Source organism: Pseudomonas sp. H2_A10 (assembly GCF_054680085.1).
Map to the genome: position 1 here is coordinate 3,324,123 of NZ_CP162821.1, position 111,585 is coordinate 3,435,707.

The following is a 111,585-nucleotide window of genomic DNA, read 5'->3' on the forward strand; positions in this document are numbered from 1 at the left end:
CCTGGGTTTTCAGCAGAGTGATGAGGGTGGAGGATTTTTGATAGCCGATGCGCAGGGTTTCCTGGGCCTGCGCGCTCACGGCGACAGACAAGGCCAGCAACCCGAAGACAGCAGCGAGGGGACGAGGTATGGACATGGCACGCTCGATGTTCAACGAAATTTGGCCAAGCATAAGGTTCTAAAAACCTTTAGATAAATAATCTTTAGGCCTGAGCTTAGGTCGCTTTTTTGCGCATTTCGATGAAGTCAGTGGGCGTCTTTCAGCGCAATGGTCTGGACGCTCGCGCTGAGCACCCCCGCACGTTCCGCTAGGTAGCGCGCCGGCGGCTGGCCCACCGCCTTGCGGAACATGGTGATGAAGCCGCTGGCGTTTTCATAACCCAGGTCCAGCGCCACCCGCTGCACACTCTCACCCTTGGCCAGCCGTTGCAGGGACAGGATCACATGCAGCTGCCGGCGCCAACGGCCGACACTCAGGCCCAGCTCCTCCAGCAACAGGCGTGTCATGCTGCGTTCGCTCATGCCGATGCGCACGGCCCACTGGCCCAGGGTGGCTTTGTCGGTGGGATCGGCCAGCAGGCTGTTTGCCAGGCGGCGCAAGCGTGCGTCCTGGGGCATGGGCAGGTGCAGGGCTTCGACCGGCGCGGCGGCCAGTTCATCCAGCAACGTATTGATCAGGCGACCTTGGGGGCCGGCCTCGTCATACAACTGCGGGAAGCTCACGGCCTTGCTGATCAATTCATGCAGCAGGCTCGATACCGCCAGGGTGCAGCAGCGCGGAGCGAGGGCCTGGGCGGCGCTGGGCTCGATCAGCAGGCAATACACGTGCGCTTCGCCTGAGCCGCGCGCCGAATGGGGCGTGCCGCCGGGAATCCACAGTGCGCACTGGGGCGGCACGATCCAGATTCCCGCTTCGATTTCACAGTGGATGACCCCACGCAGGGTATACATCAACTGGCCCTTGCGGTGGGTGTGCTGGGCATGTTCCCAGGAGTCCGACGTGCTGGTGGCGCCCACGGCCACCACGGCTCGGGGGAGCAGGTCGGCGTCCTTGGCCATCAGCGGGTCGAGCAGGTCGAGACGGCGGTGCTTCATGGTGGGGCTCGCAGGCTGGCCGGATTGCGAAACAGTCTGGCTATTCTGTGCAATGCCGTCCAGTGGTTGCGGCCTTAATATTGAGATCTACTCTCATTAAGGAGCTGTGCCATGCGACTAGACAGTACAACGTTCCCGGTGGTGAAAATCGTCTTCGATGCGCCGAGCCAAGACGGGCCGGAGGATGCCTTCCGACTCTTTGAAACCCTGCTGGCACGGCGGCAATCCTTCCTGCTGCTGCATGAAAAAGCCGTGGACGAAAGCAATCACGAACATTCCCATGAGCAGCGCAAGCAAGCCTCGATCTGGATGAAGAAACACCGAGAGGCGCTGCGCACGTTCGTCAAGGGCATGATCCAGGTGGAACCCAGCGCGGCCAAGCGCCTGGCGCTCAAACCGTTTGCGGTGATGTTCGGCAAGGCCTGGGGGTATCCGTTGCTGGTGGTGGAGTCCAAAGACCAGGCGTGGGCGCTGGCGCGGGATGTGCTGGATGAGCGGGTGTCGGATGTGGCGCATTTTTGATGGGGGCAACACCGACCTGTCGCGAGAGGGCAGGCCATTCTCGCCGGACGGCGAGCGGTGCGGGGGCAATTGAACTACTTTGACTGACGAGCGATCCCTACCCGGTACTGACCTATGCGCACGTTATGGACGCGATATTTAGCGTTGCTGGAAAACGACCTGAGTACGCAGGTCTTCGACAATGTGAAAAACCTGCTGGTGTGTGCGTTGCTGTTTGCGGCGGGCACCAACGCAGTCATCGGCCAACAGCACCTGTTTATCGGCGTGTTTGCGTCCGATGTGGCGGGATGGGGGCTGGTCATCCTGTCCACGGTATTGATGTTCTTGAACGTGAGCGATGGTATTCGCCGGCTGGCCAAGCTGCGTTATCACCTGGCCTTGCAGCTGTTGCTGATCCTGGTTTACCTGGTGGTGGCCGAGCGGGTGGTGGAGATTGTGTGGGGCTTCCGCGCGCATTGAAGTATCCTGCGCGCCCCGCCAACCACTGATCCAAACCAAGATGACCGGACAAGACATGCAGGCGCTGCTGGAGGCGATCCTCGACGAAGTGCGCCCACTGATCGGCCTCGGCAAAGTTGCCGATTACATTCCCGCGCTGGCCGATGTACCGGCCAACCAACTGGGTATCGCCGTGTACGGCAACGACGGCTCGGCCTACCGCGCCGGCGACGCCGATACGCTGTTCTCGGTGCAGAGCATTTCCAAGGTGTTCAGCCTGGTGCAGGCCATCGACCACGGCGGCGAAAGCATCTGGGAGCGCCTGGGCCATGAGCCTTCGGGGCAACCGTTCAACTCGTTGGTGCAACTGGAATTCGAACGCGGCCGCCCGCGGAACCCCTTCATCAACGCCGGCGCGCTAGTGATCTGTGACATCAACCAGTCACGCTTTGCCGTACCGATCCTGTCGATGCGCGACTTCGTGCGGCGCCTGTCGGGCAACCCGCAGATCCTGGTCAACAGCGTCGTCGCGGACTCCGAAGCCCAGCACGGCGCGCGCAACGCGGCCATGGCTTACCTGATGAAATCCTTCGGCAACTTCCACAACGATGTGGATGCGGTGCTGCACAGCTACTTCAACTACTGCGCCTTGCAGATGAGCTGCCTGGACCTGGCCAAGGCGTTCAGCTTCCTGGCCAACGAAGGCACCAGCGCCCACAGCGGCGAGCAGATCCTGAGCGCGCGCCAGACCAAGCAAGTCAACTCGATCATGGCCACCAGCGGGCTGTATGACGAGGCGGGTAACTTCGCCTATCGCGTTGGGTTGCCGGGCAAGAGCGGAGTAGGTGGGGGAATTGTCGCGGTGGTGCCAGGGCAGTTCACGGTGTGCGTGTGGTCGCCGGAGCTGAACGCGGCGGGGAACTCGCTGGCGGGGATCAGGGCATTGGAATTGTTGAGTGAGCGGATTGGGTGGTCGGTATTTTGAGTGCTTAAGAAGAGCGGAGGCCGGGCCGTAATTTCGTCTGCGTTGGATATTTGTGTGTCTAGCTTAAGGAGAGTAAGTAATGCGGTTGAATAGGATTTTGGATATTGCTATCGATAAGTTTGAGTCTTATATGAAGACACCCTTCGATGTTAAGTTTATTAGACGGTTGTTCGGCTTGGGGGCATTGATGATTGGTAGTGTCTTGACTTATAAGTTTATAGGTAGTGCAAGTGCAGATATTAAGCGTGAGGGGTTCTCTTTTTCTTTGAGGTTCGGGACAGGGCCCGAGATGGCGGTTTTTTATGTTGGTGTGTTATTTGTTCTTTTCTCTATTTTTTTGTTTTGGAAATATTTAAGCCTGACGTCTCCTGCTAAAGTTGGCAATGCGCTGTGTTTACTGCTTCAGAGAGGTCTGGGGAACGTCACTGCTTATGAAATTCAAGTGGCTGTTCGTGCGGACTATAAATTTAATGCCGATCCCTTGGCGATTCCGTTTATTATGTCAAGACCTCAACCTCTTTTTGATATTTTTGACTACAAAAATGGCAACAGATATTTGAAGTTTATGAACGGTGCATTTGTTTTGAGTGATGTTGATAAGGTGAATTTTAGTGCGCGACTTCATACGGTTCTTTATTTTATTTTTGGACCTGTGACATTCTGTTTTTTTCAAGCGATGCTTATATTTTGTGTGCAGAAACAATGGTCGTACACTGCTGTGAGTGGGGGGCTATTTTGTATTTTTGCATTGCTGTCTTGGAGTTCTTTGAGCACTCACTCTGCAATCTCAGCCGCGCGTAGACTTGTTTAGGGTGTTGGCACGCATGAATGTAGACTGAAAACCTTGTACACCTAGGCTTTACGCGGCTTCATGAACAGCTCGATCAGCAGATACAACGCGCCGACAGTAATCGCGATATCCGCAATGTTGAATACCCCGGTATGCGCTGGCCCGACGTTCAGGACCATGTAATCAACCACATGGCCGTCGCGAAACACCCGGTCGATCAGGTTGGCGATGCCACCCAATGCGATGGCATACAGCGGCAAGACTTTGCGCAGCGGCTGGTTCCAGTTGGAGAGGGACCACCCCATCGCCCAGGCCACAACGACGGCTACGCCGACGATAAAGATCAGTTGTTTGACCTGAGGCGGCAAAGCGGCACCCAGGCTCAGGAATGCGCCGGGGTTGAGGCTTAGCTCCAGCGCAAGATTGATCGGGTTTGAGCCGATTTTTAAGCTGTTGACCTGCAGTGAAACCAGGGCCAAGAGTTTTACAAGCTGGTCCACGGTGACGAAGGCGATGCCGGCGAGGAGGGCGAAGGTTCGGCCTCGCAGTAGGGGGGAGGTGCTCAAGCGGTAACTTCCTGTTCCGGGGCTGTCTAGAGGAGCGCCCGAAGATAGCTCAGGCGCCTGGTGCCGTCTACATTCAGGGCGCCGGATGAGCCTCGTCCAGTGCTTTGTCCACCAACAGTTGCACACCTTCCAGCATACGGCAGATGCCCAGCGCCACATTGCGTTGTGCACCCTCGATTTCAAAGGCCAGGTGGGTGGCGATGTCGGTGATGGAGGATAGATCCTGGGATGCGTTGACCAGCAGGGTTTCGGTGCCCAAGTTAGGGCGTACGGTGAAGAGTTTATCTGGGGGATTTGGGGTGTCTTTAATCATGGTGGAACTCCGTCGACAAGTGGAGCCGCCAGCGTTCGCGGTCAAACGAAGAGGGTGGCAGCTGTACGCGGGTTGACCGACCGGTTGTCAACGAACCCGGCATACCCGAAGGTATCCCGCGCACAACTGCCGCGACACGATACCTCAGGCACAAAAAAAACGCCTGGGATAGGTGCAGGGCGTAGCAGTTCGTTAACAAGGCCGGACGGTCAAATCCGGTCGCTGAATTGGCAGCGACGGGGGAAGAGGTTAGTCAGCGAAGTTCCGGGCGGCAACCTGAAACAGTCGTGGGAAAACTCTGAGAGTTCGGGGCGAAGTGCTATCCCTGTGGGAGGGGGCTTGCTCCCGATAGCTGTGGATCAGTGACAAATGTATTGACTGACACACTGCTATCGGGAGCAAGCCCCCTCCCACATTTGGATTTTCATTGTTCTTTGGGATTTATGTGAGCCCAAACAAAAAATGCGCCCCTTCGGGCGCATTCTTTTGTTCGGTCAGCTATCGCCTATCAGGCAATCGCATCCCAGGCCCGATCACCTTTCTCGTCCTTGATGCGAGTCGGCAAGCCCATCACGTCCAGCGCCTTCAGGAACGGCTCAGCCGGCAGTTCTTCGACGTTGGCCATGTGTTTCACATCCCACTCGCCACGGGCAACCAGCAGCGCTGCGGCCACCGGTGGAACGCCGGCGGTGTAGGAGATGCCCTGGCTGTCGGTCTCGGCAAAGGCTTCTTCATGGCAGGCCACGTTGTAGATAAATAACTCACGTGGCTGGCCATCCTTGGTGCCTTTGACCAGGTCGCCGATGCAGGTTTTGCCGGTGTAGCCAGGGGCGAGCGACGACGGGTCGGGCAGCACGGCCTTGACCACTTTCAGCGGCACCACTTCCAGGCCTTCGGCGGTCTTGACCGGCTTTTCGGAGAGCAGGCCGAGGTTTTTCAGTACGGTGAACACGTTGATGTAGTGTTCGCCGAAGCTCATCCAGAAGCGCACGTTCGGCACGTCGAGGTTTTTCGACAGCGAGTGCACTTCGTCATGGCCGGTGAGGTAGAGGTTCTGCAGACCGACGACCGGCAGGTCGTCGGTGCGTTTGACTTCGAACATGGTGTTGCTGGTCCACTGGCTGTTCTGCCAGCTCCACACCTGCCCGGTGAATTCGCGGAAGTTGATTTCCGGATCGAAATTGGTGGCGAAGTATTTGCCATGGGAGCCGGCATTGACGTCGAGAATGTCGATCGAATCAATGCGGTCGAAATGCTGTTGCTGCGCCAGCGCGGCATACGCGTTGACGACACCCGGGTCGAAGCCCACGCCGAGGATGGCGGTGATGTTCTTCTGCTTGCATTCTTCCAGGTGGTTCCATTCGTAGTTGCCGTACCACGGCGGGGTCTCGCAGACCTTGCCTGGCTCTTCGTGGATGGCGGTGTCGAGGTACGCAACGCCGGTGTCGATGCAGGCACGCAGGACCGACATGTTCAGGAACGCGGAACCTACGTTGATGACGATCTGCGATTCGGTCTCGCGGATCAGAGCCTTGGTCGCTTCCACGTCCAGGGCGTTCAGCGCGAAGGCTTGGATATCGGCGGGCACCTTGAGGCTACCCTTGGCCTTGACGCTGTCGATGATGGCCTGGCATTTGGAGATGTTGCGCGACGCGATAGCAATACGACCGAGTTCGTCGTTGTGCTGCGCGCACTTGTGGGCCACCACCTTGGCGACACCTCCTGCACCAATGATAAGAACGTTCTTTTTCAATTGCTTTTACTCTCCTAATATCCGCCAGCTTACGAAAGGCTGGACAGGTAGTCGTCGTAACCAAATTCACGAACCACTTCGACTGTACCGTCGAGTTGTTTCACTACGATGGACGGCATTTTCAGGCCGTTGAACCAGTTTTTCTTGACCATGGTATAGCCCGCGGTGTCGATGAACGACAGCCGATCGCCGATGGCCAGCGGACGATCAAATTGATATTCGCCGAAGATGTCCCCGGCCAGGCACGATTTGCCGCACACCATGACGGTGTGTTCACCCGCGCTGGGTGCCAGCTTGGCGTTGAGGCGGTAGATCAGCAGGTCCAACAGGTGGGCCTCGATGGAGCTGTCGACCACGGCGAGGTTTTTGCCGTTGTAGAGCGTGTCGAGCACGGTGACTTCCAGCGAGGCGCTGTTGGTGATCGCCGCTTCGCCGGGTTCCAGGTAGACCTGCACGCCGTACTTTTCGGAGAACGCCTTCAAGCGCGCGCAGAACGCGTCCAGCGCGTAGCCTTCGCCGGTGAAGTGGATGCCGCCGCCGAGGCTGACCCACTTGACCTTGTGCAGCAGTTCACCGAAGCGTTCCTCGATGGTGCCGAGCATCTTGTCGAACAGGCTGAAGTCGCCGTTCTCGCAGTTGTTATGGAACATGAAGCCGGAGATCTGTTCGATCACGCCTTCGATCTTCACCGGGTCCCATTCGCCCAGGCGGCTGAATGGGCGCGCCGGGTCGGCCAGCAGGTAATCGGAACTGCTCACCTGCGGGTTCACACGCAGGCCACGGGTCTTGCCTTCGCTGCGTTCGGCGAAACGCTGCAACTGGCTGATCGAGTTGAAGATGATCTTGTCGCAGTTCTCCAGCATCTCTTCGATTTCATCGTCGGCCCAGGCCACGCTGTAGGCGTGGGCCTCGCCTTCGAATTTCTGGCGACCGAGCTTGAGCTCATACAGCGACGACGACGTGGTGCCGTCCATGTATTGCTGCATCAAGTCGAACACCGACCAGGTGGCAAAGCACTTGAGCGCCAGCAGAGCCTTGGCGCCGGACTGTTCGCGCACGTAAGCAATCTTCTGCATGTTGACCAGAAGCTTCTGTTTATCGATGAGGTAGTACGGCGTTTTGATCATTTTTGAGAGCCTGCGGCGGTGCCTGCCAAAAAAGGACACGCATTGTGCCCGCACTTGGTCAGGATCGAAAGGTTAGCCGGCGGATTTTGCGCACCCGGTCTCCCAGCATAGTCCTCGAGTATGACTATCCATGGATGTACACCGGTCCAGTGTGGGAGGGAGCAAGCCCCCTCCCACAATTGATTCTCTGTGCATCAGTTACATTGACATCAAACCGTCATCTCTCTACCACCGTCCTGCCATATTGCCCCGTTACTGTCCTGGCCAATGAGATCGATCTCAAGCGAGTGACAATGACTGACCTGAAAGACGTTGCACGCCTGGCTGGGGTATCCCGCGCCACCGCCGCGCGTACCTTTGCCTCCCCTGAGCAGGTGCGCATGAGCACCCGTGAACAGGTGTTTGCCGCCGCCCGTGAGCTGGGTTTTCGTCCCAACCTGCTGGGCCGCCAGCTGCGCCTGCAAACCACCAACCTGATCGGCGTGGTCGTCCCAAACCTGCTCAACCCAGTGTTCGCCGAACAGTTCCAGGCCATGGAGCGCGCGGCGCGGTTGCGCGGCTACAGCCTGGTGTTGGCGACCACCGACTACAGCGCCGAGCGCGAGTGCAGCGTGGTCGAAGAACTGCTACGCCAGCGCGTCGACGGCCTGGTGCTGACCGTCACCGATGCCGAGAGCAACAGCGTGCTCAGCAGCCTCAATACCGAGAAAACCCCGTTCGTGCTGGCCTATCACCAACCGAGCAACCCCAACTACAGCGCCGTGTCGGTGGACAACCGCGCCGGCATGGCCATGGCCACGCGGTATCTGCTGGAAGCAGGGCACCGGCGCGTCAGCATGGTCGCCGGCCCCGCGTTGCAGTCCGACCGTGCGCGCCTGCGTTACGCCGGGTATTGCGACGCCATGCAAGCGTTCGGCCTCAAGAGCCGCCCGGTGATCGAAATGCCGGCCCACACTCAGGCTGAATTCGTCGCCATCCAGCCGTACCTCGAAGGCCCCGAGGCGCCCACCGCGCTGCTGTGCTCCAACGATTTCCTGGCCATCAGCCTGATCGCCGAGTTGCGTCGCAACGCCTGGCACGTGCCCCAGCAACTGTCGGTGATGGGCTTTGACGGCATATCCCTCGGCACCCAGACGCACCCGACCCTGTGCAGCGTGGTGCAGCCCATCGCGCTGCTCGCCAGCACAGTGATTGACCAATTGCTGGCGCAGATCGCCGGCAACGCCCCGATTTCCCATTGTCTGCCTTGCCATATCCGGCCGGGCGAAAGCAGCCAACCCCATGAGGAGTCCCTTGATGCGCGCATTCCGTAAAACCCTGGCCGCCGTGCTGCTGTGTGGCATGGCCAGCCTGGCCCAGGCCGCCGACACCGCGATTTGCTACAACTGCCCGCCGGACTGGGCCGACTGGGGCACCCAACTCAAGGCCATTGCCGCCGATACCGGCGTGCAAGTGCCGCTGGACAACAAGAACTCCGGCCAGTCCCTGGCGCAACTGGTGGCGGAAAAAGCCGCGCCGGTGGCCGACGTGGTGTACTACGGCGTGACCTTCGGCCTGCAGGCGCAAAAAGCCGGCGTGGTCGATGGCTACACACCCAAAGGCTGGGAGCAGATCCCCTCCGGTTTGAAAGACCCGGCGGGGCAGTGGTTTGCGATCCACTCCGGCACCTTGGGCATCATGGTCAACGTCGATGCCCTGGGCGGCTTGCCCGTACCGCAAAGCTGGGCTGACCTGCTCAAGCCCGAATACAAAGGCATGGTCGGTTACCTCGACCCGTCCAGCGCGTTCGTCGGCTACGTGTCGGCGGTGGCGATCAACCGCGCCCTGGGCGGCGACCTGGACAACTTCACCCCGGCCATCGACTACTTCCAGAAACTGGCGCAAAACGCCCCCATCGTGCCCAAGCAAACCGCCTATGCGCGGGTGCTGTCCGGTGAGTTGCCGATTCTGGTGGACTACGACTTCAACGCCTACCGCGCACGCTACAAAGACAACGCTCACGTCGACTTCGTGATCCCCAGGGAAGGCAGCATCAGCGTGCCGTATGTCATGAGCCTGGTTGCCAACGCGCCGCACCGCGCCAATGGCGAGAAGGTACTGGACTTTGTGCTGTCCGACGCCGGCCAGGCATTGTGGGCCAAGGCGTACCTGCGACCGGTACGCCCGGTGCCGATACCAGCCGAAGTCGCCGCGCAATTCCTGCCGGACAGCGACTACGCCCGCGCCGGCGTGGTGGACTACCAGAAAATGGCCGCCGTGCAGGAAGCCTTCGCCGCCCGTTACCTGAACGAGGTCAAGTAAGTGGCCACATCCGCACGACACGCCGCCTGGGCCCTGGCCCCGGCGTTTGCGGTGCTGTTGGCGTTCTGGCTGTTGCCGCTTGCGCACTTGATCGTGCTGGGCAGCGAAAGCCGTGACAGCAATGGCAGCGGCTATTGGCAAGTGCTCAGCAGCGCACAGTACGTGGGCAGCCTGGTGCAAACCTGCGTGCTGGCGATGGTCGTCACGGGCGCGGCCTTGCTGGTGGGCGGTATCAGTGGGGTGTTCCTCGCGCGGCAGCGGTTTTTCGGGCGCTCGGCGCTGGTGGCGTTGCTCACGTTTCCGCTGGCGTTTCCCGGCGTGGTGGTGGGCTTTCTGGTGATTCTGTTGGCGGGGCGCCAGGGCCTGCTGGCGTCTCTGGGCCTGCACCTGGCCGGTGAGCGGTGGATCTTCGCCTACTCGTTGGCCGGGTTGTTCGTGGGTTATCTGTACTTCTCGATCCCACGGGTGATTCTCACGGTAATGGCCGCCTGCGAAAGCCTTGACCGCAGCCTGGAAGAAGCCGCGCATTCGCTGGGCGCCGGGCACTGGCGCGTGGTGTGCGACGTGATCGTACCCGGCCTGGCGCCGGCGCTGGCGTCGTGCGGGGCGATCTGTTTTGCCACGTCGATGGGCGCCTTCGGCACGGCCTTTACCTTGGGCACGCGGCTGAACGTCACTCCCGTGGCGATCTACAACGTATTCACCAATTACGCCAACTTTGCCGTCGCCGCTGCGTTGTCGGTGGTACTGGGCGCGGTGACCTGGGCGGTGTTGCTGCTCACGCGGCGCCTGGTGAAAAACGCGGGGACGGTCCTGTGAAGCGCTCATCACTGTTTGTTGTGCAACTGCTGTTTACCTTGCTGGTGTGCGCTTTCATGTTGGTGCCGGTGTTGATGTCGTTACTGGCGGGGCTCACACGCAACTTCTTTGTCGGCCTGTCCAGTGGCCTCACGTTCGATTGGCTGGTGCAGGTATGGCAGGCCTATTCGCCAACCGTGTGGCTGTCGCTGCAACTGGCCGTGGCCTGCGCAGTGTGCGTGTGTGTGGTCGGCGTACCGGCGGCTTACGCCCTGGTGCGCATGAACAACCGCTTCAGCCGCGCCTTCGAGGAACTGATGGTGCTGCCGGTGGCGATGCCGGGCCTGGCCAGTGCGCTGGCCTTGCTGCTCACCTACGGCCAGTTCGGCGCGTTTCGCAGCAGTTGGCTGTTCATCCTGGTCGGTCATGTGCTGTTCACCCTGCCATTTTTGGTACGCCCGGTAATGGCGGTGATGCAGCGCCAGCAACTGCCGGTGCTGGAAGAGGCGGCGGCCAGCCTTGGCGCCGGCCCTATCAAGCGCTTTTTCAGCGTGGTGGTGCCCAACTGCCGGGCGGGGATTCTGGCGGGGGTGCTGATGGTGGTCACCCTGTCCCTGGGTGAATTCAACCTGACCTGGATGTTGCACACACCGATGACCAAAACCCTGCCGGTCGGCCTGGCCGACAGCTATGCCTCGGCACGCCTGGAAATCGCCAGTGCCTACACCCTGATCTTTTTGCTGATGATCGTGCCGCTGCTGATTGCATTGCAGGCCATCAGTGCCCGTTTATCCCGTGGAGAGCGTCGATGACCGCTATCACTATTCGCCTGCAGGGCTGTCGCAAGGCATTCGCCGACGGCACCGTGGCCGTGCATGCCATGAATTTGACCGTCGAAGGCGGCGAAACCCTGGCGATTCTCGGCCCGTCCGGCTGTGGCAAAACCACCACCTTGCGCCTGATCGCCGGTCTGGAGCGCCCGGACGTTGGCCAGGTGCTGTTCGGTGACCGGGATGTGACGCGCCTGCCCATCGAGCGTCGCGACGTGGGCATGGTGTTCCAGAACTACGCGTTGTTTCCCAACCTGGATGTGGCGGGGAATATCGTTTATGGCTTGAAGGTTCGCGGTATGTCGCCGCTGGAGCGCAACAAGCGCTGCGACGAGTTGCTGGAACTGGTGGGGCTGCAGGACCACGGCGCGCGCAGCATCCACGAGTTGTCCGGCGGCCAGCGCCAACGCGTGGCACTCGCCCGCGCCCTGGCGCCGCGCCCCAAAGTGCTGTTGCTGGATGAACCGCTGGCCGCCCTCGATGCGCAACTGCGTGAGCGCCTGCGCAGTGAGCTGAATGAACTGCTGCGCGGCCTCGGCATCACGTCGGTATTTGTCACCCATGACCAGGGCGAAGCCATGGCCCTCGGTGATCGCATCCTGGTGATGGAGCACGGCCGCATCGCGCAACTGGCCAGCCCACGGGAGATCTACCAGCAACCGGCGAATGCCTTCGTCGCCGGTTTCGTCGGCAACCTGAACGCCTTTGAAGTCATCGAACCCTCCGTTCACGGTTTGAAAGTCTGCGGCGGCGAGTTGCCGTGGCACAAGGCTCATGTGCCCAGTACCGTGTACTGCCGCCCCGAACACCTGCGGGTGATGGAACACGAAGGGCATCTGCACGGGCATCTGCTCGCGCAGTTTTTCCAGGGCGCGCACAGCCGTTTGCTGGTCGACGTCGGCGGCCCACAACCGCTGCTGGTCGACAGCAGCGACAACCACCTGTACAGCGTCGGCGCGCCGATGGCCCTGGCAATTGCGCCGCATACATTGTTCACCCTCAATGCGTGAGAATTTGCCTGTGAATCGTCCGTTTCTAGTCGCCCACATCAGTGACCTGCACCTTAAAGCCGGCCAGCGCCTCACCTATGGGGTTGTGGATACCCTGGGCGCCCTGCGCCGCGCCATCGACCATCTGAACGCCAGCCGGCCGCGGCCGGATATCGTGGTGGTCAGCGGCGACCTGGTGGACTTCGGCCGCGCCGATGAATACGCCGTACTGCACCCGCAACTCGCGCGCCTGCACATGCCGTGCTACCTGGTGCCGGGCAACCATGACAGCCGTGGGCCGCTGTTGGATGCATTCAGTGACCACGCCTATTTGCCGCGTTCGGCCGACGGCCCGTTGGATTGGGTGGTGGACGCGCACCCGCTGCGGCTGATCGGTTTGGATTCCACCATTCCCGGCGGCCATGGTGGCCAGTTACTCGACAGCCAAGTGCAGTGGCTCGACGCACAGTTGGCGTTGCGCCCTGATGTGCCGACCTTGCTGATCCTGCACCATCCGCCCTTTATCAGCGGCATCGGCCATATGGACCGCGAACCCTTTATCAATGCCACCGCCCTGGAAGCCGTCGTCGCCCGGCACCCCCAAGTAGAACGCCTGTTATGCGGGCACCTGCACCGACCGATGCAGCGACGCTTCGGTGGCAGCCTCAGCTGTGTGTGCCCCGGCACGTCCCATCAGATCGTGCTGGATTTGCAGGCAGCGGCACCCGCGCATTTCAACCTGGAACCGGCGGGGTATCTGTTGCATCGCTGGGACGCGCAACAGGGGCTGATCAGCCACAACGGCGTGTTCGGGGACTACCCGGGCCCGTATCCGTTTTATGACGCGCATGGCTTGATTGACTGAGGCTTTACACAGGTTTCAGTCAGTGAGTAAGTGATTTTGAGCTGCTGCGCGATCCAGTGGGAGCACGCTTTCCGGCCAAACAGGCTTGTCTGCGTACATGAGCAAAACTCGTGATGATCTAAAATAAAATGAGTTTGTCTCACTATCGTCGCCCGCCGACAATGGCTGCCATTGAATATTGGCAGTGGAGTTATCAGTCATGGCAGTCGCTCATTCCCTTGGATTTCCGCGTATTGGACGCGATCGTGAACTGAAAAAAGCGCAGGAAGCGTTTTGGAAGGGCGAACTTGACGAAGCCGGCCTGCGCGCCGTGGGCCGTGACTTGCGCAAGGCCCATTGGGATCTGCAGAAGCAGGCCGGTATTGAGCTGTTGCCCGCCGGTGACTTCGCCTGGTACGACCAGGTACTCACGCATTCGCTGATGTTTGGCGTGATCCCCGAGCGTTTCCGCCCGGCTGACGGCCATGTCACCTTGCACACGCTGTTCGGCATGGCGCGTGGCGTCAGCGACAGTTGCTGCGGTGGCGCCCACGCCCAGGAAATGACCAAGTGGTTCGATACCAACTATCACTATCTGGTGCCGGAATTCAGCGCCGACCAGCAGTTCCACCTGGGTTGGGACCAACTCTTCGAGGAAGTGCAGGAAGCCCGTGAGCTGGGCCACAGCGTCAAGCCGGTGATCATCGGCCCGCTGACGTACCTGTGGTTGGGCAAGGCCAAGGGCGCCGACTTCGACAAACTCGACCTGCTGGAACGCCTGCTGCCGCTATACGGCCAGATCTTCCAGCGCCTGGCCGAGCTGGGTGTGGAATGGGTGCAGATCGACGAGCCGATCCTGGTACTCGACCTGCCGCAGGCATGGAAAAACGCCTTTGAGCGCGCCTACAACCTGATCCAGCGCGACCCGCTGAAAAAACTGGTGGCCACCTATTTCGGTGGGCTGGAAGAAAACCTCGGCCTGGCCGCCAACCTGCCGGTCGATGGCCTGCATATCGACCTGGTGCGTGCCGCAGATCAATACCCGACCATCCTTGATCGTCTGCCTGCTTACAAGGTGTTGTCCCTGGGGGTGGTCAATGGTCGTAACGTGTGGCGTTGCGACTTGGAACAGGCCCTGGCGACCTTGCAGCATGCTCATGAAAAACTCGGCGAGCGCCTGTGGGTGGCGCCGTCTTGCTCGCTGCTGCACAGCCCGGTGGACCTGGGCCGTGAAGACCAATTGGACGACGAGTTGAAAAGCTGGCTGGCCTTCGCCGTGCAAAAGTGCGCCGAAGTGGCGGTGCTGGCCCAGGCGGTCAGCCGGCCCGAAGCCCCCGACGTACGCGCGGCCCTGGCTGACAGCCGCGCCGTGCACGCCGCCCGCGCCGCATCACCGCGTATTCACAAACCCGCCGTACAAGCGCGTGTTGCAGCCATCAGCGCCAAGCACAGCCAACGCCAGTCGCTGTTTGCCCAGCGTATCGACAAACAGCGCGCCGGCCTCAACTTGCCACTGTTCCCGACCACCACCATCGGTTCGTTCCCGCAAACCGCATCGATCCGTCTGGCGCGTCAGTCTTACAAGGCCGGCAAGTTGAGTGAAGCCGACTACGTCGAAGCCATGCACAGCGAGATCAAGCACGCCGTACAGGTGCAGGAAAACCTCGGGCTGGATGTGCTGGTGCACGGTGAGGCCGAACGTAACGACATGGTCGAGTACTTCGCCGAGCAACTGGAGGGCTACGTGTTCACGCGCTTCGGCTGGGTGCAAAGCTACGGTTCGCGCTGCGTGAAACCGGCGGTGATTGTCGGCGACTTGAGCCGCCCGAAGGCCATGACTGTGGAGTGGATCCGTTATGCCCAAGGCCTGACCAGCAAGGTGATGAAAGGCATGCTGACCGGCCCGGTGACCATGCTGATGTGGTCCTTCGCACGTGAAGACGTGAGCCTCGAAGTGCAGGCTCGCCAGTTGGCCTTGGCCATTGGCGACGAAGTGCTGGACCTGGAAGCGGCGGGTATCAAGATCGTACAGATCGACGAGGCCGCATTCCGCGAAGGCCTGCCGTTGCGCCAGGCGCAGTGGCGGCATTACCTGGACTGGGCCACCGAAGTGTTCCGCCTGTGCGCCTGCGGTGTGCGTGATGAAACCCAGATCCACACGCACATGTGCTACAGCGAGTTCAACGATGTGATCGAGTCCATCGCGGCGATGGATGCCGACGTGATCACCCTCGAAACCTCGCGCTCGGACATGGAACTGCTGGACGCGTTCGAAGCCTTCGCTTACCCGAATGACATCGGCCCGGGCGTCTATGACATCCACTCGCCACGGGTACCGGATGCCTCGCAAATGGCCGGCCTGCTGCGCAAGGCAGCCACACGCATTCCGGCCGAGCGGTTGTGGGTTAACCCCGATTGCGGGTTGAAGACACGGGCTTGGCCGGAGACGGAGGCGGCGTTGATTCATATGGTGGCGGCCGCCCGGCAACTGCGAGCTGAACTGGCTTGATTGGCGAGTCGAATGCAATCCAAATGTGGGAGGGGGCAAGCCCCCTCCCACATTCAGTCCCTATCGCGTCAGAGGTATTTGAGCCAGGCCAGGTCCCGTCGCCGTGCTTTCAGCCCGGCGAACCAACGCACGGGCGCGTACAGTGCCAGCGGCAGCAGCAACGCCGCGAGCCACACGGCGCCCATGCCATCAAACCCAAAGTAGTTGCCGTGGTTAAGCCCAAACAACGCAACGCAGGCGATATACAGCACTTTGAGCACATAAAGATGCAGCAGGTAGAAGAACATCGGCACGGAACCAAACACCGCCAACACGCCGATCCAACGTCGATGCCCCGCGCGTTCCAACGCCAGCAACAGCAACAACCCAACCCCCAGCGTCAATGCCAGAAACAGTAGCGAAGGCGGGTACTTGGTTACATTGAAAAAGCTCATCAACGTCTGCACGCCGCTTTCGTAGGCCTGCCAAGGTTTCTCGCCATACCCGTTCGCCGCGCGCACCAGCACAAAGCCCACCAGCGCGCTCACCCCACCCACTAACAGGTAGCGCTGGCGCAACGCCGGCGGCATGCCGTTGGCAAACCAGGGGCCGATGCCATAGCCCAGGGCGATCACCCCGATCCACGGCAGCACCGGGTAGGTAATGCGCAGGCGCAGGGTATCGGACGCTTGAATCCAACTGCGTTCATGCAGGATCGACCACAACGTTTGCGCCGGCGAACCGGGCGTGAAGTGCAGCCCATCCAACAGGTTGTGCCCGCCGATGATCACCAGCGCCAGCGCGATCAAGAGCGGGCGCGGCAACCAGACCAAGGCGGCGAGGGCGAGCATGCTCACGCCGATCGCCCAGATCACCTGCATGTAGACCACGCTGGGCGGCAGTTGGAAGGTCCAGGCGAAGTTGACCAAGGTGAATTCCAGCACCACCAGAAACAACCCGCGCTTGAACAGGAACGCCGACACGTCGCGCCGGCCCTGGTATTTCTGGCCGTATAAAAACGCCGACAGCCCGGTGAGCAGCACGAACACCGGCGCGCACAGGTGGGCAAGGGTGCGGCTGATAAACAGCGCGGGTTCGGTGGTGTCGATGCTCATGGGGTCGCCGACCTGGCGGTGCAGCAGGAAGGTTTCGCGCACGTGGTCGAGCAGCATGAACAGGATCACCAGGCCGCGCAGGGCGTCGATGCTGAGCAGGCGTTGGCGCAGAGGGGCAGCGTCAGTCATGGAAAAGGTCGCAGGGCAGGGCGGAAAGAGGGCGTTATCCTATAACATTAATCGGCGCGAGGTGTCGCCATTTGGCTTTCGCCCGGCCAGGATTCTGCTACCGTCAGCCCATCCGCTGTCAGAGGACCTAGCATGCAGACTGTGCAATCCGTCATCGATTTCTGGAAAAACGCCGGCCCCAAACGCTGGTTCGCCAAGGACGATGCCTTCGACGCCAGCTTTCGCGATACCTTCTACGCCACTCACCTGCAAGCCGCCCGGCGTGAGCTGGAAAGCTGGTTGGGCTCAGCCGAAGGCGCGTTGGCCTTGTTGATCCTGCTCGACCAGTACCCGCGCAATGCGTTTCGCGGCACGGCGCATATGTTCGCCACCGACCCGCTGGCGCGGCTATATGCCCATCGCATGGTGGGAGCCGGCCTGGATCAACAGATCGAACCGTCTTTACGCGCGTTCTGTTATTTGCCGTTCGAACACTCGGAATCTCCCAGCGACCAGCAGCGTTCGCTGGAACTGAACCGGCATCTGGATAAAAACACGTATCACTGGGCCAAGGAGCACGCCAACATCATTGAGCGCTTCGCACGGTTTCCTCATCGCAACGAGGTCTTGGCCAGGGTCTCCACCCCCGCGGAGCAGGCCTTTCTCGCGGTAGGCGGGTTTGCCGGCTAGTGCGCTATTCCCAGCAGGAATGCCCCCATAAAAACCCTGCATTGTCTTTATCCGCGAACATCTCGTAGCGTGAGGGCTCATTCAAGGAGATTGCCCATGAGCCAGAGCCCGTTGCGCCTTTATGTGGATTCGTTGTTTACCAGCCCTTACGCGATGTCAGTGTTCGTCACCCTGCGGGAAAAGGGCCTGGCCTTCGATCTGGTCACCCTGGACCTGGACGCTGCGCAAAACCAGACCCCCGACTACGCCCGACTGTCTGTGACCCAGCGCGTCCCGACCCTGATAGAAGGCGACTTCGCGTTGTCGGAGTCTTCGGCGATCACCGAGTACCTGGAAGCGGTCTACCCGGAAACAGCGGTGTACCCGGCCGACCCCAAGCAACGGGCGAGGGCGCGCCAGGTGCAGGCGTGGTTGCGCAGCGATCTGCTGCCGATCCGCCAGGAACGCTCCACGCTGGTGGTGTTCTGCGGGCAGAAGAAACCGCCGCTGTCGGCTGAGACTCAAGCGGCCGCGCGCAAGTTGATCAATGCGGCGCAGGCATTGTTGGCGGGCAACCCGCCGTACCTGTTTGGCGCGTGGTCGATTGCCGATGTGGACCTGGCCGTGATGCTCAACCGCCTGATCCTCAATGGCGACGAGGTGCCGCCTGAGCTGGTGAAATACGCCGAGCGGCAATGGCAGCGGCCCTCGGTACAAGAGTGGGTCAATCAGCCACGTCCGGCGCTGTAGCCTTTGCGGTGATGTGCTCCACCCGCCGGTCCAGGTCTTCCCAATCGGCCATGCCCAGCACCCGCGTGGTGTTCAAGCCGCGCAGGTAACCGCGCAGTTGCTGGGCGTTGGCGTTGACCTGGTCCGCGTCTGCCGCTGCGTCCAGCAGCACCTGTTCGTACTCGATCAGGTAATCGGCGACGCGGTCACGGTACTCCGGCAAGACGGCTTCGCGGATGCGGTCGAAGGTTTTCTGGTGGGGCTTCATGGCAAGTCCTTATAGGTTTTGTCGTGACACTATCGCTTCAGATAATAGTCACCATCACGTAACGCAAGTTCTGTTTTTGCCGGGAAAGCGCAAAATCGCCCCATCGAAACGCTGTTCAAGGAAATGCGCGATGAGGACGATTATTCAATGGGCTTTGATGGCCCTGATGCTGGGCACTGTGGCGCTGAACAACGCGGCCATGGCCGGTGATCTGCGTACAGGCCATTTGCTACCTATCGGCACTGGCGTAAACTCCTTGCAGCACGCGCAATCGGTGGGTGTGTTGTTGAGCGACAATACGCGCGACAACCTCAGCTACCTCGAACGCTACCACGCCATGGCTATGAATGGCGCCAAGGATGCCCTCGACGGGCGTATCCGCCAGGCATTCATCAACAGCTCCGACCCGGAACTGGCGATTGATTGGTTAATGAACTCGCTGCAGGGAACCTTTGCGTCCGTCACTGTCTACGACACGCTGGATGCTCTTGTGCAAGCTCATCCTGACGTGGTGGTGATGCTCGATACCCATAACCAATTACTGACCCAGCGTAACGACGAGGTCGAGGCGCGGTTTATTGCGCGGTTCTATGACGCCGATCTGCAATACATCGCCAAGGCCGAAGGCTCGGTGCACAAGCAGGTGGCGTCGGTGTGGGTACGCGACAAGGCCGCGCCGGAGATTGCCGCGCAGATCGAGCAGCAGCGCGATGTGCAGCTCGATGCCTTGAAGCAGTTCGATGCGTCGCTCAAGGCGCTGGTTCGCGCAAGTTGATGTGAGCTTTTATTTTTTTGGCCTTTATCTTTTCGACCCAGGATTTGTTCATGCGCGCTTTTTTCGTACCGGCTGCGGCCTTGTTGATGACCGGCTGTGTGTCCGCCCCCAATACGCCAACCTTGACCTTGCAAACCAGCAAGGCCCCCGAAGCCTATATGCAGTGCGTGCTGCCCAAGCTGGAAAAACACGGCATCACCTCCACCGTGACGCAGAATTCGCGTCATGCCAGGGTGGTGCTGACCAGCAAGATCGCCGCCGACGATGTGCTGGAGGCCTACAAGGCCGGAGAGGGCGCCAAGGTGTTTTTGTATGAGCGCAAACCGCTGGCATCGACCATTACGCCGTCGCGGCTTGAACTGGCCGCACAGGACTGTAAGTAACACACCCATCCTGTGGGAGGGAGCAAGCCCCCTCCCACAGTGGATTTTTGTATGACTTAAGGTCGTGCTTCGTTGCTGAAGTTTTCGACTACTTTGACCAGGCCGCCGGCCGCCAACGCCACCAATTCACCGCCTTTCTCCACCGTCGCCAGCGCCGGGTCCGAGCCCATGCGCCCGTCCGGGAAGCGCGCCCGGAAGTCCAGGGCTTCGCGGATCGGCCCGGTATTGGCGATTTGTGGCGAATAGTCGGCCGACTTGATCGCCTCCGGGTAGGCCCATTGCGTCACGGCAATTTCCGATGGCGTGGCATGGCTGCCATGGCCCACCGGGAACTGGCGGTGCGCCAACTCGTTGACGCCGTCCAGGTCCCACCAGTTCACCAACTTCAATGCGAACCCGACCGGGCGGCGGGCGAAGCTGGCTTCGGCGTACAGCTCGGAAAAGGCCGCTTCAATCGTCGCGATGTTGCCGCCGTGGCCGTTGAGGAACAGGATCTTGTCGAAACCATGCCCGGCCAGCGAGCGCACCCAGTCGCCAATCGCGGCAATAAAGGTGGACGGGCGCAGGGAGATGGTGCCGGGAAACCCCAGGTGGTGCTGGGCCATGCCGATATTGAAGGTGGGGCCGATCAGGATGTCGGCGTTTTTTTGCGCCTCATGGGCGATGATTTCCGGGCACATCCAGTCGGTGCCCAGCAGGCCGGTGGGGCCGTGCTGCTCGTTGGAGCCAATGGGGATCACCACCGTGCGGCTGCGCTCCAGGAATTGCCCGATCTCGATCCAGGTCGATTGATGTAGAAGCATTCGAAGCTCTCTTTTATCTGTGGGGACAGGCTAACCGCCACGGATTGTACGACTACTGGCCACCTGTTGGGGTTTGCAATTGAGGTACGTCGAGGACTTCAACCAGCGCTGGTCGGGGTACCACGAAAACATGAACTGCCCATCCTTGAGTTTGTCCACCACTTGGCGCGCCACCTGCGGACGTACCGCCGGGCAACCCTGGCTGCGGCCGATACGGCCTTCGCGCTTGCTCCACAACGGGCTTACGTAGTCGGCGGCATGGATCACGATGGCGCGGTCGCGGGCCAGGTCATTGAACCCCGGCTCCAGGCCGTCCATGCGCAGCGAATAACCATGGGTGCCCAGGTAGCTTTCCTGGGTGCGGAACAAACCCAGGCTGGATTGGTGGCTGCCTTCGAGGTTGGAGAACTGGGTGGCGAAGTTTTCCCCGGACTTGGCGCCGTGGGCCACCAGGTCACGCAGCACGAGGGTTTTCTTGCGCAGGTCGAAGATCCATAGGCGACGGGCGGTCGAGGGCTGGGAGTAATCAATCACGGCCAGGCGCTCGGAGCGTTCCTCACCATTGCTGACCGCGCACTGCATGGCGTTCAGGGCGCTTTTGAGTACAGTGGGATTGAGTTCTGGAGCCGAGCGCGCCAGGCTGTTATACAAGGACGGAGGATTGCCGTTGGCGGCGAGCGCAGAGTTGCTCAATATAGCCAGTACGACGACCGCGCCGAGGCGGCACATAAAAGTCAGCATCTACAGTACAACTCCCCACTGTGGATTGGAGCAAAGTCATTGTTCAAAAAACACGCATGTTACTTGAGCATTTGCTTGCTCGTTGCACCATTGGTCGCCACAGCCGAAGCGCTGCCGGTGCAGCCGTTGCCGGTCAGCACGCCGGCGCCGTTGGACCTGGCGCCAGTGCAACAGGCCCTGGCGCAGTTGCCCAGCGTGTGTCCCGATCTGGCGCAGCATCTCGATGCGCCAGCGCTTGCACGCATGCAAGCCCTGTACCAGCAGCAAGGCGATGTCCCGTTGTGGTCAGACGAGACGCGCCGCCAAGCGCTGCACACGCAATTGCTGATGCTCGCCGATGATGGCCTGGACCCCACCCACTATAGCCTGCCTGCGCCACACGCCACGCAAAACGTGCTGTGCAGCGATATCGGCAGCAGCCAGCACTACCTGCAGGCCCTGCAGGATTTGCACTTCGGGCGCCTGCAGCAATCGCGCTTCGAACCGCTGTGGCATTCGCAGCCGCCCGCCGGCGACCCCAACGCCGCTGTGCTGGCCCTTGCCGCCGTCGGCCTGCACGACATGGCGCAAGCCTTCGACCAGGCGCGCCCCAGCGCCGATCTTTACCGCAGCCTGCGCAACGCCTATGCCAGCGTGCGCCAGCAACCGCTGCCGCATTGGGACCCGGTCGGCAGCGGGCCGTTACTGCGCCCCGGCATGGAAGACCCGCGCGTACCGGAACTGGCGCGCCGGCTTTACAGCGGCGGCTATTTGCCCAGCGAACCCAAGGGCGGCGACAGGCAATACCGCGCCGAACTGGTCGCGGCGGTCAAGGCTTTCCAGCTCAGCCACTCGCTGCAATCGGACGGCGTGATCGGTGCCGGCACCGTGGCAGAACTCAATATCAGCCCGGCGATTCGCCGCGAACAACTGCGCATCAACCTTGAACGTTTTCGCTGGCTGGCACAGGACCTGGAGCCCGAAGGCGTGTTGGTCAACGTTGCCGCCGCGCAACTGAGCGTGTACCAGAGCGGTATCCCCGTGTGGCAAACCCGTCTGCAGGTGGGGCGAGCAGAACGCCAGACGCCGTTGCTCAAATCGCGCATTACCCGGCTGACCCTCAACCCTACCTGGACTATCCCGCCCACCATCATGCGCGAGGACAAACTCCCGGCCATCCGCCTCAACCCCGAATACCTGCGCCAGCAAAACCTGCAAGTACTCGACGCCGAAGGCCACCCGCTGGCGCCCGAGTTGATCGACTGGGCGCGCCCCGGCAATATCCTGCTGCGCCAGGAAGCCGGCCCGCGCAACCCATTGGGCAAGATCGTGATGCGTTTCCCCAACCCGTACTCGGTGTACCTGCACGACACCCCCAGCCAGCCCCTGTTCACCAAAGGCCCACGTGCGTTCAGCTCCGGCTGTGTGCGGGTCGAGCAACCGTTGCTGCTGCGCGACCTGCTGGTCAGCCCGGCCGAACGCGCGCGCACCGATGAACTGCTGGCCACCGGCATGACCCACGAATTCAGGCTGGCCACGCCGGTGCCGGTGTTGTTGGGATATTGGACGGTCGAAGTCGACCGCGAGGGTGGGCTGGTGTATGCGCCGGATATCTATGCGCGGGACCTGGTGTTGATGAAGGCGATGGGGAGTGTGCTCTGAGTACAAGACAAATGCCGGGTGATGGTTTCCACGGCGTGCGCTGATGTGATGTGTGCGGTGTCGATGGTCATTGGCGCCTCGTCCCAGTCCTCGTACTCATGGGCCACTACCGATTGCCAGGTGGGTGGCGTGTGCCCTGGAATGTCGCTCACCCGGGTTTCGACACGGCGTTGGTGTTCCTGGACGTCTGAGCAAACCACTTGGATATCGAGCAACGCAACGCCTGCCGCTGCTGCGCTTGCCGTGAAGGCTGCGCGGCTTTCGCGCACGGGGTTCACGCAGTCGGCAATCACGGTATGCCCCACCGTCAAGTTACTCAGCGCCAGCGCATTCGCCACCCCATAGCCGCTGGCGCCCGGCAACATACCGGCATCGCGCAGCGCTTGTTCGATCACATCGATGCGCAGGTAAACCGCACCGATCCGGCACGCCAACTCGCGGGCAATCGTGGTTTTGCCGGTGCCGGGCAGGCCGCTGAAGACGATAAGCATGCTGCGATCCTTCGATAGGTCAGTGGGCGGCTTCAGGGTATCCTCCCATTCCCCACCGGTCGATCCCAGGACAGCCCATGCCCTTGCCGTTCGTAAAAATGCATGCCCATGGCGACGACTTCATCATCGTCGACCGTCGTGGCCAGGACGACCCGATCACCGCGCCAATCGCCCGCCGCCTGGGCAACCGCCACACCGGCATCGGTTTCAATCAGTTAGCGGTGGTGCTCGACTGCGAAGACGCCGCCGCGCGCGTCAAATTCTGGAACGCCGACGGCACACCGCTGGCCGCCTGTGGCAGCGCCACCCGCGGCGTGGCCGAGCGCTTGATGCATGAAACCGGCAGCCATTCGATTGTGCTGCGCACCGACCGTGGCTTGCTGACCTGCGTGCGCGAGTCGGGCCGCCGGGTGTCGGTGAACATGGGGGAACCTTCACTGGATTGGGCGAGCGTGCCGCTGGCCGGGGCCATGGACACGCGCACTTTGGCGATCGCAGGCGACCCGGCGGCGTGCAGCATGGGCAACCCGCATTGCACGTATTTTGTGCACGACATGGCCGCCGTCGATGTGGCAGTCGCGGGCCCGGCCCTGGAAACTCACCCGTTGTTCCCGGCCAGGACCAACGTGCATTTTGTGCAGGTGCTTGACCGTGGGCAGATCCGCCTGCGCATCTGGGAACGAGGCGGCGGTGTGCCGCTGGGTTCCGGCTCATGTTGCTGCGCGGCGGTGGTCAATGGCATCCGCCGAGGCTTGTTGGATGCCACGGTGCAGGTGCTATGCGACGGCGGCACGCTCACGGTGCAGTGGGACGGGCAGGGCGGCGTGGTGTTGACCGGCAGTGTGGAACCGATCATGCAGGGCAGCGCCTATTTGTACTGAAACGTCACCGTAAATGTGGTGCCGCCCGTGGCACAGGAGCGTACCGCCACGTCACCGCCGTGCACCTTGGCCAATTCGCGCACGATATACAGGCCCAGCCCCACACTGCGCACCTCACTGCCCTGGTCGGTGCCCCGGGTCATGGGCTCGAACAGCACCGCCAGCAGCGCTTCGGGAATCACCGCGCCGTCGTTGTGCACGGCCACCTCGCATGCGCCACCACCCAGCCGCGAGGTGATGGTGATCGGCCGTTGCAGGTCGCCATAGGCCACGCTGTTGGCCACCAGGTTGCCGATGATCTGCTGCACGCGGTCGGCGTCCAGGCAGGCGTCGCCCTGGCCTTCGGCGTGATGCACCAGCGTCGCCTTGGGGAATGCCACGCGCAGTTCGTCCACCGCGTGGGCAATCACCTGATGCAGCGCCAACGGTGCCGCCTTGATGGTGATGCCGTGGCCGACCCTGGCCTGGGTGAAGTCCAGCAGGTCGGCGATCATGCGCTGGGCGCGTTCGGACGATAGGCCGATTTGCCCAAGCAACTGGCGCTCCTTGGCGGTGCGCTCGCCACGGCTGAGAAAGTCCGAGGCCAGGCGGATGGCCGTGAGGGGGTTCTTCAAGTCATGGCTGACAATCGCCACCATCTGCTCGGCAAACAGCGCGCGGCGCTGGGAGATGGCATAGGCCTCTTTCAGCTCGGCCTGGGCCTGATGCAGCGCAGCTTCGGTGGCGGTTTTTTCCTGCAGCAGGGCTTCGGCCAGGTTGCGTGCGTTGAGCAGTTCGCGCTCGTACTTGTCGCGGTCGGTGGTGCCGAACAGCGCCAGGTCGTACACCACGGCGTCGGCCTGTTCACGCTTGTTACCGTTGAGCAGCACGGTCACCTTGTGCCCGTCGCGGTGCAGCATGTCCAGCTTCACTTCGGTCACGCTGCCGTGCATGCGCAGCATGGGCGCCAAGTGGGTCTGGTGGAAAATCCGCCCGCCCATGGTCAGCAGGTCCTGGAAGCGCCGGCTGCACAGCTCGCTGAGGCTGAACCCCAGCCAATCGCTGAAGCGCGCATTGGCTTGCAGGATGGTGCCGTCCTCGGCGGTGACGGCCAGGGCGCAGGCGGCGCTGTCGAACACTTCAGCCGACACGCGCGGCCATCCAGGGCGCGAGGAAAGCGGCCATGGCGGCCGCACAGGCTTGCGGCGCGCTCATGTGCGGGCAATGGCCGACGTTGTCCACCAGGCAATAGGTGCTGTTGGGCAACACGCTGTGCAGGTATTCACCCACGGCGATGGGGGCGATCAGGTCGTCGCTCGATTGCAGGATCAGCACCGGCGTGGTCAGGCCGATCACGTCCTGGCGGTTGTCCGACAGGAAGGTCACCCGCGCGAATTGCTTGGCGATGTCCGGTTCGGTGCGGCAGAAGCTGTCGGTCAACTGCACGCCCAGCGCGGGCTGGTCAGGCGCGCCCATGATCACCGGGGCCATGGCGCTGGACCAGCCGAGGTAATTACCGTCGAGGGTGTCGAGCAGTTCGTCGATGTCGCTGCGCTTGAAACCGCCCACGTAGCCGTCTGCATTGATATAGCGCGGCGACGGGCCGATCATCACATGCGCCGCGATACGTCCCGGCACCAGGCGGTCGGCAAGGGCACCGATCATCGCGCTGACCGAGTGCCCCACCAGAATCACCGGGCCTTCGGCATAGGCGTCGATGATCTCGTTAAGGTCGCGGGCATAACCGTCCAGCGCGCCGTACTTGGTTTTATCGAAGGCCTTGAGGTCGGAAAGACCGGCGCCTACCAAGTCGTACATCACCACGCGAAAACGCTCTTTGAACGAGGGCGCCAGGTAATTCCACATGGCCTGGTTGCAGCCAAAGCCATGGGAAAACACCAGGGTCGAGGTCCCGTTGCCCATCACGTTGACGTTGTTGCGGTGGCGTAAGTCCATGGCGATCTCGACGTATTGGCGTATTGCTGGATGTGGCGCAGTTTAGATAGCCGACCGCTTTGGGTCACGCGTTATAGCGCTGATAGGTTACAGTCGGCGCCTTCAGGAAGAAACTTCAGGTAACAAACATGATGCGGTGGTTGCGGCAATCTGTCTTGAGTCTGCTGGTGCTGGCGTGCGCCAGCCTGTTTAGCACCGTCCAGGCTGGCTCTTCGCCCATTGGCGTGGCGCTCGACCAGCGGGTGATTGACCTGACCAACACGCTGGATGCCGACACCACCACCCGTCTGGCAGACCAACTCGCCGCCCTTGAGCAGCGCAAAGGCGCGCAAGTGGCCGTGTTGCTGGTGCCCACCCTCGGCGACGCGAACCTCGAGGAGTACACCAACCAACTGTTCCGCGCCTGGAAACTGGGGCGCAAGGACGTCGACGACGGCATTCTGCTGCTGGTGATCAAGGATGATCGCAAGGTGCGCATCGAAGTGGGCTATGGCCTGGAAGGCACCGTCACGGACCTGTTGTCCCACCGCATCATTGAAGAACGCATCAAGCCGGCGTTTCGTCAGGGCGACTATGCGGGCGGCATCAGCCAGGGCGTCGATGACCTGGTTATGCTGGTGGACGGCGGCGACTTGCCCGAGGTCGCCAAACCTGGGGTAAACCTCCAGATCATCGCGATGCTGCTGGCATTTATCGCGGGCGCCGTCGGCGGTGTACTGCTCGCCGCCGGCAAGCTGCATTGGCGCCGCGCCTTGATTGCCGCAGTGGCGGTTACGCTGTTGCTGGCGATTTTTGGCGGTGGTAGCGAATGGCTTTTGTGCCTGCTGGTGATGCCGCTGGTCATGCTGATCGGCGGCGCGACGTTCGGCGCGTTGTGGCTGGCGCGCGCGGTGTTTTATGGCGTCATCGGGTTGCTGGCCTACATCCTGGGCCTGGTTGTGGTGAATCATCAGTTCGCCGAGGTCAATTTCAGCCATTGGCTGGCGTATCCGCTGGGTGTGTTGGTGGTGCTGGGGCTGTACCTGGTGCTGTTCGCGGTCATGCGGGCGGCCTGGAAGCAAAGCCGCGCGGGTTTTATCGCGCGGTTGCTGGCGGCGGTGGCGGTGTATGTAGCGGCGGGAACGCTGATGGACCTAGGGCGCAACAGCTGGCTGTTTGCATTCCCCATCGCCTCGTTTGCGGCGCTGTTCATCTTCATCAAGACCAGCGGCGGGTCGGGGTCGAGTTCGGATTCGGATTCAAGCTCAAGCTCTAGCTCAAGCTCGGATTCCAGCTCGAGCTCCAGCAGTTCCAACAGCTCTTCTGGTGGTGGCGGTTCCAGCGGCGGCGGCGGGGCTTCGGGGAGCTGGTAGTAACGCGCTTTTCCGCTCGCCGTTACAGCCGCTTGGACATAAACACCCGGCTGCTGCCCTCTGGCGCACAGGGTATTTCGCCGAACCGCACCCAGCCGTTCTTCTCGTAAAACCCCGGCGCCTGGAAGCTGATGGTGTACAGCACGGCATTCAGGCAGCCTCGGCGCCGGGCTTCGTCCTCAAAGGCTTGCAGCAAACGGCTGCCCAGGCCTGTGCCGCGCAGGGTGGCGGGCACGTGGAACAGGTCGAGAAAGGCCATGCCCAGCGTGGTTTTACCCGTGATGCCGCCGATGACCTGCCGGGTCTCGGGGTCCTTGATCAACACGGTGAGCGGCAGGCGGTCGTTGTAGCCGGTGACACCTTCGTTGAACGCGGCCAAGCCACTGCCCAGCACGCGCTCGGCGTCGGGGTTGGCGTGGTCGCTGATTTCAATAATCGGTGCGGTCATTACGAACTCTCCGTCTGTTAGAGCGCCATCACCATCTCATGCCACGCCATGCCGCCATGATCCGAGGGTGAAGGCCGCACATAGGTGTAGCCCATATGTTCGTACAACGGCACATGCCGCGCCTTGCACATCAAGTGAATCGTGCGCTTGCCCAGCGCCTGCACGCGCCGCACAAACTCGCTCATCAGCCGCTGGGCGTAGCCGTTGCGCTGATGCGCGGGGTCGACCACCACCGACATGATCACCACATTCGGCGCCTCGGGCGCATGCCCCACCAACTCCTTGAACGTCTCGTCGGACATCACCACTTCGTGGGCGCAACCACTGTTGATAAACCCCACCACCTCGCCGTCGGCTTCCAGAATCAGAAAGCCTTGCGGGTACTGCGCAATGCGCGTGGCGATTTTTTCCAGGGTCGCGGCTTCGTCGCCTTCATAGGCGCTGGTTTCAATCTCGAAGCAGCGGGCGGCGTCGGCGGGGAGGGCGTTGCGCAGGGTGAGGGCGGGCATGCGGGTTCCTGGGGGGGAGGGAAAGGCCATATGATAAATACAAACCGACAGGGCACCAAAAACAGATAAAGGAAGGACCCCTTGCTGAAAATAAAACGCGCCACACCCGAGGATGCCGATGCCGCTTTCAACATCCGCCGCGAAGCCATACGCGGCCAATGCATCGGCGCCTACACCGCTGAGCAAATGGCGCTCTGGACCCGAGGCCGGGCCGAGGATGGCTACAGCGCGTTGATGGATAAACCGTTCTACCTGGGCTGGATAGACGATGAGCCTGTTGCCACCGGCATGCTCGACCTTGCCAACAACGAAGTGGGCGCGTTGTTTGTGCTGCCGCAATTCATCGGGCGCGGGTACGGCAAGGCGATGCTTGACCACCTTGAAGACGTTGCGCGGGCATTGGAGATAAAGGAAGTGGTGCTGGATGCGACATTGAATGCCGCGAGCTTCTATCGGGCGTGTGGATATGTGGGCGAGCGGCAGGCTATTTACCATTCGCCCTCGGGGTTGACGTTGGCGTGTATCCCGATGGCTAAGCGACTAAGTGCGTAAGGCACTCTTTCAACGACGCAGGAGCCCATCGGTGTGAGCGCTCGAGCTTTGGCGAGGCCGCGATGGAGGCGCTACAAAAAGGACGACCACCTTGCCGCTGCGATACAGTCTGGGTGGCAGCTGTGCGCGGGTTTGCAGACCAGGAAGAATCACCCCCGGCAGACCGGAAGGTCTCCCACGCATAGTAGCCATAAATCGAGACGCAGGCGGGCTCCGCCTGCGGGTCTGATGACTGTGCAGGTTGATTCTAGTGTGTAGTGCTGCGAAACCCCGTCGCTGACCAAAATCGGCGACGGGGCGAACAAAAAGTGCCCTCCGTCGAGGTGCAATCAAGAGGATGTAACCATGCTACTGGCGAACCGCGTCCGTCCGCACACTTGACCGTAAACCTTCTGCTGCGCCCGTCATTCTCAAAGCCTGACCCATTGTCACCGATGATATAGTCCCGGCGTTTTTTACCCTTAATCGCGCCGGGAGACTCCAGGAGAATCTGCATAAACCTTTACACCGCAGGCTATGAGGGCCTCAGTCTCAATGCCTTCATCGCGCGCCTGAAGCAGGCCGGGATCGACAAGGTGCTGGATGTGCGTGAATACCCGCTATCGCGCAAAAAGGGCTTCTCCAACAATGCCTTTGCCCAGTGTCTGGCCGCTGAAGGCATCGCCTACGAACATAGTCGTGCGCTGGGTTGCCCTAAACCGATACGCAAGCAATACAAGGAGGACGGAGACTGGGCTGCGTATGCTTGCGGCTTTCGAGCGTATATCCGCACTCAAGGCACGGTGCTCAAAGCGTTAGTGTGCAGCACGGCTGACCAGCGGATCTGCATGGTCTGTTATGAGGCGGACGCTGCTTTTTGTCATCGCAGCCTGATCGCTGAAGCAGCCCAGGGGCTGGACAGTTCGCTGCAAACCCAGCATCTACCTCTCAGAACAGAGCCATTTGCTGATCGCCTGCTGTCGGTCGCCTAGGCGGATAAATCAGGCTGACAATCAGCCACTGTCCCGGAAAACGATGGAGGGTGCCCATTAACAGCATTAAATCCTTGGTGGTTAGTTCGGTTTCCAATTTGTGTCTGAACGGGACTTCCCAGCCGTTTGCCCCGTGTTTGCGAAACACATTTCGATAGAGCTGGCTGGCTTCCCAGTCATCGAAGAGCTGCCAGAAAGACTTGTAACTACACATGGATAGATCACGCGAGGCGCCTAGATCCTTGTCGGCGCAAACTCCGAAAAGTCCCCACCGCCTGTATCCCAAAAAACCCTGCCATCTGTGCCTATCGCCCATCGCTCGGGGCGACTAGCCTCACACCACGCTAACTGACGACCGAGCACCCATGGACCTCACCGCTGTCCCCTTTGGTACCACCGACTGGTCCACCGTCGACCCCGTCGTTCATCCCGGCGTCACGGGCAGCGCGCTATGGCGTACCCGCCATTTCGGCACCACCCGCGTACGCACAGTGGAATACACCCCAGGCTACCTGGCCGATCATTGGTGTACGCGTGGGCATGTGCTGTTGTGCCTGGAAGGCGAGTTGCACACGGAGTTGCAAGACGGTCGCCGGTTCACGCTGACGGCCGGGATGAGTTACCAGGTGGGCAATGACATGGAGGCGCATCGCTCTTCGACGAGCGTTGGGGCGAAGCTATTTATCGTGGATTGAGGGCCTGGATACCTGTGGTAGGGAGCAAGCCCCCTCCCACAGTTGAACCGTTGTGTGTCAGTGCATCTGGCTATGGTCCATGCCATCCAACCCACGCGCGGTTGCAGTCACGTCAACCGTCTGTTTTTCCCCCTTGGCGTTTTCCACGGTCAAGGTCAGTGGCACCTGGTCGCCTTCCTTGATCTGCCCGGTCAGGCCCATCAGCATCACGTGATAACCGTTCGGGTCGAGCTTGACCGCTTTGCCGGCCGGCAGCGCAACCGAGTCCACCGGGCCCATGCGCATTACGTCGTCGCGCATGCTCATTTCATGGATCTGTACGTCTTTGGCCACCGGCGAGGCCACACGCAGCAATTTGCTGTCGCTGTCGGCGGTGATGGTCATGAACGCGCCGCTGGATGGCTGGCCCGGCACCGAGGCGCGTACCCAGGCGTCGGTCACTTGCACCTGGGCGCTGGCGTGTGCGGCGAAACCCAGCAGGGCGAGGCTTAAGGTCAAGCGCTTGAGGTGTTGAACGGCAGTCATTAGCAGACCTCCATGACGGTGAGCAGGTCTTCTGCGCACTCTTTAGCGGTAAGGGACGCCTGCAGGCCCAGGCGCAGGTTGCCACGGGTGTCGAAGACAAAACTGGTGGCGGTGTGCGACAGGGTGTAGGTGTCGCCGGCGGGGATTTTTTCATAAAAGATCCCGAACTCCTTGGCGGCCACGGCGATTTCTTCCGGGGTGCCGTAGAGCGCTTCGAAGCTGGGGTCGAAGGCCTTGACGTACTTGTCGAGAATTTCCGGTGTGTCGCGCTCCGGGTCCAGGGTGATGAAAATCACCTGCATGATCTCGCCGTCACGGCCCATCAGCTTCTTGGCCTGGGCGGCGCGAGCCAGTGTGGTGGGGCACACGGCCGGGCACTGGGTGAAACCGAAGAACACCACCGGCATCAGGCCACGGTAGGAACTGAGGGTGACGGTGTCGCCCTCGGTGTTCTTGAGCTTGAAGGTGCGGCCCATGATCTTGTCGCTCAAGTCCTTGCCGTACTTGAAGTTCAATCGGGGGCTGTTGTCACAACCGGCCAGCAGGCCCAGACCCAGCAGGCTCATGCCGGTGAGGACCTTGCGGCGGGTGAATAACGTACTCATCAACTGTGCGTCCTGTGAAACGCCTGCATTGCTCTGGATCTACACATCAGGCTTTGAAAAGGAGTAAACGAGGAGGGCGCCCAGTCTACCAACCCAGGCCTGCGTGCGTAATCTGCGACGTTCTGCCACAGGGGCGCGCTGCGTTTCGTCCCTTTGCGGCTTCGGTGGTAGAGTCGCCGCCATGAATTCAAGCCACCCCGACCGTTCACTGATCGCCTGGACCCTGTACTTCTGCGTGCTGATGAACCTGTTCGCGTGCGGTTTGGGCCATGGCCGGATGATGGGCCAGGAGCTCAACGGGATCGGTGGGGCGTTCTGTTCGGTGAGCGGTAAACAGGCGCCACTTTCCGACAAAGGGTTAAACGACGCAGCCTCCAGCAACATCTCGAACTACTTTGCCTGCCCGGTGTGCGCCGCCTTGACCGTCGCCCTGGTGTTCCTGATCGGCCTGGCCTGGCTGCTGGGCCTGGGGCAAACCCCACGCCGTGCCTGTGCCCAACGCAACAAGGCGCCGCCGCGTTACGCCTGGCCCTCGGCCAACCCCCGCGCTTCACCCGCATTCTGACGTGTGCCCTGTGCCTCCTGTGATCAGGCGGCGTTCTATCGTCACGACTGTGAGTGCATGTTATGAACCCTCAATTGCCTGCAGGTGCCCGTCACTTGGTGAGCAAGGCATCCCGTCGCCCGCGCGCGGAACCGGCGCGGGCGGAATACCCAAGCAATGCCCGTAGCTTCGTGCACCTGGATGCACGCCTGTTGCCGTACTGGCACAGCCTGTTCGACATCTGCCCGGCCTTGCTCAAGCTCGACCCGCCCGACGGCTTGAACCTGTTTCGCAGCTTCATGACCTGGGCCTATCGCAACCGGCCGGCGCGGGATTGGACCTACCACCTGAACGTCTGCCGCTGGCTGCTCGGCTCGTCGTATCGCATGCAGGTCGACGACGAACCGATCGAAGCCTTCATGGCCGCCGCCGCTGCGTGCTGGGCCAACACCGATGACAGCCCCGCCCATGGCGTGGTGCTCGCCTGGAAAGGGCTAAAGGTGTTCGATTGGAAAAACGCCCCGCCCCCCCACGCCGAACAACGGCCTTTGCCGCCCTCGGAGGGGGACTTCGCCTGGTGCCCGCTGGCGGCGCGCGGTGGTTTCAGCGGTTGGCTGCCGGTGCCTTGACCGGCATCAAGGCGCACGCTGACGCCGGCCCTCACACTGGAGGCCCGGCGCGACCTGCGAGGCCATCATGCTTTATCTGTTGTTTCTTCTGGCCCACCTGTTTGCTGCGCTGATTTTTATCGGCACGGTGTTTTTCGAGGTGCTGATCCTGGGGCATTTGCACCGGCTGTTGCCGGCCCGCGTGATGGTGTTGGTGGAGCAGGGTGTCGGTCGGCGCGCCCGGGCGCTGATGCCTTGGGTATTGCTGGTGCTGTTCGGCGCGGGGCTCGGCATGGTCTGGTTGCGTTACCGGCCCGTGCTCGCCGCCCCCTGGGCCTCCTCATTCGGCACCTTGTTGACGCTCAAGCTGGTCCTGGCCGCCAGCGTGCTCGCGCATTTTTTGCTGACCATGGCGCGCATGCGCTGGGGCAGCGTCAGCGCGCGCTATATCCGTCTGGTGCACCTGAGCCTGTTCGGCCATATGGTCGCCATCGTGCTACTGGCCAAGAGCATGTTCTACCTCACCTGGTAGCGCCCTTGATGCATATCAAGGTGCGCCGTGGCGTCGCACCGGACAATGGCTCACCGTCGCCTGATCCGGAGTCCGTCATGCACACTGTCATTCCACTCGCTCGCGCACCCCAGGCCCAAGGCGTGCTGGACCTGAATGGGCAGGCCGACAGACGCAGGTTCCACGCCGGTGTTGGTTCCCTCGACGTGTTGCGCGCCTTGCGCGGCAGCCGCCAGTGTCAACGCCCACTGGCGCTTAACCTGCACTGGCCGGCGAGCCCGCCAAGCGATGCTTACCGCCGCAGCCTGGCCCAGGAAATCCAGTTGGTCGGCTGCCACCTGGGCCGGCGCCAACCGGTGGACTATTTGCAGTGGCGCGGGGCGGCGCCGATTGAGGATGTGCAGGCCCTGATGACCGCCCTGCGCGAGCGTTTCAACGTGCTTGAGCATGGCCGTGGCGACTACGGCATCGACCTCGACCCGCGCCGCACCGACTGGGCCACTGTGGGCCTGCTGCGCGAGTTGGGGTTTAACCGCGTTTGCATTGGCGTGCCCGATGCGCGTGTCGAAGATCCCCAGGCCGATTACCGCGACCCGGCACCCATCCAGTCGTTGATCGACGCGGCGCGCACGTTTGATTTTCGCTCGGTGAGTGTCGACCTCGGCTACGGCAGCGCCTGGCAGACCCTTGCCAGTTTCGAGCTGAAACTGGCCAGCCTGATCGCCCTGGAGCCGGACCGCCTGCACCTGTTCGACTACGTCCAACCGCCCAGCCGTTACCGTGCGCAGCCGCACCAGGCCGCTTGCGGCGAGGCGGATAAAACCGCCATGCGTCAACTGGCCTTCGAACGTCTCGACGCAGCCGGCTACCACTACATCGGCCTCGGCCAATTTGCCCGTGGCGACGACGACCTCACCCAGGCCCAGGAGCGCGGTCGGCTCAGCCGCACCTGCGAAGGCTTCAGCCTGCATGGCTATTGCGATCACATCGGGCTGGGCCTGGGCGCCATCAGCCAGATCGACACCTTGTGTGCGCAAAACAGCAGCGCCGAACACGCCTACGCCCAGGCCCTGGGCAACGGCCAACTGCCGACTTGCCAAGGCTGGCGGCGCGAAACCGGCGATGCGCTGCGTGAGCAGGTGAGCGAGCGCCTGGCCTGTGACCTGGAGCTGGATATCCAGGCGATCGAGCGACGTTACGGGCTGATCTTCAGCCGGTATTTCTCGGCGATCTGGCCGCTGCTGGAGCAGTGGGACCGTGACGGCTTGATCGAATTGTCGGCGCAGTTCCTCTGCGTGCTGCCGGCCGGGCGCCGGCAAGTGGATGAGCTGTGTGCGGCATTCGCCGCCCCCTAGACCCCGCGATCCCACTGTGGGAGGGGGCTTGCTCCCGATAGCGTCCCAACACTCGGTGCCCCGCCTGACGCCCTCAGTGAGACGTCCCCTCGGCAAATTCAATCTTGTTGCCCACGTTGTATTTGCCCGATGGCTTGTTCATGGGCAGGCGCTTGATCTCCTTGAGGGTCTGGCTGTCATACACGATCAGCGCACCGTCGGTGGCCCAGATACTCAGCAGCACATAACGCCCATCGCGGGTGAATTCCACATGTGCGGCGGTCTTGCCCGGTACCGGGCGCAAGGTGTGGGCGATCTCCAGGGTCTGCTTGTCGATCAGGTGGATCGCATCGTTATCCGGCCCGAAAAACACATCGCTCCACACATAGCGCGAGCGCACATGGCTGCGCATGAAAAAGCCGGGGCCCAGGGTGGGGATCTGCTTGATCGGCTTCCAGGTCGCCACGTCGAGCACGCTGATTTGCCCCTGGCTGATATTCGGCGTGGCGAACACCCACTTCCCATCGCGTTGCCAATAGGTGCCGGAGCCCAGGTGCGGCATGCCCGCCAGGGGGATATCGCGGACCACCACGCCGGAGTCCAGGTCGATTACCTGGCCGCCACCGGCCTTGCGCGACGTGGCCAGCAACTGGCGGTAATCCGGGGTGAACGAGAAGTCATCGAGCACATCGCGGGCGGCAATGCGCCGGGGTTCGAAGCTCGGCTGCGCGGCGGCGTAGGGTAATTCCCAGACTTCATTCACGTCCTTGAGCGCCACGATAAAACTGTCGCGCGGCGGCGCTGTGTACACCGCGCTGACCCGTGAGCCGGTGGGCAGGGTCTTGACCAGTGACAAGTCGCGGGCATCGAGCACCACCAGGTTACCCGGCAGGTAGTTGCCCACCAGCACCCAGCGGCCGTCCTTGCTCACCGCCAGGTTGCGGGTGTTGAGCCCGGCACGGATTTCGGCGATCAGCTTGAGGTTGTGCAGGTCGTACAGGCTGATCCAGCCGTCCCGCGAGGCGAAGTACACAAAGCGCCCGTCCGGGGAAAACTTGGGCCCGCCGTGTACCGCGAAATGGCTGGCAAAGCGGTCGAGGACGGTAAAGCGGTCGCCGTCGAGAATGTCGATGTGATGGTCGCCCGATTCCACCACCACAAACAGGTTGAGCGGGTCGGCCGGGTGTTGCGGCGTGGTCGGTAGTTGGCTCAGGTCGGCCAGCAGGCGATGGCTGCCGCGGATGTCCGGCTCGTTCCAGGTCGCCGGCGTGACGGGCGGCTGTTGCAGAAAACTCGCCAGGCCGTCGATCTGTGATGCGCTCAGTTGGGGTGAAAAAGCCGCCATCTGACTGGCCGGGCGGCCTTGCGCGATGACCTTGCGGACCTCGTCCGGCTTGATTCGCCCCAGGCTTTCTGGAAGCAACGCCGGGCCGGTGGCGCCGATGCGGTTGAGCCCGTGGCAGCCTTCGCAATAGCGCTGGTAGTCCTCGGCGGGTGTGCCGTGGGCGGCGCCGGCCCACAGCAGCGGCACCAGCAGCAGGCGTTTCATACCGTCACCGGTCGGCGCGGCGCCGCCAGGCTGGCCGGGTAGTGCAGCGCGGCGTCGGCAAACAGGTTGACCACCTGGCCGATCACCGTGAGGGTGGGTACGCCCGGCTCACAGTCGGCGGCCAGGGTGGGCAACTGGCGCAAGGTGCCCCGGGCCACGTGCTGGTCGGCGCGCGCGCCATTGCTGATCAACGCCGCCGGCGTGTCGCCCGGCAAACCGGCGGCCACCAGGTGTTCGGCGATCAGCGCCAGGTTCGACAAGCCCATGTAGAACACCAGGGTCTGGCTCGGCTCGGCGAGGCTGGCCCAGGGCAGTTTCAACGCGCCATCGCGTTGCAAATGGCCGGTGACAAAACGGCAGGAGTTGACCAGGTCGCGGTGCGTCAACGGGATACCGGCATAGGCGCTGCAACCGGCCGCGGCGGTGATGCCCGGCACCACCTGGCAGGGAATGTCCCGCGCCAGCAGGTACTCCAGCTCTTCGGCGCCGCGCCCGAAAATAAACGGGTCGCCGCCCTTGAGCCGCACCACGCGTTGGCCCTCGTCTGCCAGCTCGGCCAGCAGTTCGTTGAGTTGAGCCTGGGGCAGGCTGTGGTAACCGCTGGCCTTGCCCACGTAGTGGCGGGCGCAGCTCAAGGGGATCAGGGCCAGCAGCTCGGCGCTGATCAGCCGGTCGAATACCACCGCGTCGGCCTGCATCAACAGGCTCCAGGCGCGCAGGGTCAACAGGCGTGGGTCACCGGGCCCGGCGCCGACCAGGGCGACTTCGCCGGGGTGGAAGGGGCTGTGCAAACTGGCGGGTAAGGGTGTGGGCGTTGGCATGAGACATCCTTGGTTCATCATCAGGTTGGGCGGCCCCCGGTTGTGTCACTGGGTGGTCGAGCAAGGGATCAGGTTGACCGGCTGGCGGGCGATTTCGGCATCGGTGAAGTAGCAACCGGGGTCCGCGCCCCAGAGGTCGCCATCGGCCCAGGCGCGGGTGCGCGTATTGCCGTTGCAGATCGCCAGCCAGCGGCAATCGGTGCAGCGCCCGCCGATGGCGCGCGGGTGTTCGCGCAGGCGCAGCAGCAAGGGGTCGGGCTGCTCCAGCCAGAGCTGGCGGAACGGCGTGTGGCGCACATTGCCTACCGAGTGCTGCCACCAGTAGGTGTCCGGGTGCACTTCGCCGGTGTTGTCGATATTGGCGATGCCGCTGCCCGACGCATTGCCGCCCCAGCCATGCAGCAGGTGTTCGAGCTGCGGGTAATGCTCGGGCAAATGCTGGTGCACCCATTGCAGCAACAGGATGGCGTCGGCGTCGTTGTTGCCGCTGACAAAGTCGCTGTACACACCGTTTTCAATGTCGCTCCAGGCCTGGCGAAAAATCAGTGCCATGGCGTCGCGGCTCATCTGACGGTGCGCATCCAGCTGGCGGCTGCGTTTGCCGCGGCCGCTGTAGTTGAGGTGCGACAGGTAGAATTTTTGCACGTCGTGGCTGCGCATCAATGCCAGCAATTGCGGCAACTGCGCATGGTTGGCCTGGGTCAGGGTGGTGCGCAGACCCACACGAATCCCGGCCTCGCGGCACAGGCCAATGGCATGCATCGAACGCTGGAAACTGCCGGGCATCTGGCGGAAGGCATCGTGGGTCGCTTCCAGGCCGTCGATGCTGATGCCCACATAGTCGAAGCGGGCGTCGGCGATCTGCTGGATATTGCCCTCGTCGATCAACGTGCCGTTGCTCGACAGCGCCACGAAAAACTTCAGCTTTCGCGCATAGGCACTGAGTTCAAAAAGGTCTTCGCGCAGCAGCGGCTCGCCACCCGAGAGGATCAACACGCGCACGCCGGCCGCGTGCAAGTCATCGATCACCCGCAACGCCGCCGGGGTGTCCAGCTCATCGCGAAACACGCTGTCGGCGCTGGTGGCGTAGCAGTGCTTGCAGGTGAGGTTACAGCGGCGCAACAGGTTCCAGATCACCACCGGTGCGCGCGGGCTGCCGGGAGCCGGGGTGCGGGGTGGCGCGCATTGGCCGGCGAGGGTGCGCAGGTACTGACTGATCCGCAGCATGGGGCATTCCTTCTAGTGCGAGGGGGGCAGGCGCAAGCCGGTTTTTTTCAGGATGCGGCTGCTCACCAACATCTCGTCGGTGCGGCAGGCATCCCCCAGCAAAAACCGCAGGTGCTCGCGGTAGCTGTCGATTTCTTCGCGGCTGCGCCCGTGCACCATGGCGAACAGGTTGTACGGCCAATCCACGCGCCGTGGGCGGCGGTAGCAATGGCTCACGAACGGCTGCGCACCGATCAATTCGCCCAGGCGCGGCATCTGCTCATCGGCCACGTCCCAGACGGTCATGCCGTTATGGCGATAGCCCAGGCGGTAGTGGTTGGGCACCGCGGCAATGCGCCGGATCGCGCCTTCGGCCTGCAGGCGCTTGAGCAGGTCAAGGGTCGACTCGACGCCCAGGCCCAACTGCTCGGCCAGCCACGCCCAGGGGTCTTCCACCAGCGGCAGGCCGCTTTGGGTCAGGGCGATCAGGCGCAGGGCCAGCGGGGTTTCAGACTGGGAAATACACACCGACATGGTACGTTTGCTCCTTCGGCAGGTTGAGCACCGCCAGCCCCGTCAGGGCCTCGATGCGAGACAGGGTGGCGGCCAGTTCCGCCTCGCTGGCGCAGGCCAGCACAAACCACATGTTCCAACGGTGATCGCGGCGGTAGTTGTGGGCCACCTGCGCCAGTGCGTTGAGCTGCGCGGCCACCGCGTAGAAACGTGGCTCGGGCACCGCCAGCGCGGCCAGGGTGAAGGCACCGCCAAGCTGCTCAATATCGAACATCGGCCCGAAGCGGGTCAGCACGTCGTCCTCCAGCAACGCATGCAGGCGGTCGAGCAACTCACCGGGGTGGCTGTGCAGTTCCTCGGCCAGTTGCCGCCAGGGTTGGCGCACCAGCGGCAAGCCGCGTTGCAGGCGGTTGATCAAGCGGCGGTCGAGATCATCCATGGGCCCATACCTGTGAAGGCGGCGGCGCAAATCGCCCGCCGCATTGTTTGAACGCCTGGGTGCTGAACAGCAGTTGGTAGGGCAGGTCGCTGAGTTGTTGCTGGTGCAGCAACGCGTGGATATGCACGGTGACGGCCTCGCGCTCGCGGCCATGCACCATGCAGAACAGGTTGTAGCGCCACTGCGGCAAGCGCCGTGGCCGCTGGTAACACAGGTTGACCCCGTTGGCGCGGCCCAGGCGTGTACCGACTTCATTGACCAGCGCATCCGGCACATCGAGCACCAGCATGGCATTGGCCACGAAGCCCAGGGCGCGATGATTGAGCACCAGGCCGACGCGGCGGAACAGGCCTTGCTCGTGCCATTGGCGCATCTGCTGTAAAACCTGGTCGTGATGGGCGCCGATCTGCTCGGCCAGGTCGTCGTAGGGCCGTTTCACCAGGGGCAGGCCGCGTTCCAGGCATTGGCGCAGGTCGAGCATTTGTTCCTGGCTCAAGGGCGTGATCACGGGTGTGCCCCCAGGGAAAAGCCCAGGTCGATGCGGTAGGCGGTGAGCATCGGCAAATCCAGCGGGGTAAGGCCGGTGTCTTTTTCCAACTCATCGAGTATTTGCTGCAGGTGTTGGCGATGCGGGCCGGTCAATACAAACCACAGGTTGTAGTGGTGCTCGCGGGCATAGTTGTGGTTGACCTCAGGGTACTGGCTTACGCGCCGTGCCACGTGTTCCAGGCGCTCGACCGGCACCGCGAGCGCGGCCAGGGTGCTGGCGCCGGCGCGGGTGTGTTCGAACACCGGGCCAATGCGCGAGAGGGCGCCGGCCAGTTCCAGGCGTTGCAGGCAGGCCATCAACTCGGCCTCGCCGCAGCCCAGCACCTGGGCCATTTCCCGGTACGGTTCGGCGCACAGCGGCATGCCGTGCTGGTAACGCTCGATCAACTGTTGGCTGAGCAGGTCAAGGTCCATCTCAATACCCCATTTTTTGTGCGCGGCTGCTGAAGAAAATTCCGCTGGGACTCAAGGCCGGCAAGGTCTTGAGCAACGTCAGGCGATACGGGTCCCAGACCTGCACCTGTTCGCCGTCGCGCACCGACAGCCACAGCTGTTCGCCACGCCCGGTGAACTCCATGTGCAGCACGCCGGGGCCGGGGCGCAGGTCGGCGACGATCTGATGGGTTTCACTGTCGATCACCTGGACGCGGTCGTTGTCCGGGTAGGCGAAGTTGACCCACAGCTGGCGCCCATCCGGCCGCGCGGTGACGAAGATCGGCTGGCCGGCCACGGCAATCGCGGCGCTCTGTCGCCAGCTGCGCGCGTCCATTACCAGCACCTGGTGGCGGCCCACCGCCGGCACGAACGCCTGGTTGTCGGCCACGGCCCAGCCTTCCAGGTGGGGCATCTTGTAGACCGGCAGCCTGGCCTGGCCGCGGCCATAGTCGGCCAGCACGCGCTTGACGCCTTTTTCCGGGTGCCACAGGTCGAGTTGCGCCATGCCGTCTTCACCGAACAGCCCGGCCATGTAGTAACGGCCATCGGCGGTGATCAAGGCGTCGTAGGGTTGCTCGCCGATACCGGTGAAGCGGGTGATGTGCGGCGTGTCGCCCTGGCTGAAATCGGCGCTCCAGATTTCGCCGCTGTCGAACAGGCTGAACACGAAACGTTGACCGGGCGCATCCACCAGGCCCACCACCCGCGAGCGTTTACCGTCGGGCAACTGGCTGGCGGGGATATCGGCGACCAGCGCCAGGGTGGCGGCATCGAACACCTTGACGCCGCCGGGCTGATAGTTGGAGACGGCAATCAGGCGCCCATCCTGGCTGATGGCGCCGCCGATACTGTTGCCGCCCTGGAGGATGCGTTTTTCAATGCGCAGGCGGAGCAGATCGACTTTGCTCAGCCCGCCGTCACGGCCAAAAATATAGGCCATGCGCTGGTCGCGGGAAAACACCACCGAGGCATGGGACAGATCGCCCAGGCCCTCAATGCGCGCCAGCGTGGTCATGCCGCTGGTTTCAATGATTTGCGCGCTGGCGTTGGCGCGTTCGATCACCAGGCCCAGGTCGCCGCTGCCGCGCAGCGGTGGCTGGGTGCAGGCGCCGAGCAGCAGGCAGAAGGTTAAGAGCGTAGGGCGGATCATGGTGCCGGGCTTCCTTGCAAGAGGCGGTCGACCAGCCAGGCGATGTCGTCCGTGCTGAGCAATGGCGCCCAGCCCGGCATCGCGCGGGTGGGGCGGCCGTCAGTGACGGTGGCGATCAAGCTGTCGCGACTTTGCCCGGCCAAGGCCTGGGGCGTCAGCGCCGGGCCCAGGCCGCCGGTGAGGTAGAGGCCGTGGCAGGCGCCACAGTCCTGGGTCAGCAGGTGCTCAAGGTGGGCAGCGTCGGGCGTCGCGGCTGCCCGTGTGGCAATCAGCAGGAACAGCGCCATGGCGGTACCGATTATTGATGCTTGCATGGCGCGCTCCTCGTGCTTATTTCAGGCTCAGGATCCACTCGGCCAACACCTTGGCTTCGTCGTCCGTCACCGGGTTCGGCGGCATCGGGATAGGCCCCCAATTGCCCTGGGTGCCGTTCTTGATATGGCTGGCCAGGGTGGTGGCGGCGTCCTTCACACCGGTGTTCTTTTGCGCGACGTCTTTCAACGCCGGGCCGACCCGCTTGCTGTCGACGCTGTGGCAGGCGGCGCAGGGTTTGCTGTTGAACAATGCCAGGCCGTCTTGCGCCAGCGCCGGTTGCAGGCTGAGCGCGGCGGCGGATACCAGCAGTGCCAGGAGCCTATTTTTCATGGGGAGACCTCGTGTTGATGGGGCTCAATAAATGTCGTGTTGGGTGTTGTAGACATTGAATTTTCCGGTGGGCGTGATCAGGCGCTTGTCCCTGATCACCTGCTTGAGCTTCAAGGTCTTGTCGTCGATCACCACCAGCGCCGACTCTTCGGTCTGGCCGTTCCACACTGAGAACCACACCTCGTCACCGGCCTTGTTGTATTCAGGTTGCACCACGCGCAGCGCGCCTTGCTTGATCCCCGAATACTCGGCGATCGGCAGTACGCTGTAGCCCTTGTCCAACTGGTTTATGTCGAACACCGCCACCGATTGGCTCAGCTTGGTGTCGGGGTTCAGGGTGGTGTCGACGTACAGGTGATGGGAGTTGGGATGGGTCTTGATAAACAGCGAACCACCGCCTTGGCCCTTGAGCGATTCGACCTGTTTCCAGGCGTACTGCGCGTGCTTGACCGGGTCGGTACCGATCACCGAAATGCCGCCGTCGCCCAGGTGGCTGGTGGCCCACACCGGCCCATAGGTGGGGTGGATAAAATTGGCGCCACGCCCTGGGTGTGGGGTCTTGCCCACGTCCACCAGGGCGGTGAGCTTGCGCTCCCTGGAGTCGATCACCGCGACCTTGTTGGAATTGTTCGCAGCGGTCATGAAGTAGCGATGGGTGCTGTCCCAACCGCCGTCATGCAGGAACGGCGCGGCGTCGATGGTGGTGATGGTGAGGTTCTTGATGTCCTGGTAATTAACCAGCATCACCTTGCCGGTTTCCTTGATGTTGACGATAAATTCCGGCCATTCATGGGAGGCAATGATCGCCGCCACGCGCGGTTCGGGGTGGTACTCCTGCTTGTCCACGGTCATGCCGCGGGTCGAGACGATCTGTTTGGGCTCCAGGGTTTCGCCGTCCATGATGGTGAACTGCGGCGGCCAATAGGAACCGGCAATCGCATACGTGTCTTCATAGCCTTTGAACTTGGACGTCTCTACCGAGCGCGCTTCGATGCCCACCTTGATTTCGGCGACCTTGGTCGGCTCGGCGGGCCACAGGTCGATCATGTCGATCTTGGCGTCGCGGCCGATCACCAGCAGGTAGCGCCCCGACGCCGAGATCCGCGAGATGTGCACGGCGTAGCCGGTGTCGATGAGCTTGACGATCTGCTTGGTGTCGCCATCGACCAGGGCGATCTTGCCGTCGTCGCGCAGGGTCACGGAAAACAGGTTTTCCAGGTTGAGCATGTTCAGCTGTTTCTTCGGTCGGTCGGCGGGTTTGACCAGCACCTTCCAGGTCTTCAGGGTCTCGGCCATGCCCCATTCCGGCGGCGTGGGCGCGGTGTGCTGGATGAAGGTGGCCATGCTGGTGATCTGTGCTTTGGTCAGCGCGTTGGAGGTGCCCCAGTTCGGCATGCCGGCGGGGGAACCGTAGGTGATCAGCGCTTCCAGGTAGGCCTGGCCACGGGCCTGGGTGATGTCCGGCGTCAGCGGTTTACCGGTGGCGCCTTTGCGCAGCACACCGTGGCAACCGGCGCAGCGTTCGAAATAAATCTGCTTGGACGTATCGAAATCGGCCTGGCTCATATCCGGCGCGCCCGCCGTCTTTATCAGCGCGGGTTGTGTGTTGCCATGGGCGGTCAAGGGCAGTGCCAGGGCCAGCGCGCAACTCAGTGCGGCGAGGCTCGGGATGAAGGTGGTTCGGTTGCGAGTCAGCATTCCATTTACTCCTCAGGCAAGACCTTTGCGATGCCGCACAACAGGGTGCGGGGCGCAGGTTCTTAGTGCCCGGCCAGACTATGGCGCAGCGTTGCAATGCTCGCTTGACGGCGATCAAGTTTGCCTCGGGTAGCGCTTGCCAGGTTGTCGCAGGCGCCCTTAGCGTGGCGGTCAAACCCGCTTTGGAAAACGCTAATGACTGAGCCTTTCTATCAACCGCTGGCCAACGAACAGCAGCTGTTTGAACACGCCTGGCACCACCGTATGCCGGTGCTGATCAAGGGCCCCACCGGCTGCGGCAAAACCCGTTTCGTGCAGCACATGGCGCACCGTCTCAACCTGGCGCTGTACACCGTGGCCTGCCACGACGACTTGAGCGCCGCCGACCTGGTGGGTCGCCATCTCATCGGCACCCAGGGCACCTGGTGGCAGGACGGCCCACTGACCCGCGCCGTGCGCGAAGGCGGCATCTGCTACCTGGACGAAGTGGTGGAAGCGCGCCAGGACACCGCCGTGGTGCTGCACCCGGTGGCCGATGATCGCCGCGAGTTGTACCTGGAACGCACCGGTGAGGTGGTCAAGGCACCGCCGTCGTTCATGCTGGTGGTGTCCTATAACCCCGGTTACCAGAACCTGCTCAAGGGCATGAAACCCAGCACCCGCCAACGCTTTGTGGCCATGCGTTTCGACTACCCGGCGGCGGAACTGGAAACGCACATCGTGGCCCGTGAGGCCCAGGTGGACACCGCGCTGGCGGGTGAGGTCGTGCGGTTGGGCCGGGCCTTGCGCCGTCTCGACCAACACGACCTGGAGGAGGTTGCCTCCACACGCCTGCTGATCTTCACCGCCCGCCTGATCGCTGCGGGCATGCCGCCGCGCGACGCCTGCCTGGCGTGCCTGGCCCAAGCCCTGAGTGATGACCCTCACACCGTCGCGGCGCTGATGGACGTGGTGGATGTGCACTTTGCCTGAGCCCCGACGCTTGCCTGGGGACCTGGCGATGTGGTTGTTCATCCTCGCCGAACTGACTGTATTTGCGCTGCTGATCCTCGCGTTTGCCACCGCCCGGCTGTTGGCCCCCCAGGTCTTTGCCGAAGGCCATGCGCAGTTGGACACCTCTACCGGGCTGGCGATGACCCTGAGCCTGCTGACCGCCGGGTTGCTCGCGGCATTGGCGCTGCAGCAGGTACGCCAGGGCTGCCCAAGGCGCGGCGCCGGCTTATTCGTGGCGGCGTTGTTGGCGGCGTTGCTGTATGCGCTGATCAAACTGGCCGAGTACGGCCACCTGGCCGCTGCCGGGTTGGGGATGGAGCACAGCCGGTTTTTTACCTTGTACTGGGTACTCACCGGCTTTCATTTCCTGCATGTGCTGCTGGGAATGCTGATTCTGGGGTGGCTGGCGCTGGGCTGTTGGCGTGGGGGCCTCTCGGTCGGTGGCGTGGAGTCCGGCGTGTTGTATTGGCACATGGTCGATCTGGTGTGGGTGGTGTTGTTTCCCGTGGTGTATGTGATGGGGTGAGGGCGCGATGACGGCTTTTTGGGGGTTGGTGGCGTGTTGGCTGGGGTTGGTCGGGTTGAGCGTGGGCACGGTCCTGGCGGGTGCTTCCGGCGGCGGGTGGGCCGTCTTGCTGCTGGCGGTGGTCAAGGCGTGGGTGATTGTCGACGGTTTCATGGAACTGCGGCATGCGCCTCGGCGGTGGCGTGCGCTGCTGTTGGGCTGGGGTTGGCTGCTGGTATTGCTGGTGGGGATATCAGTTGGCTTGATAGGCCATTAACCCGTCCTCGCTGAGGATGCGGATGGTGCGCCGCTGTACTTCGATCAGGCCACTGTCCACCAGCCGGTGCAGGATCCGCGATAACGTCTCCGGCTGGATGCCCAGCTTCGATGCCACCAGGCGCTTGGGCACTTGCAACACCACGTCGCCGCTGAAGTTGTCGCGCTCCTGGAACATGAAATTGATCACTCGGCGGCTGGCATTGGCCAGGGTCAGGGTGTCAATGTCCTTGAGGCGTTGGTGCAAATGAATGCTCATGCTGGCCAGGATCGCCAGGCAGATTTTCGGTTGGTCTTCCAGGGCGCGTCGGTAGTGCTGGCCCTCGATACTCACCAGCACGCAGTCCTTGAGCGCGGTGGCGCTGACCGGATAGGTCTTGGCCTGGGTGAACAGCAGGGCTTCGGCGAACGTCTGGCCGGGATGGATGACTTCCACCAGGTGCTCCTGGCCTTCGCCGGTGACGCGGTGCAGTTTGATCTGGCCGCTGACCAGCAGGAAGAACCGCTCGGCCGGGTCGCCCTGGTGCATCAGCGGGGTGTGGTTGGGCAGGCGCTTGAGATTGGCCAGCGTACACACATCCTGGAAGGTTTTTTCCGGGAGCTGGCTGAACAGATGATGACGGCGCAGGGTCAGGACGATGTTGGGATGAGTAAGCATGGGAGCCTCCGTGGTCGGCATGGTAGAGCGCGACCCGCGCGTGGGGATATGCCTCTGTGGGGGTACCTCTTACGGCGCGCGCGTTAGGCACACAAACCGATATGGCCGCGAAAAAACCGGCGCCATTGGTCACCTCATCTTCGCTGGAATTGGCTATTTCTCGCGCCCTCACCGCTGGCTAACCTAGCCCCCAGTTATCACCCTTGAGGAGTATCACCATGCAACCCCGTACCGACTTCTACACCGCTTCGCCCGACGCCATGAAAGCCATGCTCGCCCTGGAAGCCGCCGTCGGCAAACTGTCCATCGAGCTGCCTCTGTTGGAACTGATCCGCCTGCGGGTCTCCCAGATCAACGGCTGTGCCTTCTGCCTGGACATGCACACCGCCGATGCGCGCAAGGGCGGGGAAACCGAGCGCCGCCTGTACACCTTGTCAGCCTGGCGGGAGACGCCGTTTTTCACCCCGCGTGAACGTGCTGCGCTGGCCTGGGCCGAGAGCTTGACCCTGATCAGTCACACCCATGCACCGGACGAAGATTTCAATGCACTGGCCGCCGAGTTCAACGCCCAGGAGCAGATCGACCTGAGCGTGGCCATCGCCACTATCAACAGCTGGAACCGCTTGGCGGTGGGGTTTCGCAAAATGCCCAAGTAAGCCATCAACGGGCTTTGAAATAACCCCGTGGCGTGGTGCCGGTCATGTGCTTGAAAAAAGCGATCAACGCGCTGTCGCTGGTAAAGCCCAGCTCAAAGGCGCAGTAGCTGATACTGCGCCCGGTGGCGAGCAGCTCGATGACCCGCATCAGTCGCCACTGCTGACGCCATTGCTGGTACCCCAGGCCGGTTTCCCGTTGGAAAATCCGGCCGATGGTCTTGGCGCTGGCGCCTACTTGCTGTTCCAGGGCCTGCAACGAGGGCGGCAAGGTGTCGAGGCTGCTCATCAATGGGGCCAGGCGTTTGTCCTGGGGCAGGGGCAGCAGCATCGGTTGCTCGGCGGCGTCGCAGATCTCGCTCAGGCACAGCGCCAGCAGATGGGCATATCGGCCGCGGGACCAATCGGTATCGAACGCCGCCATCGCTATCGGCTCCAACACCGCCCGCAGCAATGGGCTGACCTCGATCACCCGAACCTGGGACGGCAACTGCCGCGCCAATGCAGGGCTCAAGTACACCGAACGATAATCCACGGTCCGCTGCATCACCGCACGGTGCGGCAACCCGCAGGGGATCCAGGCTGCACGGGTGGGTGGCAGCAGGCACAGCTGGTTGTCCAGGGTGATGCGCGTGCAGCCCTCACGGGTGAACAGCAGCTGCCCACGCTGGTGTTGGTGCAACCCGGAATCGTGATCACCCAAGAGGGCAGCGATCCCGATAACCGGCGCAGCCAGGTGGTCGGGATCGAAAGATGCGTCGGCGGCGAGCCAGGCCATAAGTTGTCCGATTTCATCGATAAAATGTCGAAGTCCGGATAATAGTGCATTCGACGCTGTTTAAAATTCTTCCACTATTTTCCTGGAAGGACGCGTCGATGACCCTCAAAAATCTACTGGTCCTGGCGGTGGCGTTGCTGATGTTTCCGCAACTGGCCCAAACCCTCTACAGCCCCGCCCTCGGCGATATTGGCCAGGCCTTTGCGGTGGGGCCCGAGCGTGCGGGGCAGACGCTGTCGGTCTATTTCCTGGCCTTTGCCCTGGGTGTTGTGGTGTGGGGGCGGGCGTGTGATCACCTTGGGCGCCGCCCGGTCATGCTGGCCGGGCTGACGCTATACGCGTGCGCGTCGGTGTTGGCCTTGAGCGTCAGCACCTTCACAGGCCTGCTCTTGGCCCAGGCGTTGGCGGCTTTTGGCGCTGCGGTGGCGTCGGTGGTCACGCAAACGGTGTTGCGCGACCGCTTCCATGGGCCGGAACTGGCCCAGGTGTTTTCCGTGGTGGGCATTGCCATGGCCGCCAGCCCGGCGATTGGTTTGTTCAGCGGCGCGGTTTTGGTGCAGTTATTCGGTTATCGCGGCATGCTCTGCGGTTTGTTGGTACTTGTGTTGCTCCTGTGGGGCTGGTGCGTATGGGCCCTGCCGGAAACGCGCCCGGCGTCGCTGCCCGCCACCTCAATGCACAAAACCGTGGGCCTGATGTTCAAGGACTTGGGCATATGGTGTTCGGTCGGGCTGGTGGCGGTATTCAATATTGCCGTGTTCGCTTATTACAGCGTGGCGCCGTTCATCTTCGCGCAACAGGGGTTGTCCTCCGCCGAGTTCGGCTACAGCGGGGTGCTGTTGGCCTTGGGGTCGGGGCTGGGGGCGTGGTTGAACAAAGCGTTGCTCAAGCGGGGGATGAACGGCGATCAGTTGGTACTGACCGCGGCCGGTATCGCCGTATTGGGCAGCCTATTGGTGCTGACGCTGCAACACACAGGGTTATTCGTATTGCCGATGCTGCTGGTGGTGTTGGCGTTCGGCATGGCGATCCCCAACGTGCTCGGGGCCGCGTTGATGGCCTATCGCGACCGTTTGGGCACGGCGGCAGCGGTGTTCGGTTTGTTGTATTACCTGGCGATTGGCGGCGGGCTGACCCTGGTGGCATGGGCGCAAGATCTGGGTTGGAGCTTGCTGGTATGCGCAATGACGGCGTTGTGCCTGGCAACGCCGCGTGTGTTCAGAAGTTGACCGAGGCACTCAGGCGCGCCGTCAGCGGCGCGCCCTGGAACAGGTAATCATCGCCCATGTATTCGCCCGCGTCGCGCCAGTAGCGCTTGTCGAACAGATTATCGACGCTCAGGCGAAATACCGTCTCATACCCCTCGACGCGGCTGGTGTAGCGGCTGCCGACATTCACCACGGCATAATCCCCCACCTCCACATTGCCGCTGCGGTTGGCGTACTTCTTGGCGCTGTATTGCACGCCGCCCAGCACGGCCAAGCCGTTGAACCACGGCAGGGCATAGTCGGCGTACACACTGGCGCGCAGCTTGGGGACGTTGATCGCCTGGTGTTCTTCGTAGGCCGGCGTGCCGCTGCCGCTCACGCGGGCGCGAATCGCCGCCACGCTGGTGGCGATCTGCAGACGCTCGGTGGCCCAGCCGTTGGCCGACAGTTCCAGCCCGGTGTTTTTCTGTTCGCCCTGTTGCACATAGGTGAAGTTGCCGGCGCCATCCGGCTTGGCGTACTGGTAAGCCTGGCGCGTCTGGAACACGGCAGCGGCGAAGCTGATGCGGCGCCAGTCGTATTTGACCCCGGCTTCGATCTGCCGTGAGGTGGTCGGCGCCAGGGTGTCGTCCGCGTTGCTGGCGAACCACGGCGCGGTACCGCCCAGGGACAGGCCCTTGCTGTAGCTGGTGTAGAGCGAGATGCTCTCAATCGGCTTGTAGATCAACGACGCCTGGGGCAGGAACACGTATTGCCGGGTATGGCGGGTCTCGTCGCCGGTGCTGTCGAAGGCCTGTTCATCCAGGCGCACTTCGCGGCCGCCGAGCAGGGTTTGCCATTGCTCGTTGAAGCGAATGCGGTCGGTGACGAACAGGCCGTACTGGCGGCTGTCGAGGCTGCGGTGGCTTGGGTTCAGCAGGACGTCGGCGGGCGCAAACGTCGGCGCGTCGGCGTCGATGTTGCCGCTGCCGAGCCACTCGTTGACGGCCTTGCGCTTGTCGATCACCCGGCGAAATGCGCTGGTGCCGAAGGTCAGTTCATGGCCCAGCCCGGCGGTGTCGAACAGGCCGGTCATGGCGGCCTGGACTTCATCGTCGCGGCGGGTGTCGTCGGGGCTGCGGTAGTCGTAGATGTCGTAATTGCCCTGCGGGGTGAAGGTATTGCCGACACCGCTGGTGTCACCGCCCCACGCAAACGCACTGTAATCATCAATCACCACCTTGCTGCGCGCCGCGCTGACACTGCCTTTCCACTGATCGCTGAAGCGGTACTCGAAACTGCCGTTGAGGTTCAGCGAGTCGATGCCGACCTGTTTGGACCCGCTCTGATGGCCCAGCAGCTTCTTCGGTGAGGCGTCATGGGGCACTTCGGTGCCACCGAGCAATTGGTAACCCGGCACCGAGCGTTGCTGCTTGTTCTGGTATTCGGCGTCGAGTTTCAGCACGGCGTCCGGGCTGATGTTCCAGTCGAAGGCCAGGGACACAAAGTCGCGCTGGCCGTTGGCGTGTTCCACGTAGGAATTGAGGTCCTCATGGGCCACGTTGGCGCGCAAGCCCAATTGCTGCTCGCTGCCAAACCAGCCGCCAACGTCGGTGGCGATATAGCCGCTGCCACGATCATCGCTGGAGACCGTCACCGAGCGCACATCTTCCGGGCGCTTGGTCACGTAGTTGATCACGCCGCTGGGCTCTGAAATCCCGCTTTGCAGGCCCGCCAGGCCCTTGAGCACTTCGACTTGCTGCTTGTTTTCCAGGGCGACGTTCTGCTCGCCAGTGATGGTGCGCCCGTTGATCTTGTAGCTGCTGGCCGCGTTCAGCGAGAACCCGCGCACCACGAAGTTCTCGTAGTAGCCAATCGGCGCGTAGCTGTCGCCCACCGACGCGTCGTTGCGCAGCACTTCGCTGAGCAGGCGCGCCTGCTGGTCCTTGATCAGGGTGGCGTTGAGCACGGTGATCGACGCCGGGGTATCCAGCAGTGGCGCCTCATTGAAGCCGCCGACGGAGGCGGTGTCCACGCGATAACCCGATTCATCCTGGCCCTGGACGTTCACCGCCGGCAGTTCGAGGCTTTCCGCGAGGCTGTTGCCGATCCCACCGCTGAGCAGCAGGCCGAGGGCCAAACGTGACGTGACGACAGGACGAAAACGCAAAACCATGGGAGCAGTGCCTTAAAGCGCAGGGGCAGGGGGCGCATAAGCTAGGCATTCGCGTGCACTTTTACAAGTTCCCTGGGGCACTGTGGGACGGGGCTGCCCCCGATCGCGGTGTGTCGGTACGGGATACATCGACTGACCCACCACTATCGGGCATAGGTATTTACACAACTTTTAAAAGCTGAAAAACCTCTCTGTGGTGAGCGGGCTTGTCCCGCGCTGGGTTGCGTAGCTACCCTAAAACCTGCGCCTCGGTTAATCCTGACATTCGGTAGCGTCCTTGTTGGGGCTGCTGCGCAGCCCAGCGCGGGACAAGCCCGCTCACCACAACAGCATCTTGGCTATAGATTTTTCGCTCATCGGGAGTTGTGTAGATACCTATGGCTATCGGGGGCAAGTCGAATCGTCGCACCGCCCCTCCCACAGGGTTGACCGCGTTGTGTCAGGTGGTCTTGCCAGGCATGTCGATGCCCAGTTGGTTCACCCGTCTGTAAAGCGTTGCACGTGAAATCCCCAACGCCTGTGCCGTCGGCAACGGCTTCCAACGATGCCGAATCAACGCATCCAGCACCACCTGGCGTTCCGGGCTGACGCTCGGTTCTGCCGGCGCCTCGACCAACTCGCCCCGCACCTCCATCGGCAAGTCTGACAGTTGCAGTGTACCGCCCTCACACACCGCGCAGGCATACGCCAACACATGGCGCAGTTGCCGCACATTGCCCGGCCAGGCATAACCCAGCAGTCGTTCCAGCGCGGCCTGGCTGATGCCCGGCGACACGCCGCTGGTACGCGCCTCCTGCTCCAGCAGCCGGTTGATCAACGCCAGTTTGTCGGTGCGCTCGCGCAAGGGCGGCAGGCAGAACCTCGCGCAGCCGAGGCGAAAGTACAGGTCTTCGCGAAAGCGCCCCTCGTTGACCAGCGCCGCCAGGTCGCGGTGGCTGGCGCAGATCACCTGGATATCCACGGTACGGGTCTTGGCCCCGCCCAGCGGCGCCACTTCACCCTCGGCCATCACCCGCAGCAAGCGCGTTTGCAAGGCCAGGGGCATGTCACCGATTTCATCCAGGAACAATGTGCCGCCATCGGCCTGCACCAACAGGCCCGGCATGCCTTTGCTGGACGCGCCGGTAAAGGCCCCGGCCACGTAGCCGAACAGCTCGCTTTCGATCAGGTTTTCGGGAATCGCCGCGCAGTTCACCGCCACAAAAGGGCCGTCCCGCCGGGCGCTGCGCTCATGCAGTTGGCGGGCGAAGACTTCCTTGCCCGCGCCGGTTTCCCCCTGCACCAGCACCGGCAGGTTACGGTCCTTGACCCGCACGGCCAGGCGCAGATGCTCATCCACACGCGGGTCGACCTCCGTGTTCGGCAGTGCTCGTGCTTGTGCGCGCCGTGGCGTGTTGACCCGTACGTGCAGGGCTTGCGATTGCCCCCGCCAGCACAGTTGCCGGGTCGACTGGTCGGTGACCGCGCGCAACGCGTCCAGGTCGAACACCTCGCCGATATGCTCCGGCACTTGCCCAAAGCGCAGGCGCAGGGCCTGGCGCGCCTTGCTGTTCAAGGCCTGCAGGCGCCCGTCCTGGTCCCATGCCAGCAGCAGGTCGGGCTGGCTGTCCACATAGCCCGGCGTGCTGTGCGCCTGCAGTACCCAGTGCTGGCGAGCGCTGTGCATGAAGAAGGCGTTCTCGATGGCCTGGGCACTCTGCGCCACCATTTGCCGCACCAGGTGCTGGCTGCGCCGGTCATCCGGGGATTTGAGCGCCGAGGCGTCCATCACGCCCAACAGGTTGCCCTGCGGGTCGAAGATCGGCGCGGCGGAGCAGGTCAGGCCGATGAACGCCGCGCGAAAGTGGTCGCGCTTGTGCACGGTCACGGCGGCTTTGCTGGTGAGCACGGTGGCTACGCCGCAGGTGCCTTCTTCGGCTTCCGACCAGCAGGTGCCCAGGTACAGGCCGGCCTTGCGGCAGTCGCTGCGAATCGCCGTGTCCACGCGGTGGTCGATGGTCTGGCCCTGAGCGTCGGTGAGCATCACGCAGTAATCGGCCTGGCGCACGCGGTGGTGCAATTGGCCGACGGCTTCGCTTGCAATGCGCATGAACAGCTCGGCGCGTTCGCGGCATTCCTTGAGCAGGGGTTCGGTGAGGATGCGCGGCCCTTGCAGCGAGCCAGGGTCCAGGTGGTGTTGTTCCATGGAGCGGCGCCATGAATCGAAAATCAACGCCGGCACCGGCGCCTGAGGCAGGCGTTCGGCATTGCGGACCACGCGACTGACGCAGTCGACGTGCTCTCTGGAGTTCACGGCGAGCATAAGGCCTCCGGTTCTCGATCTTTGTTGTTATGCCCGCCATTAAGCGCCCATGGACGCACAGCGACAAGCGCGCTCTGACCAGGGGGCCGGGTGAGACGCAGCGTCTCACAGGGGCCGAGATGCAGCCGGCACGCTGCGATGGCCGGTCTCATTCTGCGCTGCGGCGACGCCTGCGTACAACCGCGCGGCACTGCTCTGGATCAAGGCTTTGCCAGGTTTTTCGGCGGTTTGGCACAGGCTGTGCTGAAGCGGTTACAGCTGGCCGCAGCCAGCCTTCTGTGTGTCGAGACAACCGGAGAACAACAAGATGTCCACTCACCTGTCCACCGATCAATTGCTGCATGCCTACACCGTGATGCGCACCATCCGTGATTTTGAAGAGCGCCTGCACGTGGAGTTCGCCACCGGCGAGATCCCCGGTTTCGTGCACTTGTATGCCGGCCAGGAAGCCAGTGCCGCCGGGGTCATGGCCCACCTCAACGATGACGACTGTATCGCCTCCAACCACCGTGGCCATGGCCATTGCATCGCCAAGGGCGTGGACGTGTTCGGCATGATGGCCGAAATCTATGGCAAGAAAACCGGGGTGTGCGGCGGCAAGGGCGGCTCCATGCACATCGCCGATCAGGAGAAGGGCATGCTCGGCGCCAACGGCATTGTCGGTGCCGGTGCGCCGTTGGCCGCCGGTGCAGCGCTGGCCTCCAAGCTCAAGGGCAGCCAGGGCGTGGCCGTGGCGTTTTTCGGCGACGGCGGCTCCAACGAAGGTGCGGTGTTCGAGGCGATGAACCTGGCCGCGATCATGAAACTGCCGTGCCTGTTCGTCGCCGAGAACAACGGCTATGCCGAAGCGACCGGCTCCGGCTGGTCGGTGGCGTGCAAGGACATCGCCGAGCGCGCCGTGGGGTTTGGCATGCCCGGCGTCATCGTCGACGGCAATGACTTTTTTGCCGTGCACCAAGCCTTGGGCGTTGCGGTAGAACGTGCGCGCAACGGCGAGGGGCCGACGCTGGTGGAGGTCAAGTTGAGCCGCTTCTACGGCCACTTCGAAGGCGATGCGCAAACTTATCGCGGCGTGGACGAAGTGAAAAAACTGCGTGAATCCCAGGATTGCCTGGTGCTGTTTCGCACGCGTTGCCAGGCCGAAGGTTGGCTTGACGCCGGGCAGTTCGAGCGCATCGACGGCGAGGTCGCCCAGTTGATCGAAGACGCGGTGCGCCTGGCCAAGTCCGATCCCAAGCCCCAGGCCGCCGACCTGCTCAGTGACGTCTACGTCGCCTACCGCTAATAACAATAAATTTCGGAGAGAATTTCATGGCTCGCAAAATCAGCTATCAGCAGGCAATCAACGAAGCCCTGGCCCAGGAAATGCGCCGCGACCAGAGCGTGTTCATCATCGGCCAGGACGTGTCCGGCGGCACCGGTTCCCCCGGCGAGCAGGACGCCTGGGGCGGTGTGCTCGGGGTGACCAAGGGCCTGTACCCGGAGTTTCCCGAGCGCGTGCTCGATGCACCGTTGTCCGAGGTCGGCTACGTGGGCATGGCCGTCGGCGCCGCCACCCGTGGCATGCGCCCGGTGTGCGAATTGATGTTCGTCGACTTTATCGGCTGCTGCCTCGACCAGTTGCTCAACCAGGCCGCCAAGTTCCGCTACATGTTCGGCGGCAAGACCACCACGCCGCTGGTGATCCGCGCCATGTACGGTGCCGGCCTGCGCGCCGCCGCCCAGCATTCGCAGATGCTCACGTCGATGTGGACGCACATTCCCGGCCTCAAGGTGGTGTGCCCGTCCACGCCCTATGACGCCAAGGGCATGTTGATCCAGGCGATCCGCGATAACGACCCGGTGATCTTCCTCGAACACAAGATGCTCTACAGTCTGCAAGGCGAGGTGCCGCAAGAGCTGTATACCGTGCCGTTCGGCGAAGCCAACTTTGTGCGCGAAGGCCGCGACGTGACCTTGGTGACTTACGGGCGCATGGTGCATATCGCCCTGGAAGCCGCCGCCAACCTAGCGCGCCAAGGCATCGACTGCGAAGTGCTGGACCTGCGCACCACCAGCCCGCTGGACGAAGACAGCATTCTGGAAAGTGTGGAGAAAACCGGGCGCCTGGTGGTGATCGACGAGTCCAACCCGCGCTGCTCCATCGCCACCGACATCAGTGCGCTGGTGGCGCAGCAAGGCTTTGCATTCCTGCGGGCGCCGATCGAGATGGTCACCGCGCCGCACACGCCGGTGCCGTTCTCCGATGCCCTGGAAGACCTGTACATCCCCAATGCCGCGAAGATCGAAGCCGCCGTGCTGAAAATCGCCGACAAGAGGACTGCCGCATGATCCACACCTTGACCATGCCCAAGTGGGGGCTGTCGATGACCGAAGGTCGCATCGACGTCTGGCTCAAGCAACCCGGTGATCGGGTAGAGAAGGGCGAAGAAGTGCTGGACGTGGAAACCGACAAGATTTCCAGCAGCGTCGAGGCGCCGTTCAGTGGCGTGTTGCGCCGGGTGTTGGCCTTGAGCGATGAAACCCTGCCGGTGGGCGCCTTGCTCGGGATCGTGGTGGAGGGCGAGGCCACGGACGCCGAGATTGATGCGGTGATCGACAGTTTCAACGCGGGGTTCGTCTCCACCGCCGCCGAATCCGAAGCCAGCGGCCCGAGCGCGCAGAAGGTCGAGATAGGCGGGCGCTTGCTGCGCTATCTGGACCTGGGCGAAGGCGATACGCCGTTGGTGCTGGTACACGGGTTTGGTGGCGACTTGAACAACTGGCTGTTCAACCAACCGGCCCTGGCCGCCGAGCGCCGGGTGATCGCCCTGGACCTGCCGGGGCATGGCGAGTCGGGTAAGCAGTTGCAAACGGGTGATGCCGAAGAACTGAGCCAGGCGGTGCTGGCGTTGCTTGATCACCTCAAGCTCGACCGCGTGCACCTGGCCGGGCACTCCATGGGTGGGCTGGTCAGCCTGACGCTGGCCAGCCAGGCGCCGCAACGGGTTGCTTCCTTGATCCTGATCGCCAGCGCCGGGCTTGGCGCGGATATCAATGGCGATTACCTGCAAGGTTTTACCGCGGCGAATAACCGCAATGCGCTCAAGCCGCAACTGACCCAACTGTTCAGCGACCCGGCGCTGGTCACCCGGCAGATGCTGGAGGACATGCTCAAATTCAAACGGTTGGAAGGGGTGGATCAGGCGTTGCAGCAGCTCAATTCCCAGCTGTTTGAGGGTGGGCGGCAGCGCCTGGATCTGCGCGCCGTGGTGGCCCGACAACCGAGCCTGGTGATCTGGGGCAGTGACGATGCAATCATCCCGGCCGGGCATGCCGAGGGGCTGGCGGCCCAGGTGGAGATCGTGCCGGGGCAGGGGCATATGGTGCAGTTGGAAGCGGCAGAGCGGGTCAATCAACTGATCGCCACCTTCCTCAAATCCCAACCTTGAAATGCAGTTAAAAAGTGGGAGGGGCGGTGCGACGATTCGACTTGCCCCTCCCACATTGGTTTGTAGTGTTCTTGCTTACGCGACTTGCCTGGCCTGTTCGCGTTGTGCAATCAGCTGGCGGGTGAGGGGGATCAATTGCTTGCCGTACTCAATCGCATCATTGAGCGGATCGAACCCACGGATCAGGAACGTGGTAATTCCCAAGTCGTAGTAATCCACCAGCGCCTCAGCGACTTGCTCGGCCGTGCCCACCAGTGAGGTGGAGTTACCTTGCGCCCCGAGCAGCCCGGCAATGCCGGTCCACAAACGCTTATCCAACCGCGCGCCTTGTGCCGCCGCCGCGAGCAAACGGCGCGAGCCTTCATTCGGTGGTTCGCGGCGTACAAAGCCATTCTGCTCGGCCAGCGCGGTGGCCCGTTGCAGGATGTTCTCGGCGCGCGCCCACGCCAATTCTTCGGTCTCGGCCAGGATCGGGCGCAGCGACAAACTGAAGCGAATCGTGCGCCCATGCCTGGCCGCTTCGGCACGCACCTGGGTCACCACCTCGCGCACCTGCTCATAGGTCTCGCCCCACAGCGCGTACACATCGGCATGCTTGCCGGCCACCTCAATCGCGGCAGTGGACGAACCGCCGAAATACAACGGAATATGCGGCTGCTGCGGCGACTTCACCGACGAATGCGCGCCTTCGACCTGGTAGTAACTGCCGGCAAAATCGAAGGGCTGTTCGGCAGTCCATTCCTGACGCACCACGCTCAGGTATTCGTCGGTGCGCGCGTAACGTTCGTCCTTGCCGATATGGCTGCCATCGGCACGCAGTTCGCGGTCATCGCCCCCGGTGATGATGTGCACGGCGGTACGCCCGCCGTTGAACACATCGAACGTGGCGAACTGGCGCGCCGCCAGGGTCGGCTGGACGAAACCCGGACGGTGAGCGATGAGAAATTGCAGTTTTTCGTCACGCTGGCGGCGTGGGCGGCGATCAACGTGCTGTCCGGGCTGTTGGAATGAAAGGCCACCAGCGCGCGGTCGAAACCGGCCTCTTCGTGGGCGCGGGCCACGGTTTCCACGTAATCCGGTTGCAGGGTAGGGCCGCTGCGCGGGTGGATCTCGGACGCATGGTGGCCGCCGATATAGCCGATGAATTCGATGCTCATGGTCTGTCCTTGTCGAGTAGGGTGATCAACACCTCCGCCGGGTAGGGGGTCGGTCATGCTCGTTCAAGGTAGGGGCAGCGAGTGGCTGTGTAAAATGCCGTTTGGTTCTATCCTCATTATTAAAAAATAGAATCATGTAGGCGCCATTTGATCAGATAAATGCATTTAGCGTGTATGCCGGCAAGGGTGTCGCCCACCCTGGACGCTCATGTGCGCTCCCGGGTGTCGGATATGTGGGCCAGCAACTCTGCGGTCTTGACCTGCAGGTAGTGGCTGTCGCCGCGACTTTCCACGCACAGGCATACAGACAGGGCGTCACTGACCTGCAACTTGAAACGCCAGTCGGCAAAAACCATGGACAAGCCCGTGCACGACTCATCGCTGTCCAGGGAGTTGTCGGCATATAACACGTGCATGCGTTCAACGACATGCGTCGAGTTATTGACCTCGACATGAATATTTCCCGAAGAAGGGAATAGGCCAATACGCTCTACCAGTAACTTTGATGTGTTCATGGCCGTCCCCTTGCTGTTGCATTCAGGAGGCACTTTATTATGCGAGGGTAAAAAAGTACTGGAATGTTATTTTTAGTCGGCTAGGCCGACTCGGGTTGTTTTCGACGTGTACGACACACGCTTGAAGTTGACGAAGTGTGGTTGTAAATGGCTGATGGTGGGCGTTCAGTCAAGGCTTTTGACTGCGTTGAGCGGCAAGCCGACCCGGTGCTCGCGGTGCAGGAGATTGATCAGCACAATCGCGCGTTCCTCGCCTGTCATACCCAGGAATACGCCCTCGAGTTCAGCAAATGGCCCTTCATTTATACGCACGTTCTCCCCAGGAGCCAACAGCGGTGTCACAAGGGGCTGGTGATTGCGTCGCTGCAATTCGTCGACCAGTTCATCGCCCACCGGCAGTGGATCGCCACCAAATGCGACGATGCGCGAAACCCCACGCGTGGAGCGCAGAGGGCTCCAACTGTCCTGCGAGCTCAACTGAATAAACAGATAACCGGGGAACAGCGATTCAGTCATGACCCGACGCTCGCCTTTTAACAGGCGCTCACGTGTGCAGATGGAGCGAAAGCAGGTGTAGCCCTGGCGCTGCAGATGCGCTTCGGCGCGTTCATCCTGCCTGGCTTTACACTGAACCAGATACCAGGCTTTGGCGGCGAATTCTATCGTTGCGGTCATGGGATGTCCTTATGGCGGTGAGCCTGTTCAGCCGGCACTCGGATGCCACGCGTTGCGTTATTTATTGACTGTTCGTCGTGTCATGTTGATCGAACTAACGCCGGCAGTGCGTGAATGTTAGAAATTGTCGGTGGCGGGTATTAATAGCAAATAAGTGCCCGAGCAGGCGCCGTGTTATTTTTTGTCCGTTTAAAAACTTGGGTGCTGCCCAAGGGGCGTGATAAATAAGTACCGCGTTGAAGTTGTAAAGCGGGCTTTGCTGTTTCTGTGCCTGTCGATGGGCAGGCCTGTGCGTGGTTAAAGACTCTTATGTTCGGCAAGTGCGACGTCACCGCCAAAGTTGAAAAGACGGGGAAATTATCTTGCTTAAAAGAGTGTTGATTGTCTGTGTCGGCAATATTTGTCGCAGCCCCATGGCGGAGCATCTGTTGCGTGAGGCGCTCACTCGTTCCGATATCGAAGTGAGTTCCGCCGGCCTGTCCGCATTGGTTGGCGAGCCCATCGAATCGACGGCACTTGCGGTGCTGGCGGCGCATGGTCATGCGCCCAACGTGCACCAGGCGACTCAACTCGCGCCCCAGGCGATCACCGAGGCTGATCTGATTCTGGTGATGGAACAAAAGCACATCCGCGGCGTGCTCGGCATGGCCCCCGAAGCGCGAGGCAAGGTGTTGATGCTGGGGAAGTGGCAAAGCGACCGAGAGATCAGAGACCCCTACCGTCAAGGTAAACCTGCCTTTGTACACGCGTATGCGTTGATCGAAGAAGCGGTAAACGCGTGGGCGCTGCGTCTAGCAAAGTGACAACCCCCCTTTCTTGAATCGTATTAAGGCAAAGAATCCGACTTATGCAGCAAGTGCCAGTAGCCACCCTACGAGAAGACGACGCCGACGAGATTGATCTCCTTGGTCTGTTTGGAACACTGATCGACCATAAAGGGTTGATTGCAGCGATTACGGGCGCGTTTATGCTGACGGGGGGGGCCTATGCGGTGCTGGCGACGCCGGTTTTCCAAGCGAATGCGTTGTTGCAGGTCGAGGCCAAAAAGAACGATTTGCTGGGTTTCTCCGACGTCAGCAGCATGCTCGGAAAAGAGTCGCCGTCCGCGACCGAAATTGAACTGATCAAGTCACGTGCAGTGATCGGCAAGACCGTGGACGAACTCAAACTCGCCATCCTGATCGAGCCTGAGTACTTTCCCGTGATCGGCGGTTTTCTTGCGCGGCGTTTTAAAAATACCAACCCGGGTGAAGTCTCCAGCCCATGGTTGGGCCTGACCCGTTACGCGTGGGGAGGCGAGCTGCTGAAAATAACCCACCTGGACCTGCCGCCCAACTTGCTCGCCAAAAAACTGACCTTCATTACGGGTGAGGGCGGGGCGTTCACATTGCTCGATGACGATGATGAACTTCTGGCGCAAGGGCAGGTGGGCGAGGCTGTCGAGCAGCATGGCGTTGCGCTCTTCGTTGAAGCGCTACAGGCCAATCCGGGGACTCGGTTCAGCATCGTGCGCAAACCTCGATTGACCAGCATTCTGGATTATCAGGAGGCGCTGGATGTCACTGAGCGCGGAAAAGAATCGGGCATTATCGGGTTGGCGTTAGAGAGTACTGAGCCGGAACTCGCGGTAAAAATCCTCAACAAGATTTCTGCGCTCTATGTCGAACAGAATGTGCAACGTACTTCGGCTGAGGCGGCGCAAAGCCTGGAGTTTTTGAAAGAGCAATTACCTCAGGTCAAAAGTGACCTGGAAAAGGCCGGCAATGCGCTCAACGCCTACCAGACGCGCACAAAGTCGGTGGACATCAGCCTGGAAACCAAAGCGATCCTGGACCAGATTGTGTCGCTGGATACGGCCATCTCTCAGTTGAAACTCCAGCAAGCCGAGATGGACCGCAAATTCACCCGCCAGCATCCGGCCTATCGTGCATTGCTCGCGCAGATCGGTGAGTTGAGCAGCAAGCAACAGAGGCTGTCCGAGAAGGTCCAGGACCTTCCTTCGACACAGCAAGAACTGCTCAGCCTGAACCGCGATGTCGAGGTCGGCACGGCGATCTATACGCAGCTGCTCAACAAGTCCCAGGAACTCGACGTGATGCGAGCGGGCACGGTGGGTAATGTGCGTTTGATCGATGCGGCGGATGTGAACCTCATCAAACCGGTCAAACCCAAGAAAGTGTTGATTGTTCTGGTCGCAACGTTCCTGGGCTTATTCCTGGCGGTGGTGCTGGTGCTGTTGCGCAAAGCCTTGAACAGAGGCATAGAAAGCCCGGAGGCTATTGAGAAACTGGGGCTTGCGGTCTATGCCTCCATACCCTACAGCACGCTTCAAAAAGACCTGGAAGAACAACCTACCGCTACGCAAAAACGCCCTGCTCGCAGTGGCGGGTTGTTGGCCATCAACCATCCCACGGACCTGGCGATTGAAGCGCTGCGCAGCTTGCGCACCAGCCTGCATTTTGCGATGCACGAAGCCAGCAACAATCGCCTGATGATCTCCGGTCCGAGCCCACAAGTGGGCAAGACCTTCGTGTCGGTCAATCTGGCAGCCGTGATCGCTCAGACAGGCCTGCGCGTGTTGGTCATCGATGTTGATATGCGAAAAGGCTACATCCATAAAGTCATGAAAACCTCCAGCGCCAATGGGCTTTCCGATGTGCTCACCAAGCGCTGCGATCTGACAACGGCCATTCATAAAACTGCGATCGAACATTTTGACTTTATCAGCCGTGGGCAAATACCGCCTAACCCGTCGGAATTGCTCATGCATCGAAACTTCACGGAACTGCTATCGCAGGTCAGTGAACAGTATGACTTGGTCATCCTGGATACCCCTCCATTGTTGGCGGTCACCGATGCGGCGATTGTAGGGCGCCAGTCAGGAACGAACTTGATTGTGGCGCGGTTCGGTTTTAACCCCGCCCGGGAAATAGAACTCACCATGCGTCGGTTCGCCCAGAATGGGGTTAACTTGAAAGGCGCTATCTTGAACGGTATTGAAAAAAGAGCCTCGGCGAAATACGGGTACGGTGCGTATGGTTACTATACGTATGAATATAAGTCGGATGTTAATTAAGGCCTGTGGGGCGGGCTGATATAAATACACGCCGTCATGAATATGGGGTTCTCAGGGAATGACGCTAAACCCTGGGGCGGTAGCGTGGGTTTTTCAAGTTTGTATGACGCACTGTCTGCGCCTGGGACCTGGCCACGGAAGAGAGACAGGCCTGTGTTTTGTTGAATACAGGTAGTTTTTATCCGATTGATAGTTGAGAGAAAGATGGCCATAGCAAATAAACAGGGCTTCTACGTAGAACTCGAGTCCATTCGTGGGGTGATGGCGTGGTGGGTTGTATTTGGGCACCTCTACTCTTGCTTTCGTCCCGCCATGGGGCACGTTCCTGCATTGATTGATAAGGTTCTATTGGCGACCGCTATCCCGGTAGATATCTTTATTTGTTTGAGCGGTTTTTTTATCGCGATGGCGTTGAGCGGCAAAAGCAACGGCTACCGTTCTTATATTATCCGACGTGCGTTCAGGATCATCCCGATTTATCTATTGGCCATCGCGCTTGCCGCGCTGTTATTCAATGAACGGATGAGTGTCCGCATGGACCTGCCGTGGAACACGCCAGCCCAAGCAGCGGCAGTTGAACAGTATTGGACAAGTATCGCGGGTAATATCACGGCGTACCTGTCGCCTTGTCTGGTGCTGCTTCAGGGCGTGATCCCGGATCAATGGCTGCCCCACGCAGGTGATGCGTTTTTGGCGCCGGCCTGGAGCCTTACCCTCGAATGGCAGTTTTATTTGATCGCCCCTGTGTTGGTCGCCGCTTTTGCATTTGGGCGCGCCAAGGAACTGCTGGTGACGGTGGCGGTGTTGGCGTTTTTACTGCTGGCATATTCGGGCCTGACCTTCTCTTATGGCAGTTTCATATTAATCAAGTTACCGGTTTTCATGATCGGCATGTTGACCCACGATCTGTTTCGTCGCGATGAGGGCGAATGGCGTAACGCGATGTTGATCATGGGCATTGTAGTGGCGGTGGGTCTGATTACCCGTTCGTTCGCCAGTTTTGCCTCGATTGCGTTATGGGCAATAGTAGCGATAGCGTTCAAGTTGAATAGCAAACTTAACCCGCCATTGCTCGGCCGGTGGTTGGCACTGCTTAAAATGCCGTTTAGGAATCTTGTGTTGCTCAGGTTGGGCGGGATGTCATACCCCACCTATCTGATGCATATTCTGATTATCGATGGGGTGTTGATAGTGGCGAAGAAATGCGGTTATCTCAGTAATGATCGGGTGGGGGTGTTGATCCTGCTCTCGATAGGGCTGACGTCTGGTGTTTCATGGGCGGTTCATAAATGGCTTGAAGTGCCGTGTATTGAGATAGGTAAAAAATTGTCCGGGTCCGTGTATTCGCGAGCATTGAAATGCGAGTAACCGCGCTGGTAAATTATTTTTTGTTTCCGCTGCTCTTGGTGGCTACGGCATTTAACTTGCGGTATCGGCTGACCGGGGCGGAGATACACCTGGGTGGCGCCGAACTGTCGGTTGCGCCTTACGATATTTTTCTTTTGCTGATTTTGGTATCCATTGTTTTTTTCAGTAAAAAAATCAATCTGGAGAAAATCAAGATCGACAGAATCACCACCCTGGCGATTTTTTTCGTGGTGCTGTCTTCTGTGTCGATTATTAATTCGGAAGCGGTGAGTTTCACGCTGTACGAAATCGCTCGCCATTGGAAAATCATTGTTTTGTTTCTGGTGGTGCGGTCGGTTTTCCATGATGCGAAATCGATGGATAAATTCACCCGGGTGGCGGCGCTGTTAATTCTGTTTGAGACGCTGTATGCGGCTTATCAGTTGGCAACCGGTGATGTGACCGAGGATGCTCAACAGGTCAAAGAACTGTTCGTGGAGAACGGCATTACCCGAGTGACCGGTACGTTACGACACCCCGCCTTGTTATCGTTGTTCACGGTACTGTTGTTGCCATTTTGCGTGTATGGCGCAGTGAATGGGCGCGGCAGGTTGCTGTATATAAGCGCCATCGCGGCGGGTTTTGTGGTGATTTGCCTGACCTACTCCAGAACTCAAATTGTGTTGTATTTTTTTGTGGTCGGGCTGTGCCTGTTCTACTTCAAGCGGCCCAATGGACGTTCTATTTTAAGAAACAAAAAGATCATCTATACCTCTCTGGTGTTTGCCCTGGTCATCATGGCCGGTGCCATTTATAACCTGGAAAATCTCTATGCCCGATTTTTCGATGCGCCAGAGTCGAGTACCACCTCCAGGCTGATTTTGGCCAAGATTGCCCTGAATATGTTTGTTGCCCATCCGATTATTGGCGTGGGGTGGAATAATTTTGTTGACGTGATGGATAAATACGATGAGTTCGGCGCCTCGCAGAGCTTCAGGTACCCCGCCCATAATATGTACCTGCTGGTCATGTCCGAGACGGGGTTGCTGGGCATTGTGAGCTATTTACTGCTTATATGGAGTGTCTACAAGCTGCACAAAAATACGATAAAAAGGCATGTCGGTGTGTCGATTAACAATGCTTCCGCGGCGGCGCTGGTTTCGATCATCGCGATATTGATAACCGGTATTCAGGGCTGGTCATTTCGAGCGGACAGTATACAAGCGATTATCTGGATAAATTTCGGCATCATCTGCGGCCTCAACGATAGGGCAAAACAGCATGTGTAGACGATACTTCCTGTGCCTCTGTCTGTTGGCGATCAGTTTCGTTGCCCAGGCCTCTACCCAACAGGCCGACACCTATAACGCGGGCAAGCAGTTACGCGGTTTCAATATCGATTTGAATTTGAACGAAGAGGATTTCAAACAGTTGGACGGCTTGAACGTGAACGCCGTGCGCGTGGCGTTTGCCTCCCACCCACTGTTTGACGACAGGGGCGGGCTTGATGATGTCGCGGTCAAGGTGCTTGATACCTATGTGCGCTACGCGAAGCAGTACAATATTTTACTTCTGGTCGATGTTCATACCTTTCCCGGCAACGTCAAGAAATATTCAGGGTCAACTGAAGACGCGTATTGGCGTGACGCCGAACTCATGGGAAACCTGATTGCCAGTTATGCGCAACTGGCGCAGCGCTACAAACATGAAAGCATGGTTATCGGCTATGACATCGTCAACGAACCGGCGCCCATCGAGCGCGGCGTTTATCTGGATTTTATAAAGAAGGTCAGCGCAACCCTGTTGCAGATTTCGCCGGACAAGGTTGTGCTTATCCAGCCGCGTATTACGGTCCAACCCAATGGTATTCCCAATGGGCAACGGTCCAATTGGAGTGAAATCACGCCGTTGATAGACGACCACTCAATAATAGGAAGCCTGCACTATTACGACCCTGGCAACTTTACCCATCAGGGCGTGCGTGGTTTTCCGGCGGATCAACGCTTGCCCTTCTTACTGAGAGGCGAGGGCGGTTTGAGTATGTACTTCAAGAAGACACTGTCCCAGGTGCTGAAACATCCGGGACCAGTGATCGTTGGGGAGTTCAGCGTATCGAATTACAGCCCGGTGGACGATGCGGGGTTGTATATACAGACATTAATCGATCTGTTCGAGCAAAAGCGTTGGAGTTGGTTTTATCACGCTTATAAAGAAGCGGATATCTGGAACCCTCAGGTTACCCTGACAAACACCGGCTTGGCCCCCGATTCAGCCTCTAAAAAATATGTGCTGTTGAAGCGCTATTTCAAATTGAACGATCGATTTCAGAGCTCCGACTGAGGGCGTGCAGGAGTTTTTCCTTGAAGGCGATTCAATTATTGATCTCATCGTTTGGCGCTGCGGGCGCAACGTTCTTGCTTCAGGTCATCCTCAGTAGAGCCTTGGATGCCGCCAGCTTTGGTCTGGTCTCATACGCCAACGCTATTACCATCACGCTTGGCGCTTTGGCGTTCAGCGGTGTGAATAGTTTGCTGTTGAGGCGTGTCAGCCGCGCACCCGGCGAATATGCGCCGTCGATGCGGGTTGCTTATGTTTGCCTGTCAATCAATACGCTGGCGGCCTTTGCAGTCAGTGTGGTGCTGTTATGTGGTTCGGGAATGGATGGGTTCGTGGCCGTTGCACTGGCGACGGGCGTGGCGGCATTGGCGGCGCAGGCGATCGTCATCACTCAAGGTCAGCTCAGGAGCAGCCCGCTGCGGATTTCCGTGGGGCAAGTGCTGGTACCGGTATCCCGGATCATAGCGGTTGCAGGGGTTTTTTATGCGCTGACTCCGAGCCTCGCGCACACCGCCATGGCCCTGGGGGTTGCCAACGTTTCATGTGCGATGTTGTGTTTGATGCTGATGACACGGCATGGCAAACAGGTGGCTTTGAAGGTGCGAAGCTTCCTGAAAGACTCCGTTAAATATTCGTTGAATGGCGCGCTGAATATAGCCCAGTTGCAAATCCCCATTTCGTTGCTGGGGCTTATCTATGGGTCGACGTATTCCGGGTATTTAGCCATTTGTAATACGCTGCTCACGGCGCTGTATATCGCACCCAATACGATTTTTAACACCTACCTAATAAAAAAGTACCACGCACTTTCGGGCGCTGAAAAAAACCTGCCCCTGCAGCATGCGCGGTATTCATTGGGCGCGGGGGCGCTGGTTGGCATTGGCCTGAGTGTGTATTCCCATGACCTCGTGCACCTGGTATTTGGTGGCGACTATGTGTATGCCGCGCAGGTGTTGCAAATCGCCGCGCTGTCCATTGGCTTCAGGTTTTTCGCAACACCTTTAGGGGCGGCGTTATTGAGCGAAGAGTGGGTCAGCAAAAAAATAATGGTCGCCAGTGTTGGCGTGGCGTTGCAAGTGGGCTTGTTTGTTGTGTTGATGCCCTTTGAGGCGAACGGTATTGGCGCAAGTATTGTGGCCAGCGAATGCTTTATTGCCGTCTCGTATTACATTCTTTATAAAAAGAGCATGCGTGCATGAACATTGTGATCATTGGCTACTATGGCAATAACTTTGGTGATCTGCTCATGCTCAAGTCGCTGTTGTCTGAGCGACGTGCGGGTGTGGTGTATACGGTATTGACCTACGGCGATGGCGAAGCACTTAAACAACAGGGTTTCATTCGCCAAGGCGCGATTACTGTGGTGGAACTCAACAAGGCCAACCGCTGGCTTGCCTACAAAACAGTGATTAAGTGTTCTGCCATCGTGTGGGGTGGCGGAACATGTTTCATGGATGAGGGCGGCACCGGAGGGGTCAAATACATGGCATGGGCTCGCCTGTTCGGTGCTCATGTCATCTACGCAGGTATTGGCGTCGACAATCATAAAAAGCTGAAAACCCGTTTGATTTTATTTTTTGCGACCGTCATGGCCACAGCCTTTTATATTCGCGATTCAGCCTCGCTATTGGCGGTGAGGAAAATCAATCCTTGGGCCCGCCGTGAAAAAATCAAACAATCCGTGGACCTGGCCTACGCGCTGGGTACTGACGACGCCGGCGCAGGGGGCGATCTGGAGAGTGCAGGGGACTACATCATTGTGTGTCTGCGCGATCTGCAAGAGTATGGCGAGCAATCTAGCGGCGACATTTATAGCCAATTGCTAGACGTATCCATCAGGATTTGCTGGCGGTTGCGTATTAACCGGATCGGCATATTCAATGCGGATGCAGAGGTTGATACCGGCGTGTCGCGGTACGCACAAAGCGAGTTGAAAGACCGTGGCTTTACGGTTTTCAACATCGCCGGTTCGGATATCGACCGCTCCATGGCGTATATAAAAGGGGCTCGGCACATACTGACGGCGCGGCTGCATCCTGCTGTGGTTGCGTATTCGTTAGGTACGCCGTTTTCCCTATACAACTACTCAGACAAAAATAAGAAATTTACCGCAGAAACTCAGACCGAGACGTGTTTGATTGAGCGCGGTGCGATAGACGAATTTATGCCGACTTACACGGTGGGTGTCAGTGCGGTTGCCACTACGCAGAGGCAACGGGCGCAGTCGACGATCAGCGAAATATATCGGTTGTTAAATTAAGTGGATAAGGATTTTCTCATGGGGCAATTGGCTTATTTCATCATTGAACCGGTTGGCGGGCATGGCGGAATGAATTACTACAATACCGGCCTCGGACAAGGGCTGGTTTGGAATGATGCCTGCGTCAATCTGTATACGTGTCCCGAGTCGCAGGAGCAGAGTTCGAACAATTTCACGATCAATAAGTTTTTCAAGGGTGTGTATGGTCAGTCCAATAAATTCCTGAGGTTCGCTCGCTTCATCGTTGCCTTGCTCAGGTCGATCGTGGATATCAAGAAAAAGGGTGGAAAAACCTGCCACCTGCATTTTTTTCAATATGCGCTACTGGAGTTGATCACCTGCAGGTTATTGCGCTTGAGCCGGATAAAAATCATTGCAACCATTCATGATGTCGAGTCTTTTGCAGGCGCGTCTCTGACCCGCACCCATGCGGCCATTCTGCGGGCCCCGCGGGAATTTATTGTGCATAACGAATTCTCGCGGCGCGAGTTGCAGGGGGTGCTTGCTGCTCAAGGTCTGAAGACGAACATCACCGTCATTCCCCATGGTAATTATCTGCCCTTCGTGAAACGGCGCGAGGGCGTCATTTCGCGTCGGCGTCTGGCGCTGCCTGAAGATAAGAAAATCATACTTTTTTTTGGTCAGATAAAAAAAGTAAAGGGGTTGGATGTACTGTTGAACGCGATGCGGATCGTCGCCAAGCGTGAGCCCCAGGCGGTGCTATTGATTGCCGGCAAGGTGTGGAAGGATTCATTCCAAGGTTATGAGAGTTTAATAAAATCGAACAACATCTCTGACGTGGTTATTCCGCATATTCGATACATCAAGGATGAGGATGTCGACTTTTATTATTCTGCCGCCGATATTGTGGTCCTGCCCTATAAGAAGATTTATCAAAGTGGCGTACTGCTGATGGCCATGTCGTATGGCTGTATTACGGTGTCTTCACGGTTACCGCCGATGGTCGAGGTTGTCGACGAAAATGAAAACGGGTTTTTGTTTGAAACGGATAACCCGCACGATTTGGCGCAACAAATAATCAACGCGCTGGGTTCCAGCACTGCGCGGCACATTTCGCAGCGCGCTCGCACCACGATGGTCGAAAAACATGATTGGTCACTGGTCGCGCGTCAGCATATTAAGGTGTTCGAAAACTATGAGTAGGCATTTGCTGGTTCTTGGAATAAGAGGTATCCCGGCGCAGCACGGCGGCTTCGAGACATTTGCCGAAAAGTTAGCGGTGTATTTGCAGGCTAAAGGTTGGCGCATCACGGTTTACTGCCAGGAAAGCGGCACGGGCAGCGTCACTGAAACAGAGTGGAACGGTATCCGCCGTGTTCATATCCCGGTGTCTCGGGAGGGTGCGTTGGGCACGGTTATATTCGACTTGAAGGCTGTTTGGCACGCGCTGGGTGAGCGCGGCCTGTTTCTGACGCTGGGCTATAACACCGCTGTTTTCAATAGCCTTCAGCGGCTCAAAGGCCAAGTGAATATTATTAATATGGACGGTATCGAGTGGCATCGGCAGAAGTGGGGGAAGATAGCCAAGGCGTGGTTCTGGTTGAACGAAAGAGCCGGTTGCTGGATCGGTAACCACTTGGTGGCCGACCACCCAAGGATTAAGGAACATCTTGCGACGCGGGTCAGTGCCGACAAGATCACCATGATTCCCTACGGAGGAGATGAAGTGACGTCGGCGGCGGCTGAGGTGTTAAGTACGTTTGCGCTAGAGCCAAATCACTTCTCGATTATTATCGCCAGGCCCGAACCGGAAAATTCTTTTTATGAGATGGTCCAGGCATTCAGTGCGAGCGTCAGGCAGCACAAACTGGTGGTGCTTGGAAACTTCACGCCGGGTACCAATGAATACCACAAGAAAGTGATGGAAGCGGCCAGCGCTGAAGTGGTCTTTCCAGGGGCTATCTACGACGCCAAAGTCGTCCAGGCGCTGAGGTATTTCAGCCGTTTTTATCTGCACGGTCATCGCGTCGGCGGAACCAACCCCTCTCTGGTCGAGGCGTTGGGTGCCGGTTGCGCAATCATTGCGCACGACAACCCCTTCAACCGCTGGGTCGTGGGTGGGGGCGCTGCGTATTTTTCCGATAGCCAGGCGCTTTCTCGATTACTCGATGAACTATTGGAAGACCCACAACGCACCCTGGCATTGAAACAAGCCGGTGCGGCCAGGTTTGCCGAGTGCTTCAAGTGGGAACAAGTGTTGAGTGCCTATGAACAGCTGTTAATTGAATGGTATCCCGCCTGAGCCGTTGATCATTTCAAGCTGATCCTGACGTTTACTTTTCGATGAGGTGTCACATGATTCCGGTGATTTTATCTGGAGGTACAGGTTCGCGCCTGTGGCCGTTGTCGCGCCAATTAAACCCCAAGCAATTTTTATCGTTGGTGGACACTGACATCTCTCTTCTTCAGGCCACTATCCAGAGGTTGAAGGGGCTGGATGTACGGACACCCAGGCTTGTTTGCAACGAAGAACATCGCTTTCTGGCCGCTGAACAACTGCGCAAGTTAGGGCTGGAAGACGCGAATATATTGCTTGAACCCGTCGGCCGTAATACGGCGCCGGCGCTGGCATTGGCGGCATTGCAGGCCACCGCCGATGGGGAGGACCCCTTGCTGTTGATCTTGCCGGCGGACCACACCATCAAGGATGTGCAAGCGTTTCAAGCAAGTATCAACTGCGCCCTCCCATTGGCCCTGGACGGTAAGTTAGTCACCTTCGGCGTTGTTCCGACGTATGCGGAAACCGGCTACGGCTATATCGAGAAGGGCGAACCTGTCGGCGAGTGCGGCTTTCGCGTGAACCGTTTTGTCGAAAAGCCGGACTTGGATCTGGCTCAACAGTACCTGTTGGCCAAAACATTCTTCTGGAACAGCGGCATGTTTCTGTTTCGTGCCAGCCGTTATCTGGAGGAGTTGCAGAAATTCTGCCCGCAGATCCTTTCTGTTTGCAGTGAGGCGCTGAACAACGGTTCCAGGGATTCGAGCTTCACCCGAGTTGACCGTGATGTGTTTGCTACTTGCCCCGAAGACTCCATTGACTACGCGGTGATGGAGCGCACCGCAGACGCGGTCATGGTCGTGATGAACGCCGGTTGGAGCGATATCGGCTCGTGGTCCGCGCTCGCCGATACATTCGTCAAAGATGCCGAAGGCAACGTATTGAAGGGCGATGTCGTTGCCCAGAACACGTTCAACACCTACGTTCACGCCAACAGCCGCCTGATTGCAACGGTCGGTGTCGAGAACTTGGTCATTGTCGAAACCAATGACGCGATCCTGGTCGCACACAAAGACCAGGTACAGGACGTAAAGAAAATAGTCGAGCGGCTCAAGCAATCCGCCCGGCACGAGTACGTCAATCACCGCGAGGTCTATCGCCCCTGGGGCATGTATGACTCGATAGACAAAGGCCACCGCTACCAAGTCAAACGTATCACTGTGCAACCCGGCGCCAAGCTTTCGGTACAGATGCATCATCACCGGGCGGAACATTGGATCGTCGTGAGCGGTACGGCCAAGGTGACCAATGGAGAGAAGACCTACTTGGTCACTGAAAACCAGTCCACTTACATCCCTATCGGTCAGGTGCATGCGCTTGAAAACCCGGGCGTGATCCCGCTTGAACTGATCGAAGTACAGTCCGGTTCCTATCTGGGTGAGAACGACATCGTGCGCTTTGAAGATAAATATGGCCGAGCGTGAGCGCCGGCGATCCGCTGATCAATAACGGGGCTCGATCGAGTTTTATTCCACCCTCAGGATCTTCACTCATGTTTAAAAAAATCCTCGTTACCGGTGGCGCCGGTTTCATTGGATCAGCCGTGGTCCGCCACCTGATAAATGAAAACCATAGCGTCGCGAACCTCGACTTACTGACCTATGCGGGCAATACCGATTCACTCGCCAGTGTCGAAAACTCGTCGCGCTATCAGTTCTTTAAAACCGATATAGGGGACGGCCCGGCGCTGGACCAGATTTTCATGACATTTCGCCCGGATGCGGTAATGCATCTGGCGGCGGAATCCCATGTCGATCGTTCTATCGATGGCCCCGCTGACTTTATCCGGACCAACATTGTCGGGACATATACGTTGCTTGAAGCGGCCCGGCGCTACTGGAGTGCGTTGGCGCCTGACGCAAAAAACCGGTTTCGCTTCCACCACGTTTCGACAGACGAGGTCTATGGCGACCTGGACGGCCCCGATAGCCTGTTCACGGAAACCACGCCTTATGCGCCCAGCTCGCCCTATTCAGCGTCCAAGGTCAGTTCGGATCATTTGGTTCGGGCCTGGCAGCGTACGTATGGCTTACCCGTGCTGGTGACCAATTGTTCAAATAACTACGGTCCTTATCACTTCCCCGAAAAGTTGATCCCCCATGTGATTCTGAATGCCATTCATGGCCGGCCGCTGCCGGTATATGGCGATGGTTTGCAGGTGCGGGACTGGCTGTTTGTTGAAGATCATGCGCGTGCGCTGTGTGAAGTCCTGTGCCGGGGCGCGGTCGGCGAAACCTACAATATTGGCGGCCACAACGAGAAAACCAATATTGAAGTCGTGGAAACACTTTGCGCGCTGCTCGAAGAGTTGGCGCCCGACAAACCGGCCGGCGTGGAACGTTATCGTGACTTGATCACTTTTGTTAAAGATCGGCCAGGTCATGATCTTCGTTACGCCATCGATGCCGGCAAGATTGCGCGTGAGCTGGGATGGCAGCCTCACGAAACGTTTGAAAGCGGTATACGCAAAACTGTTGAGTGGTATTTGCAAAACAAGACGTGGTGGCAACGCGTACTCAATGGTCAGTACCGGCCGGAGCGCCTGGGTCAGAACGCTTGAACTGGTTAAACACTGCCTCACCCATCGACATTCTCAAAAAGGAAGCACTCCATGAAAGGCATTGTTCTGGCGGGCGGTTCCGGCACGCGCTTGCATCCCATTACCCGCGGCGTCTCCAAACAGCTGCTGCCCATCTACGATAAGCCGATGATCTATTACCCGTTGTCGGTTTTAATGCTGGCCGGTATCCGCGAGATATTAATTATCTCGACGCCGCAAGACTTACCCAGTTTTCGAAGCCTGCTGGGCGATGGTTCTTCTTTCGGCATTGAGCTCAGTTATGCCGAACAGCCGTCCCCGGATGGTTTGGCGCAAGCGTTTATCATCGGCGAAGACTTTATCGGCGACAGCAATGTTGCGCTGATATTGGGCGACAATATTTTCTATGGCTACGGCTTCAGCGCGTTGCTGCATGAAGCGTCCCAGCGCAAGAGCGGCGCTACCGTCTTTGGCTACCGTGTCAGCGACCCCGAGCGTTTTGGCGTGGTCGACTTCGACAGCCACGGCAAGGCGATCAGCATCGAAGAGAAGCCTGAGCGTCCCAAGTCCAATTACGCGGTCACGGGCCTGTACTTTTACGATAACGACGTGGTGAACATTGCCAGGCAGGTCAAGCCCTCAACGCGTGGCGAGCTGGAAATCACCGACGTGAACAACGCTTACATGCAGCGTGGGGATTTGCACGTCAGCGTGCTGGGGCGTGGGTTCGCGTGGCTCGACACCGGCACCCATGACTCCTTGATGGAGGCCGGGCATTTCGTTCAGACCGTGGAAGCACGCCAAGGGCTGAAAGTGGCTTGCCTTGAGGAAGTGGGCTACCGCCAGGGCTGGTTGTCGGCGGCGCAACTGGATAGACAAGCCACGGATTTACGCAAAACCGGTTATGGCCAATACCTGGCACAGGTACTCGCTTCGGAGCCTGCGAAATGAATGTCATCAAAACCAGGTTGCCCGGTGTGCTGATTATCGAACCCCGCGTTTATGGTGATGCCCGCGGGTTCTTCCTGGAGAGTTACCAGCAGCAGCGTTATCGCGACATTGGGATTGAACAGCCGTTCGTGCAAGATAACCACTCGCGCTCCGCACAGGGCGTGTTACGTGGGCTGCATTTCCAACGCAGCCGTCCTCAAGGCAAGTTAGTGCGGGTGACCCGAGGCGCGGTCTACGATGTGGTCGTAGACATCGACCCGGCGTCTGCGACCTGTGGTGAACACGTGGCGGTTGAATTGACCGCCGAGGACCATCTCCAATTGTGGGTACCGCCGGGGTATGCCCACGGTTTCTGCGTGTTGAGCGATACCGCCGACTTTCAATACAAATGCACCGATCTGTATGACCCGAAAGACGAGGGTGGGCTTCTTTGGAATGACCCGGACCTGGGCATCGCCTGGCCTCTGGGTTCGCCGTTGTTATCGGAAAAAGATCAGCGCCACCCGCGCTTGCGCGCCTTGCTGAGCGGAGAATGACCATGCGTGTAATCGTCACCGGAGCACAGGGGCAGGTCGGGCGCGAGCTGCTGCTCAGGGCACCGTCCGGGTTCAACGTGATTGGCTATGGTTCGGGTGAGCTGGATATCAGTGACTCGGTTCAGGTCGAGGAGGTCCTGGCGCGGATCAAGCCGCAACTGTTGATCAATGCGGCGGCTTATACCGCTGTAGACAAGGCTGAGAGCGATATCGAGCGGGCTTATGCGGTGAACCGCGATGGCGTTGCGCACCTGGCGCGCGCAGCGCAGGCACAGGGTATTGCCGTGCTGCATATTTCTACCGATTACGTATTCGATGGCAACCACACGCTCCCCTATACACCGGGTGACGTCACCGCACCTTCAGGTGTTTATGGTTCCAGCAAGCTGGCGGGTGAGCAGCAGCTGCAGCAGCATTGTTCGCGCCATGTGATTTTGCGAACGAGTTGGGTGTTCGGCGCGCATGGCAACAACTTTGTTAAAACCATGCTTCGCCTTGGACGTGAACGCGATGAGCTGGCCGTCGTCGCGGACCAGCGTGGTTGCCCGACTTCCGCCGGCAGTATTGCCGACACCCTGTGGGCGCTGGCGACGATTTTTCGCCGCGACGGCATGCTCAAATGGGGCGTGTACCACTACAGCGGTGCGCCTGCTTGCACCTGGTATGACTTTGCCGATGAGATTTTCAACCAGGCGCGGTCCGAGGCGCTGCTTGAAAAGAAACCTCGGTTGAAGGCGATTACCTCCGCCGAGTTCCCGACGCAAGCCAAACGTCCGGGCTGGTCCGTGCTGGATTGCCAGACCCTCGAACAGGATTATGGGGTGTCGACGCGCAGTTGGAAGGTAGAGCTGCAACAGGTATTGCAACAACTGGGAAGTGCATCACTCGTTATCTAAACTGCCCGGTCAGGGCAGTGATACTTGCGCCTGTTAATACTGGGTTTTCACGGGCGAATGTTATTTTCTGTCGCGGTACGCGTGAATATCATTATTTAACAGAACGCCGTTTCGGTAAGGCTGACGAATAATAACAGTGGGGCGGTTGGCTCGGACGCTGGCGGCTGCAACATTGTGCGTAACATCGCTGTTATGGCGCTGAATGTCCGCAAATATCCTTAAACGTGTTCAATGTTCGCAACGAGTTTTGCGGCCTGTGCGTGACACATGGAAAGTGCTGTTGTATGGCATGCAGCACTTATAAATGACATGCTCCAAACGAGACTGGCGCTTAGCCGAGTGTGTTCGGCTGATACGCCTAAGTCTATATACCTGCTGTTCCATCACCGTCTCTTAATATCAACTTGTTGATGTTGAGGAGGAGTCTGCTATGAAGAAACTGTTTACCGCCAGCTTGCTGGTTTTAATGAGCACCACCGTATGGGCGGCTGAAGAGCCCCTAAGCTTGAGCACCCCGGTGGTAGGCGCTGTCACGGTCGGTGAGACCGTGGTGGCGGCGGTGGTGGTCGCCGGCGCCGTGGCGGCGGCATCAAGCTCCGGAGGAAGCTCCAATGGCGGAACCACAGGGACCTCGGGCACCACCGGAACTACGGGTACCCGTTGAACCCCCTGCGAAGTGTGTTGTTCAAGATCACTCAGAACCTTCTGGGTGATCTTGTTTGGACTTGTCCCCGACTAGTGTAGTGCCATTATGACCCGAAGGCTTTTTGCTGTGACGCTGGCAAGTATTACCTTGCACGGCTGTATGTTTTCCCCTGGCCAACATATGGACACCAGTCAATTGACACGTGACGGCTCTCCCGAGAGTAGCCGGGTGGAGCTTATACCCATCACGCCGAAGCTGATTGCCATGGATGCCGCCCTGCATGTTCGCGAGACGGTTGCCCCCGAACTGCTGTCGTATATTCCGGGCGGTTATCGCGTCGGCGCCAATGACTTGTTGTTTATTACGGTGTGGGATCACCCCGAGTTGACGGCGCCTTCCGGCCCGCAACAACAACTGGATGCCAACGGCCGTCTGGTGCGGCCGGATGGCACGCTGTTTTACCCCTATATCGGCAATGTCCCGGCCGCCGGTAAAACCATCGAAGAACTACGGGCGTATATCGCCGAGCGACTGTCACAGTTTGTAGAAAGCCCTCAGGTGGATGTCAGTGTCTTGCGCTTTGCCAGCCAGGTAGTGGTGGTTTCCGGTGCCGTGGCAAAAGCGGGTCAACAGTCGATCACTACCAATGCGCTGAGCGTGGTGGAAGCTATCGGCGCCGCTGGGGTAGACCCGATGAATGCTGACCTTTCGGGGCTGACGCTGACGCGCGATGGTCGCGAGTACACGCTGGACCTGGACACCCTCAACCGCCGGGACTCGCCACTGCATAAGGTCTACCTCAAAGGCGGTGACCAGTTGTACTTGCCTTACAACGACCTCAAACGGATCTACGTGATGGGGGAGGTCAACCAACCCCGGGCGTTGAGCTTCAAGAGCAAGTCGATGAACTTGTCTGATGCGTTGGGCACCGTGGGCGGTTTGAACCAGACCACCTCCAATGGCAACGCGGTGTACGTGATCCGAGGCGCGGGCAATCTGGAAACCGAGCCGGCCCAGGTGTTCCAACTGAATGCCGAGTCGCCGTCCGCCCTGGTATTGGCCACTCGTTTCGACCTGCAACCGCAAGATATCGTGTATGTCGGCCCGGCCGGCGTGACCCGCTGGAACCGCCTGATCAGCCAGCTTCTGCCTACGGCCAGTGTCCTCGGGACCGGGGCCAGCTCGGTCAACAATCTCAGTGAAGCCAACAGCAGATAAGGCTTAGTCAATCCGTGAAAACTTTGCATACCGGTGCCGTTCTGACGACGGCGCTACTGCTGTGTGGGTGCAACCCCTTGATGAAGGCTTCATGGGACACGTTCAAAGCGTCCGCCCAGGGGCCTGCCTCGCTGGAGTTGACTCCGGCCCAGGTAGCGGCCGTGCCGTATCCGCAAATTCTGGTGACGACCGTTACCAGCGAGGGCGTGATGGCCATGGCGCGTCGACGTGGCGACCTGCAGTTCTGGCTCGCATCCGGCAACCAGGTGTTGCTGATGCGCGACGGCCTGGTGGTGCGCACGGTCGGGCTGGGGGTGTCGCTCGATGGCACGCGCTTTGATGGAGAGTCGCCGTTCAAGCGCGGTCTGCAGCATCTGCACGACGGGCATACCAGCACGCGCTGGATCGATATCTACCAAGGCTACCGCGTCGGCCTTAGCGTCAATAGCCGTTTCAGCAGGCACGACATCGAACCTATCCGGATTCTGAACAGGGACTACGCCTTGCTGCGAATCGACGAGCAGGTGGCGATACCCGATCTGGATTTTCGCGCGACCAATCGTTACTGGGTGGACCCCCAGGACGGTTTCATCATGCAAAGCGAGCAGCACCTGACGCCGCAGATTTTTCTGAAAATAGTGCAATTGCGCCCTGATCGGGAGGCTGTCCGGTGAAGTATCCAAGCCTTTTATTGCTCGGCGCGTGCATGTTCGCCACGGGGCTAAGCCAGGCCGACATCACCGTCAGCGGCGATGTCCGAAGCCCCGGCAACCTCGCCATCCAACCCGGCACACGTCTGCGGGACGTGATCCTTGCAACCCAGCCCAACGCCGAAAGTTACTGGTTGGGCGCCGCGTGGCTGCACCGTTCCCTGGAAGGCCCGCAGGCCCGCTTGAAGGCCGGGGTGTTGTTCGATCTGAAATTGCTGCAGCAAGTCGCCTTGCTGGAGGGGCGTGACACTCGCGCTGCATTGAGCGCGCGTTTGTATAAGCAAGTGGAGCGGTTGCCGGTTACCGGGCGCCAGGTTGCGGTGCTTGATCCGATCGCCCTGGAGGTAGGGTTTGCGCTTGATAGCCCGCTCGATGAGGGCGACCGCCTGATCTATCCGGCCCGGCCGTCCACCGTCGAAGTGTTGGGAGCGGTGGAGCAGACCTGTCAGGTGCCCTATGCCGCAGCGCAAGAAGCCTGGGTGTACGCCCGGCGCTGCGCGATTCTCAGCGACGCCCAAAGCGATTATGTGTGGTTGATTCAGCCCGATGGCCACGTGAGGCGCCTGGGCGTGGCGCCATGGAACCATGAGCAAGGTGTTATGCCTGCCCCCGGCAGCCGGATCCTGGTGCCCATCCGAAGTGATGATCTGCAATCGCCGACACCTGAACTCAATGAACAGTTGGCCGAGTTTCTCGCCACTCAACCCTTGGCTGAGGTGGCCCCTTGAAGCTACGTTTTGCTGCTGCATTGCTCTTGCCGTGTGGGCTGGTTCATGGCGAACCGCGCTACACCCAAAATGACTTTGGCGGTGTCGGTCTGTTGCAGACACCCACCGCGCGCATGGCGCCTGTCGGGGAATTAAGCGCTACCGCCAGTCGTACAGACCCCTATTCGCGCTACAGTTTTTCCTTCCAGCCCTTTGATTGGCTGGAGGGTTCGTTCCGCTATACCGCGATCACTAACCGGCAGTACGGCCCGGAGGCGTTGAGCGGCAATCAAAGCTTCAAGGACAAGGCCATCGATGTGAAAGCGCGGCTTTGGGATGAGAGCCACTGGGCTCCGCAAGTCGCAATCGGCGCCCGTGACATCGGCGGGACAGGCTTGTTCTCCAGCGAATATTTCGTCGCCAACAAGCGTTACGGCGACCTTGATTTCAGCCTGGGTCTTGCCTGGGGTTACTTGGGCAACCGGGGCGATTTGAGCAACCCGCTGGCGATAGTGGGCAGCCAATTCAACGACCGGCCGCAAAGCGATGCGGATGTGGCCAGGGCGGGCGAAGTGAACACCAACGCTTACTTCAGGGGCCACCCCTCGTTGTTTGGCGGGATTGCCTATCAGACCCCCTGGGAGCCGCTGAGCCTGAAGCTCGAATACGAAGGCAATGATTACAAGAATGAGCCGCTGGATAACCCGATCAAGCAAGACCTGCCGATCAACGTCGGCGTCGTCTACAAGTTGGCCGACAGCGTCGACCTGAGCGCTGCTTGGGAACGCGGCAATACTGCGATGTTCGGCATTACGTTGCACACCAACTTTGTCAGCCGCAAGGCCCCCGTCAAAACTTATGACCCTCCTGCCGAACCGCTGCCGCCGCAGGTGCCGTCGACCCCGTTGGACCAGGTGAACTGGGCGAATGTGTCCAGCCGGTTGCAGCAAAACGCCGGCTACCAGGTCAAGCGCATTGCCCAGCGTGGTCCGGAGTTGTTGGTGTATGGCGAACAGTCCCGTTACTTCAACCCGGCCAAGGCGGTAGGGCGGGCTAGCCGAATTCTCGACAACAGCGTTAACCAGGACGTCGAATGGTTCACCCTGGTCGATCAGCGTTACGACATGTCGATAGAAGAGACCAGTGTGCCGCGTGGCACCTTCCGCGCGGTGCTCAAGAATGATCGGCCGCTGCAGGATCTGCACCGCGCAACTGAAGTCAATCCGGCGCTCGCCCATCGGGAGACCACCCTCTATACCCAGGCCCTGGACCCGTTCACTTATGGCGTTGGCCTGGGCTACAAACAGAACATCGGCGGCCCTGACGGGCTGCTCTATCAGTTCACCGCCGATGCCGACGCGCAGTACCGTTTTACCCGCGATATCTGGTGGAGCGGCATGCTCAGCGCGAACCTGTACAACAACTATGACAAGTTCACCTACGATGCGCCGAGCGGGCTGCCGCGCGTGCGCACCGACCTGCGTAAGTACCTGACCACCTCCGACGTAACGATGCCGACGTTCCAGCTCAACCATGCCGTGCAGTTGGATCAGAACCTGTATGGCATGGTCTACGGCGGTTACCTGGAATCCATGTTCGCCGGGGTCGGCGGCGAAGTGCTTTATCGGCCCGTGGGGCAAGGCTGGTCAGTGGGCGCCGACGTGAACGTGGTGCGCCAGCGTGATTTCAACCAGGGGTTCGGGCTGCGTGACTATCAAACGCTGACCGGCCATGTCACCAGCTACACCGAGCTGCCGGGTGATGTGCAGGCGGCAGTCAGTGTCGGGCGTTATCTGGCGCGTGATTGGGGCTCCACCGTGGATCTGTCGCGCGAGTTCAAGAACGGCGTGAGGTTTGGCGCATGGGTCACACTCACGACCGCCTCGAAGGCGGACTACGGCGAGGGCAGTTTCGACAAAGGGATCTATATTTCCATCCCGTTCGACGAATTCATGAGTACCTCGACGATGCGTCGCGCCAATATAGTCTGGTCACCGCTGACCCGCGATGGCGGGGCACGCCTCAACCGTGCCTACTCATTGCACACGATGACAGAGGGGCGTGACAGCGGGCGGTTCTACAACAACTTCGAGAAGATCACCGAGTAGACAGGCTGAAGCGAGCAAGCCTGCCGCGCGGATAACGCGGATAAAAAAAGGTGGGAGGGAGCACGCTCCCTCCCACCTTTGGCCGTTATCAGTAGATGTCTTTTGAAAGCAGCGTAAACGGCGTCTTCACCAGGATCTTGATATCCAGCCATAGCGACCAGTTGTTGATGTAGTGCAGGTCGATGTCGACGCGCCGCTGCATCTTCTCCAGGGTCTCGGTTTCGCCCCGGCAGCCATTGACCTGGGCCAGGCCGGTGATGCCGGGCTTGATCCGATGGCGGGCCATGTAGGCAAGAATTTTCCCCGAGTAGTAGTCGTTGTGCGCAATAGCGTGGGGCCGTGGGCCGACCAGCGCCATATGCCCCTGCAGCACGTTGAACAACTGCGGCAGCTCATCAATGGAGGTGCGGCGGATAAACCGGCCTACCGGGGTGATCCGCGAGTCATTGCGGCTGGCCTGGCGCACTTCATGGTCGTCATGCACGCGCATCGAGCGAAACTTCCACACCTTGATCACCTCCCCATTCCAGCCATGACGTTCCTGCTTGAAAATCACAGGGCCTGGCGAGGTGAGCTTGATCAGCAGGGCGAACAGCAACAGCACCGGGCTCAGCACGATGATCGCCAGCAAGGCGATGCTCTTGTCCAGCAGCGACTTGCTCAGGGCGGCGGTGGGGCGGCTGGTCAACGGGCTTTCATTGAGGAAAATCGCCGGCAGCCCATCCACTTCGGCCACGCAATGGTTGAGTAGCAGCATGTTATTGAGGTCGGGTACCCAGATCACATCCACGCTGATGTCGAGCAGGTTGAGGTACAACGCTTCGATGTGCGTGGCTTCCTGCAGCGAGTGGGTGATATAGAGCCGACGAATGCCGTGTTGCCGGATCAATTGCGGCAAGTGCGGCAGCTCGCCGAGTATCTGCGGTTGCGCGCCTTCGACCGCTTCGGCGCGGCTGCCGACCAACCCCACCAATGGCGAGCGTTTCTGGCGCGAGAGTGTTCGGGCCAAGTCCACGGCGAGTTTGCCGGTACCCACGATTAATGACCTTTGCCGTTCATGGAGTTGGCGATGGTAATAGCGGGACAGGCTGTGCAGGGGGATATAACACAGTGCCAATAATGGATAACTCAACGCTGCCCATAGTAATAACGTTTCCAACGGGAACAGTGCGCCGGCGTCACACACCACCCCCACGGCAAACAATATGCCCACCGTTAACAGCCAGCCCATGAACAGCCGTCCCAAGCCCACGGCATAATCATCTTTCTTACTGTAGACATCGCACAGGCTATACGCCGGAAGAGAGGCCAGTATGGTAAAAGCGGCGAGCACTCGATAGGTATGCTCAAGTTGGCCCGTTTTTAAAAATACCAACATAAACAACACGGCAACGACCAAACTTGACGCCAGCGTCCATTGGCCCCAGAACGTTAGACCCTTGGGGGTCAGGTTGCGATGCATTCTAGTATTGTTCAGCATAGTTCTGCTCCCGGTGGCGACCACGCACGTAGTGGCAGGCTTTAATCAAGTCGCGGTATAAGCCGCACTAAACGACAGGCACGCGCAAGCGCGTACCCATGGATAGTAATGAACGGCCGGGGGCATTGGCTGACGACTTATAACAAGGTGTCGGCGATGTTGTTAGGGTGATGTTATAAAAGGGCAGGTATAAAAGGCTGGTAATAGGCAGGGTGTGTGATAAGGCCTGGAGCTTATTATTATATTAACGACGCGCGGGGGTCAGCTCTAACGGCTTCTTGATTTTCTGCGTGAGGCAATAACCACGGTTTCTGACGGCACGGAACAAGCGTTCGCCCTCATTGGCGCGCTTGAACTTTTCCTGCAAACGACTGAGGCACATTTCCAGGCCACGGTAGTGGTCAGGCTCGCGGCCTATATTACGGATCAACTCTTCCTTACTGACCACGCGTTCTTCGTGGTGCAGCATTTTTTGTATTAACGCCGACTCAATACTGGTCAGTGAAATACGCAGATCACCTTTGACCAGTATTCGATCATGTTGGGTCAGCAGCCAGACGTCCTGGGCAGACGGGTGGGGTGTTTCGAGTTGGTTATCCGTAGGGCGAGTGTGGTTATGCGGCGGGCTATCAGCGATCTTGGGCGAAGGCATTCTTGATTCCTGGCGCGCACTGTTAAACGGCTGCGAAAAGGTGAGCACGTGAGTGGCCAGTGCGTTCAAGTCGTAGTGGAACAGCTCTGCATTGGGCGTGAAGTCATGCAGGGCAATAGCGGGAGGCGCCGGGGTGAAGGCGTGTTTTTTAAGGGAGCTCATAGTGTCCACCGATATCAGGGAAGAGGCAGGGTTTTATAAACGGTCGGCAGGTGAGTAATAGCCGCCCTGAAAGTATTCGAATGGCAAGTTTTTAGCCAACATTGCGCTATCGGAAAACTCGATATTTTCGGCAATGAAGCGCACTCGGGCGGCATTGATCAATTCCAGCATGCGCTCGTAGAGCCGATCGAACAGACCGGAGCGCGTATTCAGGCTCAGGCGCAGGGCTGAGTCCGGGAAGGGCATCTTGATGTAGTCGTAGAGTTTCAGGTCGATTAACAGGTCGCCGGGTTTTGTATCAAGTGTGTAGTGGTTGTAGGCCAACTTGATACCGCTCTGGTCTTTGAGTTTATACAGCTGGCGCACCATGGCCCTGCGCTCTACGGGACCTGGCAGCGCGTCGAGCGGGTTATCAATGCTGAGCGTTAAGGTGTGGCCTTGTTTTTCCAGTGCGTGCGCCACCTGAACGATGTTTTGAATGAGGGTATCGTTCATTAACGCAGCCTGATCGACTTTGACAAACCTGTGAGCGATCACCTGAAGTGTTTTACGGCGCGGTAAAGTGCGACGCAGCGCTTCGCCGTAGGCCCAGTCAAGTTGCTCGCGATCACCGCTGCCCACCACGCTGATTTCACTGCCCCACAGGGCTTGACTGCGTTCGACGATGGCCTGCCGGGTCATCGTGAGTTCCATAACGTCGGCGGCGGATAGTTGTTCACTATTCACGGTTCGAACTCTCCTCGATGGCGTGGCAATGGTTGGCGTGAATAAACCCTCGGCTGAGTTTGTAGCCATAGCCACGAATGTTCTGAATGATGTTATCGCCGTAGTGCGCCTTGATCTTACTGCGCAGGCGACTGATAGACTTTTCCAGCGCCCGGGAGTCGTAATACTTGGTATTAAGGCCCATGACTTCGGCAATTTCATTGTGACTCAGGAGTCTGTTCTGGATCAGCGCTTCGAGTACTTTCATTTCAACGAAGGATATTTCCAGCTTTTTGCCGGCGCCATACAGGCACATACGATCTTGGTCGAGCATCAAACCGCAGCAATTCAGGCGCGCGCTTTCGCTTAGGAACGCATCAAACAGGCTTAGTTTTTTGTCGGGGGAGGTTTCTACCACCTTGACGCAATAATCAGCACCGGCCAGGTAGTATTTTGTCTTGCTCAGGGTGGAGGCAAACGTCACAACAACGAATATTGTGCAGGCCGGGTTGTCGCTCCGGGTCTTTCTTATAATGTCCAGCGTTTGATTTATCGCAGAGGGCGTATCAATTTCTATAATAACGGCACGGTAGTGTGCGTGATTTTCATGAGCCTCGATTAGTTGCCCGTAGCAACGTGTATCGACTTTTAAATCATTCGGTACAGTGCGAACTATCAGCGCCCGAAAGTCCTCCGATTTCGATTGAGTCCGTGCAATAGCAAGCACATTGGAAAAATGCATAACCTACTCCCTTTTCTGGCATGCAAGGCCACCAGTTCAATCGCTGCTAGCATTTAGATACTAATCGAATTGAATACGGTAAAACGTGACAAATTTTAACATTCGTCACGTTATTTTTGAGGGCGCGGCGGGGGAGTTGGGGGATGTTGCGAGGTTCTTTAGCTGAACTTAGACATAGGCTAGTGCAAATTCGTAAGGCTCGGTAAGTATTTTAGCCCCAACGATTTTTTTGGCATTGGGGCAAGGTTTAAAGCCTTGCCTCATCGCGGTGCAGGAATGGGAAGGGCGTGATGATCGACGCGAGGGTGGTGGCGCTCTCAGGTCTGCTCCTCTTTGCGTAAGTGCGCACTCATGTCCTCGCAACTTTGCGCCCAGTCCTTGAGCCACTGCGGCATCGGCGGTGACGTCGGGTCCAAGCCCAGTTCCCGTACAAACTCAGCAGGGGGCAGGGTGCCCTTGGCCGAGCGGAACAGCCCGCGCATCACGACGACGCCGACGACGCGGCCGCGACTGACAAAACGGTGTTCCATCAGGCTCCACTTGGCATCCCAGCCGAGCATGCGGGTGTGTACTTCGAACGCTTCGAACAGCTTCAATTCCCGACGGAACTTGCCCCAGGTGTCGCCGACGATGGGCAGTGCCTTGTGGCGTAGCGCAACGCGAAAGGCCCCGGTACGCAAGACGAAATCCATCCGTGCGACATCGGCCAGGGAAAAATAGCGGCCATTGGTGACATGCCGGTTGATGTCCAGGTCCAGGGGCCAGACCCGCATGCGCACCACGGTGGTGGCCAGGCCATGGGCGGGTGTGCGCCATGGGCGACGGCACAGCATAGAAAGCAGACGAAACCAGAGGTTCATAAGGGGAGCGCCAAATGGATGATGAATGGCAGCACTGTAAGGACCGGGAATCCGCTAAGGTAGGTGCGCAAATGACTTATTTCATGCGAAAAGCGCAATCGGGTTCCTTTCATGCACATCACGTTGCTTCTGGCTGATCAATGTTCTGCCGCCAGCGCCACCCTGGCGGTGGAAATGCTCAGCGCGGCCAACCAGTTTGCCGAGCGCCCGCCGTTCGAAATCGTGCTCGCCTCCCTGGACGGCCAAGCAGTGGTGACCTGGGGCGGGCAGCGCCTGCAAGTGGACTGCGCAGTCACGCAGATCGCGCAGACCGACCTGGTGCTCATCCCCGGCTTTCTTTTTACGCTCAAAGACGCATTGCCGGCGTTTCCCGCCTACGGCCCCTGGCTGCGCGAGCAACATGGGCGCGGCGCGGTGCTGGCGTCGATGTGCACCGCCGCCTTCCTGCTGGCCGAAACCGGGGTGTTGCAAGGCCTGCGCGCCACCACCCACTGGGCGTTTGCCGACCTGTTTCGCCGACGTTATGCGCAGGTTCACCTGGACGACGCGCAGATACTCTGCGAGGAAAACCGCGTGATCACCTGCGGGGGCGCCAGCGCGGCGATGGATTTGATGCTGCACCTGATTCGCCGCTTTGGCTCAGCCGAACTGGCCCATACCTGTGGCAAATACCTGTTGGTCGACGGCGTGCGCAGCGAGCAGTCGGTGTATGCCATGTGGTCATTGCCCAGGCATCACGGCGACGGCGAGATACTGCGGGTGCAGTACTGGCTGGAGCAGCACTTTGCCCAGTCACTGGTGATCGACGACGTAGCCCGGCGTTTTGGTTTTGGCGTGCGCAACTTCAAGCGCCGTTTCAAGGAGGCGACCGACTGCACGCCAATCGGTTATCTGCAAACCCTGCGCCTGGAACGGGCCAAACACCTGCTTGAGTCCACCCGCATGACGTTGGAGAGCATCACGTATGCGGTGGGCTATGAAGACAGCAACTCGTTCCGCCGCCTGTTCCAGCAGCGGGTGGGGCTGCTGCCGGCGGCGTATCGCAAGCGCTTCCTCGCCACGTCCAGTTGAGTCAGCGGCGTAACTGCGCCTGGCTCTCAAGGCAGTCGACTAGAAACTCCATCACCACCTTGACCAATGGCGAGCGGCGCATGTCGGGGTACACCGTCAGCCAGATATCGCGCAAAGGGCCTTCGGTGGCGGTGGGGAGCCGCACCAGCAGCGGGTCGTGATCGCCCACCAGGGTCGGCAGCACCACCGCGCCCATGGCCGACCGCGCCGCCATTTGCTGGGTGCTCAAGTCACTGGCGGCGAATGCAATTTCTCGATGGCCGCGCACCTGATGCATCCAGGCCTGCTGGGGCAAGTGATCGCGGCTGCTGTCGTAGGCAATGAAGGCCCACTGTTCGGCGGGCAGGTGCAGGAACGTTGCCGGGCCATACAGCCCAAAGCGCACGACGCCGACTTTGCGGCGCACCAGCGCTTCATCGTCGGGGCGTACGGTGCGCAGGGCAATGTCGGCCTCGCCTTTGTCCAGCGCCGCCAGTTGAGTGGAGGGCAGCAGCACCAGGTTCACCTGCGGGAACCGGGCGCGCAGGCGTGCCACTTGGGGCGCCACGCAATAGTTGGCGATGGACGGCGGGCAACTGATGCGCACCGTGCCCGCCATTTCAATGCAGGCCACGCGCGACAGGCGCATCACCTGCGTGGCCATATCACCCATGCCCGCCGCCAATTCGGCCAGTGCCAGGCCTTGGGCGGTCAGCGGGCGGCTGCGCGGCAGACGGTCCACCAGCTTTACGCCGAGGGCTTTTTCCAGGGCATCTACGCGCCGGCTCACCGTGGCGTGTTCCACCTGCAGCTCGCGGGCGGCGGCCGACAGGGATTGGGTACGGGCCAGTACGGTGAAGTAATACAGATCCTGCCAATCGAACATCGGGTTATTTCCGCACGGAGGGTGTGAAGTATTGGGGAATTTTCCTACTGAGCCCATGCTTTTACCATGGCCGCTTCCCAGTGCAAACGGAGTTGTTCCCTCGATGAAAGCCATCACGCTGCAAACCTACGGCGGCCCTGAAGTGGTCCACGTGCGCCATGACGTTCCCACGCCTCAGGTCACGGCGGGTCACGTGTTGATCAAAGTCGCCTGCGCCGGCATCAACTTCATGGATGTGCATACCCGCCAGGGCAAGTACGCCCATTCGGCCACCTACCCGGTACGCTTGCCCTGTACCTTGGGCATGGAAGGCGCAGGCGTGGTGGTGGAGGTGGGGGCGGGGGTCAGCCATTTGGCCGTCGGCGATCGCGTGGCCTGGTGCATCGCGTGGGGCGCTTACGCTGAATATGCCTCGGTGCCCGCCGACAAGGTTGCGCAGATTCCCAATGCCATCGCCTTCGATCAAGCCGCTGCGGCGATGTTCCAGGGCTGCACCGCGCATTACTTGATTGAAGATGTGGCGCGGTTGCAGGCGGGTAGCACCTGCCTGGTCCACGCTGCGTCCGGCAGCATCGGCCAACTGTTGGTACAGATGGCCAGGCACATCGGCGCCACGGTATTGGCCACCGGCAGTTCAGCGCAAAAATGTGCGATTGCCCGTGAGCGTGGCGCTCATCAGGCCTGGGTGTACGACGACGGCCGGTTTGCCGACCGCGTGCTGGAGGCTACCGCCGGGCAGGGGGTGGACGTGGTGTTTGATTCGCTCGGCAAAAGCACCTTGCGTGACAGCTTTCGTGCCTGTCGCCAGCGCGGCTTGATCGTCAACTATGGCAATGTCTCGGGCTCGCTGACCGACCTTGACCCGATTGAATTGGGGGAGGCCGGCTCATTGTTCCTCACCCGGCCGCGCCTGGCGGATCATATGGCTGACGGCCCGACGGTGCAGCGACGTGCCAATGCAGTCTTTGCCGCGATGCTGGAAGGGGCATTGGTGGTGGATACGCAGGAGCACTACACCCTGGACGCCGTGCAACAGGTGCATGCGCGCATCGAAGCGCGACAACAGATCGGCAAGGCGGTGGTGCGGCTGGACCGCGACCTGCATTAAATCCGAGACGAAAAAAAACCGGCTGATCAGGCCGGTTTGGGGTGCCCCGCGAACAGGGCGGGTTATGCGTGGTTGTCCAACAGACGATCCGCACCGCCTTCAGCCAGGCCACGTTCCTGCAAGCGATCCGCGCCGCCTTCAGCCAGGCCACGTTCCTGCAGGCGATCCGCGCCACCTTCAGCCAGACCACGTTCCTGCAAGCGATCCGCGCCACCTTCAGCCAGACCACGTTCCTGCAAGCGATCCGCGCCGCCTTCAGCCAGGCCACGTTCCTGCAGACGATCCGCACCGCCTTCAGCTATACGGTTGCCTTGCAGGCGATCAGCCCCGCCTTCGGCAACACGACTTTCGATCAGGCGATCCGCGCCACCTTCTGCAACGACAGGGTGGGCAAATGCGTTGGCAGCGAGTACCGAGAAAGCAAGGCTAAGCAAGATTTGGCGTTTCATGAGGGTGTGCTCCAAGTGTTTTAAGTAGGTGTTGCCGGGTACGGGTTTGATGTTACGCGTTGCATTTTTTAAGAGAACTTCATTGCGCTGATGGTGACTATCGACGTCAGCGATGGCCCATTTCGCGGGGCCATCGCGGCGCACTTCATGGCATCTGCGGCAGTTCTTGAGGGCGCAGGTCGAACACCAGCACCTCGGCATCGTCGCCGTGGCTGAGGCGGACCTGTTGTTCATCGCGAATGCGCGCACCGTCGCCTTCCTGCAAGCGTTGGCCGTTGACTTCCACGCTGCCCCGGGCCACATGCAGGTACACATGGCGATTGGGCGGCAGGTCGAGCGTGGCGGCCTCGTCACCGTTGAACAGCCCGGCATACACCCGAGCGTCCTGGCGCACGCTCAAGGAACCGTCGGCACCGTCCGGCGAGATGATCAATTGCAGGCGCCCGCGTTTTTGCGCCTCGCTGAAGTGCTCCTGTTGATAGCGCGGCTCGGCGCCGGCCACGGCGGGCACGATCCAGATTTGCAGGAAGTGCACGCCACGGCTTTGGCTGTGGTTGAACTCGCTGTGGGCCACGCCGCTGCCGGCACTCATCAGTTGCACGTCACCTGGGCGGATCACCGAGCCGGTGCCCAGGGTGTCCTTGTGTTCCAGCGCGCCTTCCAGCACGTAGGAGAAAATCTCCATGTCGCGGTGCGGGTGCTGGCCGAAGCCTTTGCCGGCGGCGACGCGGTCATCGTTGATCACCAGCAGGTCGGAAAAGCCCTGTTCGGCAGGGTTCCAGTAGTTGGCGAACGAGAAGGTGTGGAACGACTTCAACCAACCGTGATTGGCGGCGCCGCGTTCGGAAGCTTTGCGAAGGGTCAGCATGGTGGTGTCCTCAAGTGAGCGTGGGCTGCGAAATGCAGGGCGCTTGCGTTGAGAAGAAGGTTACTGGTTATCGGGGTATTCATTAAGAAGTTGGAATTTGAATAACTGTCTCCTTGAAGTTGACAGTGCTGGACGTGTCATACTGCCCGCCGCCTTCTTCCTTCCGATGGACTTCCCGCTATGAAAACCGTGGCCATGGCGCTGTTTCCGGACTTCCTGCTGCTCGACATGGCCGGGCCGCTCGAAGTGTTTTCCATTGCCAACCGCTACCTGCCGGCTGCGGCGCATTACCAGATCCTCATCATCGGCACCGAGCCCGACCCACTGCGCGCATCCAATGGCGTACTGGTGCAGGCCGACCTGCTGCTGGAACAGGCCGACGGCGCCTATGACCTGCTGCTGGTGCCTGGCGGCCCGGGGGCCTATAACGAGTGCCACCCCGATCTGCTGCCCTGGCTCAAAGCGGCCGCCCCGCGCGCGCGGCGCTTCGGTTCGATCTGTACCGGGGCGTTTGTGCTGGGGCATGCCGGGTTGCTTGACGATCACCGCGTCACCACCCATTGGCACTACACCGAGCGGCTGATCAAGGCGTTCCCCAAGGCCAACGTCGAGACCGATCGCATCTACTTGCAGGACGGGCGCTTGATCACCTCGGGCGGGGTCACTGCCGGTATCGATCTGGCGTTGTCCGTCGTGGCCCAGGACCACGGCAAGCAAGTCGCGGTGGACGTGGCCAAGGTGCTGCTGGTGGTGATGAAGCGCCAGGGCGGCCAGGCCCAGTTCAGCCCGATGACTGCGGCGGTGGCGCCCCAGGAAACCCCGATCACCCGCGTACAGACCCATGTGCTGGCCCATCTGGAACAGTCGTTCACCATCGAGTCCATGGCTGAACTTGCCGGCATGAGCGCACGCCATTTCGCCCGGTTGTTCGCCCGCGAGGTGCGGATGACGCCCATGGCCTTTTTGCAAGGCGCGCGTATCGACCGCGCGCGGCAATTGCTGGAAAGCACCGACCTGCCGCTCAAGACAGTGGCCTTCCATGCCGGCTTCGGCAGCGTGCGGTATATGCGTGCCCTGTTCAGTGAAAAGCTCGGCCTGAACCCCACTCAATACCGACAACAGTTCAGTTAGCGACAGGATGTCCGTCTCGCGCACTCGATTGTCCGTGTCGCTCCCCGTGCCAGCATTGCCCTGTCTTTGGTAACTGGCAAGATAACGGCGAGCCCACGGAAAAGGATGCGCGGACGCCCAAGACCGGGTGTTTCAGCGCGATTGCAGCCATGAACAACCCCCAGGCAACTGACGCTGAAGGCACGCTGCGTTTCGGGGCGTATGCCTTTCACCGCCAACAACGGCTGGTCAGCAAGGCGGGCTGGCCGGTGCCCTTGGGGGGACGGGCGTTGGATATCCTGGCGGTGCTGCTCGAAGCACCGGGACAATTTGTCGGCAAGGCCACCCTGATCGAACGGGTTTGGCCGTGCAGCGTGGTGGAGGAAGGCAATCTGCGCGTGCACATTGCCGCCTTGCGCCGTGCCCTTGGCGGGCAACGCTTCATCATCAACGACCCCCAGCGAGGGTATTGCTTCGCCGCATCCGTACACGGGCAGGTGCCGGTCGTGATACCGCCACACAATCTGACCGCGCGCCTCAGCCCGGTGCTCGGCCGCGACGAGCTGCTGGGCGTGCTGGTACGGCGTCTGTCCGGGCAACGGCTGATGACGCTTACCGGTTGCGCCGGCGTGGGCAAGAGCAGCCTGGCCCAGGCGCTGGCCGAGCGCGTATTGCCGCGTTATCGCGACGGTGTGTGGTGGGTCGATCTGGCCACCGTACATGCGCCGATTGCGATGTTGCGGCACGTTGCAAGCGCGCTGCAGTTGGCGCCATGCACCGACGCCACCGAACTGTGCCGCCAATTGGCCCCGCGCCAACTGTTGTTGATACTCGACGGTGCCGACCTGCTGCTCGCGGCCTGCCGGCATCTGCTGCGCGTGCTGCGCGAAAACGCCCCCCAGGTCACGGTGTTGATCAGTAGCCGCGAAATCTTGCATGCGCCTGGCGAATGGGTGCAACGCGTACCGCGTTTGGCAGTACCGGCACCGTCGGCGTTGGGCAGCGTCGAGCACGCGCTGGCGTGCCCGTCCGTGCAACTTTTCGTGGCGCGGGCGCGTGCCGGGCAGCAGGGCTTTGTGTTGCGGCCCCAGGAGCTGGCGCCGTTGCGCGATATCTGTCGACGGCTGGATGGCATCCCCTTGGCCCTTGAGCTGGCGGCCGCCCAAGTTCACGCCTTGGGCGTGCATGGTTTGCAGGCACAACTGCGCCGAGGCCTGCAAGTGTTGACGCGGGGGCGGCGCACGGCGGTGGAGCGTCATCAATCGTTCACGGCGGCGCTGGATTGGAGCTACGAGCGCCTGAGCCTGCCGCAGCGCTGGCTGTTCCTGCAACTGGGCTTGTTCAAGATGGCGGTGACGTTGCCCACCTTGAGCCAACTGGTGGCGGGCACCGAGCTTGAGCATGCCGACTTGGCGCATGTGCTCGGGCGGCTGGTCGACATGTCGTTGCTGGCGGTGGAGCCTGGCCTTGGCCCCGAACGTTATCGCTTGCTGCATTGCATGCGCAGCTACGCCCTGGCGCAACTGCGTGACCCCCGGCAAGTGGCGCGGCTGCAGCAGGGCGACGGGCATTACCTGGGGCCGTTTTCAGGCCGGCCGTTTGTCCTGCAGCTCATCGAGCAGGCCGCGTACGCGGACTAGATCGCGCGTGGCAAAACCCTCGGTGTATCGCGCATACACCGCACTCAGCAGATCGCGCGCCGCCTGCACGCGACCCTGGGTTTGCCATAGCCTTGCCAATGAGTCCGCGCAGCGCAGCTCCCAGGCCAGCGCACCTTGCTGGCGTGCCAGGTCCAGCGCTTCGAGCAGCAGTGCCTGCGCGCCGCTGGGGTCGTCCGCCAGAGCGTGTTCGGCATACACCCGCAGGACTTCCGGGGCGCACCAGCCGGCGTCACCCTGGCGAGCGCGTTCGACCCCGGCCATGTCAACTTCATGCACGCCCAACGTGATCAGGATGTCCTGGACAATCCCCATGCCCTGCAAATCGCGGTGGCCGAGGATGCCTGCGTAATGCCCCGCCCACGTCTGGAACAACTGCACCGAATGTTTGTGGGCATGTTCGAGCAGCAGCGCTTGCAAGGTGTGGGCAGTGTTGGCGTCGTCGTTGTAGCGCGCGATCACCACGCCGGCCAGGGCCAGGGTGTAGCAGATGGACGTGCCGTGATTGATTTGCAGCGCCAGTTCCAGCGCCTGGTTGGCGGTGCGCGAAGCCTGTTCGGGAAAGCCTTGCAGCCACAGGATCCGCGCCAGCACTGTCAGCGAAGCCACGCTCTGGTCGTATTGCACGCCGATGCTGTGGCCAAACCGGTTGAGGTGGCCGCTCTGGGCCATGCGCTGGATCACCTGCTCGGCGTTCTGCCGGGCCAGCGTCTGATTGCCGGTGAAGTGCTGGGCCAGTACGCGCAGGCGCTGGGCGCTCAGGTCCAGCAGCGGATCGGTGCGCGGGTCGAGGTGATCGAATTGCAGGCTCTGTTCCAGCGCCTGGCGATAGAGGCCGGCACACAGGTTCACCGCCATGTGCCCGGAGACTGCGCGCAATTGTCCGGAAAGATCCTGGCGCTCATCGGCCAGGCGCCGGGCGTCGACAAACGCCGCGATGGTCTGCGCCGCGCCACCCACGGCGTGATAAGACAGGCTGCCCAGCGCCAACTGCAGTTGCATGTTCAAGCGCGGGCACGGCGCGATCACCGTGCCTAGCAGTGCCAGCGCCTTGCCCACATACAACCCGTGCTCCCTGAGCAATGACAGTTCTTGCCACAAAGGCATTGCGCTGACGGTCAGGCGGATCGCCAACAGGTGCTCGCCACCTTCGGCGAGGCCCCAGTCGAGCGCGGCGCGCACGTCTTCGCGTAACGGGGCATAGCGGTCGATCCAGGCTTGGGTGGCGGTCTGGTGCCAATCCTCCTGGGCTTGCTCCATCAACGCCAGGCAGCGCGCCGCGTGGCGCTCGCGGGTGGCGTCCAGCTCATCGGCAACGCTGAGTTTTTCCAGGGCGTAGGTGCGGGTGATGTCCAGCAGGCGGTACACCATGTCGTCATCGGCGGCCTCCACATTAAGCAAGGACTTGGCCACCAGTTGGGTGATCGAGCCGAGTACCTCGGCGGGCGCGATCTGCTCGCCGGCGATCACCGCCGCGGCGCTGGCCAGGCTGAACCCGCCGCGAAACACCGCCAGGCGGCGCAGGCAGACCTGCTCGCAGCCGGTGAGCAGGTCGAAGCTCCAATCCAGCGTGGCGCGCAAGGTCTGGTGGCGGGGCAGGGCGCTGCGTCGGCCCCGCGTCAGCAGGCGGAAATTGTCTTCCATCTGCACCAGCAGCCCGGGCAGGCCGAAACGTTCGATCTGCGCCGCCACCAGTTCGATCGCCAGGGGTATGCCGTCCAGGCGCTGGCAGATGTCAATCGCCAGGGGCAGTTCGGCTTCGCCGAGGGCGAAACTGTCCTGATGGGACATCGCCCGTTCGATCAGCAATTGCAGGGCCGGGTAACCCAGGGCCTGGGCGCGGTTGCCGGTGGTGGGCGGGCAGGCCAGCGGTTCCAGGCGCTGCACGTATTCGCCTTCGGCCCGCAATGCTTCGCGGCTGGTGGTCAGGATATGCACGCTGGGCGCATGCCGCAGCAGGGTTTCGCAGATCAGCGCAATGTCGTCCAGCAGGTGCTCGCAGTTGTCGATCACCAGCAGCAACTGGCGCTCGTGCAGGCTGCGGGCAAAGGTCACCAGCGGTGCGTGTTCGGTGTGGGTCAGGTCGAGCAGGCTGGCGAGGTTGGGCAGGATCATCGACGGCGTGCTCAGCGGCGCCAGGTCCAACAGGCGAATACCATCGCGGTAATTGCCGATCAGCAATTCCGCCACGCGCAATGCGACGGTGGTCTTGCCGATGCCGCCGGCGCCGGTCAGGGTAATGAAGCGTTGCGCGGGCAACTGCTGCACCAGGCTGTCGATCAGGGCCTGGCGGCCGATCATGCGGGTGCGCCGCAACGGCAAGTTATGGCTCGGGCGTTGCGGCACACCTTCGGTGGGTAGCGTCATCGGTTCGATGCTCAGTGGTGCAACAAAACTGTAGCCGCGCTGGGCCACCGTGACGATATAGCGCTGCCCGGCCTGGCCATCGCCCAATGCCTTGCGCAGCGCCGCCATGTGCACGCGCAGGTTGCCGTCTTCCACCACGCTTCTGGGCCAGACTCGGGCGATCAGGTCCTGCTTGCTCACCACATTGCCGGCCTGTTCCAGCAGGACCAGCAGAATATCCACCGCCCGCCGCCCCAGGCGCAACGGGCGCCCGGCCTCCAGCACCAGGCGCTGGCGCGGATGCACGCGGTAGGGGCCGAAATGCACGGCTTGGTCGCTGAGGTCACTCATGGGTGGCCATGCTCCGGGGACAGTAGGCGGCCAGCATATGCCAGGCGCATGCAGACCACTAGGCGGCGATCACTTGGGGCTTGTTGCGTAATTGGTGATTTCGCCAGGTCATCGGGTTGACGCCTTCGCTGCGGGTGAACATGTGGCAAAAGTGCGCCTGGTCGCAGAATCCGCACTCCAGGCTGATTTGCGTCAGGCTCAGTTCGGAACCGGTAATCAGCTCCTTGGCCCGCTGGATACGCTGCTGGCGAATCCACTCTTGGGGCGACAGCCCGGTGGTGCACTTGAACGCGCGGGAAAAATGGCTGCGCGACAGCGCGCAGGCTTGGGCCAAGTCGGCAATGGCCAGGCTTTCGCCGAGGTTGGCCAGGATCAATTGCTTGGCAATGCGTTCGCGTCGGGGGCACAGCCCGCCGGTGGTGGGCAAACGGGGGGCACAGTACTCAAGTCGGGCCATGACAGATATCCGCAGTCGATGGGAGCGTTCCCGGTGAATGGATCCAGTGTAGAGCGTGCTTATCTTGTTGCCCGACCGTCCGGCTGACGAGTTAATCGTTGTTAATTTCGCCAGGTGCGGTGCAGGAAAAGACAGCACAGGCGTGCAATCGCCGCCGCGTCATGCGTGCTTATCTGGCGGCTTGATAACCGTTTGGATACCGCCATGAACCGCAACGACCTGCGCCGCGTCGACATGAACCTGTTGGTGATTTTCGAAGCCTTGATGTTCGAGAAGAACCTGACCCGGGTCGCCGAAAAGCTGTTCATGGGCCAACCGGCGGTGAGTGCGGCGCTGGGGCGCCTGCGCGATCTGTTCGACGACCCGTTGCTGTTGCGCAACGGGCGGGGCATGGAGCCCACGCCGCGTGCCGTGGCGATACTCAAGGAGTTGCAGCCGGCGATGGACACCATTTCAGGCGCGGTCAGCCGCGCCAAGGATTTCGACCCTTCTACCAGCTGTGCGGTATTTCGCATCGGCCTGTCCGATGACGCCGAATTCGGTCTGTTCCCGCCGTTGCTCAGCCAACTGCGCGAAGAAGCACCGGGGATCGTCGTGGTGGTGCGCCGCGCCAACTACCTGCTGATGTCGGCGTTGCTGGCCAGCGGCGAGATCTCGGTGGGGGTGAGCTACACCACTGAGCTGCCGGCGAATGCCAAGCGCAAGAAGCTGCGGGACATCCCGTGCAAGGTCCTGCGTGGCGATGACGGCGTCGAACCGCTGAGCCTGGACGATTACTGCGCGAGGCCCCACGCGATGGTGTCGTTCTCGGGCGATTTGAGCGGCAATATCGACCTCGACCTGGCGCGCATCGGCCGTGCGCGGCGCGTGGTGCTGGCCGTGCCGCAGTTCAGCGGGTTGCGGGCGCTGCTGGCCGGCACGCAGATCATCGCGACGGTGCCGGATTACGCGGCGTGTGCCTTGACCGAGGGCACGGCGTTGCGTGCCGAGGACCCGCCGTTTGCAATTGATGCGGCAGAGTTGTCGATGGTGTGGAGCGGGGTGCATGACAACGACCCGGCGGAGCGCTGGTTACGGGCGCGGATTTCCGAGCATATGGCCGGCGCAGTCAGTCGTCTGTGACCGCAAGGGCCTTATCGGGAGCAAGCCCCCTCCCACACTTTGATGTGTGAATACAGGCAAATGTGGGAGGGGGCTTGCTCCCGATAGGGCCAGTTCAAACACCGCATAACCCCAGTGAAATTTGCAAAAAGCCTCACCCCACCTGCCGCAAATGCTCCATCGCCCAAACCGCCGCTTCCACCCGCGAGCGCAACCCCAGCTTGTGCAGCAGGTTCTTCACATGCACCTTCACGGTGCCCTCGGTAATGCCCAGCTTATGCCCGATCACCTTATTGCTGTACCCACTGGCGATCGTGCGTAACACCTGGCGCTCGCGCTCCGTCAATTCCACCGCCGCATGGGGTTGCGGCGAACGCAGGGCCTGCGCCAGTACGCGGGTCAGCCCTGGGCTGATCACCAGGGCGCCGTGCAGCGCATCACGGATGAACTCCACCACCAACTCGGGCTCCATGTCCTTGAGCAGGTAACCGTTGGCATCCAGGCGCAGCGCATCACGGATGTCGTCCTCGGCATCGGAGACGGTAAAGAGCAGCACCTTGCCGCCATAGTGCATGGCGCGCAGGCGGCGCAGGGTTTCCAGGCCGTTCATGTGCGGCATGTTGTTGTCCAGCAGTACCAGGTCCGGTTGCAGGGCGTCGATCCGGTCCAGGGCTTCCTGGCCGTTGCCGGCTTCGCCGACGACCTGAAGGTCGTCTTCCAGTTCGAGGATCTGGCGCATGCCGTGGCGCATCATCGGGTGATCATCGACCAGCAGGATACGGTGGCGCGGGGCGGTGTTCATGGGGCGGTGCCTTGTAAGGAGTGGCCGAGAAATTCCGGCTGGAAACGCAATTGCACGCGAGTGCCCTGGGGCGCTCGTGGGTTGATCTCGAGGTCGCCGTGCAGGCTGCGCGCGCGTTCGTCCATGATGGTCAAGCCGTGGTGTTCGCGGCGGTCGACGTCGCCGCAGAAGCCGCGACCATCGTCTTCGATGCAAAGGCTCACGGTTTCGCCGACCTGGCGCAGTTGCAGCCAGGCGTTCTGCGCATGGGCATGGCGCAGGCAGTTGGACAAGGCCTCGCGGGTGATCTGCAACACATGGATCTGTTCGCTGGCCGACAGCTGGAAGGCCAGCGCCTCCACGTGCAAGTGCACCTGGAATTCGCCGCGTCGGGAGAACTCTTCGGCGGTGTCCGACAGCTCGTGTACCAGCCCGGCGTCGTGAATCTGCAGACGGAACGTGGTGAGCAATTCGCGCAGTTGGCGATAGGCATTGTTCAGGCCATCGCGCAGTTCGCCGGTGACGGTGGCCAGGGTCTCCACCGGTTCGCCACGGCGGATCAGGGTTTGCATGCGGCTCACTTGCAGCTTCATGTACGACAGCGCCTGGGCCAGGGAGTCATGCAGCTCGCGAGCAATGATGGTGCGTTCGTCGAGCAGCAGCAGGCGGTGATCCTGCTCGCGTTGGCGCTTGAGCGACAGCGAGGTGCCGATCAGGTTGGCCAGGGCCTGGATCAACTGTTGTTCCCAATCCTGGGGCGCGTGGCCGTCGAGGAAGTGCGCCTTGAGCTCGCCCAGTTCGGCGCCCTGGTTGCTGATGCTGAACACCTGCGGCGGCGCAACGTGGTGACGCTCGCACGTCGCGCAATCGCCAATCGCGCAGATATTGCGGCTGTGCTCGCCGTGCAGGGCGAGCATCTGCTGCGCCGGTGCCAGGAAGTGGCCTTGCAGGCACAGCGACAGGCGCAGGCCCGGCAGGCGTGTCTGGAAGCGCCGGATCAGTTCATCCAGGCCTTCGGCGTTGGCCAGGCGCGTGGCCAGGCTGCTGCTGCTCTGGTAGAGCAATTCGAGGGCGGCGTTGGCTTGTTGCAGGTTGAGGGTCTTGAGTTGCACCTGGCTTTCCAGGGTGCGGTGGGACGCCTCGATGGTCTCGGCCATGGCATTGAAGCTCAGTGCCAACTGCCCCAGCTCATCTTCGGAGCGGTGGTTGACCCGGGTCTTGAGGTCGCCGTCACGGAAGCGCCGGGTGGCGTGCACCAGTTCTTCCAGGGGGTTGACTACGCCGTACTGCAATTCGTACAGGCCCAGCAGCAGGATGATCAAGGTGCTGAACAGCGCCAGGCCCTGGATGCCTTGCTGCCAGCTTTGCTTTTGTTCGCTGTGTTGCTGCAACAGGCTGACGAACCGGTTGAGCTGTTCGACGAAGGCCGGTGCATTGGCCTGGAACAGCTCACGGTTACCGCTTGCCAAGGCAGGGCGCAGATCGTCGTGCCAGCGTTGCTGGATCTGCTGGTAGCTCTGCAACAGGGCATTGCGCGGGCCGTCTTCAAGCACCGCCTTGAGGGACTGGCTGTCCAGGCGCCCTTGCAGGCTCTGGGTGATGGTCTCGATTTCTCCGGGCGGTGCGCCGGCGGCGAGTTTCCAACTGAGGTGGTAGGTTTCCATGCGCACCGAACCTGCGGTGTTGATCGCGGCCGCGTCGCCCTGGCTGAACCACGCGATCAGGCCGGCGCTCAGGGAACTGGCCAGGGCGAGGACGGCGATCAGAATAACGGCCAGGCCGGCGCGGGCCGGCAGGGAGCTGCGCAGCCAGTCAAGCATGGCGGCGTAATCGAAGGGGGCAGGCGAGCAGCATGGTTGTACCGGGCATGGGAAAAAGGGCTGAACACGGCCTTCCCTGGCGTCCTACCTCTAAAGAGTTGCCGGCGCACCCTCCCACGGATAAAAGCCGGCACAAGAGACCAATCCATTGATAAATAAAGGCTTTCTCTTGTTGTTGCGGCTACCTCCTTGGAGGTAGACGGGGCCAGCATAGCCCCATACCCCCAGGGTCGACGTTGATCTGGGTCAAGTTCCACGGGGGTGTCGCCCCTAACCTGCGCTCATGGAATCACTTTCTGGAGCGCATACCGTGACTCAACCCCGTATGAGACAGGGCCTGGTGCTGGGCATGAGCACCCTGGCGTTCACCGTCTGCTTTATGGTGTGGATGATGTTCGCCGTGCTGGGCGTGCCGATCAAAGAACTCTTGCAACTGAACGAAACCCAGTTCGGCCTGCTGGCCGCCACGCCGGTGCTGACCGGCTCACTGGTGCGCCTGCCCCTGGGCCTGCTCACCGACCGCTTCGGCGGGCGCATCGTGTTCTTTTTGCTGATGCTCGCCTGCGTGCTGCCGCTGTACCTGATCACCTACGCCACCGCTTATTGGCAGTTCCTGGTGCTGGGGTTGTTTGTCGGCCTGGCCGGCGGCTCGTTCTCGGTGGGCATCGCCTATGTTGCCAAGTGGTTCGACAAGGGCAACCAGGGCTTTGCCATGGGCGTGTTCGGCGCCGGCAATGCCGGGGCGGCAGTGACCAAGTTTCTGGCCCCGGCGCTGATCGCCCTGGGCACCTGGCATCTGGTGCCCAAGGTGTTCGGCGCCATCCTGTTTATCACCGCGCTGCTGTTCTGGTTCCTCACCAGCGAAGACAAAACCCACCGCAGCGCCGGCGGGGCCACCCTGCGCCAGCAGTTGCTGTGCCTCAAGGACCCGGCGGTGTGGCGCTACTGCCAGTACTACTCGATTGTGTTCGGCGGCTATGTGGCCCTGGCGCTGTGGATGACCAAGTACTACGTGCAGGAATACGGCTTCAGCCTGCAAAGCGCCGCGCTGCTGGCCGCCTGTTTCTCCCTGCCCGGCGGCGTATTGCGCGCGGTAGGCGGCTGGATGTCCGACCGTTGGGGCGCCCAGAGCGTGACCTGGTGGGTGCTGTGGGTGAGCTGGATCTGCCTGTTCCTGCTCAGCTACCCGCAGACCCAACTGCAGGTCATGACGGTCAACGGCCCCCTCGATTTTCATATCGGCCTCAACGCCACGCTGTTCACCGTGCTGCTGTTTGTGATGGGCATCGCCTTCGCGTTCGGCAAGGCCTCGGTGTTCAAGTACATCGCCAATGACTACCCGCAAAACATGGGCGCGGTGTCCGGCATCGTCGGCCTGGCCGGTGGCCTGGGCGGCTTTGTGCTGCCGATCCTGTTCGGCGCCCTGGTGGACCTCACCGGCGTGCGCTCTTCCTGCTTCATGTTGATGTACGGCGTGGTCTGGGTGTCCCTGGCCTGGATGTACTTCAGCGAAGTTCGCAAGCAACCGCTTATGGGCAAGACCGCCCAACCTCTCCAAGGAGAATGAACATGTCCATCGCGCAAAAGCCCGACTCGGGCCCGGTGATCCACGACTGGCGCCCTGAAGACCCGGCGTTCTGGGGTGCCAGCGGTAAAAAGACCGCGACCCGCAACCTGTGGATTTCGATTCCCGCGCTGCTGCTGGCCTTCTCCGTGTGGATGGTCTGGAGCACGGTGATCGTGCGTCTCAACGCCATCGGCTTCAGCTTCACCACCGACCAACTGTTCTGGCTGGCCGCGCTGCCGGGTTTGTCCGGCGCGACCTTGCGAGTGTTCTACTCGTTCATGGTGCCGATCTTCGGCGGGCGTCGCTGGACCGCGCTGAGCACCGCCTCCTTGCTGCTGCCGTCGCTGTGGATGGGCTTCGCGGTGCAAGACCCCAACACCCCGTACAGCGTGTTCGTGCTCATCGCCTTGTTGTGCGGTTTCGGTGGCGGCAACTTCGCTTCGAGCATGTCCAACATCAGCTTTTTTTACCCCAAGGCCCAACAGGGCACCGCGCTGGGCCTGAATGCCGGCCTGGGTAACCTGGGCGTGTCCGTGATGCAGTTCTGCGTGCCGCTGGTGATCACGTTCGGCGTGTTCGGCTTGATGGGCGGGCAACCGCAGACGCTGGCCGATGGCAGCCAGTTGTGGTTGCAGAACGCCGGGTTTATCTGGGTGCCGTTCATTCTCGCCGTTACCGTGGCGGCCTGGTTCGGCATGAACGACCTGTCCAGTGCGCGTGCCTCGTTCAGCGAACAGGCGGTGATCTTCAAGCGCAAACACAACTGGCTGATGTGCTGGCTATACCTGGCGACCTTCGGTTCGTTCATCGGCTTCTCGGCGGCGTTTCCGCTGCTGATCAAAACCTCGTTCCCGGATGTGGTAGCACTCAAGTTCGCCTTCCTCGGCCCGCTGGTCGGTGCGCTGGTACGCCCGCTGGGCGGCTGGCTGGCAGACAAACTGGGCGGTGCGCGGGTGACCTTGTGGAACTTCGTGCTGATGATCGTGATGGTGTTCGGCGTGCTGCACTTTCTGCCGCAGAACGGGCAGGGCGGCAGCTTCTACGGCTTTCTCGGCATGTTCATGCTGCTGTTCATCACCACCGGGGTGGGCAACGGTTCGACCTTTCGCATGATCCCGGTGATCTTCCGTACCCTGCATGAACAAGCCAGCGCCGGCAAACCTGCGGCGGTGCGCGAGCAAGCCCTGAAAGACGCCGGCAAGGAATCGGCCGCCGTGCTGGGTTTCAGCTCGGCCATGGGCGCGTTCGGCGCGTTCTTCATTCCCAAGTCCTTCGGCACGTCCATGGCCGCCACCGGCAGCCCGGCCATGGCGTTCTACATGTTTGTCGGTTTCTACCTGAGCTGCATTGTCGTGACCTGGTGGTGGTACGCCCGCAAAGGCTGCGCCACACCCTGCTGATCGACCACGAATTCGCGGGGCAACGCACCCCACGGCACGCCTGATGAGGAAAGCACCATGAGTCACTTACTGGATCAACTGCGGTTCTTCAACCGCAAGCAAAATGAATTCTCCGACGGTCACGGCGAGACCCGCAAAGAGTCCCGCGACTGGGAAAATGTCTACCGTTCGCGCTGGCAGTACGACAAGATCGTGCGCTCCACCCACGGCGTGAACTGCACCGGCTCGTGCTCGTGGAAGATCTACGTGAAAAACGGCCTGATCACCTGGGAGACCCAGCAGACCGACTACCCGCGCACCCGCAACGACCTGCCCAACCACGAGCCCCGTGGCTGCCCGCGCGGCGCCAGCTACAGCTGGTACATCTACAGCGCCAACCGGCTCAAGTACCCCAAGATCCGCAAACCGCTGCTCAAATTGTGGCGTCAAGCGCGCCTGACCCTGCCGCCGGTGGAAGCGTGGGCGAGCATTGTCGAGGACAAGGTCAAGGCCGAGTCGTACAAGAGCAAGCGCGGCATGGGCGGTTTTATCCGCTCCAACTGGGAGGAGGTGAATGAGATCATCGCCGCCTCCAACGTCTACACCATCAAGCAATACGGCCCGGACCGCATCGTCGGCTTCTCGCCGATCCCGGCCATGTCCATGGTCAGCTACGCGGCGGGCTCGCGTTACCTGTCGCTGCTGGGCGGTGTGTGCCTGAGCTTCTACGACTGGTACTGCGACCTGCCACCGGCCTCGCCGATGGTGTGGGGCGAGCAGACCGACGTGCCGGAATCGGCCGACTGGTACAACTCCAACTACATCATCGCCTGGGGCTCCAACGTCCCGCAGACCCGCACCCCCGACGCACACTTCTTCACCGAGGTGCGCTACAAGGGCACCAAGACCGTGGCCATCACCCCCGACTATTCGGAAGTGGCCAAGCTCACCGACCTGTGGCTCAACCCCAAGCAGGGCACCGACGCCGCGTTGGCCCAGGCCTTCAACCATGTGATCTTCAAAGAGTTTCACCTGGATAAACCGAGCGCGTATTTCACCGATTACGCCAAGCGCTTCACCGACCTGCCGGTGCTGGTGACGCTCAAGCCCATGAGCGGCTTCGCACCGGGCGCCGGTTTCCAGCCCGACCGCTTCCTGCGCGCCTCGGACCTCACCGGCAACCTCGGCCAGGACAACAACCCGGAATGGAAAACCATCGCCCTCGATGAGAGCGGCGCGTTGGTCTCGCCACAAGGCTCCATCGGCTACCGCTGGGGCGAGAAGGGCAAGTGGAACATCCTCGCCAAGGAGGGCGGTGAAGGCCGCGCCATCGACCTCAAACTCAGCCTGATCGGTGATGACGTCGCCGAAGTGGCCTTCCCGTATTTTGCCGGTGAAGCCCACGAGCATTTCCAGCATGTGGCCGGCGATGCGGTGCAGTTCCGCCGCGTGCCGGTACACAGCGTGACCCTGGCCGACGGCACGGTGGCCAAGGTCGCCACGGTGTTCGACTTGTCTGCCGCGAACCTGGCCATCGACCGTGGCCTGGGCGGTAGCAACGTGGCCAGAGACTACGACGACGCCAGCGTGCCGGGTACCCCGGCGTGGCAGGAAGCGATCACCGGCGTCAGCCGCGAAAAAGCCATCCAGATCGCCCGTGAGTTCGCCGACAACGCCGACAAAACCCGTGGCCGTTCGATGATCATCGTCGGCGCGGCGATGAACCACTGGTACCACATGGACATGAACTACCGTGGGCTGATCAACATGCTCATGCTCTGCGGTTGCGTGGGCCAGACCGGCGGCGGCTGGGCCCACTACGTCGGCCAGGAGAAACTGCGCCCGCAATGCGGCTGGCTGCCCCTGGCCTTCGGCCTGGACTGGAGCCGCCCACCCCGCCAGATGAACGGCACCAGCTTCTTCTACGGCCACAGCTCCCAGTGGCGCCACGAGAAGATGAACATGCACGACGTGCTCTCGCCCCTGGCCGACAAGTCGCAGTTCCCCACCCATGCCCTGGACTACAACATCCGCGCCGAACGCGCCGGCTGGTTGCCCAGCGCGCCGCAACTCAACACCAACCCGCTGCATATCTGCCGTGATGCGGCAGCGGCGGGCATGGACCCCAAAGACTACGTGGTCAAGTCGTGGCAGGACGGCAGCCTGCGTTTCGCCTGCGAACAGCCGGACAGCCCGGTGAACTTCCCGCGCAACATGTTTATCTGGCGCTCCAACCTGCTTGGCTCCTCGGGCAAGGGCCACGAGTACATGCTCAAGTACCTGCTGGGCACCAAGAACGGGGTGATGAACGAAGACATCGGCTTTGGCGGCGAAAGCAAGCCCACCGAAGCCGAATGGGTCGACGACGGCGCCATCGGCAAGCTCGACCTGGTGACTACCCTGGACTTCCGCATGTCCTCCACCTGCGTGTATTCCGACATCGTCTTGCCGACCGCCACCTGGTACGAAAAAGACGACATGAATACCTCGGACATGCACCCATTCATCCACCCGTTGTCGGCGGCCATCGACCCGGCGTGGGAGTCGCGTTCGGACTGGGAAATCTACAAGGGCATCGCCAAGGCGTTCTCGGCCATGTCGGTCGGCCACCTGGGCGTGGAGCAAGACCTGGTCACCGTACCCTTGATGCACGACAGCGTCGGCGAACTGGCCCAGCCGTTCGGCGGCACCGATTGGAAAAGCGCCGGTGTGGCGCCGGTGCCGGGCAAGAACGCGCCGAACATGGCAGTGGTGGAGCGCGACTACCCGAACATCTACAAGAAATTCACCTCGCTGGGCCCGATGCTGGAAAAACTCGGCAATGGCGGCAAGGGCATCAACTGGAACACCGACGATGAGGTGCAGTTCCTCGGCGAACTGAACCACCACGAAGGCGACGCCGGTATCAGCCACGGCCGGCCGAAAATCGACACGGCCATCGATGCGGCCGAGGTGATCCTGTCCCTGGCGCCGGAAACCAACGGCCACGTGGCGGTCAAGGCGTGGGCGGCGTTGTCGGAATTCACCGGCATCGACCACAGCCACCTGGCGCTGCCCAAGGCCCACGAGGCGATTCGTTTTCGCGACATCCAGGCGCAGCCGCGCAAGATCATTTCCAGCCCCACCTGGTCGGGCCTGGAAGACGACCACGTGAGCTACAACGCCGGCTACACCAACGTTCATGAAAATATCCCGTGGCGCACCATCACCGGCCGCCAGCAGTTCTACCAGGACCACCCGTGGATGCAGGCGTTCGGCGAGCAGTTGATGAGCTACCGGCCACCGGTCAACACCCGCACCATCGAAGGCGTGAAGGGCAAACGCAGCAATGGCGAGACCGAGATCGTGCTGAACTGGATCACCCCGCACCAGAAGTGGGGCATCCACAGCACCTACAGCGACAACCTGTTGATGCTCACCTTGAGCCGTGGCGGGCCGATTGTGTGGCTCTCGGAAATCGACGCCAAGCGCGCCGGCATCGAGGACAACGACTGGATCGAATGCTTCAACGTCAACGGCGCGCTCACCGCCCGTGCGGTGGTCAGCCAGCGTGTCAAGGAAGGCATGGTGATGATGTACCACGCCCAGGAACGCATCGTGAACGTACCCGGTTCGGAAACCACCAAGACCCGTGGCGGCCACCACAACTCGGTGACCCGCGTGGTGCTCAAGCCCACCCACATGATCGGTGGCTACGCCCAGCAGGCCTACGGTTTCAACTACTACGGCACGGTCGGTTGCAACCGCGACGAATTCGTCGTGGTGCGCAAGATGGCCAAGGTCGACTGGCTCGATGGCTCCAGCGGCGATGACTTGCCGCGCCCATTGCCGACCGATATCGAGGAGAACTGAGATGAAGATTCGCTCACAGATCGGCATGGTGCTGAACCTGGACAAATGCATCGGCTGCCACACCTGCTCGATCACCTGCAAAAACGTGTGGACCAGCCGCGAAGGCATGGAATACGCCTGGTTCAACAACGTCGAGTCCAAGCCGGGCATCGGCTACCCCAAAGAGTGGGAAAACCAGGACAAGTGGAAGGGCGGCTGGGTGCGCAACGCCAACGGCTCGATCAACCCGCGCATCGGCGGCAAATTCCGCGTGTTGGCGAACATCTTCGCCAACCCCGACCTGCCGAGCCTGGACGACTACTACGAGCCGTTCGACTTCGACTACCAGCACCTGCACACCGCGCCCCTGGGCGAGCACCAGCCCACCGCCCGCCCGCGTTCGGTGGTGTCGGGCAAGCGCATGCAGAAAATCGAATGGGGCCCCAACTGGGAAGAAATCCTCGGCACCGAGTTCGCCAAGCGGCGCAAGGACAAGAACTTCGACCAGATCCAGGCCGACATTTACGGCGAGTACGAAAACACCTTCATGATGTACCTGCCACGCCTGTGCGAGCACTGCCTGAACCCGGCGTGCGCGGCCTCGTGCCCCAGTGGCGCGATCTACAAGCGCGAAGAAGACGGCATCGTGCTGATCGACCAGGAAAAATGCCGTGGCTGGCGCATGTGCATCAGCGGCTGCCCGTACAAGAAAATCTACTTCAACTGGAAAAGCGGCAAGTCCGAGAAGTGCATCTTCTGCTACCCGCGCATCGAAGCCGGCATGCCTACCGTGTGCGCCGAAACCTGCGTGGGGCGTATTCGTTATCTGGGCGTGTTGCTGTACGACGCCGACCGCATCAGCGAGGTGGCGAGTACCGCCAGTGAGCAGGATCTGTACGAGAAACAGCTGGAAATCTTCCTCGACCCGAACGACCCGGCGGTGATCCGCCAGGCCCTGGCCGATGGCGTACCGCAGTCGGTGATCGACTCGGCCCAGCGTTCGCCCGTCTACAAGATGGCGGTGGACTGGAAACTCGCACTGCCGTTGCACCCGGAATACCGCACCTTGCCGATGGTCTGGTACGTGCCGCCGCTTTCGCCGATCCAGAACGCTGCGGCCGCCGGCACCGTGGGCATGAACGGGGTAATCCCGGATGTCGACAGCCTGCGCATTCCGCTGCGTTACCTGGCGAACATGCTCACCGCCGGCGATGAAAAACCGGTCAAGCGAGCGCTCAAGCGCCTGCTGGCGATGCGGGCCTTCAAGCGCTCCCAGCAAGTGGACGGCGTCGAAGACCTGCAAGTGCTCGAAGACGTCGGCCTGAGTGTAGAACAGGTGGAAGAGATGTACCGCTACCTGGCCATCGCCAACTACGAAGACCGTTTTGTGGTGCCCAGCGCCCACCGTGAAGACGCCATGAGCGACGCGTTCGCCGAGCGCTCCGGTTGTGGGTTCAGCTTCGGCAGCGGTTGCAGCGGCAGCTCCGACACCAACATGTTCGGCGCCAAGAAGGCCAACCGCCGCGACGTGCTCAAAACCGTACAGATCTGGGAGGACTGAGCCATGCGCATTCTCAAAGTGATTTCGCTGCTGCTGGATTACCCCACCGAGACCCTGGTGAACGGCCGCGACGAATTGGAACAGGCGATCATCGAATCGCGGGAAATCAGCCCCAAGCAGCGCGGCGCGTTGTTTGAGCTGCTGGAGCTGATCTGCGCCAACGACCTGATGGACGGTCAGGAACACTACGGCGCGCTGTTTGGCCGGGGGCGTTCGTTGTCGCTGTTGTTGTTCGAACACGTGCACGGTGAGTCCCGCGATCGTGGCCAGGCCATGGTCGACATGATGGCCCAGTACGAAGCGGCCGGCTTTGCCATCGGCGTCAAGGAGCTGCCGGACTATATCCCGCTGTATCTGGAGTTTTTGTCCACCCGCGAAGACATCGAGGCCCGCGAGGGCCTGGCGGATGTGGCGCACCTGCTGGCATTGCTCGCCGCGCGTCTGGAAGAGCGTGAGAGCGCTTATGCCGGTTGCTTGCGTGCGCTGTTGCAGATCGCCGGCGCCGAGCCGCACCAGGCCGTGGCTGAAGTGCGCGCCCAGGTCGCCGCCGAACCGCGCGACGACTCCCTCGAAGCCCTGGACAAAATCTGGGAAGAGGAAGCGGTGGACTTTATGCAGGCCGAACAGCAGGACCGCTGCAGTTCGCTACCGAGCGCGCCGGGCAAGGCCCGCGAAGAAAGCGCGGTGCCGTTGCATTGGGTGGATTTTCAGCGAGAAGGCCAGGCCAGCGTGCCGGCCGGGGAGGTGGGTAATGTCTAAGTGGAATTTGCTGGTATTCGGGGTCTACCCCTATGTGGCCCTGGCCATCTGTCTGTTGGGCAGTTGGGCGCGGTTCGACCTCTCGCAGTACACCTGGAAGGCCGGCTCCAGCCAGATGCTCAATAACCGTGGCATGCGCGTGGCGAGCAACTTTTTCCATGTCGGCGTGCTGTTCGTACTGGCCGGGCATTTTGTCGGCCTGCTCACCCCGGCGTCGGTCTACCACCATGTGATCAGTACCGAAAACAAGCAACTGCTCGCGATGGTTTCCGGCGGCTTCTTCGGCCTGCTGTGCCTGGTGGGCTTGCTGATGCTGGTCAAGCGGCGCCTGAGCGACCCACGGGTGCGCGCGACGTCGAGCCCGTCGGACATCCTGATCCTGCTGGTGCTGCTGGCGCAATTGCTGCTGGGCTTGCTGACCATCGTGGCCTCCACCGGCCATATGGAGGGCTCGGTGATGGTGATGCTCGCCGACTGGGCACAGAACGTGGTGCTGTTGCGGCCGGTGCAGGCGGCCGAGTCGATCGCGCCGGTGTCGCTGATCTACAAGGCCCATGTGGCGCTGGGCCTGACCCTGTTCGTGCTGTTCCCGTTTACCCGCCTGGTGCACATGGTCAGCGCACCGATCTGGTACCTGGGGCGTCGTTATCAAATCGTGCGGCAAAAGTGAGGAGAACAGCATGAGCAGTGGATGCGGATGTGGTGGCGGCAATGGCGGCAGCGGCGGTTGCGGTTCGTCGGCCAAAGAGGCGGTGGTTGAAGTCGCAGTGCCGCTTGAGCCTGAGTTGATCGCCAGCAGTGAGCAGGAATGGCCGATCATCAGCGTCAACGGCGTGCCGGTCACGCCCGAGGCGATGGCCCTGGAGTTGCAGTATCACCCGGCCGAAAGCCGCGAGGCGGCGGTGTACCTGGCCGCCCGTGCGCTGGTGATCCGCGAGCTGTTGCAGCAGCGGATTGCCGAGCTGGGCCTGGCAGGGGACATTGCCCCCGGCGAAAACCAAGAAGAAGCGGCCACGCGTTTGTTGCTGGAGCGCGAGGTCACGGTGCCCGAGTGCGACGAGGCCACCTGCTTGCGTTACTTCGATAACAACCGTGGGCGCTTTCACAGTGCGCCGTTGTTGGCGGTGCGGCACATCCTGCTCGAATGCGCGCCGGACGATAGCGAGGCGCGCGATCTGGCGCACAGCCAGGCAGAAGTCTTGCTGCTGAGCCTGGAAGAGCAGCCGGGCCAGTTTGCCGAGTTGGCCCTCAAATACTCGGCGTGCCCGTCCAAGGCCCAGGGTGGTTCGTTGGGCCAGGTGAGCAAAGGCCAGACTGTGCCGGAGCTGGAGCGCCAGTTGTTCACCCTGGCACCGGGCCTGGCCGCCAAGCCTTTGGAGAGCCGTTATGGCTGGCACGTGATCAACGTCGACCAGCGCGTCGAAGGCCAGCCGCTGCCGTACGAAGCGGTGGCGGTGGCCATTCGCACCCAACTGCAACAGGGCGTGTGGCAGAAGGCGTTGGTGCAGTACCTGCAAACCCTGATCGGCGCGGCGGACATTCGCGGCATCGCGTTGCAGGGTGCCGACTCGCCGTTGGTGCAGTGACATGAGCCTGTTGGATGGTGTGGGCCGCTCCATCGATTACCTGCGCTTGTCGGTGACCGACCGCTGTGATTTTCGCTGTGTGTACTGCATGGCGAAAAACATGACCTTCCTGCCGCGCCAGCAGGTGTTGACGCTGGAAGAGCTGCAGCGGCTGGCCGCGTTGTTCGTCGGCCAGGGCGTGCGCAAGATCCGCCTTACCGGCGGTGAACCGCTGATCCGCCCGGGCATTGTCGGCTTGTGCCGCAACATCGCCGCGTTGCCGGGGCTGCGTGAACTGGTGATGACCAGCAATGGCTCGCAGTTGGCGCGATTGGCCCGGCCGTTGGTGGAGGCGGGGGTCAAGCGCATGAATATCAGCCTCGACAGCCTGGACGCCTCACGCTTTCGCGCGATCACCCGCAACGGTGATCTGCGCCAGGTGCTGGCCGGTATCGAGGCGGCCCGGGAGGCGGGGTTCGAACGGGTCAAGCTCAACTGCGTGGTGATGAAGGGGCGCAATTTTGATGAGGTGCCGGGGTTGGTGCGGTATGCCATCGATCAAGGTATCGACATCAGCTTTATCGAGGAAATGCCCTTGGGCGATGTGGGGCGCTCGCGCGGGGAGACGTTTTGTTCCAGCGATGAAGTGCGCGCGGTGATTGCCCGTGAACATGGTTTTGTGGACAGCACCGAGAACAGCGGCGGACCGGCGCGGTATGTGCGCTTGGCAAGGCATCCGGCAACGCGCATCGGGTTTATTTCGCCCAACTCCCACAACTTCTGCGGCAGTTGCAACCGCGTGCGCATGACGGTGGAGGGGCAGTTGTTGTTGTGTCTGGGGCAGGAGCAGGCGGTGGATTTTCGGGGGTTGTTGCGCCGCTATCCGCTGGACGATGGGCCGTTGGTCGAGGCGTTGGTTCGTGGGTTGAAGGGCAAGCCGTTGCGGCATGACTTTACCGGGGCGGGGGAGGTGCAGGTGGTGCGGTTTATGAACATGAGTGGGGGGTAGGGCGGTGCCTCAATGTGGGGGCTTGCTCCCGATGAGGGCGTGTCAGTTGATGCATCGGTTGCTGACCCACTGCCATCGGGAGCAAGCCCCCTACCACATTTTTGATCTCCATACATCAGATAGGCCTCAGTCTGCTTTGGTTTTTGATCTGGCTTTTGATCGTGATCTCAGGCGCCCCATTAAACACGCTGGCCGAACGCAGGCTTGAATCCGTGGGTAACCCGGCAGGACGCCGGGTTAGCCGCCCCGCGCCATGGATGGCGCGTGGCGGCGGCCCACGGATTCAAGCCTGCGTTCGGGCACACCGAGCCTAAGCGAGGTGCCGAGTGTTGGGGCAAGAGCGTTTTGCTTACTT

Annotated in this window: 111 protein-coding genes and 1 pseudogene (1 of these 112 cut by a window edge); 65 read left to right on the top strand and 47 right to left on the bottom strand. The window is 60.9% G+C overall.

What is annotated here, in order from left to right:
* Both AB4O23_RS15465 and AB4O23_RS15470 read right to left on the bottom strand, forming a co-directional pair.
* Positions 1 to 136, bottom strand: partial view of an aliphatic sulfonate ABC transporter substrate-binding protein gene (locus AB4O23_RS15465; RefSeq protein WP_065878824.1) — the beginning only. It extends 809 nt beyond the left edge of the window; only the first 136 of its 945 coding nucleotides appear in the window; it begins with the start codon at positions 134 to 136; the stop codon falls past the left edge of the window.
* Between the two features lie 110 nt (positions 137 to 246).
* Positions 247 to 1,095, bottom strand: a complete 849-nt coding sequence (locus AB4O23_RS15470; RefSeq protein WP_017527266.1) for an AraC family transcriptional regulator — start codon at positions 1,093 to 1,095, stop codon at positions 247 to 249.
* 111 nt (positions 1,096 to 1,206) lie between these two features.
* Here AB4O23_RS15470 and AB4O23_RS15475 point away from each other — a divergent pair, with 111 nt between their 5' ends.
* From AB4O23_RS15475 to AB4O23_RS15490, 4 genes are all read left to right on the top strand, one after another.
* Positions 1,207 to 1,617, top strand: a complete 411-nt coding sequence (locus tag AB4O23_RS15475; protein WP_017527267.1) for a hypothetical protein — start codon at positions 1,207 to 1,209, stop codon at positions 1,615 to 1,617.
* 114 nt (positions 1,618 to 1,731) lie between these two features.
* Positions 1,732 to 2,076, top strand: a complete 345-nt coding sequence (locus AB4O23_RS15480) for a hypothetical protein (protein ID WP_078733598.1) — start codon at positions 1,732 to 1,734, stop codon at positions 2,074 to 2,076.
* A gap of 55 nt (positions 2,077 to 2,131) precedes the next feature.
* The gene (gene glsB, locus AB4O23_RS15485) at positions 2,132 to 3,040 is read left to right on the top strand and encodes a glutaminase B (RefSeq protein ID WP_460063960.1); all 909 of its coding nucleotides are present in this window, start codon (positions 2,132 to 2,134) and stop codon (positions 3,038 to 3,040) included.
* Positions 3,041 to 3,170: 130 nt separating this feature from the next.
* The gene (locus tag AB4O23_RS15490; RefSeq protein WP_460147070.1) at positions 3,171 to 3,851 is read left to right on the top strand and encodes a hypothetical protein; all 681 of its coding nucleotides are present in this window, start codon (positions 3,171 to 3,173) and stop codon (positions 3,849 to 3,851) included.
* 41 nt (positions 3,852 to 3,892) lie between these two features.
* Here the strand turns inward: AB4O23_RS15490 and lspA are convergent, their stop codons facing one another.
* The 4 genes from lspA to AB4O23_RS15510 form a co-directional block, all read right to left on the bottom strand.
* A complete protein-coding gene (gene lspA, locus AB4O23_RS15495) occupies positions 3,893 to 4,396 on the bottom strand; it encodes a signal peptidase II (RefSeq protein ID WP_460106051.1) in 504 nt (167 codons plus the stop codon).
* Between the two features lie 73 nt (positions 4,397 to 4,469).
* Positions 4,470 to 4,709: a DUF6124 family protein gene (locus tag AB4O23_RS15500; RefSeq protein ID WP_460063861.1), complete on the bottom strand. Its 240-nt coding sequence runs from the start codon at positions 4,707 to 4,709 to the stop codon at positions 4,470 to 4,472.
* Positions 4,710 to 5,217: 508 nt separating this feature from the next.
* Complete coding sequence (locus tag AB4O23_RS15505) at positions 5,218 to 6,462, bottom strand: saccharopine dehydrogenase family protein (RefSeq protein ID WP_068935771.1); 1,245 nt, start codon at positions 6,460 to 6,462, stop codon at positions 5,218 to 5,220.
* A gap of 29 nt (positions 6,463 to 6,491) precedes the next feature.
* Complete coding sequence (locus tag AB4O23_RS15510) at positions 6,492 to 7,589, bottom strand: carboxynorspermidine decarboxylase (protein ID WP_017527271.1); 1,098 nt, start codon at positions 7,587 to 7,589, stop codon at positions 6,492 to 6,494.
* A gap of 293 nt (positions 7,590 to 7,882) precedes the next feature.
* Between AB4O23_RS15510 and AB4O23_RS15515 the strand changes: the two genes are divergently transcribed.
* The 7 genes from AB4O23_RS15515 to metE all read left to right on the top strand — a co-directional run bounded on the left by AB4O23_RS15515 (position 7,883) and on the right by metE (position 15,860).
* Entirely contained in the window at positions 7,883 to 8,902 is a 1,020-nt protein-coding gene (locus AB4O23_RS15515) for a LacI family DNA-binding transcriptional regulator (protein WP_017527272.1), read from the top strand.
* Positions 8,886 to 9,890 (top strand): ABC transporter substrate-binding protein, encoded by a 1,005-nt coding sequence (locus AB4O23_RS15520; protein ID WP_017527273.1) that lies wholly within the window; start codon positions 8,886 to 8,888, stop codon positions 9,888 to 9,890. The genes AB4O23_RS15515 and AB4O23_RS15520 overlap by 17 nt, the downstream gene beginning before the upstream one ends.
* Positions 9,891 to 10,709: an ABC transporter permease gene (locus AB4O23_RS15525; RefSeq protein ID WP_065878707.1), complete on the top strand. Its 819-nt coding sequence runs from the start codon at positions 9,891 to 9,893 to the stop codon at positions 10,707 to 10,709.
* Positions 10,706 to 11,500 carry an ABC transporter permease gene (locus tag AB4O23_RS15530; protein ID WP_017527275.1) on the top strand — a complete coding sequence of 265 codons (795 nt, stop codon included), beginning with the start codon at positions 10,706 to 10,708 and terminating at the stop codon, positions 11,498 to 11,500. Before AB4O23_RS15525 ends, AB4O23_RS15530 begins: the two co-directional genes overlap by 4 nt.
* The gene (locus AB4O23_RS15535) at positions 11,497 to 12,528 is read left to right on the top strand and encodes an ABC transporter ATP-binding protein (protein ID WP_017527276.1); all 1,032 of its coding nucleotides are present in this window, start codon (positions 11,497 to 11,499) and stop codon (positions 12,526 to 12,528) included. The genes AB4O23_RS15530 and AB4O23_RS15535 overlap by 4 nt, the downstream gene beginning before the upstream one ends.
* A gap of 10 nt (positions 12,529 to 12,538) precedes the next feature.
* Positions 12,539 to 13,372 (top strand): phosphodiesterase, encoded by an 834-nt coding sequence (locus tag AB4O23_RS15540; protein WP_026067220.1) that lies wholly within the window; start codon positions 12,539 to 12,541, stop codon positions 13,370 to 13,372.
* Positions 13,373 to 13,571: 199 nt separating this feature from the next.
* The gene (gene metE, locus AB4O23_RS15545) at positions 13,572 to 15,860 is read left to right on the top strand and encodes a 5-methyltetrahydropteroyltriglutamate--homocysteine S-methyltransferase (protein WP_068935783.1); all 2,289 of its coding nucleotides are present in this window, start codon (positions 13,572 to 13,574) and stop codon (positions 15,858 to 15,860) included.
* Between the two features lie 68 nt (positions 15,861 to 15,928).
* Here the strand turns inward: metE and AB4O23_RS15550 are convergent, their stop codons facing one another.
* A complete protein-coding gene (locus AB4O23_RS15550) occupies positions 15,929 to 17,083 on the bottom strand; it encodes a DUF1624 domain-containing protein (RefSeq protein WP_065878714.1) in 1,155 nt (384 codons plus the stop codon).
* Positions 17,084 to 17,215: 132 nt separating this feature from the next.
* Between AB4O23_RS15550 and AB4O23_RS15555 the strand changes: the two genes are divergently transcribed.
* Positions 17,216 to 17,752: a DUF924 family protein gene (locus AB4O23_RS15555; RefSeq protein WP_460106057.1), complete on the top strand. Its 537-nt coding sequence runs from the start codon at positions 17,216 to 17,218 to the stop codon at positions 17,750 to 17,752.
* A 96-nt stretch (positions 17,753 to 17,848) separates the two neighbouring features.
* Positions 17,849 to 18,481: a glutathione transferase gene (yfcF, locus tag AB4O23_RS15560; protein WP_068935785.1), complete on the top strand. Its 633-nt coding sequence runs from the start codon at positions 17,849 to 17,851 to the stop codon at positions 18,479 to 18,481.
* On the opposite strand, the gene AB4O23_RS15565 is transcribed toward yfcF, so the two are convergent.
* Positions 18,456 to 18,728 carry a hypothetical protein gene (locus AB4O23_RS15565; RefSeq protein ID WP_065878721.1) on the bottom strand — a complete coding sequence of 91 codons (273 nt, stop codon included), beginning with the start codon at positions 18,726 to 18,728 and terminating at the stop codon, positions 18,456 to 18,458. The genes yfcF and AB4O23_RS15565 overlap by 26 nt on opposite strands.
* Before the next feature lie 130 nt (positions 18,729 to 18,858).
* Here AB4O23_RS15565 and AB4O23_RS15570 point away from each other — a divergent pair, with 130 nt between their 5' ends.
* A complete protein-coding gene (locus AB4O23_RS15570) occupies positions 18,859 to 19,503 on the top strand; it encodes an ATPase (RefSeq protein WP_065878723.1) in 645 nt (214 codons plus the stop codon).
* A 50-nt stretch (positions 19,504 to 19,553) separates the two neighbouring features.
* Positions 19,554 to 19,886 carry a hypothetical protein gene (locus tag AB4O23_RS15575; RefSeq protein ID WP_026067221.1) on the top strand — a complete coding sequence of 111 codons (333 nt, stop codon included), beginning with the start codon at positions 19,554 to 19,556 and terminating at the stop codon, positions 19,884 to 19,886.
* 56 nt (positions 19,887 to 19,942) lie between these two features.
* Here AB4O23_RS15575 and AB4O23_RS15580 read toward each other — a convergent pair whose 3' ends face one another.
* On the bottom strand, positions 19,943 to 20,689 hold the full coding sequence (locus AB4O23_RS15580; RefSeq protein WP_460150191.1) for a creatininase family protein: 747 nt from the start codon (positions 20,687 to 20,689) through the stop codon (positions 19,943 to 19,945).
* A 30-nt stretch (positions 20,690 to 20,719) separates the two neighbouring features.
* The gene (locus tag AB4O23_RS15585; RefSeq protein WP_017527286.1) at positions 20,720 to 21,430 is read right to left on the bottom strand and encodes a murein L,D-transpeptidase catalytic domain family protein; all 711 of its coding nucleotides are present in this window, start codon (positions 21,428 to 21,430) and stop codon (positions 20,720 to 20,722) included.
* 39 nt (positions 21,431 to 21,469) lie between these two features.
* On the opposite strand from AB4O23_RS15585, the gene AB4O23_RS15590 reads away from it, so the two are divergent.
* Entirely contained in the window at positions 21,470 to 23,071 is a 1,602-nt protein-coding gene (locus tag AB4O23_RS15590; protein ID WP_460059933.1) for a L,D-transpeptidase family protein, read from the top strand.
* Here AB4O23_RS15590 and AB4O23_RS15595 read toward each other — a convergent pair.
* Positions 23,023 to 23,562 carry a P-loop nucleotide/nucleoside kinase family protein gene (locus AB4O23_RS15595; protein ID WP_017527288.1) on the bottom strand — a complete coding sequence of 180 codons (540 nt, stop codon included), beginning with the start codon at positions 23,560 to 23,562 and terminating at the stop codon, positions 23,023 to 23,025. The two genes, AB4O23_RS15590 and AB4O23_RS15595, sit on opposite strands and share 49 nt — an antisense overlap.
* Positions 23,563 to 23,639: 77 nt before the next feature.
* Here AB4O23_RS15595 and dapF point away from each other — a divergent pair, with 77 nt between their 5' ends.
* Positions 23,640 to 24,443, top strand: a complete 804-nt coding sequence (dapF, locus tag AB4O23_RS15600; RefSeq protein WP_017527289.1) for a diaminopimelate epimerase — start codon at positions 23,640 to 23,642, stop codon at positions 24,441 to 24,443.
* Here dapF and AB4O23_RS15605 read toward each other — a convergent pair.
* Positions 24,431 to 25,573 carry a PAS domain-containing sensor histidine kinase gene (locus AB4O23_RS15605; protein ID WP_065878725.1) on the bottom strand — a complete coding sequence of 381 codons (1,143 nt, stop codon included), beginning with the start codon at positions 25,571 to 25,573 and terminating at the stop codon, positions 24,431 to 24,433. The two genes, dapF and AB4O23_RS15605, sit on opposite strands and share 13 nt — an antisense overlap.
* The gene (locus AB4O23_RS15610; protein ID WP_065878727.1) at positions 25,563 to 26,378 is read right to left on the bottom strand and encodes an alpha/beta fold hydrolase; all 816 of its coding nucleotides are present in this window, start codon (positions 26,376 to 26,378) and stop codon (positions 25,563 to 25,565) included. The genes AB4O23_RS15605 and AB4O23_RS15610 overlap by 11 nt, the downstream gene beginning before the upstream one ends.
* Before the next feature lie 128 nt (positions 26,379 to 26,506).
* Here AB4O23_RS15610 and AB4O23_RS15615 point away from each other — a divergent pair, with 128 nt between their 5' ends.
* Positions 26,507 to 27,730 carry a TPM domain-containing protein gene (locus tag AB4O23_RS15615; RefSeq protein ID WP_065878728.1) on the top strand — a complete coding sequence of 408 codons (1,224 nt, stop codon included), beginning with the start codon at positions 26,507 to 26,509 and terminating at the stop codon, positions 27,728 to 27,730.
* 22 nt (positions 27,731 to 27,752) lie between these two features.
* On the opposite strand, the gene AB4O23_RS15620 is transcribed toward AB4O23_RS15615, so the two are convergent.
* Together AB4O23_RS15620 and AB4O23_RS15625 are read right to left on the bottom strand one after the other, a co-directional pair.
* Entirely contained in the window at positions 27,753 to 28,178 is a 426-nt protein-coding gene (locus AB4O23_RS15620; protein WP_017527293.1) for a GNAT family N-acetyltransferase, read from the bottom strand.
* A gap of 17 nt (positions 28,179 to 28,195) precedes the next feature.
* Complete coding sequence (locus tag AB4O23_RS15625) at positions 28,196 to 28,687, bottom strand: GNAT family N-acetyltransferase (protein ID WP_460059935.1); 492 nt, start codon at positions 28,685 to 28,687, stop codon at positions 28,196 to 28,198.
* 81 nt (positions 28,688 to 28,768) lie between these two features.
* Here AB4O23_RS15625 and AB4O23_RS15630 point away from each other — a divergent pair, with 81 nt between their 5' ends.
* From AB4O23_RS15630 to AB4O23_RS15640, 3 genes are all read left to right on the top strand, one after another.
* Positions 28,769 to 29,239: a GNAT family N-acetyltransferase gene (locus AB4O23_RS15630; RefSeq protein ID WP_065878731.1), complete on the top strand. Its 471-nt coding sequence runs from the start codon at positions 28,769 to 28,771 to the stop codon at positions 29,237 to 29,239.
* Positions 29,240 to 29,823: 584 nt separating this feature from the next.
* A complete protein-coding gene (locus AB4O23_RS15635) occupies positions 29,824 to 30,210 on the top strand; it encodes a DUF488 domain-containing protein (protein WP_241664990.1) in 387 nt (128 codons plus the stop codon).
* Between the two features lie 365 nt (positions 30,211 to 30,575).
* The gene (locus AB4O23_RS15640) at positions 30,576 to 30,905 is read left to right on the top strand and encodes a DHCW motif cupin fold protein (RefSeq protein ID WP_017527297.1); all 330 of its coding nucleotides are present in this window, start codon (positions 30,576 to 30,578) and stop codon (positions 30,903 to 30,905) included.
* A gap of 57 nt (positions 30,906 to 30,962) precedes the next feature.
* On the opposite strand, the gene AB4O23_RS15645 is transcribed toward AB4O23_RS15640, so the two are convergent.
* Both AB4O23_RS15645 and AB4O23_RS15650 read right to left on the bottom strand, forming a co-directional pair.
* Positions 30,963 to 31,430 (bottom strand): copper chaperone PCu(A)C, encoded by a 468-nt coding sequence (locus AB4O23_RS15645; RefSeq protein ID WP_068935791.1) that lies wholly within the window; start codon positions 31,428 to 31,430, stop codon positions 30,963 to 30,965.
* Positions 31,430 to 32,035 carry an SCO family protein gene (locus tag AB4O23_RS15650; RefSeq protein WP_003174593.1) on the bottom strand — a complete coding sequence of 202 codons (606 nt, stop codon included), beginning with the start codon at positions 32,033 to 32,035 and terminating at the stop codon, positions 31,430 to 31,432. Before AB4O23_RS15650 ends, AB4O23_RS15645 begins: the two co-directional genes overlap by 1 nt.
* A 181-nt stretch (positions 32,036 to 32,216) precedes the next feature.
* Here AB4O23_RS15650 and AB4O23_RS15655 point away from each other — a divergent pair, with 181 nt between their 5' ends.
* From AB4O23_RS15655 to AB4O23_RS15670, 4 genes are all read left to right on the top strand, one after another.
* Positions 32,217 to 32,600, top strand: coding sequence for a DUF2946 domain-containing protein (locus AB4O23_RS15655; protein ID WP_017527299.1), 384 nt, complete (start codon positions 32,217 to 32,219; stop codon positions 32,598 to 32,600).
* A 62-nt stretch (positions 32,601 to 32,662) separates the two neighbouring features.
* A complete protein-coding gene (locus tag AB4O23_RS15660; protein WP_065878735.1) occupies positions 32,663 to 33,208 on the top strand; it encodes a putative natural product biosynthesis protein in 546 nt (181 codons plus the stop codon).
* A gap of 67 nt (positions 33,209 to 33,275) precedes the next feature.
* A complete protein-coding gene (locus tag AB4O23_RS15665) occupies positions 33,276 to 33,719 on the top strand; it encodes a membrane protein (RefSeq protein ID WP_017527301.1) in 444 nt (147 codons plus the stop codon).
* A gap of 77 nt (positions 33,720 to 33,796) precedes the next feature.
* A complete protein-coding gene (locus tag AB4O23_RS15670; protein ID WP_065878826.1) occupies positions 33,797 to 35,053 on the top strand; it encodes an oxygen-independent coproporphyrinogen III oxidase in 1,257 nt (418 codons plus the stop codon).
* Between the two features lie 73 nt (positions 35,054 to 35,126).
* Here AB4O23_RS15670 and AB4O23_RS15675 read toward each other — a convergent pair whose 3' ends face one another.
* Genes AB4O23_RS15675 through AB4O23_RS15725 form a run of 11 tightly spaced genes read right to left on the bottom strand, consistent with a single transcriptional unit; the run spans position 35,127 to position 44,037 of the window.
* Entirely contained in the window at positions 35,127 to 36,581 is a 1,455-nt protein-coding gene (locus tag AB4O23_RS15675; RefSeq protein WP_065878736.1) for a nitrite reductase, read from the bottom strand.
* Positions 36,578 to 37,402, bottom strand: coding sequence for a uroporphyrinogen-III C-methyltransferase (cobA, locus tag AB4O23_RS15680; protein ID WP_017527304.1), 825 nt, complete (start codon positions 37,400 to 37,402; stop codon positions 36,578 to 36,580). Before cobA ends, AB4O23_RS15675 begins: the two co-directional genes overlap by 4 nt.
* Before the next feature lie 45 nt (positions 37,403 to 37,447).
* Complete coding sequence (gene nirJ / locus AB4O23_RS15685; protein WP_135196932.1) at positions 37,448 to 38,629, bottom strand: heme d1 biosynthesis radical SAM protein NirJ; 1,182 nt, start codon at positions 38,627 to 38,629, stop codon at positions 37,448 to 37,450.
* Between the two features lie 12 nt (positions 38,630 to 38,641).
* Entirely contained in the window at positions 38,642 to 39,142 is a 501-nt protein-coding gene (gene ahbB / locus AB4O23_RS15690) for a siroheme decarboxylase subunit beta (RefSeq protein WP_017527306.1), read from the bottom strand.
* Positions 39,117 to 39,560 (bottom strand): Lrp/AsnC family transcriptional regulator, encoded by a 444-nt coding sequence (locus AB4O23_RS15695; protein ID WP_017527307.1) that lies wholly within the window; start codon positions 39,558 to 39,560, stop codon positions 39,117 to 39,119. The genes ahbB (AB4O23_RS15690) and AB4O23_RS15695 overlap by 26 nt, the downstream gene beginning before the upstream one ends.
* Positions 39,553 to 40,041 (bottom strand): siroheme decarboxylase subunit beta, encoded by a 489-nt coding sequence (ahbB, locus tag AB4O23_RS15700; protein ID WP_017527308.1) that lies wholly within the window; start codon positions 40,039 to 40,041, stop codon positions 39,553 to 39,555. Before ahbB (AB4O23_RS15700) ends, AB4O23_RS15695 begins: the two co-directional genes overlap by 8 nt.
* A 23-nt stretch (positions 40,042 to 40,064) precedes the next feature.
* Positions 40,065 to 40,523 (bottom strand): Lrp/AsnC family transcriptional regulator, encoded by a 459-nt coding sequence (locus AB4O23_RS15705; RefSeq protein ID WP_017527309.1) that lies wholly within the window; start codon positions 40,521 to 40,523, stop codon positions 40,065 to 40,067.
* Between the two features lies 1 nt (position 40,524).
* Positions 40,525 to 41,694: a cytochrome D1 domain-containing protein gene (locus AB4O23_RS15710; RefSeq protein WP_065878742.1), complete on the bottom strand. Its 1,170-nt coding sequence runs from the start codon at positions 41,692 to 41,694 to the stop codon at positions 40,525 to 40,527.
* Positions 41,691 to 42,008 carry a c-type cytochrome gene (locus AB4O23_RS15715; RefSeq protein ID WP_068935794.1) on the bottom strand — a complete coding sequence of 106 codons (318 nt, stop codon included), beginning with the start codon at positions 42,006 to 42,008 and terminating at the stop codon, positions 41,691 to 41,693. The genes AB4O23_RS15710 and AB4O23_RS15715 overlap by 4 nt, the downstream gene beginning before the upstream one ends.
* 16 nt (positions 42,009 to 42,024) lie before the next feature.
* Positions 42,025 to 42,339, bottom strand: coding sequence for a c-type cytochrome (locus AB4O23_RS15720; RefSeq protein WP_068935796.1), 315 nt, complete (start codon positions 42,337 to 42,339; stop codon positions 42,025 to 42,027).
* A gap of 24 nt (positions 42,340 to 42,363) precedes the next feature.
* On the bottom strand, positions 42,364 to 44,037 hold the full coding sequence (locus AB4O23_RS15725) for a cytochrome D1 domain-containing protein (RefSeq protein ID WP_017527313.1): 1,674 nt from the start codon (positions 44,035 to 44,037) through the stop codon (positions 42,364 to 42,366).
* Between the two features lie 195 nt (positions 44,038 to 44,232).
* Between AB4O23_RS15725 and AB4O23_RS15730 the strand changes: the two genes are divergently transcribed.
* From AB4O23_RS15730 to AB4O23_RS15740, 3 genes are read left to right on the top strand one after another with little or no spacing between them, the layout of a single operon-like run.
* Positions 44,233 to 45,009, top strand: a complete 777-nt coding sequence (locus AB4O23_RS15730) for a CbbQ/NirQ/NorQ/GpvN family protein (RefSeq protein ID WP_017527314.1) — start codon at positions 44,233 to 44,235, stop codon at positions 45,007 to 45,009.
* Positions 44,993 to 45,556 carry a cytochrome c oxidase subunit 3 gene (locus AB4O23_RS15735; RefSeq protein WP_026067224.1) on the top strand — a complete coding sequence of 188 codons (564 nt, stop codon included), beginning with the start codon at positions 44,993 to 44,995 and terminating at the stop codon, positions 45,554 to 45,556. The genes AB4O23_RS15730 and AB4O23_RS15735 overlap by 17 nt, the downstream gene beginning before the upstream one ends.
* A gap of 7 nt (positions 45,557 to 45,563) precedes the next feature.
* Positions 45,564 to 45,812 (top strand): cytochrome C oxidase subunit IV family protein, encoded by a 249-nt coding sequence (locus AB4O23_RS15740; protein WP_017527316.1) that lies wholly within the window; start codon positions 45,564 to 45,566, stop codon positions 45,810 to 45,812.
* Here the strand turns inward: AB4O23_RS15740 and AB4O23_RS15745 are convergent.
* Positions 45,789 to 46,469: a Crp/Fnr family transcriptional regulator gene (locus AB4O23_RS15745; protein WP_017527317.1), complete on the bottom strand. Its 681-nt coding sequence runs from the start codon at positions 46,467 to 46,469 to the stop codon at positions 45,789 to 45,791. The two genes, AB4O23_RS15740 and AB4O23_RS15745, sit on opposite strands and share 24 nt — an antisense overlap.
* A gap of 218 nt (positions 46,470 to 46,687) precedes the next feature.
* Between AB4O23_RS15745 and AB4O23_RS15750 the strand changes: the two genes are divergently transcribed.
* A complete protein-coding gene (locus AB4O23_RS15750) occupies positions 46,688 to 47,125 on the top strand; it encodes a carboxymuconolactone decarboxylase family protein (protein WP_068935799.1) in 438 nt (145 codons plus the stop codon).
* 4 nt (positions 47,126 to 47,129) lie between these two features.
* Here the strand turns inward: AB4O23_RS15750 and AB4O23_RS15755 are convergent, their stop codons facing one another.
* Positions 47,130 to 47,900: an AraC family transcriptional regulator gene (locus AB4O23_RS15755; protein ID WP_065878751.1), complete on the bottom strand. Its 771-nt coding sequence runs from the start codon at positions 47,898 to 47,900 to the stop codon at positions 47,130 to 47,132.
* Between the two features lie 98 nt (positions 47,901 to 47,998).
* Here AB4O23_RS15755 and AB4O23_RS15760 point away from each other — a divergent pair, with 98 nt between their 5' ends.
* Positions 47,999 to 49,129, top strand: a complete 1,131-nt coding sequence (locus tag AB4O23_RS15760; protein ID WP_065878753.1) for an MFS transporter — start codon at positions 47,999 to 48,001, stop codon at positions 49,127 to 49,129.
* Here AB4O23_RS15760 and AB4O23_RS15765 read toward each other — a convergent pair.
* Both AB4O23_RS15765 and AB4O23_RS15770 read right to left on the bottom strand, forming a co-directional pair.
* Positions 49,119 to 51,263 (bottom strand): TonB-dependent siderophore receptor, encoded by a 2,145-nt coding sequence (locus tag AB4O23_RS15765; RefSeq protein ID WP_065878755.1) that lies wholly within the window; start codon positions 51,261 to 51,263, stop codon positions 49,119 to 49,121. The genes AB4O23_RS15760 and AB4O23_RS15765 overlap by 11 nt on opposite strands.
* Positions 51,264 to 51,702: 439 nt before the next feature.
* Entirely contained in the window at positions 51,703 to 53,565 is a 1,863-nt protein-coding gene (locus AB4O23_RS15770; RefSeq protein WP_460059942.1) for a sigma-54-dependent Fis family transcriptional regulator, read from the bottom strand.
* A 307-nt stretch (positions 53,566 to 53,872) separates the two neighbouring features.
* Here AB4O23_RS15770 and AB4O23_RS15775 point away from each other — a divergent pair, with 307 nt between their 5' ends.
* The 3 genes from AB4O23_RS15775 to AB4O23_RS15785 are packed head-to-tail and all read left to right on the top strand — an operon-like array spanning position 53,873 to position 56,996.
* On the top strand, positions 53,873 to 54,850 hold the full coding sequence (locus tag AB4O23_RS15775) for a thiamine pyrophosphate-dependent dehydrogenase E1 component subunit alpha (protein WP_017527322.1): 978 nt from the start codon (positions 53,873 to 53,875) through the stop codon (positions 54,848 to 54,850).
* A gap of 26 nt (positions 54,851 to 54,876) precedes the next feature.
* Positions 54,877 to 55,896, top strand: a complete 1,020-nt coding sequence (locus tag AB4O23_RS15780; RefSeq protein WP_017527323.1) for an alpha-ketoacid dehydrogenase subunit beta — start codon at positions 54,877 to 54,879, stop codon at positions 55,894 to 55,896.
* The gene (locus tag AB4O23_RS15785) at positions 55,893 to 56,996 is read left to right on the top strand and encodes an acetoin dehydrogenase dihydrolipoyllysine-residue acetyltransferase subunit (protein WP_065878759.1); all 1,104 of its coding nucleotides are present in this window, start codon (positions 55,893 to 55,895) and stop codon (positions 56,994 to 56,996) included. Before AB4O23_RS15780 ends, AB4O23_RS15785 begins: the two co-directional genes overlap by 4 nt.
* A gap of 75 nt (positions 56,997 to 57,071) precedes the next feature.
* On the opposite strand, the pseudogene AB4O23_RS15790 reads toward AB4O23_RS15785, so the two are convergent.
* The 3 genes and pseudogenes from AB4O23_RS15790 to rfaH all read right to left on the bottom strand — a co-directional run bounded on the left by AB4O23_RS15790 (position 57,072) and on the right by rfaH (position 59,343).
* A pseudogene (locus AB4O23_RS15790) lies at positions 57,072 to 58,210 on the bottom strand (LLM class flavin-dependent oxidoreductase).
* Positions 58,211 to 58,359: 149 nt separating this feature from the next.
* Positions 58,360 to 58,668 (bottom strand): phosphomannomutase, encoded by a 309-nt coding sequence (locus tag AB4O23_RS15795; RefSeq protein WP_223271478.1) that lies wholly within the window; start codon positions 58,666 to 58,668, stop codon positions 58,360 to 58,362.
* Between the two features lie 165 nt (positions 58,669 to 58,833).
* A complete protein-coding gene (gene rfaH, locus AB4O23_RS15800) occupies positions 58,834 to 59,343 on the bottom strand; it encodes a transcription/translation regulatory transformer protein RfaH (protein ID WP_017527327.1) in 510 nt (169 codons plus the stop codon).
* A gap of 362 nt (positions 59,344 to 59,705) precedes the next feature.
* Between rfaH and AB4O23_RS15805 the strand changes: the two genes are divergently transcribed.
* The 19 genes from AB4O23_RS15805 to AB4O23_RS15895 all read left to right on the top strand — a co-directional run bounded on the left by AB4O23_RS15805 (position 59,706) and on the right by AB4O23_RS15895 (position 80,973).
* Positions 59,706 to 60,146: a low molecular weight protein-tyrosine-phosphatase gene (locus AB4O23_RS15805; protein ID WP_078732845.1), complete on the top strand. Its 441-nt coding sequence runs from the start codon at positions 59,706 to 59,708 to the stop codon at positions 60,144 to 60,146.
* 44 nt (positions 60,147 to 60,190) lie between these two features.
* Positions 60,191 to 62,419, top strand: a complete 2,229-nt coding sequence (locus AB4O23_RS15810) for a polysaccharide biosynthesis tyrosine autokinase (RefSeq protein WP_068935808.1) — start codon at positions 60,191 to 60,193, stop codon at positions 62,417 to 62,419.
* A gap of 204 nt (positions 62,420 to 62,623) precedes the next feature.
* Entirely contained in the window at positions 62,624 to 63,787 is a 1,164-nt protein-coding gene (locus AB4O23_RS15815) for an acyltransferase family protein (protein WP_460059947.1), read from the top strand.
* Positions 63,778 to 65,055 carry an O-antigen ligase family protein gene (locus tag AB4O23_RS15820; protein WP_078732848.1) on the top strand — a complete coding sequence of 426 codons (1,278 nt, stop codon included), beginning with the start codon at positions 63,778 to 63,780 and terminating at the stop codon, positions 65,053 to 65,055. Before AB4O23_RS15815 ends, AB4O23_RS15820 begins: the two co-directional genes overlap by 10 nt.
* Before the next feature lie 25 nt (positions 65,056 to 65,080).
* Entirely contained in the window at positions 65,081 to 66,106 is a 1,026-nt protein-coding gene (locus AB4O23_RS15825) for a glycoside hydrolase family 5 protein (protein ID WP_078732849.1), read from the top strand.
* Between the two features lie 20 nt (positions 66,107 to 66,126).
* Positions 66,127 to 67,302 carry an MATE family efflux transporter gene (locus AB4O23_RS15830; protein WP_460059950.1) on the top strand — a complete coding sequence of 392 codons (1,176 nt, stop codon included), beginning with the start codon at positions 66,127 to 66,129 and terminating at the stop codon, positions 67,300 to 67,302.
* Positions 67,299 to 68,363, top strand: a complete 1,065-nt coding sequence (locus tag AB4O23_RS15835; RefSeq protein WP_460059951.1) for a polysaccharide pyruvyl transferase family protein — start codon at positions 67,299 to 67,301, stop codon at positions 68,361 to 68,363. Before AB4O23_RS15830 ends, AB4O23_RS15835 begins: the two co-directional genes overlap by 4 nt.
* A gap of 18 nt (positions 68,364 to 68,381) precedes the next feature.
* Positions 68,382 to 69,527, top strand: a complete 1,146-nt coding sequence (locus AB4O23_RS15840) for a glycosyltransferase family 4 protein (protein ID WP_460059953.1) — start codon at positions 68,382 to 68,384, stop codon at positions 69,525 to 69,527.
* A complete protein-coding gene (locus AB4O23_RS15845) occupies positions 69,520 to 70,626 on the top strand; it encodes a DUF1972 domain-containing protein (RefSeq protein ID WP_078732853.1) in 1,107 nt (368 codons plus the stop codon). Before AB4O23_RS15840 ends, AB4O23_RS15845 begins: the two co-directional genes overlap by 8 nt.
* A gap of 53 nt (positions 70,627 to 70,679) precedes the next feature.
* On the top strand, positions 70,680 to 72,086 hold the full coding sequence (locus AB4O23_RS15850) for a mannose-1-phosphate guanylyltransferase/mannose-6-phosphate isomerase (protein WP_017527337.1): 1,407 nt from the start codon (positions 70,680 to 70,682) through the stop codon (positions 72,084 to 72,086).
* Between the two features lie 68 nt (positions 72,087 to 72,154).
* On the top strand, positions 72,155 to 73,222 hold the full coding sequence (gene rfbB / locus AB4O23_RS15855) for a dTDP-glucose 4,6-dehydratase (protein WP_460150192.1): 1,068 nt from the start codon (positions 72,155 to 72,157) through the stop codon (positions 73,220 to 73,222).
* Between the two features lie 51 nt (positions 73,223 to 73,273).
* On the top strand, positions 73,274 to 74,152 hold the full coding sequence (gene rfbA / locus AB4O23_RS15860; protein WP_065878778.1) for a glucose-1-phosphate thymidylyltransferase RfbA: 879 nt from the start codon (positions 73,274 to 73,276) through the stop codon (positions 74,150 to 74,152).
* On the top strand, positions 74,149 to 74,688 hold the full coding sequence (gene rfbC, locus AB4O23_RS15865; RefSeq protein WP_003173486.1) for a dTDP-4-dehydrorhamnose 3,5-epimerase: 540 nt from the start codon (positions 74,149 to 74,151) through the stop codon (positions 74,686 to 74,688). The genes rfbA and rfbC overlap by 4 nt, the downstream gene beginning before the upstream one ends.
* A 2-nt stretch (positions 74,689 to 74,690) precedes the next feature.
* Positions 74,691 to 75,584 carry a dTDP-4-dehydrorhamnose reductase gene (gene rfbD, locus AB4O23_RS15870; protein WP_026067226.1) on the top strand — a complete coding sequence of 298 codons (894 nt, stop codon included), beginning with the start codon at positions 74,691 to 74,693 and terminating at the stop codon, positions 75,582 to 75,584.
* Positions 75,585 to 76,014: 430 nt separating this feature from the next.
* A complete protein-coding gene (locus AB4O23_RS15875) occupies positions 76,015 to 76,248 on the top strand; it encodes a hypothetical protein (RefSeq protein ID WP_042944548.1) in 234 nt (77 codons plus the stop codon).
* An 87-nt stretch (positions 76,249 to 76,335) separates the two neighbouring features.
* Entirely contained in the window at positions 76,336 to 77,448 is a 1,113-nt protein-coding gene (locus AB4O23_RS15880; RefSeq protein ID WP_017527342.1) for a polysaccharide biosynthesis/export family protein, read from the top strand.
* Positions 77,449 to 77,462: 14 nt separating this feature from the next.
* Entirely contained in the window at positions 77,463 to 78,122 is a 660-nt protein-coding gene (locus tag AB4O23_RS15885) for a YjbF family lipoprotein (protein ID WP_017527343.1), read from the top strand.
* 32 nt (positions 78,123 to 78,154) lie between these two features.
* Positions 78,155 to 78,886 (top strand): capsule biosynthesis GfcC family protein, encoded by a 732-nt coding sequence (locus AB4O23_RS15890; RefSeq protein ID WP_263290948.1) that lies wholly within the window; start codon positions 78,155 to 78,157, stop codon positions 78,884 to 78,886.
* Positions 78,883 to 80,973 (top strand): YjbH domain-containing protein, encoded by a 2,091-nt coding sequence (locus tag AB4O23_RS15895; RefSeq protein WP_135196922.1) that lies wholly within the window; start codon positions 78,883 to 78,885, stop codon positions 80,971 to 80,973. Before AB4O23_RS15890 ends, AB4O23_RS15895 begins: the two co-directional genes overlap by 4 nt.
* Before the next feature lie 88 nt (positions 80,974 to 81,061).
* On the opposite strand, the gene AB4O23_RS15900 is transcribed toward AB4O23_RS15895, so the two are convergent.
* The 5 genes from AB4O23_RS15900 to AB4O23_RS15920 all read right to left on the bottom strand — a co-directional run bounded on the left by AB4O23_RS15900 (position 81,062) and on the right by AB4O23_RS15920 (position 85,574).
* Positions 81,062 to 82,453, bottom strand: a complete 1,392-nt coding sequence (locus AB4O23_RS15900) for an undecaprenyl-phosphate glucose phosphotransferase (protein WP_065878784.1) — start codon at positions 82,451 to 82,453, stop codon at positions 81,062 to 81,064.
* 244 nt (positions 82,454 to 82,697) lie between these two features.
* A complete protein-coding gene (locus AB4O23_RS15905) occupies positions 82,698 to 83,267 on the bottom strand; it encodes a winged helix-turn-helix domain-containing protein (RefSeq protein ID WP_065878786.1) in 570 nt (189 codons plus the stop codon).
* A 33-nt stretch (positions 83,268 to 83,300) separates the two neighbouring features.
* Positions 83,301 to 83,993 carry a YuxH family protein gene (locus tag AB4O23_RS15910; protein ID WP_223271476.1) on the bottom strand — a complete coding sequence of 231 codons (693 nt, stop codon included), beginning with the start codon at positions 83,991 to 83,993 and terminating at the stop codon, positions 83,301 to 83,303.
* Positions 83,986 to 84,714 carry a winged helix-turn-helix domain-containing protein gene (locus AB4O23_RS15915; protein WP_026067229.1) on the bottom strand — a complete coding sequence of 243 codons (729 nt, stop codon included), beginning with the start codon at positions 84,712 to 84,714 and terminating at the stop codon, positions 83,986 to 83,988. The genes AB4O23_RS15910 and AB4O23_RS15915 overlap by 8 nt, the downstream gene beginning before the upstream one ends.
* 317 nt (positions 84,715 to 85,031) lie before the next feature.
* Entirely contained in the window at positions 85,032 to 85,574 is a 543-nt protein-coding gene (locus tag AB4O23_RS15920) for a thioesterase family protein (RefSeq protein WP_017527350.1), read from the bottom strand.
* Between the two features lie 111 nt (positions 85,575 to 85,685).
* On the opposite strand from AB4O23_RS15920, the gene AB4O23_RS15925 reads away from it, so the two are divergent.
* Entirely contained in the window at positions 85,686 to 86,645 is a 960-nt protein-coding gene (locus AB4O23_RS15925) for a GlxA family transcriptional regulator (protein ID WP_017527351.1), read from the top strand.
* 1 nt (position 86,646) lies between these two features.
* Here the strand turns inward: AB4O23_RS15925 and AB4O23_RS15930 are convergent, their stop codons facing one another.
* Positions 86,647 to 87,510 carry a LysR family transcriptional regulator gene (locus AB4O23_RS15930; protein WP_460116767.1) on the bottom strand — a complete coding sequence of 288 codons (864 nt, stop codon included), beginning with the start codon at positions 87,508 to 87,510 and terminating at the stop codon, positions 86,647 to 86,649.
* A gap of 103 nt (positions 87,511 to 87,613) precedes the next feature.
* Here AB4O23_RS15930 and AB4O23_RS15935 point away from each other — a divergent pair, with 103 nt between their 5' ends.
* A complete protein-coding gene (locus AB4O23_RS15935; protein ID WP_135196920.1) occupies positions 87,614 to 88,618 on the top strand; it encodes a quinone oxidoreductase family protein in 1,005 nt (334 codons plus the stop codon).
* A 62-nt stretch (positions 88,619 to 88,680) separates the two neighbouring features.
* Here the strand turns inward: AB4O23_RS15935 and AB4O23_RS15940 are convergent, their stop codons facing one another.
* On the bottom strand, positions 88,681 to 89,067 hold the full coding sequence (locus AB4O23_RS15940; RefSeq protein WP_017527354.1) for a hypothetical protein: 387 nt from the start codon (positions 89,065 to 89,067) through the stop codon (positions 88,681 to 88,683).
* 145 nt (positions 89,068 to 89,212) lie between these two features.
* Positions 89,213 to 89,935: a pirin family protein gene (locus AB4O23_RS15945; RefSeq protein WP_017527355.1), complete on the bottom strand. Its 723-nt coding sequence runs from the start codon at positions 89,933 to 89,935 to the stop codon at positions 89,213 to 89,215.
* A gap of 180 nt (positions 89,936 to 90,115) precedes the next feature.
* Here AB4O23_RS15945 and AB4O23_RS15950 point away from each other — a divergent pair, with 180 nt between their 5' ends.
* Positions 90,116 to 91,066 (top strand): GlxA family transcriptional regulator, encoded by a 951-nt coding sequence (locus AB4O23_RS15950; RefSeq protein ID WP_460089183.1) that lies wholly within the window; start codon positions 90,116 to 90,118, stop codon positions 91,064 to 91,066.
* Between the two features lie 149 nt (positions 91,067 to 91,215).
* Complete coding sequence (locus AB4O23_RS15955; RefSeq protein ID WP_017527357.1) at positions 91,216 to 92,685, top strand: winged helix-turn-helix domain-containing protein; 1,470 nt, start codon at positions 91,216 to 91,218, stop codon at positions 92,683 to 92,685.
* Here the strand turns inward: AB4O23_RS15955 and AB4O23_RS15960 are convergent.
* Together AB4O23_RS15960 and AB4O23_RS15965 are read right to left on the bottom strand one after the other, a co-directional pair.
* Entirely contained in the window at positions 92,632 to 95,400 is a 2,769-nt protein-coding gene (locus tag AB4O23_RS15960; RefSeq protein ID WP_460059964.1) for an ATP-binding protein, read from the bottom strand. The two genes, AB4O23_RS15955 and AB4O23_RS15960, sit on opposite strands and share 54 nt — an antisense overlap.
* Positions 95,401 to 95,458: 58 nt before the next feature.
* Positions 95,459 to 95,857, bottom strand: coding sequence for a helix-turn-helix domain-containing protein (locus AB4O23_RS15965; protein ID WP_065878795.1), 399 nt, complete (start codon positions 95,855 to 95,857; stop codon positions 95,459 to 95,461).
* A gap of 204 nt (positions 95,858 to 96,061) precedes the next feature.
* Between AB4O23_RS15965 and AB4O23_RS15970 the strand changes: the two genes are divergently transcribed.
* Entirely contained in the window at positions 96,062 to 96,979 is a 918-nt protein-coding gene (locus AB4O23_RS15970; RefSeq protein ID WP_116077946.1) for a LysR family transcriptional regulator, read from the top strand.
* A 133-nt stretch (positions 96,980 to 97,112) separates the two neighbouring features.
* On the opposite strand, the gene narL is transcribed toward AB4O23_RS15970, so the two are convergent.
* Together narL and AB4O23_RS15980 are read right to left on the bottom strand one after the other, a co-directional pair.
* Positions 97,113 to 97,760, bottom strand: coding sequence for a two-component system response regulator NarL (gene narL, locus AB4O23_RS15975; protein WP_017527361.1), 648 nt, complete (start codon positions 97,758 to 97,760; stop codon positions 97,113 to 97,115).
* A complete protein-coding gene (locus AB4O23_RS15980) occupies positions 97,757 to 99,559 on the bottom strand; it encodes a HAMP domain-containing protein (RefSeq protein ID WP_460059966.1) in 1,803 nt (600 codons plus the stop codon). Before AB4O23_RS15980 ends, narL begins: the two co-directional genes overlap by 4 nt.
* A gap of 325 nt (positions 99,560 to 99,884) precedes the next feature.
* Between AB4O23_RS15980 and AB4O23_RS15985 the strand changes: the two genes are divergently transcribed.
* The 8 genes from AB4O23_RS15985 to moaA are packed head-to-tail and all read left to right on the top strand — an operon-like array spanning position 99,885 to position 111,230.
* Positions 99,885 to 101,126: an MFS transporter gene (locus AB4O23_RS15985; RefSeq protein WP_017527363.1), complete on the top strand. Its 1,242-nt coding sequence runs from the start codon at positions 99,885 to 99,887 to the stop codon at positions 101,124 to 101,126.
* Between the two features lie 2 nt (positions 101,127 to 101,128).
* Positions 101,129 to 102,526, top strand: a complete 1,398-nt coding sequence (locus tag AB4O23_RS15990) for a NarK family nitrate/nitrite MFS transporter (RefSeq protein ID WP_460059968.1) — start codon at positions 101,129 to 101,131, stop codon at positions 102,524 to 102,526.
* Between the two features lie 57 nt (positions 102,527 to 102,583).
* A complete protein-coding gene (locus tag AB4O23_RS15995) occupies positions 102,584 to 106,357 on the top strand; it encodes a nitrate reductase subunit alpha (protein ID WP_460059969.1) in 3,774 nt (1,257 codons plus the stop codon).
* 1 nt (position 106,358) lies between these two features.
* Entirely contained in the window at positions 106,359 to 107,897 is a 1,539-nt protein-coding gene (gene narH, locus AB4O23_RS16000) for a nitrate reductase subunit beta (protein WP_017527366.1), read from the top strand.
* Between the two features lie 3 nt (positions 107,898 to 107,900).
* Positions 107,901 to 108,656: a nitrate reductase molybdenum cofactor assembly chaperone gene (narJ, locus tag AB4O23_RS16005; protein ID WP_065878797.1), complete on the top strand. Its 756-nt coding sequence runs from the start codon at positions 107,901 to 107,903 to the stop codon at positions 108,654 to 108,656.
* Entirely contained in the window at positions 108,649 to 109,326 is a 678-nt protein-coding gene (gene narI / locus AB4O23_RS16010; protein ID WP_065878799.1) for a respiratory nitrate reductase subunit gamma, read from the top strand. Before narJ ends, narI begins: the two co-directional genes overlap by 8 nt.
* A 10-nt stretch (positions 109,327 to 109,336) precedes the next feature.
* Complete coding sequence (locus tag AB4O23_RS16015) at positions 109,337 to 110,242, top strand: peptidylprolyl isomerase (RefSeq protein WP_065878801.1); 906 nt, start codon at positions 109,337 to 109,339, stop codon at positions 110,240 to 110,242.
* A 1-nt stretch (position 110,243) separates the two neighbouring features.
* Positions 110,244 to 111,230 carry a GTP 3',8-cyclase MoaA gene (moaA, locus tag AB4O23_RS16020; protein ID WP_460059971.1) on the top strand — a complete coding sequence of 329 codons (987 nt, stop codon included), beginning with the start codon at positions 110,244 to 110,246 and terminating at the stop codon, positions 111,228 to 111,230.
* Positions 111,231 to 111,585: the final 355 nt, after the last annotated feature.

Bases quoted from the DNA above. Each gene is read 5' to 3' on its own strand.
- AB4O23_RS15470 (WP_017527266.1), bottom strand. From the start codon at position 1,095: ATGAAGCACCGCCGTCTCGACCTGCTCGACCCGCTGATGGCCAAGGAC.
- AB4O23_RS15475 (WP_017527267.1), top strand. From the start codon at position 1,207: ATGCGACTAGACAGTACAACGTTCCCGGTGGTGAAAATCGTCTTCGAT.
- AB4O23_RS15480 (WP_078733598.1), top strand. From the start codon at position 1,732: ATGCGCACGTTATGGACGCGATATTTAGCGTTGCTGGAAAACGACCTG.
- glsB (WP_460063960.1), top strand. From the start codon at position 2,132: ATGCAGGCGCTGCTGGAGGCGATCCTCGACGAAGTGCGCCCACTGATC.
- AB4O23_RS15490 (WP_460147070.1), top strand. From the start codon at position 3,171: ATGAAGACACCCTTCGATGTTAAGTTTATTAGACGGTTGTTCGGCTTG.
- AB4O23_RS15500 (WP_460063861.1), bottom strand. From the start codon at position 4,709: ATGATTAAAGACACCCCAAATCCCCCAGATAAACTCTTCACCGTACGC.
- AB4O23_RS15510 (WP_017527271.1), bottom strand. From the start codon at position 7,589: ATGATCAAAACGCCGTACTACCTCATCGATAAACAGAAGCTTCTGGTC.
- AB4O23_RS15515 (WP_017527272.1), top strand. From the start codon at position 7,883: ATGACTGACCTGAAAGACGTTGCACGCCTGGCTGGGGTATCCCGCGCC.
- AB4O23_RS15520 (WP_017527273.1), top strand. From the start codon at position 8,886: ATGCGCGCATTCCGTAAAACCCTGGCCGCCGTGCTGCTGTGTGGCATG.
- AB4O23_RS15535 (WP_017527276.1), top strand. From the start codon at position 11,497: ATGACCGCTATCACTATTCGCCTGCAGGGCTGTCGCAAGGCATTCGCC.
- metE (WP_068935783.1), top strand. From the start codon at position 13,572: ATGGCAGTCGCTCATTCCCTTGGATTTCCGCGTATTGGACGCGATCGT.
- AB4O23_RS15550 (WP_065878714.1), bottom strand. From the start codon at position 17,083: ATGACTGACGCTGCCCCTCTGCGCCAACGCCTGCTCAGCATCGACGCC.
- AB4O23_RS15555 (WP_460106057.1), top strand. From the start codon at position 17,216: ATGCAGACTGTGCAATCCGTCATCGATTTCTGGAAAAACGCCGGCCCC.
- yfcF (WP_068935785.1), top strand. From the start codon at position 17,849: ATGAGCCAGAGCCCGTTGCGCCTTTATGTGGATTCGTTGTTTACCAGC.
- AB4O23_RS15565 (WP_065878721.1), bottom strand. From the start codon at position 18,728: ATGAAGCCCCACCAGAAAACCTTCGACCGCATCCGCGAAGCCGTCTTG.
- AB4O23_RS15570 (WP_065878723.1), top strand. From the start codon at position 18,859: ATGAGGACGATTATTCAATGGGCTTTGATGGCCCTGATGCTGGGCACT.
- AB4O23_RS15575 (WP_026067221.1), top strand. From the start codon at position 19,554: ATGCGCGCTTTTTTCGTACCGGCTGCGGCCTTGTTGATGACCGGCTGT.
- AB4O23_RS15580 (WP_460150191.1), bottom strand. From the start codon at position 20,689: ATGCTTCTACATCAATCGACCTGGATCGAGATCGGGCAATTCCTGGAG.
- AB4O23_RS15585 (WP_017527286.1), bottom strand. From the start codon at position 21,430: ATGCTGACTTTTATGTGCCGCCTCGGCGCGGTCGTCGTACTGGCTATA.
- AB4O23_RS15595 (WP_017527288.1), bottom strand. From the start codon at position 23,562: ATGCTTATCGTCTTCAGCGGCCTGCCCGGCACCGGCAAAACCACGATT.
- dapF (WP_017527289.1), top strand. From the start codon at position 23,640: ATGCCCTTGCCGTTCGTAAAAATGCATGCCCATGGCGACGACTTCATC.
- AB4O23_RS15610 (WP_065878727.1), bottom strand. From the start codon at position 26,378: ATGGACTTACGCCACCGCAACAACGTCAACGTGATGGGCAACGGGACC.
- AB4O23_RS15615 (WP_065878728.1), top strand. From the start codon at position 26,507: ATGATGCGGTGGTTGCGGCAATCTGTCTTGAGTCTGCTGGTGCTGGCG.
- AB4O23_RS15620 (WP_017527293.1), bottom strand. From the start codon at position 28,178: ATGACCGCACCGATTATTGAAATCAGCGACCACGCCAACCCCGACGCC.
- AB4O23_RS15625 (WP_460059935.1), bottom strand. From the start codon at position 28,687: ATGCCCGCCCTCACCCTGCGCAACGCCCTCCCCGCCGACGCCGCCCGC.
- AB4O23_RS15640 (WP_017527297.1), top strand. From the start codon at position 30,576: ATGGACCTCACCGCTGTCCCCTTTGGTACCACCGACTGGTCCACCGTC.
- AB4O23_RS15645 (WP_068935791.1), bottom strand. From the start codon at position 31,430: ATGACTGCCGTTCAACACCTCAAGCGCTTGACCTTAAGCCTCGCCCTG.
- AB4O23_RS15650 (WP_003174593.1), bottom strand. From the start codon at position 32,035: ATGAGTACGTTATTCACCCGCCGCAAGGTCCTCACCGGCATGAGCCTG.
- AB4O23_RS15655 (WP_017527299.1), top strand. From the start codon at position 32,217: ATGAATTCAAGCCACCCCGACCGTTCACTGATCGCCTGGACCCTGTAC.
- AB4O23_RS15660 (WP_065878735.1), top strand. From the start codon at position 32,663: ATGAACCCTCAATTGCCTGCAGGTGCCCGTCACTTGGTGAGCAAGGCA.
- AB4O23_RS15665 (WP_017527301.1), top strand. From the start codon at position 33,276: ATGCTTTATCTGTTGTTTCTTCTGGCCCACCTGTTTGCTGCGCTGATT.
- AB4O23_RS15670 (WP_065878826.1), top strand. From the start codon at position 33,797: ATGCACACTGTCATTCCACTCGCTCGCGCACCCCAGGCCCAAGGCGTG.
- AB4O23_RS15675 (WP_065878736.1), bottom strand. From the start codon at position 36,581: ATGAAACGCCTGCTGCTGGTGCCGCTGCTGTGGGCCGGCGCCGCCCAC.
- cobA (WP_017527304.1), bottom strand. From the start codon at position 37,402: ATGCCAACGCCCACACCCTTACCCGCCAGTTTGCACAGCCCCTTCCAC.
- nirJ (WP_135196932.1), bottom strand. From the start codon at position 38,629: ATGCTGCGGATCAGTCAGTACCTGCGCACCCTCGCCGGCCAATGCGCG.
- ahbB (WP_017527306.1), bottom strand. From the start codon at position 39,142: ATGTCGGTGTGTATTTCCCAGTCTGAAACCCCGCTGGCCCTGCGCCTG.
- AB4O23_RS15695 (WP_017527307.1), bottom strand. From the start codon at position 39,560: ATGGATGATCTCGACCGCCGCTTGATCAACCGCCTGCAACGCGGCTTG.
- ahbB (WP_017527308.1), bottom strand. From the start codon at position 40,041: ATGCTCGACCTGCGCCAATGCCTGGAACGCGGCCTGCCCCTGGTGAAA.
- AB4O23_RS15705 (WP_017527309.1), bottom strand. From the start codon at position 40,523: ATGGACCTTGACCTGCTCAGCCAACAGTTGATCGAGCGTTACCAGCAC.
- AB4O23_RS15710 (WP_065878742.1), bottom strand. From the start codon at position 41,694: ATGATCCGCCCTACGCTCTTAACCTTCTGCCTGCTGCTCGGCGCCTGC.
- AB4O23_RS15715 (WP_068935794.1), bottom strand. From the start codon at position 42,008: ATGCAAGCATCAATAATCGGTACCGCCATGGCGCTGTTCCTGCTGATT.
- AB4O23_RS15720 (WP_068935796.1), bottom strand. From the start codon at position 42,339: ATGAAAAATAGGCTCCTGGCACTGCTGGTATCCGCCGCCGCGCTCAGC.
- AB4O23_RS15725 (WP_017527313.1), bottom strand. From the start codon at position 44,037: ATGCTGACTCGCAACCGAACCACCTTCATCCCGAGCCTCGCCGCACTG.
- AB4O23_RS15730 (WP_017527314.1), top strand. From the start codon at position 44,233: ATGACTGAGCCTTTCTATCAACCGCTGGCCAACGAACAGCAGCTGTTT.
- AB4O23_RS15735 (WP_026067224.1), top strand. From the start codon at position 44,993: ATGTGCACTTTGCCTGAGCCCCGACGCTTGCCTGGGGACCTGGCGATG.
- AB4O23_RS15740 (WP_017527316.1), top strand. From the start codon at position 45,564: ATGACGGCTTTTTGGGGGTTGGTGGCGTGTTGGCTGGGGTTGGTCGGG.
- AB4O23_RS15745 (WP_017527317.1), bottom strand. From the start codon at position 46,469: ATGCTTACTCATCCCAACATCGTCCTGACCCTGCGCCGTCATCATCTG.
- AB4O23_RS15750 (WP_068935799.1), top strand. From the start codon at position 46,688: ATGCAACCCCGTACCGACTTCTACACCGCTTCGCCCGACGCCATGAAA.
- AB4O23_RS15755 (WP_065878751.1), bottom strand. From the start codon at position 47,900: ATGGCCTGGCTCGCCGCCGACGCATCTTTCGATCCCGACCACCTGGCT.
- AB4O23_RS15760 (WP_065878753.1), top strand. From the start codon at position 47,999: ATGACCCTCAAAAATCTACTGGTCCTGGCGGTGGCGTTGCTGATGTTT.
- AB4O23_RS15765 (WP_065878755.1), bottom strand. From the start codon at position 51,263: ATGGTTTTGCGTTTTCGTCCTGTCGTCACGTCACGTTTGGCCCTCGGC.
- AB4O23_RS15770 (WP_460059942.1), bottom strand. From the start codon at position 53,565: ATGCTCGCCGTGAACTCCAGAGAGCACGTCGACTGCGTCAGTCGCGTG.
- AB4O23_RS15775 (WP_017527322.1), top strand. From the start codon at position 53,873: ATGTCCACTCACCTGTCCACCGATCAATTGCTGCATGCCTACACCGTG.
- AB4O23_RS15780 (WP_017527323.1), top strand. From the start codon at position 54,877: ATGGCTCGCAAAATCAGCTATCAGCAGGCAATCAACGAAGCCCTGGCC.
- AB4O23_RS15785 (WP_065878759.1), top strand. From the start codon at position 55,893: ATGATCCACACCTTGACCATGCCCAAGTGGGGGCTGTCGATGACCGAA.
- AB4O23_RS15795 (WP_223271478.1), bottom strand. From the start codon at position 58,668: ATGAACACATCAAAGTTACTGGTAGAGCGTATTGGCCTATTCCCTTCT.
- rfaH (WP_017527327.1), bottom strand. From the start codon at position 59,343: ATGACCGCAACGATAGAATTCGCCGCCAAAGCCTGGTATCTGGTTCAG.
- AB4O23_RS15810 (WP_068935808.1), top strand. From the start codon at position 60,191: ATGCAGCAAGTGCCAGTAGCCACCCTACGAGAAGACGACGCCGACGAG.
- AB4O23_RS15815 (WP_460059947.1), top strand. From the start codon at position 62,624: ATGGCCATAGCAAATAAACAGGGCTTCTACGTAGAACTCGAGTCCATT.
- AB4O23_RS15820 (WP_078732848.1), top strand. From the start codon at position 63,778: ATGCGAGTAACCGCGCTGGTAAATTATTTTTTGTTTCCGCTGCTCTTG.
- AB4O23_RS15835 (WP_460059951.1), top strand. From the start codon at position 67,299: ATGAACATTGTGATCATTGGCTACTATGGCAATAACTTTGGTGATCTG.
- AB4O23_RS15840 (WP_460059953.1), top strand. From the start codon at position 68,382: ATGGGGCAATTGGCTTATTTCATCATTGAACCGGTTGGCGGGCATGGC.
- AB4O23_RS15845 (WP_078732853.1), top strand. From the start codon at position 69,520: ATGAGTAGGCATTTGCTGGTTCTTGGAATAAGAGGTATCCCGGCGCAG.
- AB4O23_RS15850 (WP_017527337.1), top strand. From the start codon at position 70,680: ATGATTCCGGTGATTTTATCTGGAGGTACAGGTTCGCGCCTGTGGCCG.
- rfbB (WP_460150192.1), top strand. From the start codon at position 72,155: ATGTTTAAAAAAATCCTCGTTACCGGTGGCGCCGGTTTCATTGGATCA.
- rfbA (WP_065878778.1), top strand. From the start codon at position 73,274: ATGAAAGGCATTGTTCTGGCGGGCGGTTCCGGCACGCGCTTGCATCCC.
- rfbC (WP_003173486.1), top strand. From the start codon at position 74,149: ATGAATGTCATCAAAACCAGGTTGCCCGGTGTGCTGATTATCGAACCC.
- rfbD (WP_026067226.1), top strand. From the start codon at position 74,691: ATGCGTGTAATCGTCACCGGAGCACAGGGGCAGGTCGGGCGCGAGCTG.
- AB4O23_RS15875 (WP_042944548.1), top strand. From the start codon at position 76,015: ATGAAGAAACTGTTTACCGCCAGCTTGCTGGTTTTAATGAGCACCACC.
- AB4O23_RS15880 (WP_017527342.1), top strand. From the start codon at position 76,336: ATGACCCGAAGGCTTTTTGCTGTGACGCTGGCAAGTATTACCTTGCAC.
- AB4O23_RS15890 (WP_263290948.1), top strand. From the start codon at position 78,155: ATGTTCGCCACGGGGCTAAGCCAGGCCGACATCACCGTCAGCGGCGAT.
- AB4O23_RS15900 (WP_065878784.1), bottom strand. From the start codon at position 82,453: ATGCTGAACAATACTAGAATGCATCGCAACCTGACCCCCAAGGGTCTA.
- AB4O23_RS15905 (WP_065878786.1), bottom strand. From the start codon at position 83,267: ATGAGCTCCCTTAAAAAACACGCCTTCACCCCGGCGCCTCCCGCTATT.
- AB4O23_RS15915 (WP_026067229.1), bottom strand. From the start codon at position 84,714: ATGCATTTTTCCAATGTGCTTGCTATTGCACGGACTCAATCGAAATCG.
- AB4O23_RS15920 (WP_017527350.1), bottom strand. From the start codon at position 85,574: ATGAACCTCTGGTTTCGTCTGCTTTCTATGCTGTGCCGTCGCCCATGG.
- AB4O23_RS15925 (WP_017527351.1), top strand. From the start codon at position 85,686: ATGCACATCACGTTGCTTCTGGCTGATCAATGTTCTGCCGCCAGCGCC.
- AB4O23_RS15930 (WP_460116767.1), bottom strand. From the start codon at position 87,510: ATGTTCGATTGGCAGGATCTGTATTACTTCACCGTACTGGCCCGTACC.
- AB4O23_RS15935 (WP_135196920.1), top strand. From the start codon at position 87,614: ATGAAAGCCATCACGCTGCAAACCTACGGCGGCCCTGAAGTGGTCCAC.
- AB4O23_RS15940 (WP_017527354.1), bottom strand. From the start codon at position 89,067: ATGAAACGCCAAATCTTGCTTAGCCTTGCTTTCTCGGTACTCGCTGCC.
- AB4O23_RS15945 (WP_017527355.1), bottom strand. From the start codon at position 89,935: ATGCTGACCCTTCGCAAAGCTTCCGAACGCGGCGCCGCCAATCACGGT.
- AB4O23_RS15950 (WP_460089183.1), top strand. From the start codon at position 90,116: ATGAAAACCGTGGCCATGGCGCTGTTTCCGGACTTCCTGCTGCTCGAC.
- AB4O23_RS15955 (WP_017527357.1), top strand. From the start codon at position 91,216: ATGAACAACCCCCAGGCAACTGACGCTGAAGGCACGCTGCGTTTCGGG.
- AB4O23_RS15960 (WP_460059964.1), bottom strand. From the start codon at position 95,400: ATGAGTGACCTCAGCGACCAAGCCGTGCATTTCGGCCCCTACCGCGTG.
- AB4O23_RS15965 (WP_065878795.1), bottom strand. From the start codon at position 95,857: ATGGCCCGACTTGAGTACTGTGCCCCCCGTTTGCCCACCACCGGCGGG.
- AB4O23_RS15970 (WP_116077946.1), top strand. From the start codon at position 96,062: ATGAACCGCAACGACCTGCGCCGCGTCGACATGAACCTGTTGGTGATT.
- narL (WP_017527361.1), bottom strand. From the start codon at position 97,760: ATGAACACCGCCCCGCGCCACCGTATCCTGCTGGTCGATGATCACCCG.
- AB4O23_RS15980 (WP_460059966.1), bottom strand. From the start codon at position 99,559: ATGCTTGACTGGCTGCGCAGCTCCCTGCCGGCCCGCGCCGGCCTGGCC.
- AB4O23_RS15985 (WP_017527363.1), top strand. From the start codon at position 99,885: ATGAGACAGGGCCTGGTGCTGGGCATGAGCACCCTGGCGTTCACCGTC.
- AB4O23_RS15990 (WP_460059968.1), top strand. From the start codon at position 101,129: ATGTCCATCGCGCAAAAGCCCGACTCGGGCCCGGTGATCCACGACTGG.
- AB4O23_RS15995 (WP_460059969.1), top strand. From the start codon at position 102,584: ATGAGTCACTTACTGGATCAACTGCGGTTCTTCAACCGCAAGCAAAAT.
- narH (WP_017527366.1), top strand. From the start codon at position 106,359: ATGAAGATTCGCTCACAGATCGGCATGGTGCTGAACCTGGACAAATGC.
- narJ (WP_065878797.1), top strand. From the start codon at position 107,901: ATGCGCATTCTCAAAGTGATTTCGCTGCTGCTGGATTACCCCACCGAG.
- narI (WP_065878799.1), top strand. From the start codon at position 108,649: ATGTCTAAGTGGAATTTGCTGGTATTCGGGGTCTACCCCTATGTGGCC.
- AB4O23_RS16015 (WP_065878801.1), top strand. From the start codon at position 109,337: ATGAGCAGTGGATGCGGATGTGGTGGCGGCAATGGCGGCAGCGGCGGT.
- moaA (WP_460059971.1), top strand. From the start codon at position 110,244: ATGAGCCTGTTGGATGGTGTGGGCCGCTCCATCGATTACCTGCGCTTG.